Annotated in this window: 95 protein-coding genes, 2 tRNA genes and 1 pseudogene (2 of these 98 cut by a window edge); 69 read left to right on the plus strand and 29 right to left on the minus strand. The window is 67.7% G+C overall.

Annotated features, from left to right (window positions below; all coding sequences use genetic code 11):
* Positions 1-62, minus strand: partial view of a copper resistance protein NlpE N-terminal domain-containing protein gene (locus ACSQ1W_RS04500; RefSeq protein WP_436041825.1) — the start only. Its footprint begins 352 nt before the window's first position; only the first 62 of its 414 coding nucleotides appear in the window; the start codon lies at positions 60-62; its stop codon lies off the left edge, out of view.
* Positions 63-79: 17 nt separating this feature from the next.
* Positions 80-1,582 (minus strand): helicase HerA-like domain-containing protein, encoded by a 1,503-nt coding sequence (locus tag ACSQ1W_RS04505; protein ID WP_436041827.1) that lies wholly within the window; start codon positions 1,580-1,582, stop codon positions 80-82.
* A gap of 135 nt (positions 1,583-1,717) precedes the next feature.
* On the opposite strand from ACSQ1W_RS04505, the gene ACSQ1W_RS04510 reads away from it, so the two are divergent.
* The 3 genes from ACSQ1W_RS04510 to ACSQ1W_RS04520 all read left to right on the plus strand — a co-directional run bounded on the left by ACSQ1W_RS04510 (position 1,718) and on the right by ACSQ1W_RS04520 (position 4,691).
* Positions 1,718-3,298: a transglycosylase SLT domain-containing protein gene (locus ACSQ1W_RS04510; RefSeq protein WP_436041829.1), complete on the plus strand. Its 1,581-nt coding sequence runs from the start codon at positions 1,718-1,720 to the stop codon at positions 3,296-3,298.
* An 8-nt stretch (positions 3,299-3,306) separates the two neighbouring features.
* Positions 3,307-3,978, plus strand: coding sequence for a lysoplasmalogenase (locus ACSQ1W_RS04515; protein WP_436041831.1), 672 nt, complete (start codon positions 3,307-3,309; stop codon positions 3,976-3,978).
* 206 nt (positions 3,979-4,184) lie between these two features.
* The gene (locus ACSQ1W_RS04520; RefSeq protein ID WP_436041833.1) at positions 4,185-4,691 is read left to right on the plus strand and encodes a hypothetical protein; all 507 of its coding nucleotides are present in this window, start codon (positions 4,185-4,187) and stop codon (positions 4,689-4,691) included.
* A 46-nt stretch (positions 4,692-4,737) separates the two neighbouring features.
* On the opposite strand, the gene asd is transcribed toward ACSQ1W_RS04520, so the two are convergent.
* Together asd and ACSQ1W_RS04530 are read right to left on the minus strand one after the other, a co-directional pair.
* The gene (asd, locus tag ACSQ1W_RS04525) at positions 4,738-5,580 is read right to left on the minus strand and encodes an archaetidylserine decarboxylase (protein ID WP_436041834.1); all 843 of its coding nucleotides are present in this window, start codon (positions 5,578-5,580) and stop codon (positions 4,738-4,740) included.
* Complete coding sequence (locus tag ACSQ1W_RS04530) at positions 5,577-6,230, minus strand: SCO family protein (RefSeq protein WP_436041836.1); 654 nt, start codon at positions 6,228-6,230, stop codon at positions 5,577-5,579. The genes asd and ACSQ1W_RS04530 overlap by 4 nt, the downstream gene beginning before the upstream one ends.
* A 138-nt stretch (positions 6,231-6,368) precedes the next feature.
* Here ACSQ1W_RS04530 and prmB point away from each other — a divergent pair, with 138 nt between their 5' ends.
* The 7 genes from prmB to ACSQ1W_RS04565 all read left to right on the plus strand — a co-directional run bounded on the left by prmB (position 6,369) and on the right by ACSQ1W_RS04565 (position 13,948).
* Entirely contained in the window at positions 6,369-7,298 is a 930-nt protein-coding gene (prmB, locus tag ACSQ1W_RS04535) for a 50S ribosomal protein L3 N(5)-glutamine methyltransferase (RefSeq protein ID WP_436041838.1), read from the plus strand.
* A gap of 139 nt (positions 7,299-7,437) precedes the next feature.
* A complete protein-coding gene (gene aroC / locus ACSQ1W_RS04540) occupies positions 7,438-8,541 on the plus strand; it encodes a chorismate synthase (RefSeq protein WP_436041840.1) in 1,104 nt (367 codons plus the stop codon).
* Entirely contained in the window at positions 8,534-9,571 is a 1,038-nt protein-coding gene (locus ACSQ1W_RS04545) for a 2-hydroxyacid dehydrogenase (RefSeq protein ID WP_436041842.1), read from the plus strand. Before aroC ends, ACSQ1W_RS04545 begins: the two co-directional genes overlap by 8 nt.
* Before the next feature lie 75 nt (positions 9,572-9,646).
* The gene (locus ACSQ1W_RS04550; protein WP_436041843.1) at positions 9,647-10,672 is read left to right on the plus strand and encodes an aspartate-semialdehyde dehydrogenase; all 1,026 of its coding nucleotides are present in this window, start codon (positions 9,647-9,649) and stop codon (positions 10,670-10,672) included.
* 38 nt (positions 10,673-10,710) lie between these two features.
* On the plus strand, positions 10,711-12,471 hold the full coding sequence (locus ACSQ1W_RS04555; protein ID WP_436041845.1) for a FimV/HubP family polar landmark protein: 1,761 nt from the start codon (positions 10,711-10,713) through the stop codon (positions 12,469-12,471).
* Between the two features lie 18 nt (positions 12,472-12,489).
* On the plus strand, positions 12,490-13,293 hold the full coding sequence (truA, locus tag ACSQ1W_RS04560; RefSeq protein WP_436041847.1) for a tRNA pseudouridine(38-40) synthase TruA: 804 nt from the start codon (positions 12,490-12,492) through the stop codon (positions 13,291-13,293).
* Between the two features lie 22 nt (positions 13,294-13,315).
* A complete protein-coding gene (locus tag ACSQ1W_RS04565; protein WP_436041849.1) occupies positions 13,316-13,948 on the plus strand; it encodes a phosphoribosylanthranilate isomerase in 633 nt (210 codons plus the stop codon).
* 1 nt (position 13,949) lies between these two features.
* Here the strand turns inward: ACSQ1W_RS04565 and ACSQ1W_RS04570 are convergent, their stop codons facing one another.
* Positions 13,950-14,834: a LysR family transcriptional regulator gene (locus ACSQ1W_RS04570; RefSeq protein WP_436041851.1), complete on the minus strand. Its 885-nt coding sequence runs from the start codon at positions 14,832-14,834 to the stop codon at positions 13,950-13,952.
* Positions 14,835-14,931: 97 nt separating this feature from the next.
* Here ACSQ1W_RS04570 and trpB point away from each other — a divergent pair, with 97 nt between their 5' ends.
* The 5 genes from trpB to ACSQ1W_RS04595 all read left to right on the plus strand — a co-directional run bounded on the left by trpB (position 14,932) and on the right by ACSQ1W_RS04595 (position 20,276).
* Complete coding sequence (gene trpB, locus ACSQ1W_RS04575) at positions 14,932-16,143, plus strand: tryptophan synthase subunit beta (protein ID WP_436041852.1); 1,212 nt, start codon at positions 14,932-14,934, stop codon at positions 16,141-16,143.
* A complete protein-coding gene (trpA, locus tag ACSQ1W_RS04580; RefSeq protein ID WP_436041854.1) occupies positions 16,140-16,937 on the plus strand; it encodes a tryptophan synthase subunit alpha in 798 nt (265 codons plus the stop codon). Before trpB ends, trpA begins: the two co-directional genes overlap by 4 nt.
* Before the next feature lie 87 nt (positions 16,938-17,024).
* Entirely contained in the window at positions 17,025-17,918 is an 894-nt protein-coding gene (accD, locus tag ACSQ1W_RS04585; protein WP_192269040.1) for an acetyl-CoA carboxylase, carboxyltransferase subunit beta, read from the plus strand.
* Positions 17,915-19,264 (plus strand): phosphoglucosamine mutase, encoded by a 1,350-nt coding sequence (gene glmM, locus ACSQ1W_RS04590; protein WP_436041856.1) that lies wholly within the window; start codon positions 17,915-17,917, stop codon positions 19,262-19,264. The genes accD and glmM overlap by 4 nt, the downstream gene beginning before the upstream one ends.
* A 73-nt stretch (positions 19,265-19,337) precedes the next feature.
* A complete protein-coding gene (locus ACSQ1W_RS04595; RefSeq protein WP_436041858.1) occupies positions 19,338-20,276 on the plus strand; it encodes an isopenicillin N synthase family dioxygenase in 939 nt (312 codons plus the stop codon).
* A 72-nt stretch (positions 20,277-20,348) separates the two neighbouring features.
* On the opposite strand, the gene ACSQ1W_RS04600 is transcribed toward ACSQ1W_RS04595, so the two are convergent.
* Positions 20,349-21,161 carry an SDR family NAD(P)-dependent oxidoreductase gene (locus ACSQ1W_RS04600; RefSeq protein ID WP_436041859.1) on the minus strand — a complete coding sequence of 271 codons (813 nt, stop codon included), beginning with the start codon at positions 21,159-21,161 and terminating at the stop codon, positions 20,349-20,351.
* A 109-nt stretch (positions 21,162-21,270) separates the two neighbouring features.
* On the opposite strand from ACSQ1W_RS04600, the gene tpiA reads away from it, so the two are divergent.
* The 32 genes from tpiA (at position 21,271) to ACSQ1W_RS04760 (ending at position 65,771) form a co-directional block, all read left to right on the plus strand.
* Complete coding sequence (tpiA, locus tag ACSQ1W_RS04605) at positions 21,271-22,029, plus strand: triose-phosphate isomerase (protein WP_192269033.1); 759 nt, start codon at positions 21,271-21,273, stop codon at positions 22,027-22,029.
* A gap of 57 nt (positions 22,030-22,086) precedes the next feature.
* Positions 22,087-22,536: a preprotein translocase subunit SecG gene (gene secG / locus ACSQ1W_RS04610; RefSeq protein WP_436041862.1), complete on the plus strand. Its 450-nt coding sequence runs from the start codon at positions 22,087-22,089 to the stop codon at positions 22,534-22,536.
* 47 nt (positions 22,537-22,583) lie between these two features.
* A tRNA-Leu gene (locus ACSQ1W_RS04615) sits at positions 22,584-22,668 on the plus strand.
* A gap of 303 nt (positions 22,669-22,971) precedes the next feature.
* A complete protein-coding gene (locus tag ACSQ1W_RS04620; RefSeq protein WP_162108536.1) occupies positions 22,972-23,328 on the plus strand; it encodes an NADH-quinone oxidoreductase subunit A in 357 nt (118 codons plus the stop codon).
* Positions 23,319-23,873 (plus strand): NuoB/complex I 20 kDa subunit family protein, encoded by a 555-nt coding sequence (locus ACSQ1W_RS04625; RefSeq protein WP_055943825.1) that lies wholly within the window; start codon positions 23,319-23,321, stop codon positions 23,871-23,873. Before ACSQ1W_RS04620 ends, ACSQ1W_RS04625 begins: the two co-directional genes overlap by 10 nt.
* A gap of 44 nt (positions 23,874-23,917) precedes the next feature.
* Positions 23,918-24,643, plus strand: coding sequence for an NADH-quinone oxidoreductase subunit C (locus tag ACSQ1W_RS04630; protein ID WP_436041864.1), 726 nt, complete (start codon positions 23,918-23,920; stop codon positions 24,641-24,643).
* Entirely contained in the window at positions 24,640-25,944 is a 1,305-nt protein-coding gene (locus ACSQ1W_RS04635) for an NADH-quinone oxidoreductase subunit D (RefSeq protein WP_436041866.1), read from the plus strand. Before ACSQ1W_RS04630 ends, ACSQ1W_RS04635 begins: the two co-directional genes overlap by 4 nt.
* A complete protein-coding gene (gene nuoE / locus ACSQ1W_RS04640; protein ID WP_436041868.1) occupies positions 25,941-26,468 on the plus strand; it encodes an NADH-quinone oxidoreductase subunit NuoE in 528 nt (175 codons plus the stop codon). The genes ACSQ1W_RS04635 and nuoE overlap by 4 nt, the downstream gene beginning before the upstream one ends.
* A gap of 4 nt (positions 26,469-26,472) precedes the next feature.
* Entirely contained in the window at positions 26,473-27,843 is a 1,371-nt protein-coding gene (gene nuoF, locus ACSQ1W_RS04645) for an NADH-quinone oxidoreductase subunit NuoF (protein WP_436041870.1), read from the plus strand.
* Positions 27,840-30,074: an NADH-quinone oxidoreductase subunit NuoG gene (gene nuoG, locus ACSQ1W_RS04650; protein ID WP_436041872.1), complete on the plus strand. Its 2,235-nt coding sequence runs from the start codon at positions 27,840-27,842 to the stop codon at positions 30,072-30,074. The genes nuoF and nuoG overlap by 4 nt, the downstream gene beginning before the upstream one ends.
* The gene (nuoH, locus tag ACSQ1W_RS04655; RefSeq protein WP_192269020.1) at positions 30,071-31,162 is read left to right on the plus strand and encodes an NADH-quinone oxidoreductase subunit NuoH; all 1,092 of its coding nucleotides are present in this window, start codon (positions 30,071-30,073) and stop codon (positions 31,160-31,162) included. The genes nuoG and nuoH overlap by 4 nt, the downstream gene beginning before the upstream one ends.
* A 3-nt stretch (positions 31,163-31,165) precedes the next feature.
* Positions 31,166-31,654, plus strand: a complete 489-nt coding sequence (gene nuoI / locus ACSQ1W_RS04660; RefSeq protein WP_162108528.1) for an NADH-quinone oxidoreductase subunit NuoI — start codon at positions 31,166-31,168, stop codon at positions 31,652-31,654.
* 10 nt (positions 31,655-31,664) lie between these two features.
* Positions 31,665-32,318 (plus strand): NADH-quinone oxidoreductase subunit J, encoded by a 654-nt coding sequence (locus ACSQ1W_RS04665; protein WP_436041875.1) that lies wholly within the window; start codon positions 31,665-31,667, stop codon positions 32,316-32,318.
* A complete protein-coding gene (gene nuoK, locus ACSQ1W_RS04670; protein WP_192269016.1) occupies positions 32,315-32,620 on the plus strand; it encodes an NADH-quinone oxidoreductase subunit NuoK in 306 nt (101 codons plus the stop codon). The genes ACSQ1W_RS04665 and nuoK overlap by 4 nt, the downstream gene beginning before the upstream one ends.
* A gap of 16 nt (positions 32,621-32,636) precedes the next feature.
* Positions 32,637-34,862 (plus strand): NADH-quinone oxidoreductase subunit L, encoded by a 2,226-nt coding sequence (nuoL, locus tag ACSQ1W_RS04675; protein ID WP_436041877.1) that lies wholly within the window; start codon positions 32,637-32,639, stop codon positions 34,860-34,862.
* A gap of 58 nt (positions 34,863-34,920) precedes the next feature.
* Positions 34,921-36,432, plus strand: a complete 1,512-nt coding sequence (locus tag ACSQ1W_RS04680) for an NADH-quinone oxidoreductase subunit M (protein ID WP_436041879.1) — start codon at positions 34,921-34,923, stop codon at positions 36,430-36,432.
* A gap of 9 nt (positions 36,433-36,441) precedes the next feature.
* Positions 36,442-37,905 (plus strand): NADH-quinone oxidoreductase subunit NuoN, encoded by a 1,464-nt coding sequence (gene nuoN, locus ACSQ1W_RS04685; RefSeq protein ID WP_436041880.1) that lies wholly within the window; start codon positions 36,442-36,444, stop codon positions 37,903-37,905.
* Between the two features lie 131 nt (positions 37,906-38,036).
* Positions 38,037-38,113, plus strand: a tRNA-Met gene (locus ACSQ1W_RS04690).
* A 156-nt stretch (positions 38,114-38,269) separates the two neighbouring features.
* Positions 38,270-38,884, plus strand: coding sequence for a ribosome maturation factor RimP (gene rimP, locus ACSQ1W_RS04695; protein ID WP_436041882.1), 615 nt, complete (start codon positions 38,270-38,272; stop codon positions 38,882-38,884).
* A gap of 3 nt (positions 38,885-38,887) precedes the next feature.
* Positions 38,888-40,399: a transcription termination factor NusA gene (nusA, locus tag ACSQ1W_RS04700; protein WP_436041884.1), complete on the plus strand. Its 1,512-nt coding sequence runs from the start codon at positions 38,888-38,890 to the stop codon at positions 40,397-40,399.
* A 107-nt stretch (positions 40,400-40,506) separates the two neighbouring features.
* Positions 40,507-43,158, plus strand: coding sequence for a translation initiation factor IF-2 (infB, locus tag ACSQ1W_RS04705; protein WP_436041886.1), 2,652 nt, complete (start codon positions 40,507-40,509; stop codon positions 43,156-43,158).
* Positions 43,159-43,164: 6 nt separating this feature from the next.
* Positions 43,165-43,536 carry a 30S ribosome-binding factor RbfA gene (gene rbfA, locus ACSQ1W_RS04710; protein WP_436041888.1) on the plus strand — a complete coding sequence of 124 codons (372 nt, stop codon included), beginning with the start codon at positions 43,165-43,167 and terminating at the stop codon, positions 43,534-43,536.
* Between the two features lie 134 nt (positions 43,537-43,670).
* A complete protein-coding gene (gene truB, locus ACSQ1W_RS04715; RefSeq protein WP_436041890.1) occupies positions 43,671-44,621 on the plus strand; it encodes a tRNA pseudouridine(55) synthase TruB in 951 nt (316 codons plus the stop codon).
* Between the two features lie 152 nt (positions 44,622-44,773).
* Positions 44,774-45,034, plus strand: coding sequence for a 30S ribosomal protein S15 (gene rpsO, locus ACSQ1W_RS04720; RefSeq protein ID WP_162336597.1), 261 nt, complete (start codon positions 44,774-44,776; stop codon positions 45,032-45,034).
* Positions 45,035-45,218: 184 nt separating this feature from the next.
* Positions 45,219-47,327: a polyribonucleotide nucleotidyltransferase gene (gene pnp / locus ACSQ1W_RS04725; protein WP_436041892.1), complete on the plus strand. Its 2,109-nt coding sequence runs from the start codon at positions 45,219-45,221 to the stop codon at positions 47,325-47,327.
* 659 nt (positions 47,328-47,986) lie between these two features.
* Positions 47,987-48,577, plus strand: a complete 591-nt coding sequence (locus ACSQ1W_RS04730; RefSeq protein WP_436041894.1) for a DUF3617 domain-containing protein — start codon at positions 47,987-47,989, stop codon at positions 48,575-48,577.
* A gap of 152 nt (positions 48,578-48,729) precedes the next feature.
* Positions 48,730-58,212 (plus strand): DUF7507 domain-containing protein, encoded by a 9,483-nt coding sequence (locus tag ACSQ1W_RS04735; RefSeq protein ID WP_436041896.1) that lies wholly within the window; start codon positions 48,730-48,732, stop codon positions 58,210-58,212.
* 11 nt (positions 58,213-58,223) lie between these two features.
* The gene (locus tag ACSQ1W_RS04740; RefSeq protein WP_436041898.1) at positions 58,224-61,931 is read left to right on the plus strand and encodes a hypothetical protein; all 3,708 of its coding nucleotides are present in this window, start codon (positions 58,224-58,226) and stop codon (positions 61,929-61,931) included.
* 198 nt (positions 61,932-62,129) lie between these two features.
* A complete protein-coding gene (locus tag ACSQ1W_RS04745) occupies positions 62,130-63,140 on the plus strand; it encodes a hypothetical protein (RefSeq protein WP_436041900.1) in 1,011 nt (336 codons plus the stop codon).
* Entirely contained in the window at positions 63,137-63,688 is a 552-nt protein-coding gene (locus tag ACSQ1W_RS04750) for a hypothetical protein (protein WP_436041901.1), read from the plus strand. The genes ACSQ1W_RS04745 and ACSQ1W_RS04750 overlap by 4 nt, the downstream gene beginning before the upstream one ends.
* Before the next feature lie 149 nt (positions 63,689-63,837).
* A complete protein-coding gene (locus ACSQ1W_RS04755) occupies positions 63,838-65,100 on the plus strand; it encodes an MFS transporter (RefSeq protein ID WP_436041903.1) in 1,263 nt (420 codons plus the stop codon).
* 113 nt (positions 65,101-65,213) lie between these two features.
* Positions 65,214-65,771 carry a hypothetical protein gene (locus tag ACSQ1W_RS04760; protein WP_436041905.1) on the plus strand — a complete coding sequence of 186 codons (558 nt, stop codon included), beginning with the start codon at positions 65,214-65,216 and terminating at the stop codon, positions 65,769-65,771.
* A 131-nt stretch (positions 65,772-65,902) separates the two neighbouring features.
* Here ACSQ1W_RS04760 and ACSQ1W_RS04765 read toward each other — a convergent pair whose 3' ends face one another.
* Positions 65,903-66,796, minus strand: coding sequence for an SGNH/GDSL hydrolase family protein (locus ACSQ1W_RS04765; protein WP_436041906.1), 894 nt, complete (start codon positions 66,794-66,796; stop codon positions 65,903-65,905).
* A 35-nt stretch (positions 66,797-66,831) separates the two neighbouring features.
* The gene (locus tag ACSQ1W_RS04770; RefSeq protein ID WP_436041907.1) at positions 66,832-67,179 is read right to left on the minus strand and encodes a hypothetical protein; all 348 of its coding nucleotides are present in this window, start codon (positions 67,177-67,179) and stop codon (positions 66,832-66,834) included.
* Between the two features lie 267 nt (positions 67,180-67,446).
* Between ACSQ1W_RS04770 and ACSQ1W_RS04775 the strand changes: the two genes are divergently transcribed.
* Positions 67,447-68,589 (plus strand): NAD-dependent epimerase/dehydratase family protein, encoded by a 1,143-nt coding sequence (locus ACSQ1W_RS04775; protein WP_436041909.1) that lies wholly within the window; start codon positions 67,447-67,449, stop codon positions 68,587-68,589.
* Positions 68,590-68,608: 19 nt separating this feature from the next.
* Here ACSQ1W_RS04775 and ACSQ1W_RS04780 read toward each other — a convergent pair whose 3' ends face one another.
* The 4 genes from ACSQ1W_RS04780 to ACSQ1W_RS04795 all read right to left on the minus strand — a co-directional run bounded on the left by ACSQ1W_RS04780 (position 68,609) and on the right by ACSQ1W_RS04795 (position 74,584).
* On the minus strand, positions 68,609-69,400 hold the full coding sequence (locus ACSQ1W_RS04780) for a hypothetical protein (protein WP_436041911.1): 792 nt from the start codon (positions 69,398-69,400) through the stop codon (positions 68,609-68,611).
* A 312-nt stretch (positions 69,401-69,712) separates the two neighbouring features.
* A complete protein-coding gene (locus ACSQ1W_RS04785) occupies positions 69,713-71,197 on the minus strand; it encodes a DUF1501 domain-containing protein (RefSeq protein WP_436041913.1) in 1,485 nt (494 codons plus the stop codon).
* Positions 71,198-71,204: 7 nt separating this feature from the next.
* Positions 71,205-73,082 carry a DUF1800 domain-containing protein gene (locus tag ACSQ1W_RS04790; protein WP_436041915.1) on the minus strand — a complete coding sequence of 626 codons (1,878 nt, stop codon included), beginning with the start codon at positions 73,080-73,082 and terminating at the stop codon, positions 71,205-71,207.
* Between the two features lie 98 nt (positions 73,083-73,180).
* Positions 73,181-74,584 carry a GntP family permease gene (locus tag ACSQ1W_RS04795; RefSeq protein ID WP_436041917.1) on the minus strand — a complete coding sequence of 468 codons (1,404 nt, stop codon included), beginning with the start codon at positions 74,582-74,584 and terminating at the stop codon, positions 73,181-73,183.
* 172 nt (positions 74,585-74,756) lie between these two features.
* On the opposite strand from ACSQ1W_RS04795, the gene ACSQ1W_RS04800 reads away from it, so the two are divergent.
* Complete coding sequence (locus tag ACSQ1W_RS04800; protein WP_436041918.1) at positions 74,757-76,976, plus strand: TonB-dependent receptor; 2,220 nt, start codon at positions 74,757-74,759, stop codon at positions 76,974-76,976.
* A 63-nt stretch (positions 76,977-77,039) separates the two neighbouring features.
* On the opposite strand, the gene ACSQ1W_RS04805 is transcribed toward ACSQ1W_RS04800, so the two are convergent.
* The gene (locus ACSQ1W_RS04805) at positions 77,040-77,381 is read right to left on the minus strand and encodes a hypothetical protein (protein ID WP_436041920.1); all 342 of its coding nucleotides are present in this window, start codon (positions 77,379-77,381) and stop codon (positions 77,040-77,042) included.
* A gap of 208 nt (positions 77,382-77,589) precedes the next feature.
* On the opposite strand from ACSQ1W_RS04805, the gene ACSQ1W_RS04810 reads away from it, so the two are divergent.
* Together ACSQ1W_RS04810 and ACSQ1W_RS04815 are read left to right on the plus strand one after the other, a co-directional pair.
* Complete coding sequence (locus tag ACSQ1W_RS04810) at positions 77,590-80,931, plus strand: hybrid sensor histidine kinase/response regulator (protein WP_436041922.1); 3,342 nt, start codon at positions 77,590-77,592, stop codon at positions 80,929-80,931.
* A 95-nt stretch (positions 80,932-81,026) separates the two neighbouring features.
* Positions 81,027-81,515, plus strand: a complete 489-nt coding sequence (locus ACSQ1W_RS04815; RefSeq protein WP_436041924.1) for an NUDIX hydrolase — start codon at positions 81,027-81,029, stop codon at positions 81,513-81,515.
* Between the two features lie 500 nt (positions 81,516-82,015).
* Here ACSQ1W_RS04815 and ACSQ1W_RS04820 read toward each other — a convergent pair whose 3' ends face one another.
* On the minus strand, positions 82,016-82,681 hold the full coding sequence (locus tag ACSQ1W_RS04820; RefSeq protein ID WP_436041926.1) for a response regulator: 666 nt from the start codon (positions 82,679-82,681) through the stop codon (positions 82,016-82,018).
* A 10-nt stretch (positions 82,682-82,691) separates the two neighbouring features.
* Entirely contained in the window at positions 82,692-83,459 is a 768-nt protein-coding gene (locus ACSQ1W_RS04825; protein ID WP_436041928.1) for a 3-hydroxybutyrate dehydrogenase, read from the minus strand.
* 133 nt (positions 83,460-83,592) lie between these two features.
* Here ACSQ1W_RS04825 and ACSQ1W_RS04830 point away from each other — a divergent pair, with 133 nt between their 5' ends.
* From ACSQ1W_RS04830 to ACSQ1W_RS04860, 7 genes are all read left to right on the plus strand, one after another.
* The gene (locus ACSQ1W_RS04830) at positions 83,593-85,428 is read left to right on the plus strand and encodes a 3-hydroxybutyrate oligomer hydrolase family protein (RefSeq protein ID WP_436041930.1); all 1,836 of its coding nucleotides are present in this window, start codon (positions 83,593-83,595) and stop codon (positions 85,426-85,428) included.
* Between the two features lie 196 nt (positions 85,429-85,624).
* The gene (gene pssA / locus ACSQ1W_RS04835) at positions 85,625-86,239 is read left to right on the plus strand and encodes a CDP-diacylglycerol--serine O-phosphatidyltransferase (RefSeq protein ID WP_436041932.1); all 615 of its coding nucleotides are present in this window, start codon (positions 85,625-85,627) and stop codon (positions 86,237-86,239) included.
* Positions 86,240-86,309: 70 nt separating this feature from the next.
* Entirely contained in the window at positions 86,310-87,701 is a 1,392-nt protein-coding gene (gene phaE / locus ACSQ1W_RS04840; protein ID WP_436041933.1) for a class III poly(R)-hydroxyalkanoic acid synthase subunit PhaE, read from the plus strand.
* On the plus strand, positions 87,698-88,768 hold the full coding sequence (locus tag ACSQ1W_RS04845) for a class III poly(R)-hydroxyalkanoic acid synthase subunit PhaC (RefSeq protein ID WP_436041935.1): 1,071 nt from the start codon (positions 87,698-87,700) through the stop codon (positions 88,766-88,768). Before phaE ends, ACSQ1W_RS04845 begins: the two co-directional genes overlap by 4 nt.
* On the plus strand, positions 88,768-89,145 hold the full coding sequence (locus tag ACSQ1W_RS04850; protein WP_436041937.1) for a DUF5329 domain-containing protein: 378 nt from the start codon (positions 88,768-88,770) through the stop codon (positions 89,143-89,145). Before ACSQ1W_RS04845 ends, ACSQ1W_RS04850 begins: the two co-directional genes overlap by 1 nt.
* A 42-nt stretch (positions 89,146-89,187) precedes the next feature.
* Positions 89,188-89,394, plus strand: coding sequence for a PspC domain-containing protein (locus ACSQ1W_RS04855; RefSeq protein WP_436041939.1), 207 nt, complete (start codon positions 89,188-89,190; stop codon positions 89,392-89,394).
* A 4-nt stretch (positions 89,395-89,398) separates the two neighbouring features.
* On the plus strand, positions 89,399-89,839 hold the full coding sequence (locus tag ACSQ1W_RS04860) for a hypothetical protein (protein ID WP_436041941.1): 441 nt from the start codon (positions 89,399-89,401) through the stop codon (positions 89,837-89,839).
* A 172-nt stretch (positions 89,840-90,011) separates the two neighbouring features.
* On the opposite strand, the pseudogene ACSQ1W_RS04865 reads toward ACSQ1W_RS04860, so the two are convergent.
* The 4 genes and pseudogenes from ACSQ1W_RS04865 to ACSQ1W_RS04880 form a co-directional block, all read right to left on the minus strand.
* A pseudogene (locus tag ACSQ1W_RS04865) lies at positions 90,012-90,329 on the minus strand (HupB); the annotation flags it as partial.
* A 70-nt stretch (positions 90,330-90,399) separates the two neighbouring features.
* Positions 90,400-91,614, minus strand: coding sequence for an NAD(P)/FAD-dependent oxidoreductase (locus ACSQ1W_RS04870; protein WP_436041943.1), 1,215 nt, complete (start codon positions 91,612-91,614; stop codon positions 90,400-90,402).
* 69 nt (positions 91,615-91,683) lie between these two features.
* A complete protein-coding gene (locus tag ACSQ1W_RS04875; RefSeq protein ID WP_436041945.1) occupies positions 91,684-92,376 on the minus strand; it encodes a TetR/AcrR family transcriptional regulator in 693 nt (230 codons plus the stop codon).
* Positions 92,377-92,475: 99 nt separating this feature from the next.
* Complete coding sequence (locus ACSQ1W_RS04880; RefSeq protein WP_436041947.1) at positions 92,476-93,144, minus strand: GFA family protein; 669 nt, start codon at positions 93,142-93,144, stop codon at positions 92,476-92,478.
* A 104-nt stretch (positions 93,145-93,248) separates the two neighbouring features.
* Between ACSQ1W_RS04880 and ACSQ1W_RS04885 the strand changes: the two genes are divergently transcribed.
* The 3 genes from ACSQ1W_RS04885 (at position 93,249) to ACSQ1W_RS04895 (ending at position 95,547) form a co-directional block, all read left to right on the plus strand.
* Positions 93,249-94,490 carry an HD-GYP domain-containing protein gene (locus ACSQ1W_RS04885; RefSeq protein ID WP_436041948.1) on the plus strand — a complete coding sequence of 414 codons (1,242 nt, stop codon included), beginning with the start codon at positions 93,249-93,251 and terminating at the stop codon, positions 94,488-94,490.
* 71 nt (positions 94,491-94,561) lie between these two features.
* Positions 94,562-94,987 carry a GFA family protein gene (locus tag ACSQ1W_RS04890; protein ID WP_436041950.1) on the plus strand — a complete coding sequence of 142 codons (426 nt, stop codon included), beginning with the start codon at positions 94,562-94,564 and terminating at the stop codon, positions 94,985-94,987.
* A gap of 128 nt (positions 94,988-95,115) precedes the next feature.
* Positions 95,116-95,547: a nuclear transport factor 2 family protein gene (locus ACSQ1W_RS04895; protein WP_436041952.1), complete on the plus strand. Its 432-nt coding sequence runs from the start codon at positions 95,116-95,118 to the stop codon at positions 95,545-95,547.
* Here the strand turns inward: ACSQ1W_RS04895 and ACSQ1W_RS04900 are convergent, their stop codons facing one another.
* The 4 genes from ACSQ1W_RS04900 to ACSQ1W_RS04915 form a co-directional block, all read right to left on the minus strand.
* Positions 95,548-96,114, minus strand: coding sequence for a hypothetical protein (locus tag ACSQ1W_RS04900; RefSeq protein WP_436041954.1), 567 nt, complete (start codon positions 96,112-96,114; stop codon positions 95,548-95,550).
* 102 nt (positions 96,115-96,216) lie between these two features.
* Positions 96,217-96,732: a nuclear transport factor 2 family protein gene (locus tag ACSQ1W_RS04905; RefSeq protein ID WP_436041956.1), complete on the minus strand. Its 516-nt coding sequence runs from the start codon at positions 96,730-96,732 to the stop codon at positions 96,217-96,219.
* Positions 96,729-96,953: a hypothetical protein gene (locus ACSQ1W_RS04910; protein WP_436041958.1), complete on the minus strand. Its 225-nt coding sequence runs from the start codon at positions 96,951-96,953 to the stop codon at positions 96,729-96,731. The genes ACSQ1W_RS04905 and ACSQ1W_RS04910 overlap by 4 nt, the downstream gene beginning before the upstream one ends.
* A 131-nt stretch (positions 96,954-97,084) precedes the next feature.
* Complete coding sequence (locus tag ACSQ1W_RS04915; RefSeq protein WP_436041960.1) at positions 97,085-98,119, minus strand: NAD(P)H-dependent flavin oxidoreductase; 1,035 nt, start codon at positions 98,117-98,119, stop codon at positions 97,085-97,087.
* Positions 98,120-98,295: 176 nt separating this feature from the next.
* Here ACSQ1W_RS04915 and ACSQ1W_RS04920 point away from each other — a divergent pair, with 176 nt between their 5' ends.
* The 3 genes from ACSQ1W_RS04920 to ACSQ1W_RS04930 all read left to right on the plus strand — a co-directional run bounded on the left by ACSQ1W_RS04920 (position 98,296) and on the right by ACSQ1W_RS04930 (position 103,254).
* Entirely contained in the window at positions 98,296-98,526 is a 231-nt protein-coding gene (locus ACSQ1W_RS04920) for a hypothetical protein (RefSeq protein WP_436041962.1), read from the plus strand.
* Positions 98,527-98,912: 386 nt separating this feature from the next.
* A complete protein-coding gene (locus tag ACSQ1W_RS04925; RefSeq protein ID WP_436041964.1) occupies positions 98,913-101,780 on the plus strand; it encodes a TonB-dependent receptor in 2,868 nt (955 codons plus the stop codon).
* 280 nt (positions 101,781-102,060) lie between these two features.
* The gene (locus ACSQ1W_RS04930) at positions 102,061-103,254 is read left to right on the plus strand and encodes an OsmC family protein (RefSeq protein WP_436041966.1); all 1,194 of its coding nucleotides are present in this window, start codon (positions 102,061-102,063) and stop codon (positions 103,252-103,254) included.
* A 56-nt stretch (positions 103,255-103,310) separates the two neighbouring features.
* Here the strand turns inward: ACSQ1W_RS04930 and ACSQ1W_RS04935 are convergent, their stop codons facing one another.
* The 3 genes from ACSQ1W_RS04935 to ACSQ1W_RS04945 form a co-directional block, all read right to left on the minus strand.
* Positions 103,311-105,542, minus strand: a complete 2,232-nt coding sequence (locus tag ACSQ1W_RS04935; RefSeq protein WP_436041967.1) for a TonB-dependent receptor domain-containing protein — start codon at positions 105,540-105,542, stop codon at positions 103,311-103,313.
* A 144-nt stretch (positions 105,543-105,686) separates the two neighbouring features.
* A complete protein-coding gene (locus ACSQ1W_RS04940) occupies positions 105,687-106,793 on the minus strand; it encodes a PepSY-associated TM helix domain-containing protein (protein ID WP_436041969.1) in 1,107 nt (368 codons plus the stop codon).
* A gap of 17 nt (positions 106,794-106,810) precedes the next feature.
* Positions 106,811-108,880 (minus strand): TonB-dependent receptor, encoded by a 2,070-nt coding sequence (locus ACSQ1W_RS04945; RefSeq protein WP_436041971.1) that lies wholly within the window; start codon positions 108,878-108,880, stop codon positions 106,811-106,813.
* Positions 108,881-109,606: 726 nt separating this feature from the next.
* Between ACSQ1W_RS04945 and ACSQ1W_RS04950 the strand changes: the two genes are divergently transcribed.
* Positions 109,607-109,978: a YciI family protein gene (locus ACSQ1W_RS04950; RefSeq protein ID WP_436041973.1), complete on the plus strand. Its 372-nt coding sequence runs from the start codon at positions 109,607-109,609 to the stop codon at positions 109,976-109,978.
* A gap of 70 nt (positions 109,979-110,048) precedes the next feature.
* Here ACSQ1W_RS04950 and ACSQ1W_RS04955 read toward each other — a convergent pair whose 3' ends face one another.
* Both ACSQ1W_RS04955 and ACSQ1W_RS04960 read right to left on the minus strand, forming a co-directional pair.
* Entirely contained in the window at positions 110,049-111,044 is a 996-nt protein-coding gene (locus tag ACSQ1W_RS04955; RefSeq protein WP_436041974.1) for a DNA topoisomerase IB, read from the minus strand.
* Positions 111,045-111,050: 6 nt separating this feature from the next.
* Complete coding sequence (locus ACSQ1W_RS04960) at positions 111,051-111,341, minus strand: hypothetical protein (RefSeq protein WP_436041976.1); 291 nt, start codon at positions 111,339-111,341, stop codon at positions 111,051-111,053.
* A 115-nt stretch (positions 111,342-111,456) separates the two neighbouring features.
* Between ACSQ1W_RS04960 and ACSQ1W_RS04965 the strand changes: the two genes are divergently transcribed.
* From ACSQ1W_RS04965 to ACSQ1W_RS04980, 4 genes are all read left to right on the plus strand, one after another.
* On the plus strand, positions 111,457-112,335 hold the full coding sequence (locus ACSQ1W_RS04965) for an alpha/beta hydrolase (RefSeq protein ID WP_436041978.1): 879 nt from the start codon (positions 111,457-111,459) through the stop codon (positions 112,333-112,335).
* 174 nt (positions 112,336-112,509) lie between these two features.
* Positions 112,510-112,764 carry a hypothetical protein gene (locus tag ACSQ1W_RS04970; protein WP_436041980.1) on the plus strand — a complete coding sequence of 85 codons (255 nt, stop codon included), beginning with the start codon at positions 112,510-112,512 and terminating at the stop codon, positions 112,762-112,764.
* A 96-nt stretch (positions 112,765-112,860) separates the two neighbouring features.
* Positions 112,861-113,394 carry a GNAT family N-acetyltransferase gene (locus ACSQ1W_RS04975; protein ID WP_192268904.1) on the plus strand — a complete coding sequence of 178 codons (534 nt, stop codon included), beginning with the start codon at positions 112,861-112,863 and terminating at the stop codon, positions 113,392-113,394.
* A gap of 79 nt (positions 113,395-113,473) precedes the next feature.
* On the plus strand, positions 113,474-115,165 hold the full coding sequence (locus ACSQ1W_RS04980) for a hypothetical protein (protein WP_436041982.1): 1,692 nt from the start codon (positions 113,474-113,476) through the stop codon (positions 115,163-115,165).
* 15 nt (positions 115,166-115,180) lie between these two features.
* Here ACSQ1W_RS04980 and ACSQ1W_RS04985 read toward each other — a convergent pair whose 3' ends face one another.
* A protein-coding gene (locus tag ACSQ1W_RS04985; RefSeq protein WP_436041983.1) for a 3-hydroxyacyl-CoA dehydrogenase NAD-binding domain-containing protein crosses the window boundary here: on the minus strand, positions 115,181-115,343 show its final stretch. It continues 1,901 nt past the right edge of the window; 163 of the gene's 2,064 nt are visible here — the last part of the coding sequence; the start codon falls outside the window, past its right edge; it ends in the stop codon at positions 115,181-115,183.

The following is a 115,343-nucleotide window of genomic DNA, read 5'->3' on the forward strand; positions in this document are numbered from 1 at the left end:
TTTCCTGCGACGACGGTGCCGGGTGCCATCAGTGCTGCCGTGAGCAGCAGCACAGGTCGCATGAGGTGGATGCGCAAACTCAACGCTTGCCGCCGAAGATGCTGCCCAGGATGCCGCGTACGATCTGGTTGCCCAGCTTGGTGCCCACGGTGCGCGTGGTCTGCTTGGCCATCGTCTCGATCATGCCCTGGCGACGCTTGGTGCCGAACACCGCGTCCTTGACGGCCTGCCCGAAGCCGCCGGCATCGGGATCGTCCTTCTCTGTTTTCACCGCCGGCGCGTTGGCGGCCTGCACGGCGGTTTCCGCACGCTTGGCCAGCATCTCGGCCGCCGATTCGCGGTTCACCGCGGTGTCGTACTTGCCGCCGACCGGACTGCCGTTGCGCGCCTGCTGGCGCTCGGCCTCGGTGATCGCGCCCATGCGGCAGCGTGGCGGCGACACCAGCGTCTGCTGCACCGGCGACGGGATGCCCTTGTCCTGCAGCGTGGACACCAGCGCTTCGCCGGTGCCCAGGGTGGAAATAGCCTGCGCCACGTCCAGCTTCGGATTCGGCACGAACGTCTGTGCCGCGGTCTTGACCGCCTTCTGGTCGCGCGGGGTGAAGGCACGCAGCGCGTGTTGCACGCGGTTGCCCAGCTGGCCCAGGATGTTGTCGGGCACGTCGTCGGGGAATTGCGAGCAGAAGTACACGCCCACGCCCTTGGAGCGGATCAGTCGCACGACCTGCTCGATGCGCTGCTGCAGGGCAGGCGGCGCGTCATCGAACAGCAGGTGCGCCTCGTCGAACACGAACACCAGTTTCGGCTTGTCCAGGTCGCCCACTTCCGGCAGCGTTTCGAACAGCTCCGACAGCAGCCACAGCAGGAAGCTGGAATAGAGGCGCGGCTTCAGGATCAACTGGTCGGCCGCGAGGATGCCGATCACGCCGCGTCCGTCGGTGTTCGTGCGCATCAGGTCGGCCAGCTCCAGCGCAGGCTCGCCGAAGAACATCTCGCCGCCTTCCTGTTCCAGGCGCAACAGCGCGCGCTGGATGGCGCCCACCGACTGCGTGCTGACCAGGCCATAGCTGGTGGAGATGTCCTTGCGCTCGGCGGCGACCAGGCCCAGCAGGGCCCGCAGGTCTTCCAGGTCGAGCAGCAGCAGGCCGCGGTCGTCGGCGAGCTTGAACACGATGTCCAGCACGCCGCTCTGGGTATCGTTCAATTCGAGGATGCGCGAGAGCAGGGTGGGGCCCATCTCGCTGACGGTGGTGCGGACCGGGTGGCCCAGCTTGCCGTACAGGTCCCAGAACACCACCGGGCTGGCGATGGGGGCGTAGTCGGCGATGCCGATGTCCTTCGCCCGCTGCATGACGCGCTCGCTGCCGTCGCCGGCCGCGGCCAGGCCGGCCACGTCGCCCTTCACGTCGGCCATGAACACGGGCACGCCCATGCGCGAGAAGCCTTCGGCCAGCGTCATCAGCGTGACCGTCTTGCCGGTGCCGGTGGCGCCGGCTACCAGGCCGTGGCGGTTGCCGAACTTCGGCTGCAGCGTGACCGGAATATCGTCCCTGATGCCCTTGCCCAGCAGGATCGGATCCATGTGCAACCTCGCGTGGTGATGGCGCGATTCTAGCGGCTGGAAACCGCCTCCGGGATAAAGGACCGCGACGTGCGACCTTGCCCCGGTCGCGCGGGCGGGGCTACCCTCCCGGCTCACACTCTGGATGCCCACCTGATGTCGTTTGCGGTTCCTGCCTGTCTGCGTCTGTGGCCTGTTGCGGCCGCCCTGTCCCTCCTGCTGGTCTCGCCGGTGTCGCTGGCCCAGCGTGTCTCCGCGAAAGACCGCGCCGCTTCGGATGCGCTGGAACAGCGGATGGCTGCTGCCGAGAAGCGTTACAGAGACGGCTTGGTGCTGGTCGCCAACAGCGACCCGCGCGGAGCGACCGAGAGCGATGCGGCGCTGGAGGACATGGAGGACGTGCTGGCGGCCTGTACCCAGCAGCGCGGCTGCCAGGTCGCCACGTTGCTGGCCACCTACAAGCGCTTGCTGAAGGGCAATGCCGATGCGCAGGGTGAGGACGATGAGGGCGAGGGCGACGCCATCGACGCACTGGACGATGGTACCGACCATTCGGTGCCCAGTGGCGCTGCGATCCCCGAGACGGCCCGCACCGCGGCGTTGCTGAACGACCAGCGGCACGCGTTCGATCGCATGGTCGAGTACAACCCGGCGATCCAGGCGGGCATCCGCCGCTGGCTCACCGACATGCGCCCGGCACTGATCAACAGTTACGAGAACTACCAGAACATGCGCGCCGAGCTGTATCCGGCGTGGGAGCGCAGCGGGCTGCCGGAAGCGCTGCTGTTCGGCATCATGGCGAAGGAGTCCAACGGCCGCGTGCATTCCACGTCACGCGCGGGCGCGGCGGGGCCGATGCAGTTCATGTTCCACACCGGTGCCCGCTTCGGGCTGGGGCGCGACGCGAGCGGGTTCGACACGCGTTATGACCCGTATGCCTCCGGGCAGGCCAGCGCGGAATACATGAACGAGCGCATGCGTGGCCTCAACAACAACATCGAACTGGCGCTGGCGGCGTACAACGGCGGCGAAGGCCGGGCGGCCCGCGTGTACCGCGAGAACAGCGGCCTGGGCTTCTGGGACGATGTGGTCTACAGCCAGTTCCCCGGCGAGACGCGCGACTACGTACCGATGGTCATCGCGGCGGCGTGGCTGTTCCTGCACCCGCGCCAGTATGGGCTGGAGTTCCCGAAGGTCACGGCGCAGCCGGCGTCGCTGAAGCTTGCGCGCGATGCGTCGATCTACGAGCTGACCATCTGCCTGGGCAATGGCGGCACGCGCGAGGGGTACATGCGTACGCTGCGCAACCTCAACCCGCGCTACCAGCCCGAGGCGTGGATCCCCGCCGGCACCACGCTCAAGGCGAATGCGCGCATCGCGGGTCTGTACACGCGCTACTGCGTCAACGGGCCGCGCGCGGAGCTGGCGCGCACCTTGGTGAGCGCCGATCCCGCCGCCGCGATCCGGCGCGCGTCGCGGGCAGGCAATGTCGCCGTCGGTGACGTGACCCCGATCGCCGGCGTGCCGACCACCGTCGCCTCCGGCGAGCCGAAGCCCGTCGAGCCGAAAGCGAAGCAGGCGCGCGACTACCGTGTGGCGAAGGGCGACACGCTTGGCCGCATTTCGCAGCGCTTCCAGTGCGACCTGAAGAAGCTGGCGCAGGCCAACCGGCTGAAGGCACCGGCGTACGCGGTGCGTCCGGGCCAGGAGCTGAAGCTGGAAAGCTGCAGGAAGTAGGGCGAGTCATGGCCACGGACGGCAGCCGACCTCTCTGGACTATCGCGATCGTCCCCAGTGCGGCGCTGGCGATCGTCGGCGCGGAAGCCGCCGGCCTGCACGGTATGCACTACGTCTTCAAGCCGCTGACGACGCTGTTGATCCTGGCGATGGCGCTCCGGCTGTCGTCGGCCGGGCCGGCAGGCTACCGGCGCCTGATCGTGATCGGCCTGCTGCTGTCCACGCTGGGCGATGTGTTCCTGATGCTGCCGTTCGACGGCTTCGTGTTCGGCCTGGGCAGCTTCCTGCTGGCGCACATCGCTTACCTGGTGGCATTGCGGAATCGAGGTGGGTGGTGGCGCGTGCGCTGGCCGCTGCCTGCGTACGCGATCGTCGCGTCGCTGGTGTTCGCAACGTTGTGGCCCGGACTGCCGGACGAACTGAAGGTGCCGGTGATCGTCTACGTCATCGCCCTGGCCGGCATGGCGGCGCAGGCGGCCAGCGTGTGGCGGGAACATCGCTCCGCGGCCACCTGCGTCGCCGCGGTCGGTGGGGCGTTCTTCGTGGCGTCCGATGCGCTGCTGGCGCTGGATCGCTTCAGTGCCCCGATCCCGATGGCGAACGTGTGGGTGCTGACGACCTACTGGATCGCGCAGTGGTGCATTGCATGCTCCGTGCGGAGCGGCGCACGGCGACCTTGAGGGAGGCATCGTCCGAAGCGCTGCCGGCGCAGGAGCTCAAGCTGCAGAACTGCAGAACTGCAGGATGCAGTCAGCGAAGGCATGCGAATCGCACAAGCCGGTCTTCGCACGTGTTTGTTACACAACTAACATTAAGCGTGTCAGCGATCCTCTGGGTCATGGCGTGACCTAGACTGCGCGGCCTTTCCTAGAACGAAGGTCATGCCATGCAGGCGATCCGCTCCATTGCCCTCTTCTCCATCGCGTGCCTGTTGGCTGCGTGCTCCGGCGACAATGCGGAGAAAGCAGCGTCTGGCGCCGTGTCCAAAGCGGTGGAACTCGCCAAGGGCGCTGCCACCGGCGCCAGCAAAGGTGTCGAGGAAGGTCGCAAGGCCAGCACCAGCATCGACGGCGCGGTGATCGTCAGCAGTGGCGACGAACTGAAGGCCGCGCTCACCGGCGCGGTGCTGGCGGCGGACAAGGACGAGCCTGCGCGGGTGACGCTGGGCTTCGCCAACGACGGCGATGCGCCGGTGCGCGTCACCGAGCTGTCGCAGGGTAACCATGTCACCGGCCTGGATAGCGAGGGCTATGCCTGCAGCACCGTGCACGTTGTCGACGAATTCACGGTGCCGGCCAAGGCCAAGCTCAAGGTAGAGTTGGGTTTCCAGTGCACTGGGAAGGCGCTCGCCACGGTGCGCCTGTACGACGTCGAGTACGCCGTCGCCCGCTGACGCCGCCCGGCTGTCCGTCGGTGGCGCTGCAACTCGCCAGGGCAGATCAGCCCAGTGTTGCCAGTTTTTGCCCCAGCCGCACCGGCGATTCGGACTTCAGCTCCGGCGACAGCGTCGCCACGCCCGGCGGCAGCAGCACGATCACGGTCGATCCGTAATTGAAGCGCGCCATTTCCGCGAACCGCTCCAGCGTGATGCCCTTGCCGCGGTAGTCCTTGCGGGTGATGGCGGTGCCGTAGGCGGGGATTTCCTCGCCGCTCCACACCGTCTCCACGCCGGAGACCAGCAGCGCGCCGACCATCACCGAGACCATCGGACCGAAGTCGGTGTCGAAGTGGCAGACCAGGCGCTCGTTGCGCGCGAACAGGCGCGGCACGTTGGCCACCGCGGCGGTGCCCACGCTGAAGAGCCGGCCGGGCACGTGCACGGTCTCGCGCAGCGTGCCGGTCCACGGCATGTGCACGCGGTGGTAGTCGCGCGGCGACAGGTAGACCGTCGCGAACAGGCCGTTGCGGAACGGCTCCGCGTCCGCGGCATCGCCCAGCAGCTCGGCGGCGGTGAACGACTGCCCCTTGGCCTGGAAGATGCGGCCGTCCTCGATCGCGCCGCACTGGCTGATATGGCCATCGGCCGGCATGAGCAGCGCGCGCGGATCGGTATCGGCAACGCGCGCGCCGGGCTTCAGCGCACGGGTGAAGAACGCGTTGAAGCTGGGATACGCCTGCGGATCGGATTCGGCGGCTTCGCCCAGGTCGACGTCGAACTTCTTCGTCACCGTGTCGATCAGCCACTGCTTGGTGCCGGGCGAGGTGGAATACGCCAGCCGGCGCGCCAGCGACGACAGGAAGCGGTGCGGCAGGACGTAGGTCAGCGAGGTCAGCAGGCTCATTTCGACGACGCCTCGGTCAACGCGCGCATGTCGGCGGCGATCGCCTTCGGCTGGAACGGCGGGCGGATCAGGCCGGCCAGCCGGCCCTGCGGATCGAGCACGCCGATCGCCGAGGAGTGGTCCATGCTGTAGTCGTTCGGGTTCTGCTCGAAGCTGTCGCCTTCCACCTTCATGAAGACGAAGCCCAGCGACTTGGCGAAGTTTTCCAGCGTCGGGACATCGGCCGTGGCGGCCATCGTGTCGGGATGGAAGGCGTGCGCGTACTCGCCGATGCGGGTGGGCGTGTCGCGCTCCGGATCCACCGACACGAACAGCACGCGCGGGCGGGTGGAGTCCGGCAGGTCCTTCCACTGGTTCTGCGCCTGCGCCAGTTCGGCCAGCGTGGTCGGGCAGACGTCGGGGCAGAAGGTGAAGCCCAGGAAGACCAGCGTCCAGTGGCCTTTCAGTTCGCCGTCGGCCAGCTGGGTGCCATCGGATTGGCGCAGCGAGAACGGCGGCAGCGGGCGCGCCTGCGGGAACAGGGTGACGGTCTGGGTGGCCGGCCACTGCGTGGCGGGCGTGACCGGGCCGAAGAACTTCTGCGCGGCCAGCAGGCCCAGGCCGGCGGCCAGCGCCAGGACGAGGATGAGGCCGATCTTCTTGTTGAACATGCGGTGGGATTCCCACGAAAAGGAGGGCACGGCGAGCGGGCCGGAGCCGCATGGGCGCGGCGGGAAGGCCGCCATGATACCGGGGCAGCCCCTATAATCGGCGGCCCTCGCCGTTCCGGCGTCTTCACAAGCCTTGCCATGACCGCCGACGTCGCCGCCGAGCTGCACACCATCATCGACCTGATCCGCTACGGCGCCAGCCGCTTCAACGGGGCCGGGCTGACCTTCGGCCACAGCTACGACAACGCGCTGGACGAGGCTTCGCACCTGGTACTGCACACGCTGCACCTGCCGCCGGACCTCGGCCCGGCCTATGGCCAGGCGCGCGTGACGACCGCCGAGAAGGCGCAGGTACTGGCGCTGTTCGAGCGCCGCGTCAACGAGCGCATCCCGGTCGCCTACCTGACCGGCGAGGCCTGGTTCGCCGGCCTGAGCTTCAAGAGCGACGCCCGTGCGCTGGTGCCACGCTCGCCGATCGCCGAGCTGATCGAAGCCGGGTTCGAGCCGTGGCTGGGGGGGCGCGAGGTCAATCGCGCGCTGGATCTGTGCACCGGCTCGGGCTGCATCGCCATCGCGATGGGCCACTACAACCCGGACTGGCAGGTCGACGGCGTCGACATCAGCGACGACGCGCTGGCGCTGTCGGCCGAGAACAAGGCGCGGCTGCTGGCCGACAACGTGCAGTTCCTCAAGTCGGACCTGTTCGCCGGCCTGACCGGCCGCCACTACGACCTGATCGTCACCAATCCGCCCTACGTCACCAACGACGAGACCGATGCGCTGCCGAAGGAGTATTCCTTCGAGCCCGAACTCGGCCTGCGCGCGGGCGACGACGGCCTGGACCTGGTGCTGAAGATCCTGCGCGACGCGCCGCTGCACCTGAGCCAGGACGGCCTGCTGATCTGCGAGGTCGGCGAATCCGAGCGCGCGCTGGTGAAGCTGCTGCCGGACGTCGAGTTCGCCTGGATCGAGTTCAAGGTCGGGCAGATGGGCATCTTCGCGGTCGAATGCGCCGAACTGATCCGCCACAACGCGCACATCACCGCACTCGCCGCCGCGCGAAAATAAGGCCGCACGCGTCGTGCGCGACGTCGACGGAGGTTGCGACTGCAACCGTCGCGGCCGGCGTTGGCGCACTGCACAATAGGGCGGCCGGTATGCGATGCTTCAAGACCCGGCACCGGTAGTTCCACCCGCGGAGCGGCGCTTGAGCAGCAACAGTTTCGGAAAACTCCTTACGGTCACCACGTTCGGCGAATCGCACGGGCCGGCCATCGGCTGCGTGGTCGACGGCTGCCCGCCCGGGCTGGAGATCGCGCCCGAGGAGTTCCGTCACGACCTGGAGCGCCGCGCCACCGGCAAGTCGCGGCATACGTCCGCGCGCCGCGAGGCCGACGAGGTCGAGATCCTCAGCGGCGTGTACGAAGGCCGCACCACCGGCACGCCGATCGCGCTGCTGATCCGCAACACCGACCAGCGCAGCAAGGATTACGCCGACATCGCGCGGCAGTTCCGCCCCGGTCACGCCGACTACACCTACTGGCAGAAGTACGGCATCCGCGATCCGCGCGGCGGCGGACGTTCTTCCGCACGCGAGACCACGATGCGCGTGGCTGCCGGCGTGATCGCCAAGAAGTGGCTGCAGCAGCGCCATGGCGTGAGCGTGCGCGGCTACCTGTCGCAGCTGGGTCCGATCACGCCGGAAGGATTCGACTGGAGCGCGGTGGAAGACAACCCGTTCTTCTGGCCGCACGCCGCGCAGGTGCCGGCGCTGGAAACCTACATGGACGCGCTGCGCAAGTCGGGCGATTCCATCGGCGCGCGCGTCAATGTCGTCGCCGACGGCGTGCCCGCCGGCTGGGGCGAACCGATCTACGGCAAGCTCGACGGCGACCTCGCCGCCGCGCTGATGAGCATCAATGCGGTGAAGGGCGTGGAGATCGGCGACGGTTTCGCGGCGGTCACCCAGAAGGGCACCGAGCATCGCGACCTGATGGCGCCGGACGGCTTCCTGTCCAACCATGCCGGCGGCATCCTCGGCGGCATTTCCACCGGCCAGCAGGTCACCGCATCGATCGTGCTGAAGCCGACCTCCAGCCTGCGCCTGCCCGGCGCGACGGTGGACGTGGACGGCAACACCGTCGATGTCATCACCACCGGCCGCCACGATCCCTGCGTCGGCATCCGTGCGACCCCGATCGCCGAGGCGATGATGGCGCTGGTGCTGATGGACCAGGCGCTGCGCCACCGCGCGCAGTGCGGCGATGTCGGCGACGTGCCGCCGCATGTTCCCGGCCGTATCGATGGCTGAGCCGCAACCGCGCGTCTGGGTGTCGCAGCCGCTGTTCGACGACATCGTCGGACGGCTGGCGGCGCATTTCGACGTACGCTCGACGGACGAGGTCACCGAGCATTCGCCGCAAGCCATCGCTGCTGCACTGCGCGACAGCGCAGGTGCGCTGATCACGCTGAACGAGCGCATCGGCGCGCAGGAGATCGCCGAAGCCGCATCGCTGCGCGCCATCGCCAACGTCGGCGTGGGCTACAACAACCTCGATGTCGCCGCGCTGACGCAGGCCGGCATCGTCGCCACCAACACACCGGACGTGCTGACCGAGACGACCGCCGATTTCGGTTTCGCGCTGCTGATGGCCACGGCCCGTCGTGTGACCGAAGCCGAGCGCTGGCTGCGCGAGGGCCAGTGGCAGCAGTGGTCGTTCAGTACGCTGCTGGGCGCGGACCTGCACGGCAGCACGCTGGGCATCGTCGGCATGGGCCGGATCGGGCAGGGCATCGCGCGCCGCGCGCGCGGGTTCGACATGCGCGTGCTGTACCACAACCGCAGCCGGTTGCCGGACGCGGTGGAGCAGGAGTGCGGCGCGCGCTATGCCGGCTTCGACGAGGTGTTCGCGCAGGCCGATCACGTGGTGCTGGTGCTGCCGTACTCGCCGCAGGTGCATCACCTGGTCGATGCCGCCGCGCTGGCGAAGATGAAGCCGACCGCCACGCTGGTGAATATCGCCCGCGGCGGCATCGTCGATGAGATCGCGCTGGCCGATGCGCTGGCGAACGGTCGCCTCGCCGCGGCCGGCCTGGACGTCTACGAAGGCGAACCCGCCGTGCGCCCGGAACTGCTGGCGCTGCGCAACGTGGTGCTGACGCCGCATATCGCCAGCGCCAGCCTGGCCACGCGCCGGGCGATGGTGTCGCTGGCGGTGGACAACCTGATCGCCGCGCTGGGCGAAGGGCCGGATGCGGGCAACCCGCCGACGCCGGTGAACCCGGACGTGCTGGCCGCCGCCACCATCAAAACCATCACCGCCAAACGACAGGGAGCCTGAGGCACGCCCGCAGGTTCCCCGAACACAGCCTTCTCCTGTCCGCTGTCTTCAACCCTCTATCCGCGAAACCCCTCCATGAGCAACCAGAACCGTAGCTTCAACGTCGCTGTCGTGGGCGCCACCGGCGCCGTCGGCGAAACCATGCTGTCCATCCTCGCCGAGCGCGAATTCCCCGTCGGCAAGCTCGTCGCGCTGGCCTCCGAGCGTTCCGCCGGCAACAGTGTCGAATTCAAGGGCGAGAAGATCACCGTGCAGGATCTCGCCACCTTCGACCCGGCCGGCATCGACATCGCGCTGTTCTCCGCCGGCGGCAGCATCTCGAAGGAATTCGCACCGAAGTTCGCCGCGGCCGGTGCCGTCGTCATCGACAACTCCTCGGCCTTCCGCTACGACGCCGATATCCCGCTGGTCGTCAGCGAGGTGAATCCCGAGCAGGTGCAGAACCGTCCACGCGGCATCATCGCCAACCCGAACTGCTCGACCATGCAGATGCTGGTGGCGCTGGCGCCGCTGCACCGCAAGTACGGCATCGAACGCATCAACGTGGCGACCTACCAGTCGGTGTCCGGCGCAGGCCGGTCGGCGCTGGAGGAACTCGGTCGCCAGACCGGCGCGCTGCTGAACTTCCAGGATCCGGATCCGCAGCGCTTCCCGGTGCAGATCGCCTTCAACCTGATCCCGCAGATCGATGATTTCCTCGACAACGGCTTCACCAAGGAAGAAATGAAGCTGGTGTGGGAAACCCGCAAGATCCTCGGCGACGAGAGCATCCAGGTGAACCCCACCGCGGTGCGCGTGCCGGTGTTCTACGGCCATTCCGAAGCCGTCGCCATCGAGACGCGCGATAAGGTCACCGCCGCCGACGCGCGTGCGCTGCTGGAAGCGGCGCCGGGCGTGGAAGTCGTCGACGACCGCGCGCCGGGTGGCTATCCGACCCCGGTGACGCACGCCTCCGGTACCGATCCGGTCTATGTCGGCCGCATCCGCGAGGACATCTCGCATCCGCGCGGCCTGAACCTGTGGATCGTGTCCGACAACATCCGCAAGGGCGCCGCCCTGAACGCGGTGCAGGTGGCGGAGCTGGTGGCGAAAAACGGCTGAGCGGCTATAGTCGTGGCCGGGAAACTTGGGGAAGGGCCGTGAAACCGAAGCACAGACCTCGGACGGCAAGACTCCGCCTGGCCGGCATGTTCGGGCTGGGGCTGGCGTTGCTGAGCAACGTCGCCCTGGCGCTCGGCCTGGGGGAGATCAGGGTCAAATCGCAACCCGGCCAGCCGCTGCTGGCCGAGATTCCGATCATTTCCAGCGAGCCGGGCGAGCTCGAGCAACTGCGCGCGCGGCTGGCGTCGCCGGTGACGTTCGAGCGTGTCGGCCTGCCGCGCCCGCAGGGCCTGGTGAACGAGCTGGATTTCGCGGTCGCGCTGGACGATGCCGGCCGGCCGGTCGTGCGCGTCACCAGCCGCACGGCGGTCGACGTGCCGGCAGTGAACTTCCTGATCGAAGTGGACTGGGGCCAGGGCCGGCTGGTCCGCGAATACTCGGCGCTGGTCAGTGCGCCGGGCACGCTGGCGGCCGCCGGGCAGCCGGTGATCGATGCGCCGACGGCCGCGCCGAGCGACACCATCAGCCGCCCGGTCGAGCCGGCCGTCGCCGCGTCGCCTGAACCGGCGCCCGCGCCACAGGCGCCGCAGGAAGCGCCCCCGGCGCGTCCTGCGCCGGCCCCGACGCCCGCCGTGGCGGCGACGCAAACGCCTTCCGTCGTGCCGGGCGGTACGCTGGCGCCTGTACGACGCGGACAGGCGCTGTCGCAGATCGCCGCGCCGCTGGCGCGCGCGCAGGGCTACACGCTGGACCAGGCGATGGTGGCGCTGCTGCGCGCCAATCCCGAAGCCTTCATCAACGGCAACCTCAACCTGCTGAAGCAGGGCGCGGTGCTGCGCGTGCCGGAAGCGGCCGAGGCGCAGACGATCCTCGAGAGCGAAGCCGCCGCCCTGGTGCGCAGCCAGATCGCCGAATGGCGGAGCGCGCGCGCGCCGATCCCGCAGCCGGCGGCCGTGGTCGAGCCGGCGGCACGCCCGCTGCCGGCGGCACCGGCGCGCGCACCGGCGGTCGCGGACGCACGGTTGGAAATCGCACCCGCGGCGACGAGCACGTCGGGTTCTGGAACGCAGTCCGGCGTCAGCGCCGGCGGTGAGGGCGAGATGTTGGCGAACGAACAGTTGCAGCAGTCGAAGGAAGACCTGGCCGCGCGCGAAGCCGAAGTGCAGGAACTGCGCTCGCAGGTCGCGGACCTGGAGAAGCTGAAGGCGCAGCAGGAGAAGCTGCTGGCCATGAAGGACAGCGATCTCGCCGCCGCACAGCAGCGGCTGGCGCAGAGCAATGGCAGCGACGGTGGCGTGCCGGTGTGGGCGTGGGCGGGTTTCGGCCTGCTGTTCGTCGGCGCGCTGGCTTGGGGATTCGCGCAGCGGCGCCAGCGCCTGTCGCCGGCCCCGGTGCCGCGCAACCCGGTGTTCGGCAAGGCCCCGGCGGACAGCCGGGCGGCCGAACTCGCGGCGGTGATGCCGCAGGCGGCAACCGTAGAGAAGGATCCCGCGCCCGCCCCGAGCCCCGTGCTGGAGCCGGCGGTCATCGTGCCGCCCGCGGCGGTGGCGCCGAAGCCCACGCCGAAACCGGCACCGGCGCCGGGTCCCACGTGGCATGCCGGAGGCGGCGCAGCCGCCGCGGTGACACCGCAGCCGGCGCCGCAGGCACCCGCGGGACGCGATCGGCTGGAACTGGCCGTGGCCTACCTCGATCTGGGCGATGTGGCGACCGCGCGCGACCTGCTGAACGAGGTTGCGGCCGGCAACGACGCCATCGCGCGCGACGAAGCGCTGCAGCTGCTGCGCGATATCGGATGACGGACGCGGAGTGATGTCGTGACGCGTTACGCGCTGGGCGTCGAGTACGACGGCGGCGGATTCCTCGGCTGGCAGCGACTGAGCAAGTCCGGCACGCCGGACGACACCACCACCGTGCAAGCGGCGTTGGAAGTCGCGCTGTCGTCGGTGGCCAATGCCCAGGTCGACACGATCTGCGCGGGACGCACCGATGCCGGCGTGCATGCGCAATGCCAGGTGGTGCACTTCGACAGCGACGTCGCACGCACGCCGCGCAGCTGGCTGCTGGGTGCGACCGCGCGCCTGCCGCCCGCGGTCTGCGTGCGCTGGTGCCAGCCGGTGGCCGACGACTTCCATGCACGTTTCTCCGCGCGTGCGCGTCGTTACCGCTACACGCTGGTCAACCGGCTGGCGCGTCCCGCGCTGGAGCGGCAGTACCTGAGCTGGGAGAGGATGCCGCTCGATGCGGACGCCATGCATCGTGCCGCGCAGGGGCTGCTGGGCGAGAACGACTTCAGCGCGTTCCGCACGGTGCACTGCCAGTCGCCGCATGCGATGCGCAACCTGCATGCCATCTCGGTCGCGCGGCAGGGCGAGAAGGTCATCGTCGAGGTGCAGGCCAACGCCTTCCTGCACCACATGGTGCGCAACATCGTCGGCTCGCTGCTGGTGGTGGGGCGTGGCGAACAGCCGGAGGCATGGATCGCCGACCTGCTCGCGGGTCGCGACCGTACCGTGGCCGGGCCGACCGCGCCGCCGGACGGTCTGGTGTTCGTCAGCCCGCTGTATCCGGCCGAATGGAACCTGCCGGCGGAAGTGACCCTGCCTGCCGCCATCGGTTGAGCCGGCGGGTTACCCTTCCGCCATGCATACGCGCATCAAGTTCTGCGGGCTGACCCGCGCCGAGGATGTCCGCGTGGCGGTGGAACTGGGCGTCGACTACATCGGCCTCGTCTTCGCGCCGCACAGCCCGCGCCGGCTGCTGCTCGGCCAGGCCCGCATGCTGCGCGACCTGGTGCCTGAGGAGATCGCGGTCGTCGCGCTGGTGATGGACAACACGCGCACCGACATCGAACACCTTGTCGAATCGTTGCAGCCGGACCTGCTGCAGTTCCACGGTGCCGAGGACGATGGCGTCGCCGGTTCGTTCGGTCGCCCGTTCTGGAAGGCGATCGCGATGGGCGGCCAGCAGGACAGCGCCTTCAGCAGTCTCGCGGACTATCCGAGCGCCAGTGGCTTCCTGTTCGATGGCCATGCGGCGGGCGAACAAGGCGGCAGCGGCCAGCGGTTCGACTGGCGGCAGATGCCGCGTGCGACCGATAAACCTTTCCTGCTGGCGGGCGGGCTGACGCCGGAGAACGTGGCGCTGGCCGTGCGCACCGCGCGCCCGACCGGCGTGGATGTGTCCAGTGGCATCGAAACGGCACCCGGCACGAAGGATGGCGAGAAGATGCGGCGCTTCGTCGAAGCGGTGCGCGAGGCAGACGCCCGCGGCTGAGTCAGGCGAGCGCGGCGCGCAGCCAGTCGGCCAGCGCCGGGATGCGGGGATCGGGATTGCCGCGCGCGGCGCACAGGGCCCACTGGCCGCCCGTTTCCACGAAGCCCCACGGCGCGACCAGGCGACCGCTTTCGATATCCGCCTGCACCAGTTCCTGCGGCGCGATGGCGACGCCCAGGCCAGCGACGGCGGCCTCCAATAGATAGGTCAGGTGATCGAAGCCCGCGCCCAGGCGCAGGTGGCTTGTGTCCACGCCCTGCGTCTCGAACCACCGTGGCCAGGCTTGCGGACGGGACACGGTATGCAGCACGGCCTCGTCGACCAGCGCGCTGGCCGGGGCGCGCTCCAACCTCGTGAAGCCGGCATGGCGCGGGCTGACGACCGGGCCGATCCGTTCGGGCGCCAACGCATGCACGTCCCAGCCCGGCGGCCAGGGCGCTTCGCCGACCAGCAAGGCGGCATCGAGTCCGCTCAGGCCGTCGTCGAAACCGCCTTCCTGGGCCGACAGGTGCACCGTCAGCGTGGGCAGGTCGATTGCCAGCCGCTCCAGCCGCGGGATCACCCAGCGTGCGAGCAGGCTGCCGGGGCAGCCGAGGACAAAGGCGGAGGGCCGCCGGTCCCGCTGCAGGCTGGCCCAGCCGGTCTGCAGGCCGGAGAAGGCGTCGCCAGCCAGATCACGCAGGCGCATGCCCTCCGCCGTCAGGGCCAGGCCGCGGCCGTCGCGGACGAACAACGGGCGACCCAGCGCCTCTTCCAGCGTGCGGACATGCCGGCTGACGGCGCCGTGGGTGACGTGCAGTTCGCCGGCGGCCCGACTGACGCTGCCAAGACGGGCCGCGGCCTCGAAGGCGCGCAGGGCATTGAGCGGGGGCAGGGAGCGTGACATGGCGTGAGTTTAAGTCACGAATACGTCAGATTTCATGGATTTTCCGGCCATGACCTGTGCGCTAGAGTGACAGCTCTTCCGCACCGATCGCATTCCGATGACCGCGCCTGCCGACTACCACGCCTATCCCGACGCCCGCGGCCACTTTGGCCGGCATGGCGGCCGCTTCGTCGCCGAGACGCTGATCGGACCGCTGCAGGAGCTGTCGACCGCCTACGACGCGGCACGGGTCGATCCGGCCTTCATCGCCGCCTTCGACAAGGACCTGAAGCACTACGTCGGCCGGCCCAGCCCGATCTACCACGCCGAGCGGCTCAGCCGCGAAGTCGGCGGTGCGCAGATCCTGCTCAAGCGCGAGGACCTGAACCACACCGGCGCGCACAAGATCAACAACACCATCGGGCAGGCGCTGCTGGCCAGCCGGATGGGCAAGAAACGGATCATCGCCGAGACCGGTGCCGGCCAGCATGGCGTGGCCAGCGCTACCGTCGCCACCCGGCTGGGCCTGGAATGCGTGGTCTACATGGGCGCCACCGACATCGAGCGGCAGAAGATCAACGTCTACCGGATGAAGCTGCTCGGTGCGACCGTGGTGCCGGTGACCAGCGGTTCGGCCACGCTGAAGGACGCGCTGAACGAAGCGATGCGCGACTGGGTGACCAACGTGCAAGACACCTTCTACATCATCGGTACGGTCGCCGGTCCCGACCCGTATCCGCGCATGGTGCGCGACTTCAACGCCATCGTCGGCCGCGAGGCGAGGGCGCAGATGTTGGCCGACTACGGCCGCCTGCCGGATGCGATCACCGCCTGCGTCGGCGGCGGCAGCAACGCCATCGGGCTGTTCCATGCGTTCCTCAACGACCCGGGCGTGCGCATCGTCGGTGCCGAAGCCGCGGGCGACGGCATCGAGACCGGGCGCCACGCCTCCTCGCTGTCGGCGGGCCGCATCGGCGTGCTGCACGGCAACCGTACCTACGTGATCTGCGACGACGACGGGCAGATCATCGAAACCCATTCGATCTCGGCCGGCCTGGATTACCCGGGTGTCGGCCCGGAGCACGCCTTCCTGAAGGACAGCGGACGCGCCGAGTATGTCGGCGTCACCGACGAGGAAGCGCTGGCCGCGTTCCACCGCCTGACCCGCACCGAGGGCATCCTGCCTGCGCTGGAGTCGAGCCACGCCGTTGCCCAGGCGATCAAGCTGGCACGCGAACTGCCCAAGGACCAGCTGGTGCTGTGCAACCTGTCCGGCCGCGGCGACAAGGACGTGCATACGATCGCCGCGCGCGAGGGGATCAACCTGTGAGCCGTTTCGAAGCGAAGTTTTCCGAGCTGAAGGCCGCCGGCCGCAAGGCCCTGGTGCCGTTCATCACCGCTGGCGATCCGTCGCTGGAGTCCACGGTGCCGGTGATGCACGCGCTGGTCGCGGCCGGTGCAGACGTCATCGAACTGGGCGTGCCGTTCTCCGACCCGATGGCGGACGGTCCGGTGATCCAGCGCAGCTCCGAACGCGCACTGGCCCGCGGCGCCGGCCTGCGCTATGTGCTGGAGGCGGTCGAGGTCTTCCGCCAGCAGGATGACGGCACGCCGATCGTGCTGATGGGCTACCTGAACCCGGTCGAGATCCACGGCGCCGAGCGTTTTGCCCGTGAAGCGGTTGCCGCCGGCGTGGACGGCGTGCTGCTGGTCGACCTGCCGCCGGAAGAGGCCGAGGAGACGCGCGCGGTGTTCGACCGGGAAGGGCTGGCCCTGATCGCGCTGGCCTCGCCGACCACCTCGCCCGAGCGCCTGCGGATGTTGTGCGACGCCGCGCAGGGCTACCTGTACTACGTCAGTTTCGCCGGGGTGACCGGCGCCTCGGACCGGCTGGATACGGCCGCGGCCAGCGAACGGCTGAAGCAGCTGCGCGCAGGCTCGCGTGCGCCGGTGGTGGCCGGCTTCGGCATCAAGGACGCCGACAGCGCCCGTGCCATGGCGGCCGATGCCGACGGTGTCGTGGTCGGCAGCGCGCTGGTGGCGGCACTGGCCGACGCCGGCTGTGAGGCCCCGTCGCGAGCATCGGCCTTCCTGGCCCCCTTGCGGGCGGCGCTGGACGGCTGAGCCTCCGTACGGTTGTGCATGGACGACTGAGCTAAACTGCCGCGCTAATCCACGAGGCCCCGCCAGGGGCAGGCAGCAAGACCACGCATGAGCTGGCTCAGCAAACTGATGCCGTCGGGCATCCGCACCGAAGGCAACGCAGGCAAGAGCAAACGCAGCGTCCCCGAGGGGCTGTGGGAAAAATGCGACCGCTGCGGCGCGGTGCTGTACCGGCCGGAGCTGGAGGAGAACCTGGAGGTCTGCCCGAAGTGCAGCTTCCACATGCCGATCCGCGCCCGCGCCCGCCTGGCGGCGCTGTTCGACCCGGGCAGCACCCGCGAGATCGGTGCCGCGCTCGGCCCGACCGACGTACTGAAGTTCAAGGACCAGAAGAAGTACGCCGACCGCATCAAGGCCGCGCAGAAGAGCACCGGCGAGCGCGATGCGCTGATCACCCTGCAGGGCCAGCTGAAGGGGCGCGACCTGGTCGCCAGTTCCTTCGATTTCGCCTACATGGGCGGCTCGATGGGTTCGGTGGTCGGTGAACGCTTCTCGCTCGGCGCGGAGAAGGCGCTGGAGATCGGGTCGCCGTTCGTGTGCTTCTCCGCCAGCGGTGGCGCGCGCATGCAGGAAAGCCTGTTCTCGCTGATGCAGATGGCGAAGACGTCGGCCGCGCTCGGCCGCCTGCGCGAGGCGGGCCTGCCGTACATCTCGGTGATGACGCACCCCACCACCGGTGGCGTGTCGGCCAGCTTCGCGATGCTGGGCGACATCAACCTGGCCGAGCCCGAAGCGCTGATCGGCTTCGCAGGTCCGCGCGTGATCGAGCAGACCGTGCGCGAGACGCTGCCGGAGGGCTTCCAGCGTTCGGAGTTCCTTGTCGCGCACGGCGCGATCGACCAGATCTGCGACCGTCGCGAGATGCGTGACCGCCTGGCCGACCTGCTGGCGTTGATGATGCGACAGTCCAAGCCCGAGGACAGTGAACTGGTGACCGCATGAGCCGCAAATATTTCGGTACCGATGGCATCCGTGGTCGTGTCGGAGCCGGTCCGATCTCCGCGGATTTCGTATTGAGGCTGGGCAACGCGCTGGGGCGCGTGCTGTGCGAGAACAGCACGGGTAGCCGCCCGGTCGTGGTGATCGGCAAGGACACGCGCATTTCCGGTTACATGTTCGAAGCGGCGCTGGAAGCCGGCCTGGTGGCCGCCGGTGCCGACGTGCAACTGATGGGGCCGATGCCGACGCCGGCCGTCGCTTTCCTGACCCGTACGCTGGGCGCCGATGCCGGCATCGTGATCAGCGCCTCGCACAATCCGCATTACGACAACGGCATCAAGTTTTTCTCCGCCGAAGGCGAGAAGCTCGATGACGCCACCGAGGCGGCCATCGAAGCCGCGCTGGACGGCGAGTTCGTCACCGTGGAATCCGAAAAGCTCGGCAAGGCGATCCGCACGCGCGACGCGGTCGGCCGCTACATGGAGTTCTGCAAGGCCAGCGTGCCGCGTCGCTTCGACCTGAAGGGGTTGAAGCTGGTGCTGGACTGCGCGCACGGTGCGACCTACCACATCGCGCCGCTGCTGTTCCGCGAACTGGGCGCCGACGTCGTCACCATCGGCGCGGAGCCGAACGGCATCAACATCAACGATGGCGTGGGCTCGATGCACATCGACAACCTGGCCGCGAAAGTGCGCGAGACCGGCGCCCACCTGGGCATTGCCTTCGACGGCGACGGCGACCGCGTGCTGATGGCGGACGGGCAGGGTGCGCCGGTGGACGGCGACCAGCTGATCTACCTGCTGGCGCGCGACTGGCAGACCATCGGACGCTTGCGCGGTCCGGTCGTCGGCACGCTGATGACCAACTATGGCCTAGAGCGCGCGCTGGGCAAACTCGAGATCCCGTTCGTCCGCACCAAGGTCGGCGACCGCTACGTGCACCAGGCGCTCGTCGAGGGCAACGCCGTGCTCGGTGGCGAAGCCTCCGGTCACCTGCTGTGTCTGGACCGCACGACGACCGGCGACGCCATCATCGCCGCGTTGCAGGTGCTGGAGGCGTTGAAGCGCGGCAGGACGACGCTGCGTGGTGCGCTGGAGGGCCTGACGATGCTGCCGCAGAAGACCATCAACGTGAAGCTGGCCAACGGCGCGCGTCCGACCGAGGCGGCCAGTGTGCAGGCCGCGCTGGCGCAGGCGCAGGCCGCGGTGTCCGGGCGCGGGCGTGCGTTCCTGCGTCCGTCCGGCACCGAGCCGGTGGTGCGCGTCACCGTCGAGGCGGACGACGATACGCTGGTGAAGAACACGCTGGAAACCCTGGCAGAGGCCGTGCGCGCAGCCGCTGCCGCCTGAGCCGGATCAATGAATGTCCGGCGCGGTGATGGTCCAATCGCCTCCCGCGCCTTTCCCCTGTTGGAGCAGATGCATGAGCGCCCGTATTCCCACGCTGGACATCACCCGTTTCGATACCGACCGCGAGGCCTTCGTCGCCGAGCTGGGTGCGGCCTATCGCGAGTGGGGTTTCGCCGGCATCCGCAACCACGGTATCCCGCAGGCGCAGATCGATGCCGCCTACGAGGTGTTCAAGCGCTTCTTCGCGCTACCCGACGATGCCAAGAAGCGCTACCACGTGCCCGGTAGCGGCGGTGCGCGCGGCTACACCGCGTTCGGTGTGGAAACGGCGAAAGACTCCAAGCATTTCGACCTGAAGGAGTTCTGGCACATCGGCCGTGAGATTCCCGATGACTCCAAATATCGCGAGGTGATGCCGCCGAACCTGTGGCCGGACGAAGTGCCGGGCTTCCGCGAGCATGGCTATGGCCTGTACCAGGCGCTGGACCAGTTGGGTTCGCGCGTGCTGTCGGCGCTGGCGCTGCACATCGGCCTGCCGGAAACCTATTTCGCCGACAAGACCGATTCCGGCAATTCGATCCTGCGCCCGATCCACTATCCGCCGATCACCGCCGACGACATTCCCAACGTGCGTGCCGGCGCGCACGAGGACATCAACCTGATCACGCTGCTGGTGGGCGCCAGCGCCGCCGGCCTGGAAGTGCGCTCGAAGCAGGGCGAGTGGGTGCCGTTCACCTCGGACGCCGACACCATCGTGGTCAACATCGGCGACATGCTGCAGCGCCTGACCAACCACGTGTATCCCTCGACCACGCATCGCGTGACCAATCCGCCGGGTGAGCAGGCGCGCCAGCCGCGCTATTCGGTGCCGTTCTTCCTGCACCCGAATCCGGACTTCCTGATCGATGTGCTGCCGTCCACGGTCACGCAGGACAACCCGAAGCGTTACCCCGAGCCGATCACGGCACAGGGTTACCTGGAAGAGCGTCTGCGCGAAATCAAACTGAAGTAGGGCGGGCCCAGGCCCGCCACCGCGCCGCCCCACGACGCCGGGATATGCCGGCGTCGTGCGTTTCCGGACGCCTCAATCCAGCGGCCGCACCTTGCGCGAGTTGCGCGCCATCATCCCCAGCGCCAGACGGTGGGGGAGCAGCTTCACGATGGCGTGCAGCAGCCGGTAGCGCCAGCCGGGCACCACGAGCACATCGCCGCGCTCATTGCCGTCGATGCCGGCGCGCGCCACGTCCGCGGCATCCAGCCACATCGTCGGCGACACCCGCATGCGTGAGCGCGTCCCGGTGACGTCGTGGAACTCGGAGTAGGTGAAACCCGGGCACAGGGCAGTGGCGTGCACGCCGCGATCGGCATTCTCGAGCGCCAGTGCTTCGCTGAACTTCAGCAGGAAACTCTTGGCGGGCGCGTACAGCGTCTGCCCGTCGGCGGCGGGCATCAGCGCAGCGAAGGACGCCACGTTGAGGATGCGGCCCTGGCCCGATGCGCGGATGGACGGCAGCAGTCGCCACGTCAGTTCGCCGACGGCGCTCACCATCACCTGGAGAAACGCCGCATGGTCGGCCCAGGCGCTGCTGCGGTAGCGGCCCGGTACGCCGTAGCCGGCGTTGTTGACGAGGATCCGGATCTGCAGGCCCCGACGTTCCAGTTCGGTCACCAGTGCCGCAGGTGCGCCGGGGTCGGCCAGATCCGCCGCCACGATCTCCACCGGCACCTGCGCCTGCAGGTCCGCCGCCAATGCCTGCAGTCGGTCGGCGCGCCGGGCCGTCAGTACCAGCGGGACACCGCGCTTCGCATACTCGCGTGCGATCTGCTCGCCGATACCACTGGAGGCACCCGTGACCAAGGCGTAGCCGGTCGATGGGGCAGGGGTGGCATCGGGCATGGCGGCTCCAGAGCGGGCGACGGGATGTCGGCACGATAGCGCGGCAGATAGGTGTACCGCCCAACATCGGCTAGACTGCGCGCCCCCGAACTGGACAGGAATTGGTCTTATGCGTCGCAAGCTCGTGGCTGGCAACTGGAAGCTTCATGGCACCCGCGGTTTCGCGACGGCGCTGATGGATGAACTGGTCGCGGGCCTGCCGCTGGAGGGTGTGGACCTGCTGATCCTGCCGCCACTGCCTTACCTCGGCGAGCTGATCGAGGACTATGGCGACCGCGGCGTGGCGTTCGGCGCGCAGGACGTCAGCAGCAACGAGAAGGGTGCCTACACGGGTGAAGTGTGCGCCGCCATGCTGGTGGACGTGGGTGCGCGCTACGGCCTGGTCGGCCACTCCGAGCGTCGCCAGTACCACAACGAAAGCAGCGAATTCGTCGCGAAAAAGTTCGTCGCGGCCAAGAATGCCGGCCTCATTCCGGTCCTTTGCGTGGGTGAGACCGAGCAGCAGCGCAAGGACGGGCAGACCGAGTTCCGCATCCAGAAGCAGCTCCAGGCCGTGTTCGATCTGGCCGGCCCGCAGGCCTTCGAGGGGGCCGTCGTCGCCTATGAGCCGGTCTGGGCCATCGGCACCGGCCTGACCGCCACGCCGGCCCAGGCCCAGGCGGTGCATGCGTTCATCCGTGGCGAAGTGGCCGCGCGCGATGCTAGAATCGCCGGCTCGTTGCCTCTCCTGTACGGCGGCAGCGTGAAGCCCGACAACGCCGCGGAACTGTTCTCGCAGCCCGATGTCGATGGAGGGCTCGTGGGCGGCGCGTCACTGGTCGCCCGGGATTTCCTGGCCATCGCGCAGGCGGCGGCCGGTCGGGGGTGACCCCGGCAAGACCGGCCCCAGGGGCTGGACGACTCAACCGGTTGAGACTGATTCCAAATGTGGATGTTGATCCTGAATGTGGTGTACGTGCTGGTGGCCATCGCCATCATCGCGCTGGTGCTGATGCAGCGGGGTTCCGGCGCTCAGGCCGGCTCGGGCTTCGGTGGCGGCGGAGCTTCCGGTACGGTGTTCGGTGCGCGCGGCGCGTCCAACTTCCTGTCCAAGAGCACCAAGTGGCTGGCCATCGCCTTCTTCGGCATCAGCCTGTTCATGGCGTGGTACGCGACGCATAGCGCGCGCCCGACCACCCAGCAGAACCTCGGCGTGATGTCCGAGCTCCCGGCGGCACCGGCCGCGCCGGCAGGCGAACTGCCGAAGCCGTCGACCGTGCCGAGCACGCCGATCCAGCAGGCCCCTGCTGCGCCGGCTGGCAATGCGCCCGCCGCACCGCAGGAAGCCGCGCCGGCGACGGAAACGCCGCCGGTGACGCCGCCGCAGGGCGGCTGATCACGGATACAATGGCGGCGCGCGCGGTGCGCCGCGCAGGTTTCAAAGCCCAGGTGGCGGAATTGGTAGACGCACTACCTTGAGGTGGTAGCGGCGAAAGTCGTAGGGGTTCGAGTCCCCTCTTGGGCACCAATACGGCGGGTCGGCGGCAACGTCGTTCCCGCATCGAAAAAACCCGCCTTCCGGCGGGTTTTTTCTTTTGCCGACTGCGGTGATATGCGCCGGTAATCGTTTACTAGCGAGTTCACAAACCGTTACAATCCCGCCGATTCATCGGGCGCCCGGTACGTGCTGCGGAAGGGCTCCCGCCGAAGATGGGCCCGGTGGTCGCGCCACGGGTCGCGCATGGCGCAGGCCGGGCGCGAGCGATGCAAGCCCCATTCATGCCGTGCCGCGTCGTGCGCGCCGGCGGATAGGACAAGAAGAGACAAGCGAGTGCTGGCCAATTACCTGCCCACCCTGTTGTTCCTGATCGTCGCCACCGGCATCGGCATCGCGCTGATGGTGGCCGGCCGCTTCCTCGGCCCGCGTCGTCCCGACGCCCAGAAGCTGTCTCCGTACGAATGCGGCTTCGAGGCCTTCGAAGACGCGCGCATGAAGTTCGACGTGCGCTACTACCTGATCGCCATCCAGTTCATCGTGTTCGATCTGGAAATCATCTTCATTGTTCCGTGGACGCTGGTGTTCCAGGAGCTGGGTCCGCGTGCGCTGGTCACGATGGGCCTGTTCGTGGGCATGCTGTTCCTCGGTTTCGTTTACGTTTGGAAGAAGGGAGCGCTCGAATGGGAGTGATCCAGACCGTCGACCGTCTGATGAACAACCCGATCCCGGAAGGGCGGGTGGACGACATCCTGCGCCCCGAGGGCGACAATCCGCTGCTCGAGAAGGGCTACGTCACCACCAGCGTCGATGCGCTGATGAACTGGGCGCGTACCGGTTCGATGTGGCCGATGACGTTCGGCCTGGCCTGCTGCGCGGTGGAGATGATGCATGCCGGCACCTCGCGCCTGGACCTGGACCGCTACGGCGTGGTGTTCCGCCCGTCGCCGCGCCAGTCCGACGTGATGATCGTGGCCGGCACGCTGGTCAACAAGATGGCCCCAGCGCTGCGCAAGGTCTACGACCAGATGCCCGAGCCGAAGTGGGTCATCTCGATGGGCAGCTGCGCCAACGGCGGCGGCTACTACCACTACTCTTACTCCGTCGTCCGCGGCTGCGACCGCGTCGTGCCGGTGGATGTGTACGTGCCGGGCTGCCCGCCGACGGCCGAAGCGCTGGTGTACGGCATCCTGCAGTTGCAGAAGAAGATCTGGCGCACGCAGACCATCGCGCGCTGATCCTCGTCTTTCCCCCGAATCCTTTCTAGAGCACGCCACGCCCCATGGCTGAGCAAGCTGCAAACTTCACCGACCAGCTACGCGCCCGCTTCGCGGACGCCACGGTCAGCGTGGCCGAGCCGCGCGGCGAAATCACCCTGGAAGTGCCGTCCGCCTCGTGGCATGCGGTCGCCCTGGCGTTGCGCGACGAATTCGGCTTCGAACAGGCCGTCGACGTCAGCGGCGTGGACTACCTGGGCTATGGCAGCGCCGAGTGGGACACCGCCGACGTCTCGTCCGAGGGCTTCAGCCGTGGCGTCGAGGGTTTCGGCCCGGGCCGCTTCAACTGGGAGCAGCGTCCACGCGATGCCGCCCGCCCGAACCGTTTCGCCGTCGTGCTGCATCTGCTGTCGTACCAGCACAACCGTCGCGTGCGCGTGCGTTGCTTCGCGCCGGACGACGGCCTGCCGGTGGTGGCGTCGGTGAGCGACGTGTGGCCGGGCCTGAACTGGTTCGAGCGCGAAGCGTTCGACCTGTACGGCATCATCTTCGAAGGCCATCCGGACCTGCGCCGCATCCTGACCGACTACGGATTCGTCGGCCATCCGTTCCGCAAGGATTTCCCGCTGATCGGCAACGTCGAAGTGCGCTACGACGAAGAAAAGAAGCGCGTGGTGTACGAGCCGGTCACGTCGGTCGAGCCGCGTGTCGGCGTGCCGCGCGTGATCCGCGACGACGCCCGCTACCAGACCGCCGCCGGCGAGCAGGCCGTGCGCGAGGGCAAGGCATGAGCAATCCGCAATCCGGCGCCGCGTTCGCCAGCAATCCTGCCGAGGCCAAGCAGGAAATCCGCAACTACACGCTGAACTTCGGTCCCCAGCATCCGGCCGCGCACGGCGTGCTGCGCCTGATCCTGGAAATGGACGGCGAGACCATCGTCCGTGCCGATCCGCACGTCGGTCTGCTGCACCGGGGCACCGAGAAGCTGGCCGAGTCGAAGCCGTTCAACCAGTCGATCGGCTACATGGACCGTCTCGACTACGTGTCGATGATGTGCAACGAGCACGCCTACGTACGCGCGATCGAGACCCTGATGGGCATCGAAGCGCCGGAGCGTGCGCAGTACATCCGCACGATGTTCGACGAGATCACCCGCATCCTGAATCACCTGATGTGGATCGGCTCCAACGCGCTCGACCTGGGCGCGATGGCGGTCATGCTGTACGCGTTCCGCGAGCGCGAAGAGCTGATGGACTGCTACGAGGCGGTCAGCGGCGCGCGCATGCACGCGACGTACTACCGTCCGGGCGGCGTCTATCGCGACCTGCCGGACCACATGCCGAAGTACAAGGAATCGCCCTGGCGCAAGGGCAAGGCGCTGAAGCACTTCAACCAGGCCCGCGAAGGTTCGCTGCTCGATTTCCTGGAAGACTTCACCAACGAATTCCCGAAGCGCGTCGACGAGTACGAGACGCTGCTGACCGACAACCGCATCTGGAAGCAGCGCACCGTCGGCATCGGTGTGGTGTCGCCCGAACAGGCGCGCGCGCTGGGCATGACCGGCGCCATGCTGCGTGGTTCGGGCATCGCCTGGGACCTGCGCAAGAAGCAGCCGTACGCGAAGTACGACGTGGTCGATTTCGACATCCCGGTCGGCGTCAACGGCGACTGCTACGACCGTTACCTGGTCCGCGTCGCCGAGATGCGCCAGTCCAACCGCATCATCCAGCAGTGCGTGAAGTGGCTGAAGGCCAACCCCGGCCCGGTCATGGTGCAGAACTTCAAGGTCGCGCCGCCCTCCCGCGAGGAGATGAAGGACGACATGGAAGCGCTGATCCACCACTTCAAGCTGTTCAGCGAAGGCTATTGCGTGCCCGCCGGCGAAACCTACGCCGCGGTCGAGGCGCCGAAGGGCGAGTTCGGCTGCTACCTGGTGTCCGACGGCGCCAACAAGCCCTTCCGCGTGAAGTTGCGCGCGCCGGGCTTCGCGCACCTGTCCTCGATGGACGAGATCGTGCGCGGCCACATGCTCCCCGACGTCGTCGCGATGATCGGTACTTATGACTTGGTATTTGGTGAGGTGGACCGATGAGGGCCACGGGTAATTTCGAAGCGGCGCAGAACGTCGATCCGCTGGTGGCGTTGAGCGACAAGACGCGCGCGCACATTGATCATTGGCTGACCAAGTTCCCGCCGGACCGCAAGCGTTCCGCGGTACTGCAGGGCCTGCATGCCGCGCAGGAGCAGAACGAGGGCTGGCTGACCGACGAGCTGATCGCCGCGGTCGCCAAGTACCTGGACCTGCCGCCGGTGTGGGCGTACGAAGTCGCCAGCTTCTACTCGATGTTTGAGACCGAGAAGGTCGGCCGCAACAATGTCGCGTTCTGCACCAACATCAGCTGCTGGCTCAACGGCGCCCAGGATCTTGTCGCGCACGCGGAGAAGAAGTTGGGCTGCAGGCTGGGCGAATCCACCGCCGACGGCCGCGTATACCTGAAGCGCGAAGAAGAGTGCGTGGCCGCGTGCTGCGGCGCGCCGGTGGTCGTGATCAACGGCCACTACCACGAGAACCTGACGCCGGCGAAGGTCGACGAGCTGCTGGACGGGCTGGAGTAAGCGCATGGCAGGCCATTCACACTATTCGGAAGGCTACGGCCCGGTCGGTCCCGCTCCCAAGGAGCACCAGGCCGTCTACACCACGCTGCACTTCGACAAGCCCTGGTCGTACGAGAACTACCTGAAGACCGGCGGTTACGCCGCGCTGCGCCGGATCATCGAAGAGAAGATCCCGCCGGCCGACGTCGTCGAGATGGTCAAGCAGTCCGGCCTGCGCGGTCGCGGCGGCGCGGGCTTCCCTACCGGCCTGAAGTGGAGCTTCATGCCGAAGGGCGCCATGCAGAAATACATCCTCTGCAACTCGGACGAATCCGAGCCGGGCACCGCCAAGGACCGCGACATCCTGCGCTACAACCCGCATGCGGTGATCGAGGGCATGGCGATCGCCTGCTACGCAACCGGTTCCACCGTGGGCTACAACTACCTGCGCGGCGAGTTCCACCACGAGCCGTTCGAGCACCTGGAAGAAGCCACCGCCGAGGCCTACAAGCACGGCTGGCTGGGCAAGAACATCCTCGGCTCCGGCGTGGACATCGACCTGTACAACGCGCTGGGCGCGGGCGCCTACATCTGCGGTGAGGAAACCGCATTGATGGAGTCGCTGGAAGGCAAGAAGGGCCAGCCGCGCTTCAAGCCGCCGTTCCCCGCCAACTTCGGCCTGTACGGCAAGCCCACCACGATCAACAACACCGAGACCTACGCCTCGGTGCCGGCGATCGTGCGCAACGGCGCCGAGTGGTTCATGAACCTCGGCAAGCCCAACAACGGCGGCTGCAAGATCTTCTCGGTTTCCGGCCACGTCGCGAATCCGGGCAATCACGAGATCCGCCTGGGCACGTCGTTTGCCGACCTGCTCGAGCTGTGCGGCGGTATGCGCGAGGGCCGCAAGCTCAAGGCCGTCATCCCGGGCGGCTCCTCGATGCCGGTGCTGCCGGGCGAGGTGATGATGGGCCTGACGATGGACTACGACAGCATCCAGAAGGCCGGCTCCGGCCTGGGCTCCGGTGCCGTGGTCGTGATGGACGACACCACCTGCATGGTGCGTGCGTGCCAGCGCATCGCGCGCTTCTACTACAAGGAAAGCTGTGGCCAGTGCACGCCGTGCCGCGAGGGCACCGGCTGGATGTACCGCATGCTGACCCGCGTGGCCGAGCACAAGGCCACGATCGAAGACCTGCAGACGTTGCGCGCGGCCGCCGGCCAGATCGAAGGCCACACCATCTGTGCGTTCGGCGAAGCCGCCGCGTGGCCGGTGCAGGGCATGCTGCGCCACTTCTGGCACGAATTCGAATACGCGATCGTCAACAAGCGGTTCCTCGTCGACGACGAGCGCGACGGCACGGTGGTCCGTTCCAACCTGGAGGTGGCCGCGTGAGTGCGCAGCCCGTGAATCCCAACCTGCCGCCGGACCACGTCACCGTCTTCATCGACGGGCAGGAGCTGGCCGCGCCCAAGGGTTCGATGATCATCCAGGCCGCCGACAAGGCCGGCATCCCGATCCCGCGCTTCTGCTACCACGAGAAGCTGCCGATCGCGGCCAACTGCCGCATGTGCCTGGTCGAAGTCGAGAAGATGCCGAAGCCGGCGCCGGCCTGCGCCACGCCGGTGATGGACGGCATGAAGATCGCCACGCGCAGCGACAAGGCGTTGAAGTCGCAGCGCAACGTGATGGAGTTCCTGCTGATCAACCATCCGCTGGACTGCCCGATCTGCGACCAGGGCGGCGAGTGCGAACTGCAGGACCTGTCGCTGGGCTACGGCCGTTCGGTCAGCCGTTTCCAGGAACGCAAGCGCGTGGTGCCGGACGAGGACATCGGTCCGCTGGTCGCCACCGAGATGACCCGCTGCATCCAGTGCACGCGCTGCGTGCGCTTCACCGCGGACGTCGCAGGCACCTACGAGCTGGGCGGCATGTACCGCGGCGAGAACCTGCAGATCGGCACCTACGACGGCAAGCCGCTGACCACCGAGATTTCCGGCAACGTCATCGACGTGTGCCCGGTGGGCGCGCTGACCAACAAGGTGTTCCAGTTCCGCGCCCGTCCGTGGGAACTGATCGCACGCGAGTCCGTCGGTTTCCATGATGCGATGGGTTCGAACGTGTTCTACCACTCGCGCCGCGGCCAGGTGCTGCGCACCGTGCCGCGCGAGAACGAGGCGGTCAACGAGTGCTGGCTGTCCGACCGCGACCGCTATTCGCACCAGGGCCTGTATGCCGACGACCGCGCGGTGAAGCCGCTGCAGAAGGTCAATGGCGAGTGGCGCGAAGTGTCCTGGGCCGAAGGCCTGGCCGCGGCTGCCGAAATCCTGCGTGCGAACCGCGGCGACAGCCTTGGCGTGCTGGTGCATCCGGCGGTGTCGAACGAGGAGGGCGGCCTGCTGGCCAAGCTCGCCGACGGCCTCGGTACCGGCAACCTGGACCACCGCATCAACAATCGCGACTTCTCCGATGGCGCCGTGGCCGAACCGTTCGCGCTGCCGCTGGCCGAGATCGAGCAGGCGGATGTCATCGTGCTGTTCGGCACCAACCTCCGCCATGAGCTGCCGCTGCTGCACCAACGCATCCGCAAGGCCGTCCGCACGGGCGCCAAGGTGCACGTGGTCAACCCGGTCGACTTCGACTTTGCCTTCGGCATCGCCGGCAAGCACATCGTCGCGCCGTCGAAGCTCGGTGACGCGCTGAACGATGCCGCGCTGCGTGACATTGCGAAGGCGGCGAACCGCGCCGTCGTGATCGTCGGTGGCATCGTGGAGAACCATCCGCAGGCCGCCGCGCTGCGCGCCGCTGCCGCGGCGTTCGCAGGCGCGACCGATGCGTCGCTGTGCCGCATTCCGCAGGGCGCGAACGCCGTCGGCCTGGCGCGCCAGGGCGTGCTGCCGAGCGGCCGCGACGTGGCCGGCATGTTCGCCGAGCCGCGCAGTGCATACGTGATCTACGGCATCGAGCCGGGGCTGGACTTCGCCGATACGCCGGCCGCGTCGCGCGCGCTGGCGTCGTCCAGGGTCGTGGCGTTAAGCCACTTCGCCTGCAAGTCGACGCGCGATGTGGCGGACGTGATCCTGCCGATCGGTCTGTTGCCCGAAATCGATGCGACGCTGACCAATCTGGATGGCAAGGACCAGCGCACGCAGGCGGCCGGCAAGCTGCCGGGCGAGGCGCGTGACGGCTGGAAGGTGCTGCGCGCCTTGGGTGGCGAGCTGCAGCTGGCCGGTTTCGAATTCACCGATATCGCCGGCGTGCGCGAGGCCATCGCCGACGCCAGGACGGTCGCGGTGGTGAAGTCCGCCGCGCCGGCCATCAACGGACAGGGCCTGGAACTGGCCGTCACCGCGGCGATCTACCGCACCGACGGTACCGTCCGCCGCGCCGAAGCGCTGCAGGCGCACCCGCTGAACGTCGGTGACCGCATCGTGCTGAATCCTGCCGATGCGCAGGCTGCCGGCGTCGCCGAGGGCCAGGTGGCCAAGGTCGGTAACGGTATCGGCACCGCCGCGCTGCCGGTGGTGGTGGATGCCCGCGTTGCCGCGGGTACCGCGTGGATCGAAAGTGGCTACGGCGCCACGGCGCCGCTGGGTGCCGGACGCGTGACGGTGGTGAGCGCATGAACGAGATGTTGATCAACGCGGTCGGCCCCCTGCGCGAGTGGTTTTTCGGGCTGGGCGACATCGGCATGATCCTGTGGATCGTGCTGAAGATCCTGGTGATCGCCATGCCGGTGATCATCTCGGTCGCGTTCTACGTGGTGTGGGAGCGCAAGCTGATCGGCTGGATGCACGTGCGCCACGGGCCGATGTACGTGGGCATGGGCATCTTCCAGGCCTTCGCCGACGTCTTCAAGCTGCTGTTCAAGGAAATCATCCAGCCCAGCAGCGCGCAGAAGACGATGTACATCCTGGCGCCGCTGATCACGCTGGCGCCGGCGTTCGCCGCGTGGGCGGTGGTGCCGTTCGATTACCAACTGGTGTTGTCGAACGCCAACGCCGGCCTGCTGTACCTGCTGGCGATGACCTCGCTGGGCGTGTACGGCATCATCATCGCCGGCTGGGCGTCGAACTCGAAGTACGCGTTCCTGGGCGCCATGCGCTCGGCCGCGCAGGTGGTCAGCTACGAAATCGCGATGGGCTTCGCGCTGGTCGGCGTGCTGATCGCCGCCGGCAGCCTCAACCTGACCGACATCGTGATGGCGCAGGCGGGCGACTCGGGCTTCCTCGAGTGGTTCTGGCTGCCGCTGTTCCCGCTGTTCATCGTGTACTGGGTGTCCGGCGTCGCCGAGACCAACCGCTCGCCGTTCGACGTGGTGGAAGGCGAATCGGAAATCGTCGCCGGCCACATGGTCGAGTATTCGGGTGCGGCGTTCGCGCTGTTCTTCCTGGCCGAATACGCCAACATGATCTTGGTCAGCTTCCTGGTGTCGCTGTTCTTCCTCGGCGGCTGGCTGAGCCCGCTGCAGGGCTGGATCACCGCCGACGTGTCGCCGTGGATCAACTGGATCTGGGTGGGCGGCTGGCCGTGGCTGCTGCTGAAGGTGCTGTTCTTCGCCAGCGCCTACATCTGGTTCCGCGCCAGCTTCCCTCGCTACCGCTACGACCAGATCATGCGGCTGGGCTGGAAGGTGTTCATCCCGCTCACGATCTTCTGGATCGCGGTGACGGCAGTGATGGTGTTCTTCGGCGTGTTCGAGAAGGGTGTGTAAGACATGAGCAAGGTTGTGCACTACTTCAAGAGCCTGATGCTGCTGGAACTGCTCCAGGGCCTGTGGCTGACGCTGAAGTACACCTTCAAGCCGAAGTACACGCTGATGTACCCGATGGAGAAGTTCCCGCAGTCGCCGCGCTTCCGCGGCCTGCACGCACTGCGCCGGTATCCGAACGGCGAGGAGCGCTGCATCGCTTGCAAGCTGTGCGAGGCCGTGTGCCCCGCGCTGGCGATCACCATCGACTCGGCCCCGCGCGAGGACGGCACCCGCCGCACCACGCGCTACGACATCGACCTGTTCAAGTGCATCTACTGCGGCTTCTGCGAGGAAAGCTGCCCGGTGGACTCGATCGTGGAAACGCACGTGCTGGAGTACCACTTCGACAAGCGCGGGCAGAACATCGTCACCAAGCCGCAGCTGCTGGCGATCGGAGACCGGCTGGAAGCCGAGATCGCCGAGCGCCGCGCCGCCGACGCCGCTTTCCGCTGAGGTCCGAAGAATGGATTGGGTCCTGATCAGTTTCTACGCTTTCGCCACCGTCGCGGTCGTCGCCGCCGGCGCGGTGATCAGCGTGCGCAACCCGGTGCATGCCGTGCTGTGCCTCATCCTGACGTTCTTCTCGGTGGCCTGCATCTGGCTGCTGGTGGGCGCGGAGTTCCTGGGCGTGGCCCTGATCCTCGTCTACGTGGGCGCGGTGATGGTGCTGTTCCTGTTCGTGGTGATGATGCTCGACATCGACGTCACCGCCATGCGCGAAGGCTGGGTCAAGTTCCTGCCGGTCGGCCTGCTGGTCGCGGTCGTCATGCTGGCGCAGATGCTGGTGCTGATCGGCATCAAGGCGAAGATGGCGGTGCCGTTCCCGGACAACGCCGCGTCCGCCGCCGCCGATGTGTCCAATACGGCGTGGCTGGCGCGCACGCTGTTCACCGAGTTCTTGCTGCCGTTCGAGTTCGCCGCCGTCATCCTGACCGTGGCCGTGGTGGCCGCCGTGATGCTGACGCTGCGCAAGCGCACCGGCATCAAGACGCAGGATCCTGGCGAGCAGTCGCGGGTCAAGGCGCGCGACCGCATCCGCATGGTGTCGATGCCGGCCGAGAAGCCGGTGCGCGAAACGCCGGCCAGCGCGCCGGCGGAAGGGGAGGGCAAGGCATGATTTCCCTGGGTCATCTGCTGGCGCTGGGCGCCGTGCTGTTCTGCATCAGCCTGGCCGGCATCTTCCTCAACCGGAAGAACGTCATCGTGCTGCTGATGTCGATCGAACTGATGCTGCTGTCGGTGAACATCAACTTCGTCGCGTTCTCGCGCGAGCTGGGTGATGCGGCCGGCCAGATCTTCGTGTTCTTCATCCTGACCGTGGCCGCGGCCGAGGCCGCCATCGGCCTGGCGATCCTGGTCACCCTGTTCCGCACCCGGCGCACGATCAACGTGGCCGAAGTCGATACGCTCAAAGGCTGATGCACCGATGACCGGTATGGAAGTCCTCCTCTCCAAGAACGTGCTGCTGGCCATCGTGCTGGCGCCGCTGCTGGGCAGCATCATCGCCGGCCTGTTCGGTCGCTTCGTCGGCCGCGCCGGCGCCCACACGGCGACGATCCTGGGCGTGGCGACCAGCTGCGCGCTGTCGTGCTGGGTGCTGTACCAGCTGGTGGCGCAGGGCGCGTCGCCGTTCAACGAGAACCTGTACACCTTCTTCGAAGTAGGCAACATCAGCGGCCACGTCGGTTTCATGATCGACAAGCTGACGGCCATGATGATGGTCGTGGTGACCTTCGTGTCGCTGCTGGTCCACCTCTACACGATCGGCTACATGGCCGAGGATCCGGGGTACCAGCGCTTCTTCAGCTACATCTCGCTGTTCACCTTCAGCATGCTGATGCTGGTGATGAGCAACAACTTCCTGCAGCTGTTCTTCGGCTGGGAAGCGGTGGGCCTGGTGTCTTACCTGCTGATCGGTTTCTGGTTCAAGCGCCCGACGGCGATCTTCGCCAACATGAAGGCGTTCCTGGTCAACCGCGTCGGCGATTTCGGCTTCCTGCTCGGCATCGGCTGCGTGCTGCTGATGTTCGGCACGCTGGACTACGCCACCGTGTTCGCCAATGCGTCGCTGCTCGTCGGCAAGGCGATTCCGGTCTGGTCGGGCGCCGTCACCCTGTTCGGCAGCACCTTCCAGGTGTTCGATGAGCCGGTGATCTGGTCGATGGCCACGCTGACCTGTATCTGCCTGTTCATCGGTGCGATGGGCAAGTCGGCGCAGGTGCCGCTGCACGTATGGCTGCCCGATTCGATGGAAGGCCCCACCCCGATCTCGGCGCTGATCCATGCCGCGACGATGGTGACCGCGGGCATCTTCATGGTGGCGCGCATGTCGCCGCTGTTCGAGCTGTCGCAGACGGCGCTGGACTTCGTGCTATTCATCGGTGCGACCACGGCGCTGTTCACGGGCCTCATCGGCATCGTGCAGAACGACATCAAGCGCGTCGTTGCGTACTCCACGTTGTCGCAGCTGGGCTACATGACGGTGGCGCTGGGCGTCTCGGCGTACTCGGCGGCCGTGTTCCACCTGATGACCCACGCCTTCTTCAAGGCGCTGCTGTTCCTGGCGGCCGGCTCCGTGATCATCGGTATGCACCACGAGCAGGACATGCGGAAGATGGGTGGCCTGCGCAAGTACATGCCCATCACCTGGATCACCAGCCTGATCGGCACGCTGGCGCTGGTCGGCACGCCGTTCTTCTCGGGCTTCTACTCGAAGGACATCATCATCGAGGCGGCGCACAAGCATCAGGAAGTCGCACATGAAGCAGCGCATAGCGTGAGCGAGATGGGCCTGATGGCAGCGCAGCAGGGCATCTCCCAGGATCCGAGCGCATGGGTGGCGACGTATGGCTACTGGGCGGTACTGCTGGGCGTGTTCATCACGAGCTTCTACAGCTTCCGCCTGCTGTACCTGACCTTCCACGGCAAGGAGCGCTTCCGTGATGCGCACGACGACCATGGCCACGGCCATGACGCGCACCACGATGCCGCGCACGACGACCACGGTCACCACGGCGCCCACGAACCGCACGAGTCGCCGTGGGTCGTGACGGTGCCGCTGGTACTGCTGGCGATTCCGTCGATCTTCGTCGGCATGTTCACCGCGGGTCCGATGCTGTTCGGCACCAGCTGGAATGATGCGGAGATCCTGGTGACGCCGTTCTTCCAGGGCGCCATCGACTTCGTCCGCACCGATCCGACGCAGGCGATGTCCTCGCGAGACACGGTGATGGCATTGATCGAACACTGGCACGGCGCGATCAAGTTCGCGTTGCACAGCTGGGAAACCAAGGCGTTGTGGCTGGCCTTCTCCGGCTTCGCACTGGCCACCTTCCTGTACCTGATCAAGCCGGAGCTGCCGGGCAAGATGCGCCACAGCAAGATCGGTGCCTTCCTGACCAACATCCTGGACAAGAAGTACTGGGCCGATCACCTGTGGATCAACGGGTTTGCCGGCGGTGGCGTGAGGCTGGGCAAGGCCTCGCGCGCCTTCGATACGCATGTGATCGACGGCGCCGCGGTGAACGGCACGGCGAAGCTGGTCGACCTGGGCGCGCAACTGCTGCGCAAGACCCAGTCCGGCTACCTGTACCACTACGCGTTCGCGATGATCGTCGGCCTGATCCTGCTGCTGGGCGTGGTCATCAAGTTTTGGCAGTAACGACCTGGCGCCGCCCCGAGCGGAGCGTCCTGGCGAAGAACTCAACGGATAACACAACGTGTCGAACTGGCCCCTGCTTAGTGTTCTGATCTGGCTGCCCATCCTGGGTGGTGCGCTGGTGCTCGCGGTGGGCAATGCCCGCGCCGACGCGGCGCGCTGGCTGGGCCTGGCGGTCGCGGTGCTCACCTTCGTCTTCAGCATCGGCCTGTTGACCGGCTTCGACTATGCGAACCCGGGCCTCCAGTTCATCGAGACCCGCGCCTGGATCCCGAGCTTCGACATCCACTACAACCTGGGTGCCGACGGCATCGCGGTGGCGCTGCTGTTGCTGAACACGCTGATCACCGTGCTGACGCTGGCCGGTGCATGGGGTTCGGTGAACAAGCGCGTGGCCCAGTACGTGGCCGCGTTCCTGATCCTGGAAGGCCTGACCAACGGCATCTTCGCCGCCAGCGACGCGATTCTGTTCTACGTGTTCTTCGAGGCGATGCTGATCCCGATGTTCCTGATCATCGGTGTCTGGGGCGGGCCGCGCCGCATCTATGCCTCGCTGAAGTTCTTCCTGTACACCTTCCTCGGTTCGGTGCTGATGCTGGTCGGCCTGGTGTACCTGTACATCAAGGGCGGCAGCTTCCAGCTGGCCGACCTGTACACGCTGCCGTTGAACGCGAAGGAGCAGACGTGGCTGTTCTTCGCGTTCCTGATCGCGTTCGCGGTCAAGATCCCGATGTTCCCGGTGCACACCTGGCTGCCGGATGCGCACGTCGAGGCGCCGACCGCCGGCTCGGTGATCCTGGCGGCGATCGCGCTGAAGATCGGCGGCTACGGCCTGCTGCGTTTCAGCCTGCCGATCGTGCCGGACGCCGGCCATGAGTGGGCGATGTTCGTCATCGTGCTGTCGCTGATCGCCGTGGTCTACGTGGGCCTGGTGGCGCTGGTGCAGGACGACATGAAGAAGCTGATCGCCTATTCGTCGGTCTCGCACATGGGCTTCGTCACGCTCGGCATCTTCATCGCCTTCAGCCTGGTGCGCGATTACGGCAACCTGGACGGCGCGCGCCTCGGCCTGCAGGGCGCGATGGTGCAGATGATCAGCCACGGCTTCATTTCCGGCGCGATGTTCACCTGCGTCGGCGTGCTGTACGACCGCATGCACACCCGCATGATCAAGGACTACGGCGGCGTCATCAACACGATGCCGTGGTTCGGCGCCTTCTTCATCCTGTTCGGCATGGCCAACTCCGGTCTGCCGGGCACCAGCGGCTTCGTCGGCGAGTTCATGGTCATCCTGGCCAGCTTCCAGCAGCATCCGCTGATCGCCTTCTTCGCCGCCACCACGCTGGTGATCGGTGCGGCTTACACGTTGTGGCTGGTCAAGCGCGTGATCCTCGGCGACGTGGCCAATGCACATGTCGCCGAACTGAAGGATGTTTCCCTGCGCGAGGCCGTGGTGCTGGGCGGGTTCGCGGTCTGCGTGCTGGCATTGGGTGTGTATCCCAAGCCGCTCACGGACCTGATGGAGCCGTCGATCGCGCAACTGGCGATGCAGCTCGCCAACAGCAAGCTGTAAGGAAGAACCATGACGACGCCGATGCCCATCTCCGCCGCCGACCTGCAGCCGCTGCTGCCCGAACTGACCCTGATCGGCGGTGCGTTCGCGCTGCTGATGCTGGACCTGTTCCTCGACAACTCCCGCCGCATCATCACCCATGCCCTCGCGCTGATCGTCATGGCGGCCGTGGTGTGGATGCTCGCGACGGGTGTGGGCGGGCAGGGCGCCGTGTTCAGCGGCATGTTCGTGCGCGACACGCTGGCCGATGTCAGCAAGGTCGTGATCGTCGCGGTCAGCGCCCTGTCGCTGGTCTATGGCTGGCCCTACCTGCGCGAGCGCAATCTGTATCCGGGCGAAGCGCCGGTGCTGGTCATGTTCGCCACCGCTGGCATGATGATGATGGTGTCCGCCGGCAGCCTGGTGATGGTCTACCTGGGACTGGAGCTGCTGGCACTGTGTTCGTACGCGCTGGTCGCGTTGAACCGCGATGATGGCCTTTCGACAGAAGCGGCGATGAAGTACATCGTGCTGGGCTCGCTGGCGTCGGGCCTTCTGCTCTACGGCATGTCGCTGGTGTACGGCGCGACCGGTTCGCTGCACCTGCCGGCGATCTTCGATGCCGCCGGCGCCGCGCTGGGCGGCAGCAGCGAAGCCCGCATGCTGCTGCTGACGGGGGTGGTGTTCGTGGTGGCGGGCCTAGCGTTCAAGCTGGGTGCGGCGCCGTTCCACATGTGGCTGCCCGACGTCTACCACGGCGCCCCGACGCCGGTGACGCTGTTCATCAGCGCGGCGCCGAAGCTGGCGGCGTTCGGCATGGCCTTCCGCCTGCTGCAGGACGGCCTGGGCCCGGCGGCGGCACAGTGGCAGTGGCTGCTGGCCGGCCTGGCGGCCGCATCGCTGGTGATCGGCAACGTCATCGCCATCGCCCAGACCAACCTCAAGCGCATGCTGGCTTATTCCACGGTGTCGCATGTCGGCTTCCTGCTGGTCGGCTTCGCCGGCGGTGGCGAAGTGGGTTACTCGGCCGCGCTGTTCTATGCGATCAGCTACGCCATCATGTCGGCGGCGGCGTTCGGCGCCATCATCGTGCTGTCGCGGCAGGGCTTCGAGGCTGACAGGATCGACGACTTCAAGGGCCTGAACGCGCGCAACCCGTGGCAGGCCGGGCTGGTGCTGTGCGTGATGGCCTCGCTGGCCGGCGTGCCGCCGTTCCTGGGCTTCTGGGCCAAGCTCGTCGTGCTGGGTGCGGCCGTCAACGGTGGTTTACTGTGGCTGGCCCTCGTCGGCGTGCTGTGTGCGGTCATCGGCGCCTTCTATTACCTGCGCGTGATCAAGGTGATGTACTTCGACGAGCCGGTGGGTGAAATTCCGCCCCCGCGCAGCGACCGCGTGGTGCCGATGGTGTTCGGCGTCAACGCACTGGCCCTGCTGGCGCTGGGCATCGCCTGGAACCCGATCATGGCCTGGTGCAAGCTGGCGTTCGCCGGCTGAGGCTGCGCTCGCGCACAAGATGTATCCCGCCGGCAGGGCACTGCCGGCACGCGCGATGAACGCGATGTTTCAAGTTGGTGCACGACAAGGCTTGCAATGCACCGGCGTATTCATCATAATTTCGCTTCTGCTGCGGGGTGGAGCAGTCTGGCAGCTCGTCGGGCTCATAACCCGAAGGTCGCAGGTTCAAATCCTGCCCCCGCTACCATGTTTATCCGAGGTCGCCCGATACCGGCGACCGACGAAAAGCCTGGGCACGCAACGACGCATGTTCCCGTCGTTGCACCGACATCCAGCGTATCGGACAAGGGGCCCATCGGGCCCCTTGTTTGTTTCAGCGACACGAACCATCGGCAGCGAATCCGTGAGCGACAAGGCCAACGACATCGCCAACCTGCTGGCACCCACCGTCCAGGCGCTGGGCGTTGAACTGCTGGGCATCGAATACCTGCCGGCACCCGGCGGCGCCACCGTGCGCCTGTACATCGACGTGCAGGAAGCCGAGCGCGCCACGCGCCACGTCAACATCGAGGATTGCGAAGCGGTCAGCCGCGAAGTGTCCGCGCAGCTCGACGTCGAGGACCCGATCACCGGCAACTACACGCTGGAAGTCTCCTCGCCGGGCGTGGACCGTCCGCTGTTCCGGCTGGAGCACTACGCGCGCTTCGTCGGCGAGTCGGCGAAGGTCGTGCTGAAGCTGCCGCAGGACCGTCGCCGCCGCCTGCAGGGCACGATCAGCCGCATCGAAGGCGGCAGCATCGTGTTCACCGTGGACGACGCCGAGATGACGGTGGCGTTCGACAACATCGACAAGGCACGCTTGGTCCCCGACTGGGCGGCGCTGGGCCTGGCGCCCGAGAAACCCGGTGGCGGCCGCAAGGCCGGCGCCAAGAAGGCGGGCGACGCCAAGCGCCCACCCGCCAAACAAGCCAAGAAAAAACCCAACCAACCGGCGGCCCGCAAGCCGCGCGCGGAGTGATCAATGAGTAAGGAACTGTTGCTGGTCGTGGATGCGGTGGCCAACGAGAAGGGCGTGCCGCGCGAAGTCATCTTCGATGCCATCGAGGCCGCCTTGGCGTCCGCCGCCAAGAAGCGTTACCTCGACCAGGACGTGCAGGTGCGCGTCACCATCGACCACAAGGACGGCAGCTACGAAACGTTCCGCCGCTGGGAAGTGGTGGCCGACGACGTGGTGATGGAGTCGCCCGACCGCCAGATCCGCCTGATGGACGCCGAGGACGAAGCCGAAGGCGCCGAAGTGGGCGACTGGATCGAAGAGAAGATCGAGAATCCCGATTTCGGCCGCATCGCCGCGCAGGCCGCCAAGCAGGTCATCGTGCAGCGCGTCCGCGAAGCGGAACGCGCGCAGGTGGTCGACGCCTGGAAGGACCGCGTGGGCGAGCTGGTGACCGGCGTCGTCAAGCGCGCCGAGCGCGGCAACATCTACGTGGACCTGGGCGGCAACGCCGAGGCCTTCATCCCGAAGGACAAGGGCATCCCGCGCGACGTGCTGCGCGCCGGCGACCGCGTCCGCGGCTACCTGTTCGACGTGCGCTACGAACCGCGCGGCCCGCAGCTGTTCATCAGCCGCGCCGCTCCGGAGTTCATGATCGAGCTGTTCAAGCTGGAAGTGCCGGAAGTGGGCCAGGGCTTGGTCGAGATCAAGGCCTGCGCACGCGATCCGGGCGACCGCGCCAAGATCGCCGTGCTGGCGCACGACACCCGCACCGATCCCATCGGCGCCTGCATCGGCATGCGCGGTTCGCGCGTGCAGGCCGTGAGCAACGAGCTCAACGGCGAGCGCGTGGACATCGTGCTGTGGAACGACAACCCGGCCACCTTCGTCATCAACGCGATGGCGCCGGCGGAAGTGCAGTCGATCATTGTCGATGAAGAGAAGCACTCGATGGACCTGGCCGTGGCGGAAGACCGCCTGGCGCAGGCGATCGGCAAGGGCGGCCAGAACGTGCGCCTGGCCAGCCGCCTGACCGGCTGGCAGCTCAACGTCATGACCGCCGACCAGGTGCAGGCCAAGAGCGAGGCCGAGCAGGCCGTCGCCCGCCAGCTGTTCATGGACAAGCTGGAAGTGGACGAGGAAATCGCCGCCATCCTGGTCGCCGAAGGCTTCAGCACGGTCGAGGAAATCGCCTACGTGCCGGTCGGCGAACTGCTGGCCGTCGAGGGCTTCGACGAGGACATCGTCGAGGAACTGCGTTCGCGCGCCCGCGACGCCCTGCTGAACGAGGCGCTGGCCGAGGAAGAAGGCCTGGAAGAGGACCACCCGGCCGAGGACCTGCTGGCGCTGGAAGGCATGGACGAGGAGACCGCGTTCGCGCTGGCCTCGCACGGCGTCCGCACCAGTGAGGACCTGTCCGACCTGGCCGCCGACGAAGTGGTCGAGTTCGGCATCGAGGGCCTGGACGAGGCCCGCGCCGCGGCGCTGATCTTGGCCGCCCGCGCCGAGGAGATCGCTCGTCTGGAACGCGGCGCATGAGCCAGCCATGAACACCGCCCTGGTGTCCGCAGGGCTTAGAATTCCCCCTTTCCAACAGGGTTGCCCCTCCACCGTCGGGGGGGCGAAACACCCCACCTAGGATCCGAATGTCGCAGCAAACCACCATCCGCAAGCTCGCTGAACTGGTCAATACGCCGGTCGAAAAACTCCTGGAGCAACTGGCCGAGGCCGGCATGAGTTTCAGTGGTCCCGACCAGGTCGTGACCAGCATGGAAAAAGTGAAGCTGCTCGGCTTCCTCAAGCGCTCGCACGGCAAGAGCGATGCCGCCGCGGATGAGGCTGCGCCCAAGAAGATCACGCTGAACCGTCGCAAGGTGCAGGAAGTCACCGTCGCGGCCGGTCGCAGCAAGACCACGGTGAACGTGGAAGTGCGCCAGAAGCGCACCTACACGAAGCCGACCGACGCCGAGTCCGTCAGCACCAACTGGCAGAACGAAGCCGATCCGGAGCGTGCCGAGATCCTGCGCAAGCTGGAGGAATCCCGCCAGCGCAATCTCGACGAGCAGCAGCGCCTGGCGCAGGAAGACGCCAAGCGTGCCGAAGAACTCGAGCGCCGCCGCCAGGAAGAAGCCGCTGCCCGCGCCGAGGCCGAAGCCGCACGCGCACAGGCCGATGCCGAAGCTGCCGCGCTTGCCGCCGGTGCCGTCGCTGTCGATGGCGACGAAACCGCGCGTCCGGCCAAGCCGGCCACGCAGGGCCACCATGTGCCGAAGATGGTCGTGCGCAAGGATCCGCCGCGTACCGATGACCGCAACAACGCCGCGGCCGCCGCCAAGCACAAGACCCGCGGTTCGCACGCGATGGTCGCCGGCGTCGAGGACGACGACAACACCAGCCGTTTCGCCGGCCAGCTGCATCTGTCTGCCGCCGATCGCGCCCGTCGCGGCGCCTCGCGCGGCAAGCCGAAGCCGCCGCGCCGCCATGAGCAGAGCCGCGGTGGCGGTGGTGCGCACGGCTTCGAGCGTCCGACCGCACCGATCGTGCGCGAAGTGGCGATCGGCGAAACCATCACCGTGGCCGACCTGGCGCAGAAGCTCGCGCTGAAGGGCGGCGACGTGGTGAAGGCGCTGTTCAAGATGGGCGTGATGGCCACCATCACCCAGTCCATCGACCACGACACCGCCGCACTTATCACCGAAGAGCTGGGCCACAAGGCCGTTCGCGCCGACGCCAACGACGTCGAGAACGAACTGCTGGCGCATTCGGAAGAGCAGCAGGGCGACAAGGTCGCGCGTCCGCCGGTGGTCACCATCATGGGTCACGTCGACCACGGCAAGACCTCGCTGCTGGACTACATCCGCCGCACCAAGATCGCCAGCGGCGAAGCCGGCGGCATCACCCAGCACATCGGCGCGTACCACGTGGAAACGCCGAAGGGCGTCATCAGCTTCCTCGATACCCCGGGCCATGCCGCGTTCACCGCGATGCGCGCCCGTGGCGCCAAGCTGACCGACATCGTGGTGCTGGTCGTGGCCGCGGACGACGGCGTCATGCCGCAGACGCGCGAAGCCATCCAGCACGCCAAGGCGGCCAAGGTGCCGCTGATCGTGGCGGTGAACAAGATCGACAAGTCCGACGCCGACCCGCTGCGCGTGAAGAACGAGCTGCTGGCCGAAGAAGTGGTCGCCGAAGACTTCGGCGGCGACACCCAGATGGTCGAGATCTCGGCCAAGACGGGGCAGGGCGTCGACAACCTGCTGGACGCCATCTCCATCCAGGCCGAACTGCTGGAACTGAAGGCCGTGGAAGACGGCCGCGCCAGCGGCGTGGTCATCGAATCCTCGCTGGACAAGGGCCGTGGCCCGGTCGCGACGGTGCTGGTGCAGCAGGGCACCCTGAAGAAGGGCGATTACCTGGTCTGCGGCATCCAGTACGGTCGTGTGCGTGCGCTGTTCGACGAAACCGGCAGCCAGCCGCCGTCGGCCGGTCCGTCCATCCCGGTGCAGGTCCTGGGCTTGTCCGGCGTGCCGGAAGCGGGCGACGACTTCGTGGTGGTCGCCGACGAGCGCCTGGCCAAGGACGTGGCGCAGCAGCGCGACACCAAGCGCCGCGAGTCGCGCCTGGTGCAGTCCGCCGGCAGCCGCATGGAAGACATCATGGCGCAGCTGGGCAAGGGCGAAGGCCAGCTCAGCCTCAACCTGATCGTCAAGGCCGACGTACAGGGTTCGGTGGAAGCGCTGCGTCATTCGCTGACCGCGCTGTCCAACGAATCGATCCGCATCAACATCATCCACTCCGGCGTGGGCGGCATCACCGAGTCCGATGCCAACTCCGCGGTCACCTCCAAGGCGACCATGATCGGCTTCAACGTGCGTGCCGACGCCTCCGCGCGTCGCATCATCGAAGCCAACGGCGTGGACCTGCGCTACTTCTCGATCATCTACGACGTGATCGACCAGGTGAAGCAGGTGGCGTCCGGCCTGCTGGGCGTGGAGATCCGCGAAGAGATCATCGGTATCGCCGAAGTGCGCGACGTGTTCCGCAGCTCCAAGTTCGGCGCGGTCGCGGGCTGCATGGTGGTCGAGGGCACGGTCAAGCGGAACAAGCCGATCCGCGTGCTGCGTGCCAGCACCGTGGTGTTCGAGGGCGAACTGGAATCGCTGCGCCGCTTCAAGGAGAACGTCGACGAGGTGCGCAACGGCACCGAGTGCGGCATCGGCGTGAAGGCGTACAACGACGTGCAGCCAGGCGACCAGATCGAGTGCTTCGAGCGTATCGAAGTCCAGCGCACGCTCTGACCCGACATGCCTACGAAGTCGTTCCATCGCACCGACCGCGTGTCCGCCCAGCTCCGTCGCGAGCTGGGCACGCTGGTGCACGAGGCCGTGCGCGAGCACGGCCTGCCGTCGGTCAGCGTGTCCGACGTGGAAGTCACCCGCGACATGGCGCATGCCAAGGTATTCGTCACCGCGCTGATGCAGGAGCGTTCCGCCGAGGCCGTGAAGGGCCTGAAGGAACTGGCCTGGGGCCTGCGCATGGAACTGGCGCGTCGCGTGAAGATGCGCCATGTCCCCGAGTTGCACTTCCACTACGACGATTCCGTCGATCGCGGCGAGCGCATCGAAACCCTGCTGCGCGAGAACCCGCCAGTCCCCGGGTCCGACGACGAAACCTGATACGTCAGGCTTTCGCGCGGAGCTTGCTCCGCCGCTTTCCGGCCTGATGGCCGGACTCGGGAGGCGTGAAGACGTCGAACAGCCTCGACGCTACGATGCGGCGACTCCCCGCCAAACCACCTAACCTGGACTGTATGGCAGGACGCACCCAATTCCGCCCGCTGGACGGCCTGCTGCTGCTGGACAAGCCGCCGGGCATGAGCTCCAACGCTGCCCTGCAGGTCGCGCGGCGCCTGTTCCGCGCGGAGAAGGGCGGGCACACCGGCAGCCTCGACCCGCTCGCCACCGGCCTGCTGCCGCTCTGCTTCGGCGAGGCGACCAAGATCGCCGGCCTGCTGTTGGGTTCCCGCAAGGCCTATGACACGGTGGCGATACTCGGCACGACGACGGATACCGACGATGCCGAGGGTGCGCCCCTGCGCGAGCGCCCGGTGCCGCCGTTGGACGTGGCGATCGTCGAAGCCGCCCTGGCGCCGCTGACCGGCCGCATCCGCCAGCGCGCCCCGATCTATTCGGCCCTGAAGCAGGGCGGGGAGCCGCTCTACACCAAGGCCCGACGCGGCGAGGCCATCGAGGCCCCCGAGCGTGATGTCGACGTCCATGGCATCGAGATACTGGCCATCGCGCCTGGTCGCGTGTCGCTGCGGGTCGAGTGCGGGTCCGGCACCTACGTGCGCAGCCTGGTCCGCGACCTCGGCGAGGCGCTGGGCTGCGGCGCCCACGTCGGCGAGCTGCGCCGTCTCTGGGTCGATCCGTTCAGGCAACCGCAGATGTATACGCTGGACGCGCTGCAGGCACTGGCTGAACAGGAGGGCGAAGGCGCCCTGGAGGCCTGCCTGTTACCCGTCGAGGCGGGCCTGGCCGGGTTCCCGCGTGTCGACGTCGATGCCCCGGGCGGACGCCGGCTGGCGCAGGGCCAGCGGCTGCGCGGCTACCCGCCCAGCGAGGGCGCGGTGGCGATCCACGGCCCGGAAAACCGCGTGCTGGGGCTGGGATCGGTCGACGCCGAGGGCACGCTGTCGCCCCAGCGGCTGTTCGCCTGGGCGGTCGCCGGTACCGCCACCAAGGCGGGCGACGCGCAATAAAACCTTGTTTCACAAGGCCCCCCGCGGCTACACTACGCCGCCGGTTTTCACCGGTGATTTCAATTCCCCTAGCTTCATCAACGGCGAGCCAGGCGGTGCGCGCGGAGGACAGCCCGCGTTCCTGCAGGCCACGCATCCAACAGAGAGAAACCATGTCCGTCGATACCCAGAAAGTGATTGCCGACAACGCCCGTGGCGCCAACGACACCGGCTCCCCGGAAGTGCAGGTCGCCCTGCTGACCGCCCGCATCGAGCACCTGAGCGGCCACTTCAAGACCCACAAGAAGGATCACCACAGCCGTCGTGGCCTGCTGCAGCTGGTCAACCGCCGTCGCAGCCTGCTTGATTACCTCAAGAAGAAAGACAACGAGCGCTACAAGACCCTGATCGAAAAGCTCGGTCTGCGTCGCTGATATACCCCCGACCGCGGCGCAGAGATGCGCCGCGGTTTGCATTTCAGGGAACGGAATGCGCTGCATCCGCTGGCCGCACCGGGCCCGCCCCACACAGCACCACCGGCCGGACGCATCCGGCCAGCCACACGCGACAAGGGTCGCGTGAGGTCCAACCCGCACAAGGCATCCCAAGGAAACCCCCGTGGCAAAAATCACCAAAACCTTCCAGTACGGCAAGCACCAGGTCACCCTGGAAACCGGCGAAATCGCCCGTCAGGCCGGCGGCGCCGTCGTCGTCAAGTTCGACGACACCGTGCTGCTGGTCACCGCCGTGGCGGCGAAGTCGGCCCGCGAAGGCCAGGACTTCTTCCCGCTGACGGTCGACTACCAGGAGAAGTTCTACGCCGGCGGCCGTATCCCGGGTGGCTTCTTCAAGCGCGAAGGTCGTGCGACCGAGAAGGAGACGCTGATCTCCCGCCTGATCGATCGCCCGCTGCGTCCGCTGTTCCCGGAAGAATTCCGCAATGAAGTGCAGGTCATCGCCACGGTGATGTCGCTGAACCCGGAAATCGACGGCGACATCCCGGCGCTGATCGGCGCCTCCGCCGCCGTCGCCCTGACCGGCGCGCCGTTCAACGGCCCGATCGGTGCCGCCAAGGTCGGCTACATCAACGGCGAGTACGTGCTGAATCCGACCGTCAGCGAACTGAAGGACTCCAAGCTGGAGCTCGTCGTCGCCGGTACGGCCAATGCCGTGCTGATGGTCGAATCCGAAGCCGCCGAGCTGTCGGAAGAGGTGATGCTGGGCGCCGTGATGTTCGGTCACCGCGAGATGCAGAAGGTCATCGCCGTGATCAACGAGCTGGTCGCCGAAGCCGGCAAGCCGAAGTGGGACTGGCAGCCGCCGGCCAAGAACGAAGGCCTGATCGCCGCGCTGCGCCACGCCGTGGGCGACAGCCTCGCCGGTGCGTTCCAGGTGCGCGACAAGATCGAGCGCCGCGACACCATTTCCAGCCTCAAGAAGGCCATCCTCAACACGCTGGCCCCGCAGGCCGAAACCAACGCGTGGAGCACGGGCGACCTCTCGAAGGAATTCAGCGAGCAGGAATACCAGACCATGCGCGCCTCGGTCCTGAAGACCAAGGTCCGCATCGACGGCCGTGCGCTGGACCAGGTGCGTCCGATCTCCTCCAAGGTCAGCGTGCTGCCGCGCGTGCACGGCTCCTCGCTGTTCACCCGCGGTGAGACGCAGGCGATCGTCGCCGTCACCCTCGGCACCGCGCGCGATGGCCAGGTGATCGACGCCGTCGGCGGCGAGTGGAAGGACCACTTCCTGTTCCACTACAACTTCCCCCCGTTCTCGGTGGGCGAAGCCGGCCGCATGATGGGTCCGAAGCGTCGCGAAATCGGCCACGGCCGCCTCGCCAAGCGCGGCGTGCTCGCCGTGATGCCGACGATGGAATCCTTCCCGTACACCATCCGCGTGGTCTCGGAAATCACCGAGTCGAACGGTTCGTCCTCGATGGCCTCGGTCTGCGGCAGCTCGCTGGCGCTGATGGATGCCGGCGTGCCGATCACCGCACCGGTCGCGGGCATCGCGATGGGCCTGGTGAAGGAAGGCGACGACTTCGTCGTGCTGTCCGACATCCTGGGTGACGAAGACCACCTGGGCGACATGGACTTCAAGGTCGCCGGTACCGCCAACGGCGTGTCCGCGCTGCAGATGGACATCAAGATCGAAGGCATCACCGAAGAGATCATGAAGCAGGCGCTGACGCAGGCGAAGGCCGGCCGACTGCACATCCTGGGCGAGATGGCCCACGCGATGACCGCCCCGCGTCAGGAACTGAGCGAGTTCGCGCCGCGCCTGATCACCATCAAGATCCACCCCGACAAGATCCGCGAAGTGATCGGCAAGGGCGGTTCGGTGATCCAGGCGATCACCAAGGAAACCGGCACGCAGATCGACATCCAGGACGACGGCACCATCACCATCGCCTCGGTGAACGGCGCCGCCGGCCAGGCCGCCAAGGCGCGCATCGAGCAGATCACCTCCGACGTCGAGCCGGGCCGCATCTACGAGGGCAAGGTCGCCAAGATCATGGACTTCGGTGCGTTCGTCACCATCCTGCCGGGCAAGGACGGCCTGGTGCACGTGTCGCAGATCTCCAACGACCGCGTCGAGAAGGTCAGTGACGCGCTGAAGGAAGGCGACGTGGTGAAGGTCAAGGTGCTGGAAGTCGACAAGCAGGGTCGTATCCGCCTGTCGATCAAGGCCGTGGAAGAAGGCGAGGGCGTGTCGGCCGAGTAAGCCGCACGACATCGCGATGCGTCACGGAAAAGCGGGCTTCGGCCCGCTTTTTCTTTGGGTCTCTGGTACGACGGTGGGAGGGAGCGCTTCCTGCGCTGATGTCCGTTCGTCCGCCAATCGATTGGCGTCCGGCAGTCGCCATGCGCCGCGTGGTTGGCGTGCTGTGCCAGATGGGGGGCGTTCCCACGGACTGTGCGCGTCGTGTGCGAACAGTCAGAAGACCCTCGTGCCAGCGCTTCCGGGCGTTCGCGAGACGGAAATCCGTGGATTGGCGCGTTGTTGGCCGTCAGTGCGTGACCTGCGCCGCATTCTGGCATCCGACTTGCATCACGATCCTCGCGTAATGCGATTTCTCGATTCTTACGAAATTTCGGTTTCAGTTTTGTCATCAAGTGACGATAATGTGAATGAGGTGAGCCGATGGGTCACCTTGCAGGGGTTAGCAGGACAACTTGGGAGGCGGGACGACCCGCACACCTGAGTTTGGGGTGATCCGCTTCGGGTTTTGCCGGTCGCTCTCGCGGCGACGGCGGCGGATCCGGTTCACGAGGTCGTCCGGGCATGCCGGGGCGATCGCGGCAAACAACAGGCTTTCGGGAGCCTGGGGGACATCGATGAGTTCACTACTCGGTGCGCATACGCGCGCCAGAGCGGGAAGTTTGCGCTCGAAAATCACCGCGCGCGCCATCGATCGTCGATGGCTGACCACGTTGCTGCTTCTGTTGGCCGTGCTGCCCGCCATCGCGCAGGCGGCCGATACGCATGCCAACCCCTATGCGGACCTGCCCGTGCGCAAAGCCGGTCTGTGGGAGGTGACGCTGCAGGCCCACGCGCCGTCGGGTGCGGGCGGCCGCGTGCAGCCCGCGATGACGGTGCTCCAGTGCACCGATGCCAAGGCGGAGCGCATCGTTCCCCTGTTCCTGCTTCCCGCACGGGAAGGATGCCAGCGCATCACGGTCAAGAAGAACGCCGCGGGTGGCAGCCACGAGATCAGTACCGTTTGCCAGACCCACGGCCAGCGCATCGACATGCAGCTGACCCTCCGCGGCGACATGCAGGCCCGTTACCACGGAACCTACCGTATCCAGCATCCCGCGACGCCTTCGAACAACACCGGACCGGTGCCCTTCGAAGGACGTTGGCTGGGGCGCTGCAAGCCCGGCCAGCGCGCCGGCGACATGGTGCTGCCGAACGGCATCACCGTGAATACGGTGGACGACGCGGGCCACGCAAGCGAGCACGCGCATTGAGCGGCCACCGCGCCGTGGACGGGCCGTGCAACGCACCGCCTCGCCCACCTCGTCATCCGGGCATGGCGCCATGCCCACCACTTATCGCACGAGCAGCACGGCGATCGCCCGTGCCGCTTTCTAGCCTTTTTGCCTTCAGAACGGGACGGATCATGCAGATTGCCGCGGCACTACAGGGACGACAGGTCGGGACGACCGATCGACGGAAAGGCAGGAGCGGCGTCTTTGCTGCGTTCGCATTGATGGCGTTGCTGGCGTTGTTCGTCCCGACGGTACATGCGCAGATCAAGAACGGCGGCTTCGAAGCGCAGAACTTCTCCGAGTGGAAGCTGGAGCGCTATACCCGTTCCTCCAGTGCGCTGCCGACGGTACCTCCTACCAACAGCAGTCAGCTGACGCTGGGTACCGTGCAGGAGACCATCGCCAGCAACAACACGGTGAACACCGCTTTCGGCGGCAACGTCCGCATCCTCACCACGCCAGGCACCGCGGCCAACACCGGCACCAATGGTGTCCGCTATCCCTTCTCCGGCACCGCGTCCTCCCAGCTCGGTGGCAACGGCGCCCGCGCGGGCTACGCGATGGAGCAGGAAGCGACCATGGTGTTGAGCGATGTCGACCCCGTCGACGGCAAGGTCCATCTGCGCTTCGCGATGGCGCCTGTCCTCAACAACCCCAATCATGCCGCAGGCCAGCAGCCGTTCTTCTTCGTCGAGGTCATCAACCTGACGAAGGGCAACACCCAGCTCTTTCACACGTTCAACTACTCCAACCAATCGGGCATTCCTTGGCAGTCGTTCGGTGCCTACCAGTTCACCAACTGGCAGGGCTTCGATATCTCGCCGGGCAATGGTCGGCTGGACGTGGGTGACCAGATACGGCTGAAGGTCTACGTGGCCAACTGTTCTGCTGGCGCCGCCGATCACACCGCCCAGGTTTACATGGACGTGTTCGGCTCCAAGATGCCGGGCCTCAGTGTCGCCGCCATCGGTCCTTCCACGACCAAGCCTGGTGAGCAGATCACCTACAACTACAACTACGTCAACAACTCCGGCGTCTACGCACTTGGGTCTACGGTCCGGCTCGCAGCACCCTTCACCGAGAACGGCCTGCCGCTGACGTTCGTGCCGGGCTCCTGGCCCGCCACGTGCACGGGGCCGCACGCCGGCACGCCGCCGCGTGGCAGCTACATCGATTGCCCGGTGGGCGATCTGGTGGCAGGGGCGGGCGGCAGCTTCCCGGTGACGTTCACCGTACCCGCGGGCGCCGCGACCACGGGACCCAACAACGTCATCAACAATGGTGACTACGACGTTCGCGCGAACACGGTGAGTCCGTTCATCGGGCCGCTGGTCAAGACCACGATCTCGCCGGCGGCGACGACGCTGGTGGATCTCGGCGTCAGCGTCAGCAATGGAGGTGTGCCGTCCTACCTGGTCGGTGGCGCGGTCACCTACACGGTAACGGTGACCAACAATGGTCCGGTCGCCGCTACCGGTGCGACTGTTTCGCAAACGCTAAGCGGCGCGAATGGCACGGCCAGCTGGACCTGTGCCGTGCCGGGCGGAAGCACCGCAAGCTGTGGTGCGACGAGCAGCGGTTCCGGTCCGATTTCGACCGCGACGGCCAACCTGCCCGTGGGCCAATCGCTTGTCTACACCGTCAGCGGCATCACCGCCGGCACGGCCGGCACGCCGGTCGTGACCGTCGTCAGCGTCACGCCGCCTGCCGGCATGTCCGACAGCGTCGCCGCCAACAACACCGATGGCGTGAGTACGCCGGTCACCGCGGCCCAGCATCGCCTCACCGCCAACACCATCGGTGCCGGCAGCGGGCGCATCAGTGCGGTTCCCGCGGCGTTCGCGTGCCCCTCCGGCGGCGCGCGGACCGCGTGCAGCACGGACAACCTGGGCGAAAACCAGGAGGCTTATCTCAACGCGATTGCCGACAACGGCTCCATCTTCAAGGGCTGGACCGGCGGCTGCACGACGATCACCGGCAACGAGTGCTACGTGCGGATGGGGACCCAGGACCTCAACGTGACCGCCGAGTTCGCCCAGGTCTGGATCGTGACGCCCAGCATCACCGGCGGCACGCTCAACAGCACATCGCCGCAGGTGGTCGAGGACGGGCAGGGCACCAGCTTCACGCTCACGCCCACCACGCCAGGGCACATCCCGGTCATCACCACGCCAGGCGGCGCGAACACCTGCCAGGCCACATTGAGTGGTCCTACGGCGGGCGTCTACACCTACAACGTGACGCCGGTGACGCAGGATTGCGCGTTCCACGTGGCGTTCGTCAGCCAGCCGCGGTTGGTCATCGCCAAGACCGCATCGATTGTCGCGCCCGACTCGGCCGTCGTCGGTGTACCGTTCGACTACACGATCACGGTGACCAATACCGGTGCCGCGGCGACGTCGGCAACCGCGACGGTGACGGACGTGGTGCCGACCGGATTGACCATCGGCACCTTGCCCGCGAACTGCGCGACCAATCCGTCGGGCAGCCAGACCGTGGAATGCACCATCGCCGCGGGTCTGTCGAACGTGGCGCCCGGCAATGCGGTGAGCTTCGTGATTCCGGTGACGCCGCAGGGCGGCATCAACAACACGACGGTGTCGAACACGGCCAGCGTGACCGGCGGTGGCGATCCCGCCTGCGCCACCGCGGGCAGCTGCGTCAGCGCGCCGGTGGATACGCCGGTCGTTGCGCCGAGCCTCGATATCGCGAAGAGCGGCCCGGCCACCGCCGTGGTCGGTGTGGCGTACGACTACACCATCACCGTGACGAATACCGGCACGGCGGCGACATCGGCGACCGCGACGGTCACCGATGTGGTGCCGGCAGGCTTGACGATCGGCACCTTGCCGGCGGACTGCGTGTTGAACCCGGCGGGCAGCCAGACCGTGGTGTGCACCATCGCGGTGGGTCTGTCGAACGCGCCGGGCAATAGCGTGAGCTACGTGATCCCGGTGACGCCGACGGCAGCCGCAGGCACCGCCGTCAGCAACACGGCGACCGTCGTGGGCGGTGGCGACCCCGATTGTGCGACCGGCTGCAGCAGCCCGGCCGTGGACACCACGATCAACGCCCCCAAACTCGAAATCACCAAGAGCGGACCGGCGACAGCCATCACCGGTGTTCCGTTCGACTACACCATCGGCGTGAGCAACACCGGCACCGCCGATGCGACCGCTGATGCTGTCGTGACCGATAGCGTGCCCGTGGGCATGACCGTCAACAGTGCGACGCCCAACTGCGCGATCGCCGGGCGGGACGTGACCTGCACGGTGGCGATGGCGGACCTCACGGTGGGCGGCGCTGTGACGATCACGATCAACGTGACGCCCATTGCGGCCGGCGGTGCGGCCAACACGGCCACCGTGACCGGTGGTGGCGATCCGGACTGTGTCGCCGGTTGCGACAGCACCCCGGTGACCACGACGGTCGACGCACAGGCGCCGTCGCTGACGGTGGTGAAGTCGGTGACCTCGACCGGTCCTTACGGCGTGGGCAGCGTGATCGCCTACCAGTTCGCGGTGACCAACAGCGGCAACGTGACCCTGACGGGCGTCGTGGTGAACGATGCGCTGCTGGATACGGCAGCGACCTGTGCGGCGACGACGCTGGCACCGGGTGCCAGCACGACCTGCACCGGCGTGCATACGGTGACTGCGGCCGAAGTCGCGGCGGGCAACGTGCACAACAGTGCGACGGTGACCGGCCAGCCGCCGACCCCGCCGGGTGGCCCGACGCCGCCGACGGTGACCAGTCCGCCGAGCACGGTGGATACGGCGACCGAACAGCTGCCGGCCATCACAGTGGTGAAGTCGGTGACCTCGACCGGTCCGTATGGCGTGGGCAGCGTGATCGCCTACCAGTTCGCAGTGACCAACAGCGGCAACGTGACGCTGAGCAATATCGTGGTGAACGACGCGCTGCTGGATACGGCAGCGACGTGCGCCGCGACGACGCTGGCGCCTGGCGCGAGCACGACCTGCACCGGCGTGCACACCGTGACCGCGGCCGAAGTGGCGGCGGGCAACGTGCACAACAGTGCGACGGTGACCGGCCAGCCGCCGACCCCGCCAGGGGGCCCGACGCCGCCGACGGTGACCAGTCCGCCGAGCACGGTGGATACGGCGACCGAACAGCTGCCGGCCATCACAGTGGTGAAGTCGGTGACTTCGACCGGCCCGTACGGCGTGGGCAGCGTGATCGCCTACCAGTTCGCGGTGACCAATAGCGGCAACGTGACGCTGACCAATGTCGTGGTGAACGACGCGCTGCTGGATACGGCAGCGACGTGCGCCGCGACGACGCTGGCGCCGGGTGCGAGCACGACCTGCACCGGCGTGCACACGGTGACCGCAGCCGAAGTGGCTTCGGGCAACGTGCACAACAGTGCGACGGTGACCGGCCAGCCGCCGACCCCGCCAGGGGGTCCGACGCCGCCGACGGTGACCAGTCCGCCGAGCACGGTGGATACGGCGACTGCGCAGAACCCCGCGCTGAGCCTCATCAAGTCGGTCACCTCGACCGGTCCGTACGGCGTGGGCAGCGTGATCGCCTACCAGTTCGCAGTGACCAACACCGGTGACGTGACCCTGACGGGCGTCGTCGTGAACGATGCGCAGCTGGATGCCGCGGCGATCTGTCCGGTGACGACGCTGGCGCCGGGTGCGAGCACGACCTGCACCGGCGTGCACACCGTGACCGCGGCCGAAGTGGCGGCGGGCAACGTGCACAACAGTGCGACGGTGACCGGCCAGCCGCCGACCCCGCCGGGTGGTCCGACGCCGCCGACGGTGACCAGTCCGCCGAGCACGGTAGACACGGCGACTGCGCAGGCGCCTGCGATGACCGTGGTGAAGTCGGTGACTTCGACTGGTCCGTACGGCGTGGGCAGCGTGATCGCCTACCAGTTCGTGGTGACCAACACCGGTGACGTGACGCTGAGCAATATCGTGGTGAACGACGCCCTGCTGGATACGGCAGCGACGTGCGCCGCGACGACGCTGGCACCGGGTGCCAGCACGACCTGCACCGGCGTGCACACCGTGACTGCGGCTGAAGTGGCCGCGGGCAACGTGCACAACAGTGCGACGGTGACCGGCCAGCCGCCGACCCCGCCGGGTGGCACACCGCCTACTCCCATCACCAGTCCGCCGAGCACGGTGGATACGGCGACCGAACAGCTGCCGGCCATCTCGGTGGTGAAGTCGGTGACCTCGACCGGTCCGTACGGCGTGGGCAGTGTGATCGCCTACCAGTTCGCAGTGACCAACAGTGGCAACGTGACGCTGAGCAATGTCGTGGTGAACGACGCGCTGCTGGATACGGCAGCGACCTGTGCCGCGACGACGCTGGCACCGGGTGCGAACACAACCTGCACCGGCGTGCACACGGTGACTGCGGCCGAAGTGGCGGCGGGCAACGTGCACAACAGTGCGACGGTGACCGGCCAGCCGCCGACCCCGCCGGGTGGCCCGACGCCGCCGACGGTGACCAGTCCGCCGAGCACGGTGGATACGGCGACCGAACAGCTGCCGGCGATGACGGTGGTGAAGTCGGTGACCTCGACCGGTCCGTACGGCGTGGGCAGTGTGATCGCCTACCAGTTCGCGGTGACCAACAGCGGCAACGTGACGCTGAGCAATGTCGTGGTGAACGACGCGCTGCTGGATACGGCAGCGACCTGTGCGGCGACGACGCTGGCACCGGGCGCGAGCACGACCTGCACCGGCGTGCACACCGTGACCGCGGCCGAAGTGGCGGCGGGCAACGTGCACAACAGTGCGACGGTGACCGGCCAGCCGCCGACCCCGCCAGGGGGTCCGACGCCGCCGACGGTGACCAGTCCGCCGAGCACGGTGGATACGGCGACCGCGCAGAACCCCGCGCTGAGCCTCATCAAGTCGGTCACCTCGACCGGTCCGTACGGCGTGGGCAGCGTGATCGCCTACCAGTTCGCAGTGACCAACACCGGTGACGTGACCCTGACGGGCGTCATCGTGAACGACGCGCAGCTGGATGCCGCGGCGATCTGTCTGGCGACGACACTGGCGCCGGGCGCGAGCACGACCTGCACCGGCGTGCACACGGTGACCGCGGCCGAAGTGGCGGCGGGCAACGTGCACAACAGTGCGACGGTGACCGGCCAGCCGCCGACCCCGCCGGGTGGTCCGACGCCGCCGACGGTGACCAGTCCGCCGAGCACGGTGGATACGGCGACCGAACAGCTGCCGGCGATGACGGTGGTGAAGTCGGTGACCTCGACCGGTCCGTACGGCGTGGGCAGCGTGATCGCCTACCAGTTCGCGGTGACCAACAGCGGCAACGTGACGCTGACCAATGTCGTGGTGAACGATGCGCTGCTGGATACGGCAGCGACCTGTGCGGCGACGACGCTGGCACCGGGTGCGAGCACGACCTGCACCGGCGTGCACACGGTGACCGCGGCTGAAGTGGCTTCGGGCAACGTGCACAACAGTGCGACGGTGACCGGCCAGCCGCCGACCCCGCCGGGTGGTCCGACGCCACCGACGGTGACCAGTCCGCCGAGCACGGTGGATACGGCAACCGAACAGCTGCCGGCGATGACGGTGGTGAAGTCGGTGACCTCGACCGGTCCGTACGGCGTGGGCAGCGTGATCGCCTACCAGTTCGCAGTGACCAACAGCGGCAACGTGACGCTGACCAATGTCGTGGTGAACGATGCGCTGCTGGATACGGCAGCGACCTGTGCGGCGACGACGCTGGCACCGGGTGCGAGCACGACCTGCACCGGCGTGCACACCGTGACCGCGGCCGAAGTGGCGGCGGGCAACGTGCACAACAGTGCGACGGTGACCGGCCAGCCGCCGACCCCGCCGGGTGGTCCGACGCCGCCGACGGTGACCAGTCCGCCGAGCACGGTGGATACGGCGACCGAACAGCTGCCGGCCATCACGCTGGTGAAGTCGGTGACCTCGACCGGTCCGTACCGCGCGGGCAGCACGATCGCTTACCAGTTCGAGGTGGAGAACACCGGCAACGTGACCCTGACGGATGTGTCGGTGGTCGACGCGCTGGCCGGCCTGGGTCCGCTGACCTACGCATGGCCGGCCGCGGCCGGGCAGCTGCTGCCCGGTGAACGGGTGGTGGCGAACGCGAACTACAGCGTGACGCCTGCCGATGTGCTGGCCGGCAACGTCCGCAACAGCGCAACGGTGACGGGCCGTCCGCCGACACCGCCGGGTGGCACGTCGCCGCCGGATGTCAGCAGCCCGCCCAGCACGGTGGATACCTCCATCCTGCCGGTGATCGATGCGGTGGACGACCTCCTGGCTTCCGTGAACGGCGCCACCGGCGTGCCATCGGCTGGCAACGCTTACGACAATGACGTGATCAACGGTGTGGCGGTGGATCCTGCGGCGATCACCGGTACGGTGACGACGCCGGCCACCTCCATCAATGGCGGTCCGGTGCCGACGCTGGATCCGGCATCGGGCGTGGTGACCGTGCCGGCGGGAACGCCCGCGGGTACGTACACCATCGGCTACCGCATCTGCGAAACGCTGAATCCGGACAACTGCGACGATGCCGTGGTCTCGCTGACCGTGGTGGCCGCCACGATCAACGCGGAGGACGACGCATTCGTGCCGATCCGAAGTGGCGGTGGTGGTACGTCGCCCAGCGTGCTGGGCAACGACACCCTGGGTGGCGGTCCGGCGCAGATCGGCCAGGTCACGCTGGTGCCGGGCGGTTCGCCGCACGCGGGACTGGTGATGAATCCGGACGGCACGGTGACGATCGCCGCGGGCACGCCGCCCGGGACGTATCGCTATCCGTACACCCTCTGCGAAGTGTTGAACCCGACCAACTGCGATACGGCCGATGCCATCGTGGTGGTCAGTGGCGAGGCCCTGCTGCGCGTGACCAAGACGGCAGGCGTGCGCGATGTGCAGACCGGCGATCTGGTGCGCTACACCGTGACGGTGGAGAACCTGGGTGATGGTCCGCTGGTCGGCGGCAGCATCGTCGATACGCCGGCGGCCGGTCTCAGCTACGTGGAAGGTTCGTTGCTCGTCAGCGATGGCGACAACGCCGCCACGGTGTCCGGCCAGCACCCCGTGCGTTTCGAAGGCCTGGACATCCCGGTCGGCGGCACGGCGAGGCTGGTGTACATGATGCGTGTGGGTGCCGGTGCGCGCGCAGGCACGCTGGTCAACCAGGCGCAGGCGGTGTCCTCGTCCGGTGAACCGCTGTCCAACGTGGCGACCGCGGAAGTGGCGCTGGTGGCCGACGCGATGGTCGAGGACAGCCTGGTGTTCGGCACGGTCTTCAACGACCGCGACGGTGACGGTTGGCAGGATGGCGCGGCGCTGAGCGGCGTCCGCGTGCAGGGTGGCTTCGCGCCGGAGGTCTATGTCGCCGGCTCGACGACGCTGGACCGCGGTACGGGTCCGCAACCGCAGGCCGATGCCAGCGCGCCGCTGCTGCACGGCATCGAGGTCGGCGCAATGGCCGGACGCCAGTCCGAGGCCGATCCGGTGCAGGGCCGTCAGGTGGTGATCCGCCAGACGCTGCGCGAGCTGTCGTTCGCCGACGACTTCGTGCTGACCAGCGACCAGGGCGTGACGCTGCGGATGGACCGCAACGGCGTGACCTCGCTGGAGACTAGCGGCGAAGCGGCCAAGGGCCTCACGGCGGCGATGCCGACGGTGGAGCGCCGGGTCGCGCAGGGCGAGGGCGGTTACGTCGTCGACTACGTCATCGGCAACGCCGGCATCGAGGAGCGTGGTGTTCCGGGCGTGCGCATCGCCACGGTGGAAGGCCTGCTGATCGAGACCGACCAGTTCGGCCGCTACCACCTGGCCGGCGTGTCCGGTGGCGCGTGGGAACGGGGACGCAACGTCGTGTTGAAGGTGGATCCGTCCACGCTGCCGGCCGGTACCCGCATGACCACCGACAACCCGCTGCTGCGCCGTGTCACGCCGGGCGTGCCGGTGCGCTTCGACTGGGGTGTGGTGCTGCCCGAGCAGGTGATCGAAGGTGGCAGCGAGCAGCTGGAACTCGAGTTGGGTGAGGTGCACTTCGCACCGGGCAGCGCCGCGCTGCCCCCGCGGTACCAGCCGCTGATCACCGCCATGGCCGCCAAGGTGCGCGAGCACCAGGGCGGGGAGGTGGTGATCCAGGCCGATGGCGAGGGCGAAGGCCTGGCGCTGGACCGCGCCAATGCGGTCAGGGATGCCCTGCTGTCGCAGCTCGACGCCGCCGCCACGCAGTCCCTGGTGGTCAGCATCCGCGCCCGGTCGGAGGAGCCGGCATCGCTGGTGGCCGGCGTGCGCGATGACGCGACCGTGCTCGGCACGGTGCTGTTCGACACCGACAAGGCGACGCTCCGGGCGGAGTTCGCGCCGCTGCTGGACGCGATGGCGGCCGCACTGGAACGCAAGGGGGGAGGCAACGTCGTCATCGTGGGCCACGCCGACCGGCGCGGCTCGCATGCCTACAACACCGCACTCGGGATGCAGCGCGCGAAGGCCGTGTTCGACGCCCTCGCCGCACGACTCGGTGCATCGGCCCGCGCCACGTTGCGGGTGGAAATCGAAAACGACCCGGTCGCGCCGAACGGCGCACGGAAATGAGGGGGCGGGTCATGGACAAGCGCATGAAGATGAAGCTGTTGGACTACACGTTGATCTCCCTGCTGGCCGGCGCCGCGCCGATCGCGATGGCGCAGGAGGCAACCAGCGCACCCGCGGACGCGGCGACCGCGACCGTGAGCTGCGAGGGGGAGCGCTGCACCAGCGAAGATGGGCTGTTCTTCACGGTACGCACGCGCAGCTACGACAATCCGGCCACCACGGGGACCGATGCACGGTCCTCCTCGGCCACGCTGCAGCCGGACCGGCGCGTGACCGTGCAGGCGGCATCGCCGGGCAAGGCGGTCGCGACCGGAAAGTTCTCGATCGATCTGCCCGGTGGCGGCGTGATCTGGGCGACCGAGGATCCCACCCTCGGCCAGCCGGAACTGTCGGTGTCCGCGCCATCGTTCGCCGCCTTCGACGGCACGAACGTCATCAAGCCGGTGCAGTTCTACGTGCGCGGCAACTACCCGGCCTTCATCGAGCGCCTGGAGATCAGCCTGTATCGGGCCACCGATGCGGACCTGATCGAACCGCTCGCCACCGTGCCGCTGGACGTGGCGGCAGTGAGTCGCGTCGAATGGAGCGGCGAACTGCCGGCCAAGTACCGTTTCCGCAAGGGCGATGAACTGGTCTACGTGCTGCGCGCCACGGGCGCCAACGGCCAGGTCGACGAAACGCTGCCGCGCACGCTGCAGCTGGTATCGCCGGAAGAAGCCGAGCGCGGTGCGACCGCCGTGCGCAATGCGACCGAACGCCAGCTGGGCAGTGCGCTGAGCGTCGAGCAGGCGCAGGCCCAGAGCCTGATCGACAGCGTGTTCGCGGAGAACGGGCTGCGCCAGCAGAACATCCCGCTGTACGGGTCGCGCATCCGCATCCAGGGCCGCAACCTGCCGGGCGAAGCGTCGTTGAGCATCAACGGCCAGGACTACCCGGTCGACCTGGAGCGCAAGTTCGTCGCCGAATACCTGGTCCCGGTGGGCCGGCATCGTTTCGACATCGCACTGGGTGGACGCGGCAACGATGCGCAGGCGCCGTCGCCCGGGCATACGCTGGATGTCGACGTCACCGGCCGCTACTTCTTCGGTGTCGGCTTGGCGGACGTGACCATCGCGCAGAACAGGATCAGCGGCTCGTCGGCATCGTTCCAGAACGATGCGCGCTACCAGGACGACGTGATCAGCGACGGTCGTCTCGCGTTCTACGGCAAGGCCAAGTACGCCGGCAAGTACCTGGTCACGGCACAGGCCGACACCACCGAGCGCGACCTGGAGCGCCTGTTCGACGGCTTCACCAAGGCCGATCCGCAGGACATCTTCCGTCGCCTCGATCCGGACCTGTACTACCCGGTCTACGGCGACGATTCGAATACCTATCGCGACGTCGACACGATGGGCCGCTTCTATCTGCGCGTGGACTGGGACAAGAACCAGGCGCTGTGGGGCAACTACAGCACCGGCATCACCGGCACCGAGTTCGCCCAGTACCAGCGTTCGCTGTACGGTGCGGCGCTCAACTGGCGCTCCAACGCCAGCAACCGCTGGGGCGATGCGGGCAGCGAACTGCGCGTGTTCGGTTCGCAGCCGGAAAGCGCGCCGGGCCACAACGAGTTCATCGGTACCGGCGGCAGCCTGTATTACCTGCGCCACACCGACCTGCTGCCGGGCTCGGACGTGGTGACGCTGGAAACGCGCGACCGGACCACCGGCCGCACCGAGCACCGCGTGGTGCTGCAGCGCGGGGCCGACTACGAGATCGACGAACTGCAGGGCCGCATCCTGTTGACGCGTCCGCTGGCGCAGATCAGCCGCGACAACCATCCGACGCTGACCCGCGACACGCCGCTGGACGGCTTCGAGCAGCGCCTGCTGGTGGATTACGAATGGGTGCCGTCCGGCTTCGACGCGGACGAACTCACCGTGGGCCTGCGCGGCAAGCACTGGTTCGGCGACCATGTCGGCGTGGGTGCGACCTACATCGACGAGAGCCGCGCGGGCGAGGACTACACGCTGAAGGGCGGCGACCTCACCCTGCAGGCGGGCAAGGGCACGTTCGTGAAGGCCGAATACGCGAAGAGCGAATCGTTCGGCCTGCCCGCGTTCTTCTCCGACAACGGCGGCCTGAGCTTCATCCAGCAGAACGGCACCGCACTGAACCGGGAAGGCGAGGCCAAGTCGCTGGAGGCGCGCGCCAACTTCAAGGAACTGGGCTGGACCGAGCAGGACTGGAGCGCCGGTACCTGGTGGCGTCGCACCGATGCCGGTTACTCGGTCTCGCGCTACGACAACGGCCTGCCGGTGACCGAGTACGGCGCCGAGGTGCTGGGACAGTTCAACGAGAGCATCCGCCTGTACAGCCGCTACACCCGTGCCGAACGCGGTGCGGACGTGCTGACACAGGCGCAGGCCACGCTGGAATGGCGCCTCAACGACGACGGTACGCTGGGCCTCGAAGTACGCCGCGTGGATGAGGAAAGCGGCGCGCTGGACGCGGCCGGTACGCTGGCGGCGCTGAAGTACCAGCACCGCATCGGCAGCGCCTGGGAAGTGTATGGCGTCGCCCAGTTGACCGTGGACGACGACGGCGGCCGCTACGCCGACAACGACGCTTTCACCCTGGGTGCCAAGCATCTGTTCGGCGACAACTCGTCGGTGGGCGCGGAAGTGACGGATGGCGATCGCGGCAATGCGGCGACCGTCAATGCCGAGTACCGCATCACGCCGGAGCACACGTTCTACGGCGGCTACATTCACTCGACCGACACGACCGGCTACGACTCGCTGTTCAACCCGCAGGGACAGAACGGCTGGACGCTCGGCCAGCGCTGGCGCCTCTCCAGCCAGGTCAACGTGTTCAACGAAAGCCAGTTCCTGAAGGAGCGCAACGAGTCCGGCCTGGCGCATACCTTCGGCATGGATTTCTATCCGGCGCGCGGCTGGAACACCGGCTTCACCCTGTCCGAGGGCGAACTGGAGAACGCGCAGACCGGTGGTGTGGTGGATCGTCGCGCGGTCAGCGTGTCCGGTGGTCGTACCTCGCCTGAAACCGACTGGCAGAGCAAGTTGGAATGGCGCGAGGACACCGGTGCCGAGCAGCGCGAGCAGTGGGTCAGCACCACGCGCCTGACCCATCGCATCAACGACAGTTGGCGCATCGCGGCGCGGTTGAACTACGCCGACACCGACGACAGGCTCAACCCGCAGGAAGGCGCCCGTTTCATCGAAGGCAACCTGGGCTTCGCCTACCGTCCGTGGAACAGCCAGCGCTGGGGCGTGTTCGGCCGCTATACCTACCTGTACGACCTGGCGAGCATGGGCCAGCTGGGGGGCGCCGAGTACGACCAGCGTTCGCAGATCGTCTCGCTGGAAGGCGTGTACAAGCACGACCAGCACTGGGAGTTCGCGGGCAAGCTGTCGCGTCGCGAAGGCGAGGTGCGCATGGGGCGGGGCACCGGCGTGTGGCTGGATTCGGCCACCACCTTCGCCGCGGTGCAGGCGCGCTACGAACTGCGTACCAAGTGGCATGCGCTGGGCGAGTACCGCTGGCTCGACGTCAAGGACGGCGGTGCACGGCACGGCTTCCTGGCCGGCGTCGATCGCGACCTCAACAAGCACTTCCGCCTCGGTGCGGGCTACAACTTCACCCGCTTCAGCGACGACCTGACGGACTTCGACTTCGACCACAAGGGCTGGTTCGTCAACATGACCGGTACCTACTGACGGGTCGAACCGCGGACGTCATCGGGCGGCACAGGGGAAAGCGGGCTTCGGCCCGCTTTTTCTTTTTCGGGCGGACGCCGCAGGCCCATCGCCAAGCCCGTGCCGACGGCGGCACACTCCGCCACGGCCGCCACGCCATGGTCCTGGGGAGGACAGGCGGGGCTCGAACGGCATCCGACAAGGACTCCAGGGGGAGCAATGAAGACATCGATGTGGATGGTGGCATGCATGGCCGCCGTCGGTTTTCCCGTGCATGCCGCAGATGCGGGCCTTCCGCCGGGACCGCTGGCGCCGGCGCTGCAGATCGAGATCGTGCTGGCGCAGCAGGAACTGGACTACGAGATTCCCGCCACCGGCCAGGCCGTCTCGGCGGGCGTGGGAGGGCTGCTGGGCATGTGGATCGGCAACTCGATCGACAAGTCGAACGTGGAGAAGGGCGAGAGCCGCATCGGCGCCATCCGCGACCTGCTGGTCGACTATCCCGCCAACGCACGTCTGGAAGCGGAACTGCGGGCCAAGCTTCCCGTGGCCGGGCTGTCGCCCGCTCCCCGGATCACCGTGTGCACGACGCCGGGCGGCGTCATTCCGATGCTGCCGGTCGGCTGCAGCGCCGAGCCCGCCGACGGCGTGCTGGTGATCACGCCGACCCTCAGCATGGACAGCAAGTTCGAGAATCTGACGGTGAGGCTGGACGCGCAGCGCATCAACCGCACGCTGCGCTCCAATGGCAAACCCAAGGTCAAGCTGGTGGATGCCTTCCTCTACAAGTACCGCTTCCCGATCGAACACGCCCCGGACAACGAACCGGAGCAGAACGCGCAGCTGTGGACGCAGCTGGGCGATGGCGCGCTGCCGGCCATGCTGGATTTCGGCATCGTCCAGGTGACGGACATGGTGGTCTACGATTTCTCCAGCGAGGGACGCGCGGAGCGACTGATCCCGAAGCGCGGGTCCACCGCGTTCGGCGGCAAGAGTTTCGACGGCCAGCAAGTGCGCGTCGGCGACCATTGGGTGTGGACGCGCATGGGGAAGAGCTATGGGCACGCGCTGCACGGGTATTACCCCGTTTCCGCGACCGCGCGACCGATGCCTGCATCGACGCCCGTGCAGGCGGATGCCGCCACGGCGGCCCCCGCGGAGAGCGGTGGCGAACAGGCGCCGGAGCCTGCGTCCGCTCCCGCCGCGGATACCGCGGGTGGCACGCCTTGATCCTGGCCCGTAGCGCCATGGCGGCAGCCGTGGCGTTGCTGGCGGGCTGCGCCTCGATCACGCCGATGGAGGCGACGGCGATCCGGGCAGACCGCCTCGCGCTGACGGAAACCACCGCCGCACTGGCGTGTCCTGCACGCCTGGTGGAGGTTGTCGACGACAGGCCGCAGGGCGAATCGGCCGGCATGTACGGGAAGTTCGACCTCCGCTTCGAGGACGCCGCGCGGCTGCTGCGCGAGCAATTGGTGCAATCCGGCCTGGCGGCGGCGCCGACGGCGGAGGGACTCGCTGTCACCGTGCGGCTGAAGCGGCTCTACATGAGCCAGACCAATCAGGTGAACACACCGGTCGTGGTGCTCGATGTATCGGTCGATGGCCATCCCGCGTTCGTCATCCGTCCCAAGGCCACCACCCTCAATTGGGCGGGCAGCGAGAAGGAACTGCATGCGGAACTGCAGCGCGGCCTGGCGTTCGCGAACCGCGACCTCGTGCAGGCGTTGAACCGTCGGTGTCCTTCGACGCAACCACCGGCCGCGACGGCCCACTGAAACGCGCGACATCGCCGCGATGACAGGGCGCGCGCGGCGCCCCACGGTTCCTGCGCGTCCCGCCCGGAAGTGAACGGCCGGAGCGTGCAGGACACACCGTCCCCGGCGGTGCGACGTCCTGTCGCACGCCATCGCCGATAATGACGGCCATGGATCCAACGAAGACACTCCCCACCGCGCCGGACTCGCTCTGGTCCGGTCGTGGCCTGGTGCTGCTGGGCATCGTGCTGTCGGCCTTCAACCTGCGCACCGCGGTGACCTCGCTGACGCCGCTGCTCGGCACGCTGGGCGATACGTTCGGTTTCGGTGCCGCCATGACCGGGGTGTTCGGCATGCTGCCGACCGCCGCGTTCGCGCTGTTCGGTGCGGCCACGCCGGCGCTGGCGCACCGCATCGGCCTGGAGCGGACGGCGTTGCTGGCGATGCTGCTGGCGCTGCTCGGCCTGTTGCTCCGCAGTGCGGCCGGCGACACGACGGCGCTGATGGCGGCCTCGCTGACCGCGCTGGCCGGCATGGGCATCGGCAACATCGTGCTGCCACCGCTGGTGAAGCGCTATTTCGCCGACCGCGTGGGCACGGTCAGCACGCTGTACATCACCGTGCTGCAGGCGGGCACCATTTTGCCGGCGCTGGTCGCGGTGCCGGTGATGGACGCCGCCGGGTGGCGAGTTTCGCTGGGCCTGTGGGCGGTGTTCGCCGCCGCTGCGGCCGTGCCGTGGTGCCTGCTGCTGTGGCAGGAGCGGGCACACAAAAGCCCGCTGGCGCGCGTGCACGACGCGGCGGTCACCGTCGATGACGAAGCGCCCGAACTGGCGGCACCGCGTCCGACCGGCCGCGCCTGGCGCTCGCCGGTGGCCTGGGGCATGGCGCTGATGTTCGGCATGACCTCGCTGGTGACGTACTCGATGTTCACCTGGCTGCCGAAGCTGCTGGTCGAAGCCGGTGGTACGCCTGCGCTGGGCGGCACGATGGTCGCGCTGTTCTCGGCGCTGGGACTGGTGGCGTCGCTGACCATGCCGCAGATCGCCGTGCGCATGCGCAATCCCTTCATCGTGGTGGTGGTTTGCGCAGGCTTCTATGCGGCGGCATTCGCCGGCCTTCTGCTGGCGCCGATGGCGGCACCGTGGTTGTGGGTGGCCCTGTTGGGCCTGGGGCCCAGCACGTTCCCGCTGTCGCTGACGATGATCAACCTGCGCACGCGCACGCCGGAAGGCTCGGCCTCGCTGTCCGGCTTCATGCAGGGCGTGGGCTATTCGCTGTCCTGCGCAGGTCCGCTGACCTTCGGCCTGCTGCACGACTACACGCATGGCTGGGCGCTGCCGATGGCGTTCCTGTCCGCCTGCATCGTGGTGCTGGTGATCGGTGGTTATCTCGCCTGCAAGCCGCGGTATCTGGAAGACACCTGGCATTAGCCGTCATCGTTCACGCCGTCCTTCGTTGACATGGTTTCCATGTCGGCGAAATACTCGACTCGGTCTCGTTCGGCAGGGAGTCGCCAGTGCAGAGCATCGGTATGTGGGCTTGCATGGCGACCTCGACGCTCTGGAGCGCTCTCGCCGTGGCGTCTCCATCGGCGCCTATAGCGCTTGAGGGCGAGACGGTCGCACAGCTTCTCACCCTCCAGGCGCTCATCGGCAACGATACGGATCCGGTTTCGGATGGGTGGCTCGAGTCCGACGCCTGCGCCGTCAGGCTGCTGTCGGGTGTATTGCTGTATCGTCGCGAGCCGAACAAGTACCGCAATGCATTGTTCGCCGAACTCGTCGTTGATGACTACGCCGAAAGGTCAGCAGGCAAATACAACGACATCTATGTCGAAGAGGCCGTATCCGTCATGGACGCCGCCTCATCCGTGCCGCGGGAAATTACCGACCAGCGCATCCGGATGGTGGCCGGCTTCTGCGCCCTCAAGGACAAGAATCTCTGGACGACGGCAGGGAACGGAAGCCGCCTCTCGTTGGCCCGCTTCTTTCGTGGTGCAGCGCTGTCTTCGCTCCTCAAGGGTACTGACGAGGACACGGTAGCGATCACGAGCGCGATCGACGCCCACACCGCCAGCCGCCATGACTCCGTAGCACCGTAGGCCTGTAGGATGGGTGGAGCCGCAGGCGATACCTATCGCGTGGACTGTCCGCTGAGGCGATGATGGGTAGACCGGCTTCGCCGTTAAGAGCCGCCTGCGGCTCCACCCATCCTACGAAGCCGCGTGGTGCCTCACCCCAGCTTGATCTCCAGTTTCGCCCGCATCTGCTGGCGGAACTTCGTCGCCAGCGCGGCGAAGCCGGCGCCGGTCGGATGCATCTCGTCGAACCACTGGTTGCTGTTCGTCAGCACGCCACGCAGGTCGACGAAGTCGAACACCTTGCCGGTGCTGCGGTCGTCGCGCAGCGGCACCAGCACGTGGTCGACGAAGCCGTCGATCAGCAGGCGGGCGAATTCGCGTTGCTGTTCGATGCGCGGCAGCACGTGCGCCACCTTGTTGCCGATCCACGGGCCGACGCCCTTCTTCAACAGCGCGGCCGCGCCCAGGTTGCCCAGCGTCAGCTGCGCGGGACGGCCCAGCTCGCGTGGGTAGTCGTAGGTGTGCGCCAGGATCGGGGTGTTCGGCCGGATGGCCTGGAACGCGGTGACGAAGGCACGGTAGCGCTCCCGCACTTCCTCGTAGCGGCCGGTCGCCACGACACGCTGGAAGGCGGCCGCCGGGCTCATCTGGCCGGCGCCGCGGAACGTTGTCTGCAGGAAGACGTCGACGAAATCATTGCCCCCGGCGCTGATCAGCACCAGGTCGAATTCGAAGCCGCGGTACCAGGTGGACAGGTCACGGATGCCGCGCGCGGTGAACATGTCCACCGCCAGGTCGCCGCTGTCCTCGGTGCGGAAGAACAGGCCACCCGCACCGAACAGCGGCACGCCTTTCTTCTCGTCCTCCGGCGCCGGGTACACCAGCCAGTCCAGCAGGTTCATCGACAGCGGCGTGGAGAACCACGAATCGCCTTCGCAGAACACGATGGGCGTGGAAGCGAAGGCGGCGGGCTTGCGGGCGAGGGCGCGGTACAGCGTGCGGAACTCGCCGCGGCGGGTGGTCATCAACGACTGGGAAGCGGGCATCGCGTCACTCCATGGGTCAGGGGTCCCCGAAGGGTTCAACGCACGGGAAGGGGGAGGGCGGCCGTGGCCACCGCCGCGGGGCCGATGAGGCGGCGCTGTCGTGCGCCAACCCCGGCCCGGTCCTGCGCCCTTCCTCTCACAAAAAGGTTCGGCGTTGGATGTTTCTGATCGGCCGTTCCATCAAAAAGATCCGGTGTTGGATGTTTTTGATCGGTCGTTCCACCAAAAAGATCCGGCGTTGGATGTTTCTGATCGGCTGTTCCATCAAAACGATCCGGCGTTGCATGTTTTTCATCGGTCGTTGCACCGGAAAGATCCAGCGTTCGATGTTTTCGATCGGCCTTTCCATCGAAAAGATCGGGCATTGGATGTTTCGGATCCATCATTCCGTCCCGGAGATCCAACGCGGGAGGTTGTCGGCCCTCTTTCGTGCCCCAGCGGTCGGCGTCGGATCCCCGGGGCCGTCATGGTCGCGCCGGGGCCTGCTCGCGGCGAAGGCCTCGTGCAACGCCCTCCGGAACCCGTGCCACGGCCGTCCGCGAGGGTGCCCGTGGTAGGCGCACAGGAAGTCACAACGACTTCCGGCAGGGGTGGGACGCCGATGGCAGTGCTATCTAGTCGCTTTCCTGACATAGCTGGGGAGCACCCGCATGACCACCCGTCGTGACCTGTTCAAGCTGGGCGCACTGGCCGCCGCCGCGGCCGCGTTGCCGTCGTTCGCGTCCGCCGCCAACGAGGCCAAGCCCGTCGGCAAGGCGGCCAAGCCGCTGAACATCCTGATCCTCGGCGGTACCGGTTTCACCGGGCCGTTCCAGGTGGACTACGCGCTGAAGCGCGGCCACAAGGTCACCCTGTTCAACCGCGGCAAGCGGCCTTCGCCCGAGTGGCCGTCCGAGGTCGAACAACTGCACGGTGACCGCAACACCGGCGACCTGGCCGCGCTGAAGGGACGGAAGTGGGATGTCTGCATCGACAACCCCACCAGCCTGCCGTTCTGGGTGCGCGACGCCGGCAAGGTGCTGAAGGGCAATGTGGGCCACTACCTCTTCATCTCGACCATCTCGGTCTATGCCGATGGCAGCAGGCCCGGCATCAACGAGACGTCGGCGCTGGCGCAGTACAAGGGCAAGGATGCGATGGCGGAAACGCAGGAATCGCTGCGCGCCGACATCGGCAACCTGTACGGCCCGCTGAAGGCACTGAGCGAAGCCGAGGCGCACAAGCAGTTCGGCAAGAACGTCACCATCGTGCGCCCGGGCTACATCGTCGGCCCGCGCGACGAGACCGACCGCTTCACCTACTGGCCGCACCGGGTGGCGCAGGGTGGCGAGATCCTGGTGCCGGGCGAGGGCAGCGACCCGATCCAGATCATCGATGGCCGCGACCTGGGCGAGTGGATGATCCGCCTGGCCGAAGCGAAGACCACCGGCGTCTTCAATGCCTGCGGCCCCGACTACACGCTGTCGATGGACGCCATGCTGCACGGCTGCCAGGCCGTCACTGGTGGCGGCATGACGCTGACGCACGTGACGCCCAAGTTCCTGGAAGAACAGGAGGTCGGTCTGCCGATCTGGGTGCCGTCCAAGGACAGCGAGTACGCCGGCTACGGCTCGGTCAGCAACCAGCGGGCGATCGCCGCCGGCCTGACGTTCCGTCCGCTGGCCACCACCGTGCAGGACCTGCTGGCGTGGTTCCGCAGCCTGCCGGCCGAACGCCAGGCCAAGCTCAATGCCGGCATCACCCGCGAGAAGGAAGCGGAGTTGCTGAAGGCGTGGCGCGCGCGAACGGGGTGAGCCCGCGCGCTGCGAGCGGCTATGGCGATGCGCACTCCTGGCGCTCCACGTCGCGGGTATATCCGAATACCGCACCCTGTACGCTCGCGGCGAGTGTCGGCTGCACACGCATGTGGTCCGCCGCCTGCGCCCGCGCGCGGGCCAGAGCAGGGGGGTCCAGATCCTGCTCCAGATTGCGCACGGTCTGATCGATGAACGTCCGTGGCGTGGCGAAACGCTCGTCATCGCGCATCAGCGACTGCGCATACAGATAGAGCGCGAGAGCCTGCGACCGGTCGGGCGTCACCGCCTGCGCCAGCAGGTGGCGTTGGCCGGGTTGGGCGGGGTTGTGGGCCGCGGCAAGTGCGAGGACCGTAGACAGGTCGCCTTCGGCGACCGCGCGCTTGGCGAAGGTCTCCGCTTCGCGCTGGTAGACGCGCAGATTGTCCAGGTTCTCCAGCGTTTCGTTCATCCGGAATGCGTTGCCGACCGCATAGTGGCGCATCGCCACCACGTTGCCGCCGATGGCCGCGGTGCGCCAGTACTGCAGGCGTTGGTTGGCACTGACCGCAGGGACGCCCTCGCAATGCGCGCTTTCCTGCAACATGCGTTCTGCGCCGGCCGCCATCGCCTGTTGCGTCTGGCGAACCGTCGCCTGCAGTTCGGGTGTCATCCTGGTGCCTTGCGGGAGGCGGACGTTCGTCGATTTCATGGCCTCCGAGATACTGGACAGTTGCGTCGCAATGCGGTCGCAGTACTCCATTTCGGCCGCGAGCCTGCAGGCGGCATCCGGCTCACCCGCATTCGCGCGGGCGCGCAGGTCGGGCAGCACGTCGCGCAGCGGCAGTTGCAGGTCCGGTAACGGACGGTTGGGCGGTCGCGGCTTGCCCGCGGCGCGTTCCGGTAGCGCGGGGTTCTCTAGGGCCGTCGGCGCGGCCGATGCCGTTGCACCGGCGGTATCCGATGCGTGGGGCGCCGGGGAATGGGTGCGCCCTATCCACCATCCGAGGCCACCTACGACTACCAGCAACAAGACCACGTACAGGTGGTACGAACGCGATACAGGCATCCTTGCGATCTCCCCGCATCCATGGCGAGCGCCTAGCTCACCACGGCGATGCAGCCAGGGCAAGTCGCCTTCGAATCAGCGCTCGCGCCGTACCAGCATGCGGTCCACCGGGCCACGGCGCTGCCAGTCGGGCACCGCGCGCTCGGTGGGCCGTTCTATTGGCGCCGTCGGTGACGACGCGTCCGGTACGACCAGCGATGGAATCGAGGTGGCGGTGACCGCCGTGTCGTCTGCCTTCGGCGCCAGGTCGGTGCCCTGCATGATGCCCAGCGGGGCGTAGCCGGCGTAGCCGGGGAAGACCTGGCTGAGGTTGGCGTTGCCCATGCGGCGGATCAGGATCTCCGACATCACGCGGCGATAGTCGGTGGTCACCGGTACGTCGCCGAACGTGGGCGACAGGATTTCCGGATTCAGGCCCGGCCAGCTGCCGTAGAAGCGGCGCCCGTTCACCGGGCCGCCCAGCACCAGCATCGGGTTGCCGTAGCCGTGGTCGGTGCCGCCGTTGGCGTTCGCCCGCACACGGCGGCCGAACTCCGACTGCACCACCACCGTCACCCGCGCCATCTCGCCGGTACCGTTGAGCTCGGCATAGAACGCGGACAGTGCCTGCGAGAGTTCGGCGATCTTGTTCTGGTAGTAGTGGTAACCGCTGCCGGCCGTGCCCTGGCCCTCGTGCGTATCCCAGCCACCGAGATCCACCGTGGCGTAGCGCAGGCCCAGGTTGAAGCGGATGGTCTGCGCGATGGTCCACAGCTGCTGCGCGAAGCCGTTGTTGGGCCAGGTCGCCGGCAGGCTGGCGTACCCCTGCTGGCCGATCAGGCGCAGCGCGCCGTCGGCACGGCGACCGCTGGTTTCCAGGCCGGTCTGGCCATTCCACAGCGAGGCCACGGTTTCGTTGACGCCACGCAGGCCGGCAGGCGAATCGGTGCGCGTGCGCTGCCAGCTCCAGGCCGTGGTGTTGAGCGAGAAGTCGGACGGACTGCTCATCGTCATCGCGTCGATCGCGCCCATCAGGCCCGCCGGCTGCGTGCCGCCCACGCCCAGCGCGGGCAGGGTGCCGGTGCCGTTCGGACGCGTTTCCCACGCGCGGGTCATCCAGCCGGTCGGCGAGCCGTATTTGCCCGGCGTCCCCAGGTCGATGTACAGCTGCGCGTCGAAGTGGCTGCGCGTCACCGTCGTCGCCATGCCGCAGGCGTGCACGATGGCCATCTTGCCGTCGTTCCACAGGTCGCGCAGGCCATTGGCCGAAGGGTGCAGGCCGAAGCCGGTACCGGTGCCGGCGGACAGCGTCAGCGGCAACGCACCGTACGCACCGCTGGTGTCGATCTTCAGGCTGGGGCGCGCTTCCTCGTAGAAGCCGCGGTCCACGCCGTCGATCGGCACCACCAGGTTCAGGCCATCGATGCCGCCGCGCAGGAACAGGTGCACCACGGTGTCGTAGCTGTTGACGGCGGCGTCGACGGGATCGGCGAACATCAGGCTGCTGCCGGCGGTGCCGACGATGGCGGCCGCGCCGCAGCCTTTGACGAATTCGCGTCGGGTGAGTCGGAAGTCGGTCATCGGGGCCTCAGCGGCTCATGAATTCGGGAGTCATCAGGATCAGCGCCACCACGCTGCGCAGGCGCTCGTGGTTGTAGTGCCGCTTCAGGTCGCTGCCCTGCCACGTATTGGTGTCGGTGATGACATAGGTGTTCGGGTCGCCGTTCTGCGCCAGGAACGCGACCAGCGCCTGCTTGCGTGCGGCCTCGGGCTGGTAGCCCAGCAGGCGCGTGCACCACCACGTCACCAGCGTGTTCGCGGTCCAGGTGGCCACGGGTACGTTGGCGCGCGTGGTGTCGACGATCGGATGCAGGGGGACGTCGCCGTCCTTGCTCTCGGTCAGCCAGCCCAGCAGGCGCCAGCTCATCGCGAACGAATTGGAACCGGACCACGCCAGCCCGCTGTCGGGATAGCCGTTCGGCGCCGGCCAGTTGTACGGCGTGTGGCCGGTGAAGCCGTACAGCCACATGAAGTCGCCGCTGCGGCCGTGATCCAGGCGGATCGTCCAGTCGCCACCGAGCGTGCGCATCGCGGCGACGGCGGTATCGAACGGACGGCGGTTCTTCTGGCCGAAGCTGTTGACGAAGTCGTCGGAATTCAGGATGTGCCGCAGCACCAGTTCGATCTGGTTCGGCGCGCGCCAGTTGGCGCGGAAGATCGCCGCCGCGCTGTCGATCAGCGCCTGCTTGGGCGTATCGCTGATGAAGCGGCGGATCAGTTTCTTGCAGATGAACTTGGCCACGCGCGGATGGCTGGCCAGCCGGTCCAGCACGTCGCGGCCGTCCTTCAGCGCCGGCTGTTCCGGATAGATCAGCATGCCGAGCAGGAACTTGGGGCCGGCGTCGTGCCACGACTGCCGGTAGACGAAGGTGCCGTCGTTCTCGGTGGGGAACTGCCAGTGCCCGTTCTTCGCCGACCAGCCGGTGAACGCGGCCGAAGTCTCGTACACGTCGATGTCGGTGTAGCCGATCGGGTAGGCCGGGTCCTCGGGGCAGGGCGGGACCTGGAACGGGTCCATGAAGCCCAGGTAGTTCTCGGCGCCGAAGGTGTGCAGCTCCAGCAGCTCGCGGGCGAAGTTCTCGTTCGGGCCCGAGCGGGAATTGTTGAGGTTGTCCAGGTAGTACAGCATCGCCGTGCTCTGGGCCACGGCTTCCAGCATCACGCGGAAGTTGCCCTTGGCATTGGCGCGGATCACGTCGCGGTCGTAGTGGCCGAACACCGGGCCGGCATTGAAGTCGTTGCCCAGCACGTTGAAGTGGTCGTGCCAGAAGTTGACCAGCACTTCGCGCAGTTGGCGGCGCGAGTACACCGCGCGCACGAACGCAGCGCGCTGGATCTCGTTGGCGGGCCGGATGCGGATGCTGTACTCCGGGTTCGTCACCACGTGGTCCGCCCAGAGCTGCGTCAGCGACTTGTTCAGCGTGGTGTAGCCACCCGCGGTCAGGCGGTTGGTCACCGCGCTGTCGTCGATCGCGTCCCAGTTGAGCTGCCAGTCCACGTAGTTCGCCAGTCGCTGGCGGTCGCTGCTGCCCAGTGCATTGAACTCGGCGACGGTGGCGGCGGTGGCGCCGTAGCTGAGGTTGTTCAGCGCCTGCACCGCGAACGGCGGACGCGCCATCGTCAGCAGGCTGGGATTCGACTGCCCCATCATCACGCGGCCGCCGCTCGGTGCGGAGGCGGCGACGGCTTCCGGCGCGGGGGTGGTGTCCTTGGGGCTGGCGCGTTCACCGCCCTTCCAGCCGTAGAGGCGGTTCAGTCGCTGGCGGACCTGGGTATCGAGGCTGGGCGGGGCCGGCTGCGGTTTTGCCTGGACACGGGCGTCCAGGCGGGCACGCGTGCCGACGGTCTTGCGCCGCCATGGGCCGCGCGCGAAGAGCCGACGCCACGGGACGGTGTAGTACGCCATGCGGATTTCCCTGACTTCCCCGGAATGCGGGAAGTATTGTGCAAGCGCGGTGCCCTGTTTGGGACCGCGCGCACAGGCCGGTCACGCCATGCGGCGCGTCAGACCCAACCTGTGGCGTAGAACACGCCAATCACGACGAAGACGGCGGCCGTCTTGATCAGCGTGATGGCGAAAATGTCCTTGTAGGACTGCCGGTGGCTGAGGCCGGTCACCGCCAGCAGCGTGATGACCGCCCCGTTATGGGGCAGAGTATCCATGCCGCCGGACGCCATCGAGGCGACGCGGTGCAGGACATCCATCGGAATGCCGGCGGCGTTGGCATTGGCGATGAAGCTGTCGGCCATCGCCGCCAGCGCGATGCTCATGCCGCCGGAGGCCGAGCCGGTGATGCCGGCCAGGGCGGTGACCGAGATGGCTTCGTTCACCAGTGGATTCGGAATGGCCTGCAGCGCGTTGGCGACGACGAGGAAGCCGGGCAGGGCGGCGATGACCGCGCCGAAGCCGTATTCCGAGGCGGTGTTCATCGACGCCAGCAGCGCGCCGCCGATGGCGCTCTTCGTGCCCTCGGCGAAGCTGGCGAACACCGGCTTCCACGCGAACACGATGACCGAGGCGATGCCGACCAGCAGCGCGCCCTGCACGGCCCAGATGGCGGCGACCTTCGAGACGTCCTGTACGACGGGCGCGGGATTACCGATGACCGCCGGCACGAACGACTGGCTCTCGCCGTAGAAGCCGGGAATCCAGCGGGTGAACAGGAAATTGGCCACGCCGACCAGCAGCAGCGGCAGGATCGCCACCAGCGGGTGCGCGAGCCTGTCGCCCTTGAAGGGCTCCGGTTCGTTGCGCAGTTCGTCGCTGCCGGCATAGCCCTCGCCGTTGCGCGCGGCGACGCGGCGGCGCCATTCCAGGTAGCTCATGCCGACGATCAGGATGAACACCCCGCCCAGCGTGCCCAGCACCGGCGCGGCCCAGCCGTTGGTGCCGAAGAACGAACTCGGAATGATGTTCTGGATCTGCGGCGTGCCCGGCAGCGCGTCCATGGTGAAGGTGAACGCGCCCAGCGCGATCGTGCCGGGCACCAGCCGCTTGGGGATGTTGCTCTGGCGGAACAGTTCGGCCGCGAACGGATACACCGCGAACACCACCACGAACAGCGACACGCCGCCATAGGTCAGCAGCGCGCACACCAGCACGATGGACAGCATCGCGCGCTGCGCGCCGACCACCTTGATGGTGCCGGCGACGATGGCCTTCGAGAAGCCGGAGATCTCGATCAGCTTGCCGAACACCGCGCCCAGCAGGAATACCGGGAAGTACAGCTTCAGGAAGCCGACCATCTTGTCCATGAACAGGCCGGTGAACATCGGCGCGACCAGCGAGGGGTCGGTCAGCAGCACCGCGCCGAGCGCCGCGATGGGCGCGAACAGGATGACGCTGTAGCCGCGATAGGCCACGAACATCAGAAAGCACAGCGCGGCCAGCACGATCAGGAACGACATCCACCACTCCTCGGCCACCGCCGGTTGCAAGTGCGGCGAGTATCCGCAGCGCCACGCCGGCCGGCCCACTGTACGAAGGTACGATGCCGTCAGCGCCGCGCGCCCCCTAGTGTTCGCTTCAATCGGCGGCATCCGTCCGCCGCCATGTCATACCCGGGAGGAGGGGAGACCCATGAAGCGCAAGCACCTGAGCCTGGCCATCGGCTGTGTCCTGTTGTCGTCCATGCCGCTGGCGTGGGCGCAGGACGCCGCGCCGGCCACCGCGTCGCCAGCCACCAATGCCACCACGCTCGATTCGGTCAAGGTGACCGCGCGCAAGCGCGAGGAAACCCTGCAGGACGTGCCCGTGGCGGTCACCGCCTTCACCGCGGAAACGCTGGACAAGCTGGCCATCGAGGATATCGGCGACCTCGATGCGCAGGTGCCCAATCTGACCATCTACGCCGCGCGCGGCTCCACCAGCACCGTGACCGCCTACATCCGCGGCGTCGGCCAGGCCGATCCGCTGTGGGGCGTGGACCCGGGCGTGGGCATCTACCTGGACGACGTCTACATCGCCCGTCCGCAGGGCGCGCTGCTGGACGTGTTCGACGTGGAGCGCATCGAAGTGCTGCGCGGCCCGCAGGGCACGCTGTACGGCAAGAACACCATCGGCGGCGCGATCAAGTACATCTCGCGCGGCCTGCCGCAGGAAACCACGGGTTTCGCCTCGGTCACCGTGGGCAACTACAACCAGCTGGACGTGAAGGCCGCGCTGGGCGGCGAGATCGGCGGCAAGGACAGCGGCCTGCGCGGCCGCGTGTCGGTGGCCAGCATGAACCGCGACGGCTTCGGCACCAACACCTACACGGGCCAGGAAGTCAGCGACAAGGAAATCAACGCGGTGCGCATGCAGCTGGGCGCGTACTCGCAGGACGATTTCGATGTGCAGGTCGCGTTCGACTACATGGACGACCAGTCCGGCGTGCGCGGCGCGAAGATGCTCGCCCCGAACCCGCTGGCGCCGGCGTATCCGCCCACCGACGACCGCTACGACATCCGCAGCGGCATGAAGAACATCAACGATACCGAGATGAAGGGTGCCTCGATCACCGCCAACTGGCGGCCGAGCGAGAACTGGGCGCTCAAGTACGTGGCCGCCAAGCGCGAGTCGGACACCGAGACCAACATCGACTTCGACACGATTCCTTCCCCGCTGGTCGACGTGCGCGCGTTCTACAGCGACAGCCAGGTCAGCCAGGAATTCCAGGTCAACTACGACGGCGGCGGTCGCGCCCGCGGCGTGATGGGCCTGTACTGGTTCAACGGCGACGCCGGCGGCCAGGTGCTGAACTACTTCTGGAACCCGGCGCTGGCCACCAGCCTGACCAATCCGCTGTTCGGCGATACGCAGGGCGTGGTCAACACCAAGAGCATCGCGCTGTACGCGGACTGGACATTCGACCTGACCGACCGCCTGACGCTCGATGTCGGCGCGCGCTATACGGACGAAGACAAGCACGCGGTGGCGCTGAACCGCTTCTACACCAGCAACCAGTACGAAACGTCCTGGGGTGCGGCGGCGAACTTCGACAAGACCGTCAACTTCAAGAACGTCTCGCCGAAGGTCTCGCTGGACTACCAGATCACCCCCGACATCATGGTGTACGGCCTGGCGTCGCGTGGCTTCAAGTCCGGCGGTTACAACATCCGCGCCAATACGACGGCGGTGCCGCGCTCGGGCGAGCCCTTCGACGACGAGCAGGTTGACAGCTTCGAGATCGGCAGCAAGATGTCGTTCCTCGACCAGCGGATGTTCCTGAACCTGTCCGCGTTCCACAACAAGTACGAGGACATCCAGCTGTCAGTGTTCACTTCGTACACGCTGCCGAACGGTTCGCAGAGCTTCTTCGGCGACTTCACCAACGCCGGCAAGGGCACGGTCAACGGCGTGGAGGTGGAATACCAGTTCCTGCCGACCGCCAACTGGCTGATCAGCGGCAACCTGGCCTGGCTGGATGCGAAGTACGACGAGTTCTTCAGCAGCGGCGTCAACATCGCCGACACGCAGTACTTCACCAATGCGCCGGAGTTCTCGGGTGCGCTGAACGTGGAATACCGCACCGACCTGGCCAACGGCGGCAACCTGTCGGCGCGTGTGGGCTATGCCTACCAGTCCGAAGTGTGGCCGACCACCGACCTGAGCCCGGTGATCAAGCAGGAGGGCTACGGTCTGGTCAACGCGGGCGTGATCTGGAAGGTCAACGATGCGTGGAGCCTGTCGCTGCAGGGCACCAACCTGGCCGACGAGGAATACCGCACCACCGGCTACAACATCGCCGCCTACGGCGTGCTGACCGGCTTCTACGGTCCGCCGCGCCAGTACAGCCTGACCGCGCGCTACGACTTCTGAGTCGGGCGTCGCAACGGACGACGCGGCGGTGCATGCGCATCGCCGCGTCGGCGTTTCCGGGCGTCAGGGTTTGCGCGGATGCTCGGGTTTGCGCGGCGCCTTCACGTACTCCTCGGTGAGCAGGCCGGCCACGCCGGTGGTCGGCGGCGGCGTGTCCTTGCCGGTCCGGGCAACGGAGCACTCCTGCTTGTCCTGGGTCAGATTGGGGCAGCTGACGCACTGTTTGCCGTCGGTGTTGTTGACGCAGATCTCGTAGTCGTTGCCCTTGTTGGCGATGCTGCAGTCCGCGCCGCGCGAGACGCAGATCGCAAGGGCGGTACTGGTGCGCGTGGCCCAGGCGGGCGAGGACGCGGTGAGCATTGCGAAGGCAAGCGCGGTGGCGCGCAGGAACGTTCGGGTACGCATGGCAATCTCCTTGTTCGACCGTGTGTGGGCACCCCCTGTGGCCCGGCGATGACGGAGCGCCGCCACCCCCGGGACGGGGTGGCGCGGCGTCCGTCATGAGGGTCAACGGCCCGCCCGCAGCGCAACGGCCAGGCCATGCGCGCGGCGTGGGGATCGGTCGGCGTCGCGGTAGTATCGGGAGGGGGCGTAACGGAGCGTTCGAGGCGGCATGCTGAGCATCGGTGTAGTAGTACTGGCGGCCCTGCTCTGGCTGGGCGTGCTGTTCGGATCCGCGCTCTACGCCGAGCGCCGCCCGCGCGTGCTGGCGGTGCAATGGCCGTACATCTACGCGCTGTCGCTGGCGGTGTACTGCACCTCGTGGACCTTCTTCGGCACGGTGACCCAGGCCGCACGCTACGGCTGGCCGCTGCCGCCGACCTTCGTCGGCACCATCCTGCTGTACGTGTTCGGCGCGTTCCTGCTGGTCCGGCTGGTGCGGATGGCACGCGAGTCGAACGCCACCTCATTGGCCGATCTGATCGCCACGCGGCTGGGCAAGGACGGCTGGCTGGCCGCAGCGGTGACGCTGGTCGCCGCACTCGGTCTGATTCCCTACATCGCGCTGCAGCTGAAGGCGGTGGCGATGAGCTTCGCGCTGCTGACGCGATCGCCCGGCAACGAAGCGCTGCCGGCCTGGCAGGACAGCGCGCTGTACGTGGCGCTGGCGATGGCGGTGTTCGCCATGCTGTTCGGCACGCGGCGCGCCAGTGCGGTGGAACACAACCGCGGGCTGATCCTGGCGATGGCGTTCGAGTCGCTGTTCAAGCTGGCGGCGATGCTGGCGTTGGGCCTGTTCGTCTGGTTCGGACTGCCGGACCTGCCGTCGGTGCCCGTCGTATCTGCGCCGGCGTCCACGACGTACGGCTTCCTGCCGCTGGTCGCGCTGGGCGTGCTGGCGATGTTCACGCTGCCGCATCAGGTGCACGTGGGGGTCGTCGAATGCCGCGACGAACGCCACGTACGCACCGCGCGCTGGCTGTTCCCGCTGTACATGGTGCTGATGGCCGCGCCGCTGCTGCCGCTGGCGCGTGCCGGTGGCGCGATGTTCGGCGATGCCGTGCCGTCCGATCTCTACGTGCTGGCGCTGCCGCTGTCGCAAGGCCACCAGGGGCTGGCGTTGCTGGCCTTCCTCGGTGGCCTGAGCGCGGCCACCGGCATGGTGGTGGTCAGCACGCTGACGCTGAGCCTGATGATCGGCAACCACTGGTTGGCGCCTGGGCTGCTGCGCGGCGGCTGGCTGCGTGGGCGCGGCGGCGACCTGCGTGGTGCCGTGCTGATGCAACGCCGCGTCGGCATCGTCGCGGTGATGTTGCTGGCGTGGGCGTACAGCCGGCTGGTCGCCGGCAACGACGCGCTGGCCGACGTGGGGGCGGTGTCGTTCTCGGCGTTGGCCACGCTGGCACCCGCACTGGGTTTCGCCATCTGGCGCCCGCAGACGCCGCCACGGGCGGTGATCGCCGGCATCGTCGCCGGCTTCGCGGTGTGGGTCTGGCTGCTGTTGCTGCCGGTGACGATGGATGCGCGCGGCGTGGCGCCGGCGTGGCTGGCGCACGGTCCGTTCGGTATTGCCGGACTGGCGCCCGATGGCTTCTTCGGATTGACCGGCTGGAGCCGGCTCGGCCGTGCGGTCGGCGTCAGCCTGTTCCTCGGCACCGCGGTGACGTTCGTGGTCATGGGTTGGCGCGGCACGGCGCCGCGACGCGCCGACAGCCGCGGCTTCGACGCCAGGACGCTGCGGGATGCGGGGCGACGCTTCCTGCCGCGCGAGCGGGTGGAGGAGCTGTTGGTCGATGCGCCCCGCAGCGGGCCGGTACCGGCATTGATCGAGGCACGGCTCGAGCGCGAACTGGCCGCCGTGCTGGGCTCGGCGTCCGCACGGCTGCTGCTCGACGCGGCGCGCCGGGAGAGCGGCGACCTGGAAACGGTGGCCGCGATCGTCGGCGAGGCGTCGCAGGACCTGCGCTTCAACCAGCAGGTGCTGGAGGCTGCGTTGCAGAACATGAGCCAGGGCATCAGCGTGATCGACCGCGAACAACGGCTGGTGGCATGGAACCGACGCTATGCGCAGATGTTCGGATTCCCGCCGGACGTGCTGCAGGTCGGCCGGCCGATCGCCGACCTGACCCGCTGGGCCCTGCAGCGCATGCCGCAGCGCGGCGAGGACGAGCGCGCGCTGGAGCGGCGCCTGGCGTTCATGCGCGCGGGCACGCCGCACCTGACCGAACGCGTTTTCCCGGATGGCAGCATCGTCGAGATCCGCGGCAACCCGATGCCGGGCGGCGGCTTCGTCGCCACGTATACCGACGTCACCGCGTCGCGCCAGGCCGAGCGCGAACTCAAGCAGGCCAACGAAACGCTGGAGCAGCGCGTGGTCGAGCGCACCACGCTGCTGGAAACCGCCAAGCGCGAGGCCGAGCACGCGAACGACGCGAAGAGCCGCTTCCTGACCGCGATCGGCCACGACCTGCTGCAACCGTTGCATGCGGCGCAGCTGTTCACCGACGCGCTGTCGCAGCAGTTGCCGGAAACGCACCAGCGCGAGACCGCGCTGCAGGTGCGCGGTGCGCTGGATTCCACCACCGACCTGCTGACCGGCCTGCTCGACATGTCGCGGCTGGAAGCCGGGGGACTGGTGCCGGAGCCGCGCGACCTGCCGCTGATGGAAGTGCTGGAGCCGCTGGCATCGGAGTTCCGCGTTCTCGCGCGCGAGCGCGGGTTGTCGTTCGGCGTGGTGCCGACGCGCGCCTGGGTGCACACCGATCCGCAGCTGCTGCGCCGCATCCTGCAGAACTTCCTGGCCAATGCGGTGCGCTACACGGCGCGCGGTGGCGTGCTGCTGGGCGTGCGCCGGGTCGATGCGAGAGTGCGCGTGGAGGTGTGGGATACCGGTCCGGGCATCGCCGAGGCGGACCAGCGGCGGATCTTCGAAGAGTTCCGGCGCGGCGACGACGTGCCGGGGCAGGGGCTTGGACTGGGACTCTCGATCGCCGACCGCATCGCTGCGTTGCTGGCCGCTCCCTTGTCGCTGCGCAGCCGGGTCGAGCGTGGCGCGGTGTTCGCGGTCGACCTGCCACGGGTGGCGACGCCTGCTCCGGTACCGGCGATGGTCGGCAAGCCCGGACTCGCGGGTCGGCATGTGCTGGCTGTCGACAATGATCCGGTCGCGTTGTCCGCGTTGCGGCAGGTGCTGGAAGGGTGGGGCTGCCGCGTCGCGACGGCCGGCGACGGTGTGGCGGCAGATACGGCGTTGCGTGGCCAGGCGGCGGACCTGTGGTTGTTCGATTACCACCTGGACGACGGCGATACCGGTGTCGCGCTGGCCGAACGGCTGCGCGCTTCGCACGGTTCGCGTCCCTGCCTGATCCTCACCGCCGACCAGACCGATGCGGTGCGTCGTGCGGTCCGCGACGTCGATCTGCCGCTGCTCGCCAAACCGGTGCGGCCGCTGGCGCTGAAGTCGGTGCTCGACCGGCTGCTCTCGGCGAGGATGTCGGGTGTGGGAGCGACGTAAGTCGCGATGCCGGGGTTGTCGGCGGCCTATCGCGATTTGCGTCGCGCCCACGACAGCCAAGGCTAGAATGCGCGCCTGCATTCCGGAACCTTCGCATGCCCTACACCCCCATCGTCGCCACCCTCGGTTACGTGCTGTCGCCCGACCGTTCGCAGGTCCTGCTGATCCATCGCAACGCGCGTCCTGACGACCAGCACCTGGGCAAGTACAACGGCCTGGGCGGGAAGATCGAGCGCGACGAGGACGTCGTGGCCGGCATGCGTCGGGAGATCCTGGAGGAGGCCGGCATCGACTGCGACGCGCTGACGCTGCGCGGCACGATCAGCTGGCCCGGCTTCGGCAAGAACGGCGAGGACTGGCTGGGTTTCGTCTTCATCATCACCGCGTACAGCGGCACGCCGTTCGAGACCAACCCCGAGGGCACGCTCGAGTGGGTGCCGGTCGAGAAGATCATGGACCTGCCACTGTGGGACGGCGACCGCCATTTCCTGCCGTTGGTGTTCGACGACGATCCGCGCGGTTTCCACGGCGTCATGCCGTACCGCGACGGCCGCATGGTGTCGTGGGACTACTCGCGGATCTGAAGTTGTCCGTTTGCATGCTTCCTCTGTAGGAGCGACGTGAGTCGCGACCGGAATGGGCGACGGGCAATGCACCGTGGATGAGTCAGGGGCGAGACGACGATAGTCTTGTGGCTCTCCGCTATCGACAGATCAAGGCGGTTCCGGTCTGCGGTCGCGACTCACGTCGCTCCTACAGAGGCAGGTGCGTGTTCCACGGTACGACTTTTCCACATCCGCTGTGGAATGACGCTGGGGAAACCGTGTGGATAACCGCGTCGGCGCCTTGCGCCACAGGCCTGTCAAGATGTGTGGCGAAAATTTGACCAGTGCATGACGGACCAGTGTCGAGGTTGTCCACACCGGGTGTGGATGATCTGTCGACGAACATGTGGATAAGCGTCGACACGCCTTGTGGCGCAATGCTGTCAAGACGGGTGGCGAAAAAATGACCGCGGCGTGACATCACTGATCCACGCACGAGTTCCACGATGTCCCGGCATCCTGCGTGGATGCGTGGAACCTCAGCCTTCGATCTGCCTCGCGGGATCGGCAAGTTCCAGTTCGCGCAGCACCACGCCGGCCTGGGTGCGGTTGCGCACGCCCAGGCGGTCGAAGATCGCGGAGAGGTGGGCCTTGACCGTGCGTTCCTGTACGTCCAGGCGGTCGGCGATCTGCTTGTTCAACAGGCCCTGCGCCACCAGCGTCAGCACGCGGAACTGCTGCGGCGACAGGCTGGCCAGGCGGCCGGCCAGTTCGGTGTCGTGTTCGGAGGACTGCGAGCGCGCGACCGCGCCACGCAGCGACGCCGGCAGCCATTGCTCGCAGGCGAGCACGCTGCGGATGGCGTCGCGCAGTTCGTCCAGTCCGGAACTCTTGGGCAGGTAGCCGGCCGCGCCATGGTCCAGCGCGCGCCGTACCACGCGCGGATCGTCATTCGCCGAAACCACCACCACCGCGACCGCCGGGAACTGCGCACGGATCGCCGCCAGGCCGGCGAGCCCATGGTTGCCGGGCATGTGCAGGTCGAGCAGCACCAGGTCGATGTCGTCGTGCGCCTCCAGCGTGGCGACGACGCCGTCCAGCGACTCGGCTTCGCGCACCGACAGTTGCGCGACGGCATCGGCCGCCGCACCGCGCAGGGCGGCACGGAACAGCGGGTGGTCGTCGGCGATCAGCAGGTTGGGCATGCGGTATCGCTTACTGCACCGTCCAGCCGCCGTCCACCACGATCGTCTGGCCGGTGATGTTGCGCGCGGCGGGCGAGGTGAGGAACGCGGTGATGCCGGCCAGTTCGTCCAGGCCGATGAACACGCCCTTCGGCATCGGCTTCAGCATCACCTGGCTGACCACGTCGGCTTCGGAGATGCCGCGCGTGCGCGCCTGGTCGGCGATCTGCTTGTCGACCAGCGGGGTCTTCACGTAGCTGGGGCACACGGTGTTGATGGTGATGTCGGTGTCGGCCGTTTCCAGCGCCAGCACCTTGGAGAAGCCGACCAGGCCGTGCTTGGCGGCCACGTAGGCGCTCTTGTACGGGCTGGCGACCAGCGCGTGGATGCTGCCGATGTTGACGATGCGGCCGAAGCCGCGTTCGCGCATGCCGGGCAGCACCGCGCGGGTCAGGCGGGCCACGCCGACCAGCATCACCTGCACCAGGAAATCCCACTTCTCGATGGGGAAGTCTTCCAGCGGCGAGACATGCTGCAGGCCGGCGTTGTTGACCAGCACGTCGATGGGGCGCGAGATCGTCGCCAGCGCCGCGTCGATGCTCTCCTGCGAGGTGACGTCCAGCGCGACCGCTTCGGCCGAGCCGCCTTCCGTACGGATCTGCGTCGCCACGGCTTCGGCGGCATCGAGGTTGAGGTCGCTGACGATGACGTGGCGGCCGGCTTCGGCCAGCTGCGCGGCGATACCGGCGCCGATGCCGCTGGCGGCGCCGGTGATGAGAAGGGTGTGGGTGGGCTGCATGGGGGCACTCCTGCGTGTCGTGGCTAGCGTAGCAGGCAGGCGCGCACGGTTCGTGGTACCAAAGTACGATGACGGCGCTTTCCCCGGAGGATAGTTTCGTGGCACTGACCGGAACCTTGGACGCTTTCCACGCATGAACGCGACGACGCGCATTTCCTGCGGCCTCCTGCTCGGCGCGGCACTCGCCGCCTGCAGCAGCACGCCGCCCAAGCCTGAAGCGGTGGCCCACATGATCCAGCCCCAGCGCGTCACCGAACACCGTGGCAGCGACGACCTGCTCACCGCCGGCCTGGGCCTCGACGGGCTGCGCGCGATGGCCGCCCCCGCGTTCGCCGATCCCGCCCGTCCGACGACGGCCGAACTGCGTCGCCGCGCGATCTGGGCGAACTGGCGCGGCATCGCCGACCTCTCGCTGACCGGCGGCTACGGGCAGGCGTACGGCAACGTGGGAAGCGTGCCCGGCCGTGAGTATTCGGCCCTAGCGACGGTCGCCGGCGCGAAACAGCCGCACCGCGTGCTGGTGCAGGTGCCTGACAACTTCGATGCGGCCAAGCGCTGCGTCGTGGTCACCGCCTCCTCGGGCTCGCGCGGTGTCTATGGCGCCATCGCGGTCGCCGCGCCGTGGGCATTGCCGAAGGGCTGCGCCGTCGCCTACACCGACAAGGGCGCCGGTACGGACTACTTCGACCTGACCGAGCAGCGTGGTGCGCGCGAGGACGGCACGATCGGCGAACTCGGTGTCGACACGCTGGCCTTCACGCCCGACGCGCCGGTCGGCGCCAGCGGCGTGGCGGTGAAGCACGCGCATTCCAAGGACAATCCGGAAGCGGACTGGGGCCGCCACGTGAAGCAGGCGGCGGAATTCGCGCTGGCCGCGCTGGACCAGGCGTTCCCGCAGGCGGCGCCGTTCCGTTTCGACAACACGCGCGTCATCGCCGTCGGCATCTCCAACGGCGGCGGTGCGGTCCTGCGCGCCAGCGAAGAGGAAGGCGGCTGGCTGGATGCCGTGGTCGCCGGTGAGCCCAACATCTACGCCGCCGATGCCCCCGGCGCGCGTTCGCTCTACGACTACACGACCGAAGCGGCCCTGCTGATGCCGTGCGCTCTGCTGGACCTGCCGGCGGAGACCCTGCCACAGCCGCCGTTGCGGGCACAGGTTGAGCCGCTGTGGACGGCGCGCTGCGCCACGCTGAAGGCCGCCGGCCTGGTGACGGGTGCCGACGCGAAGGCGCAGGCGGCATCCGCCCGCGCTCAATTGAAGGCCAACGGGTGGACCGACGAAGCGCTGGTGGCCGGTGCGCTGAGCGTGGGCTTCGACCTGTGGCGCGCGGTCGCGGTGACGTATGCGTCCGCCTACGGCCGCTATGGCGTGGGTGAGCATCCCTGCGGCTTCGCGTTCTCCGCGCAGAACGCCGACTTCTCCGCACGCGCGGCCACGGCTGCCGAACGGGCCGCGTGGTGGTCCGAGGGCAGCGGCATCCCGCCGGGGGCGGGCGTCGGCATCGTCGACACGAAGCTGGCAGCGCCGGACTTCACCTTGCCCGGTTTGCAGTGCCTGCGTGCGCTGCAGGGTGGCAGCAGCAACGATGCGCGTCGTGTGCAGGCCGGCATCGCACAGACCGCCGCCCGCTTCCCGAAAACCCGCCGCCCGGTCGTGGTGATCCATGGCCTGGACGACGGGCTGGTGCCGCCGGCGTTCTCCAGCGCACCGTACGTGGCCGCCGCACGCGCGGCGAACCCGGACGTGCGCTACTGGCAGGTGCGTCATGCGCAGCACTTCGACGGCTTCCTCGCACTGCCGGCCTACGGCGCGCGCTATGTACCGTTGCTGCCGTACGTCTACGCTGCGCTCGACCAGGTTAGCGCCACGCTGGACGGTAGCCGCGAACTGCCGGCGAATGCGCTGATCAGTGCGCAGCCGCGGGGTGCGGGCAGCGTGGAGCTGAGCCAGCTGGCGATTCCGAGGTAGGTGATGGCCGTTGTGGGAGCGACATAAGTCGCGAACGGATCGTCGGTGTTGCGGGAAGCATCTGGAGGCATTCCATCCATCCGGACTTCGTTCGATCGCGACTTACGTCGCTCCCACACCGGAGAAACAGGCTACCCACGACGGTTTCACCCGGTTCGGCTTACCCTGTAGGCCATTCCTGGTCAGGCGCGATGCCATGTCCCGACACTTCTCGATGATCCGCGACTTCCAGCTGGCCGACTGGTTCACGCTGGGCAATGCGTTCTGCGGCACCGGTGCGATCTTCGCGGCGATGCGCTTCCTGCAGGAAGGCATCCTGCGCGACCTGATGATCGGCATGGCGCTGATCCCGCTGGCCTTCATCTTCGATGCGCTCGACGGACGCGTGGCGCGCTGGCGCAATCAGGCGTCGGTGCTGGGGCGAGAGCTCGATTCGCTGGCCGACGTCATTTCCTTCGGCGTGGCGCCTGCCGCGCTGGCCTACGCCTGCGGCATGCAGGGCGGCTGGGACTGGCTGGTGCTGTCGTACTTCGTGGCCTGCGGGGTCAGCCGGCTTGCACGCTACAACGTCACCGCCGAGTCGCTGGCCGACGGCGGCGACAAGGTGAAGTACTTCGAGGGCACGCCGATCCCGACCAGCCTGCTGCTGGTGGTGCTGCTGGCGATTGCGGCCTACCTGGGCCACGTGGGGCCGGACCTGTGGCTTGGATCGCTGAAGCTGGGACCTTGGCTGCTGCATCCGCTGGTGCTGCTGTTCGCGGTGTCCGGCACGCTGATGATCAGCAAGACGTTGCGCATTCCCAAGCCTTGACCGTGAGGTGAAGGCGCGTCATGCACGCGCCGCCGGCCGCGGCTAGAATCGGGCGGGAAAGGGAGGGCACATGGCAAATTCCGTTCCACCGTGGCCGGGCGATTTCGAGTCGGTCGCCCAGCAGTACTGGAGCCTGTGGGGCGACGCCCTGCGGCAGGCCGGCGCGACGCCGACGATGTCCATGCCTGGCGCGGCGCCGGGCTGGCAGCAGACGGTCGACTGGTGGTCGAAGCTGGTGCCCGGCGGTCAGCCCCAGGTCGACGAGGCCGTTGGCCGCTTCCAGCGGCAGGCCAGCCAGTGGTTCGGGCAGATGCAGCAGGTCGCCGCGCAGTTCACTGGCCGCGATCACGATGCCACCGATATCGGACGCGCGTGGCGCTCGTCGCTCGGCATGGCCGAGCCCACGCCGGCCCACAACCCGTTCGCCGACATCTTCCGCAGCATGCAGGGCGGCGCGCACGGACTCGACGGCTGGATCCAGCAGATGCGCCCCTGGTTGGAGAACCTGCAGCGCGATGGCGATCGCTGGATGCACCTGCCCACCTTCGGCCTGTCGCGGGAACACCAGGAACGATGGCAGCACCTCGCCCAGGCCTACCAGGACTACCAGCGCCAGGTTGGCGAATATGACCAGTTGATGCTGCAGGTGGCGCAGGATGCCTTCACCCGCTTCGAGCGCAAGTTGGAAGAGCACACCGAACCTGGCCGCCAGTTGCAGAACGCGCGCGCCCTGTTCGACCTGTGGATCGACGCGGCGGAAGAGGCCTACGCGCAGGTCGCCATGTCGAACGACTTCCGCCACGCCTACGGTGGCCTGGCCAATGCGCAGGCCCGCCTGCGCCTGGGTGTGCAGCGCGAAGTCGAACAGATCTGCACGCAGTTCGGCATGCCGACGCGGACCGAAGTCGATTCCGCCCACCGCAAGATCGTCGAACTGGAGCGTGCGCTGCGCAAGCTGACACGCGCGCAGGCAGCGCCCGCCCGTCGCGCGCCGGCAGCTCGCTCCGCCGCGCCGGTGGAAGCACCGGTTGTCGCTGAAGCGCCGCCGCCAGCACCTGTGCCTGCGAAACCGAAGGCGGCGAAGAAGCGTCCGCCTGCCCGTCGCAAGCCCGCACCGGCGCCGAAAGCTGCGCCGAAGAAGCGCGTAGCGGTCAAGAAGACGGCAGCCAAGAAGCGTGTGCGACGCGCGGTAGCCGCGGCAGCGCCGGCCGCCACCAGGCAGGAACGCGTGCCTGCAGCGACCAAACGGGTCGCGCGCAAGCCGGCCAAGGGCAAGAAGCCCACCGCCAAGACGGTGGCCAAAGCGGCGGCCCCGAAAGCGCCGAAGAAAGCTGCCGCGCCCATCGCCAAACCGACCTCGGTCGTCTCGATGAAGGACTGGGTGGCGCGCAACGCCACGCGTGGCGCCGTCGCCGAAGCGCCGGGCTCGGGCAAGAAGACCAAGCGGGGTAAGGGCAAATGAACGGGCCGCTCAACTTCAGCGCCGAGACGCTGGCGCAGGAAGCCACCACGCTGACGCAGAAACTCTCCGCCGGCCTGCACACGCTGCCGGAGGTCGAGGACGTCCACTACGGTGCCACCCAGAAGCAGGAAGTCTGGCGCGACGGCAAGGTCGTGCTGTACCGCTTCATCGGCGAGAAGGCGCCGACGGCGAAAGTCCCGCTGCTGATCGTCTATGCGCTGGTCAACCGGCCGTACATGGTCGACCTGCAGCACGACCGTTCACTGGTGAAGGGCCTGCTGGCGCAGGGCGAGGACGTCTACGTCATCGACTGGGGGTATCCGGACCGCTCCGACCGCTTCCTCGAGCTCGACGACTACATCAACCGTTTCATCGATGGTGCCGTCGACCACCTGCGCGACAGCAGCGGCCGCGATGCGGTCAACGTGCTGGGCATCTGCCAGGGTGGCGCGTTCTCGCTGTGCTATGCGTCGCTGCACCCGGAGAAGGTCAAGAACCTGATCACCATGGTCACGCCGGTGGATTTCCACACGCCCGACAACATGCTGTCGCACTGGACGCGGGAGCTGGACGTGGACCTGTTCGTCGATGCGCTGGGCAACGTGCCCGCCGACATGATGAATGCCTGCTACCTGATGCTGAAGCCGTTCCGGTTGAACCTGCAGAAGTACGTGGGCCTGGTGGACATCCTCGACGACAAGCGGGCGATCGAGGATTTCCTGCGCATGGAGAAGTGGATCTTCGACTCGCCGGACCTGGCGGGCGAAGCGTTCAAGCAGTTCATCACCCAGTTCTACCAGCGCAACGGTTTCATCAAGGGCGGCATCGAGATCGGCGGCGAAGCGGTGGATCTCGGTTTCGTGGACATGCCCGTGTTGAACATCTACGCCGAACAGGATCACCTGGTGCCGCCGGACGCCTCGCGTGCACTGAAGGATGTCGTGGGAACGGCCGACTACACCGAGTTGAGTTTCAAGGGCGGCCATATCGGCATCTACGTGTCCAGCCGTGCGCAGCGCGAGGTGCCGACGGCGATCCATCACTGGCTGGGCCAGCGCGCGCGGTGATGGTGATGCGTCGCCTTGTCGTGCTGTTGTTGGTCACGCTGCCTTGGGCGGCGTACGCCGCGCCGTCCGCACAGGCCAAGCGCGAGATCCAGGGCCTGATGGATGCGCTGTCCACGTCGTCGTGCGAGTTCCAGCGCAATGGGACATGGCATGGGCGTGAGGAGGCGCGCAAGCACCTGCAGCGCAAGTACGACTACCTGCTGAAGAAGAATCTCGTGGATACCGCGGAACAGTTCATCGAGCGCGCGGCGAGCAAGAGCAGCATGAGCGGACGTGCCTACCAGGTGCGCTGTCCGGGCCAGCCCGCGCAGCCGGCGGCCACGTGGTTCGCGGCAAAGCTCGACGCGCTGCGCGGTTCAGGCGCGCCCGTCCGCTGACGCGCTAGACTCGGCCCAGACCACCGCGCGGAGCAGCCGGCGATGAACAACAGTACGTCCAAACCGTTCGCCCGCTCGCTGAACGATCGCATGATCGCCGGTGTGATGGGCGGCATTGCCCATCGCTACGGCTGGAGCGCCACGTTGCTGCGGGTGGTCTTCGTCATCGTGTCGATCGCGTCGGCTGCGTTCCCCGGCATCCTGGTCTACCTGATCCTCTGGCTGCTGATGCCGAACGAACAGGATTGACACCATGGCGCCTGCGGGGCTGTGGGTCATGCGCGTGCTCGGTGTCGTCTGGGCGGTGCCCAACACGCTGATCGGATTGCTGGCCGGCGCCGCCGGTATGGCGTTCGGCGCGCGCGCTGAGTGGAACCGTCGCGATTTCGCCATCGTCTTCCATCGCTGGCCATGGGGTCCCGGCGGCGCCATCACGTTCGGCAACAGCATCCTGCATACCGGCGACACGCTGGAGTCCGAATGCATCACCTACGAGCATCGCGCAGGCCGGACGCAGCATCCGCGCATCCGCCTGGGCGATCACGAGCGGGCGCACGTCTACCAGTACATGGTGCTGGGCCCGCTGTTCCTGCCGGTCTACCTGCTGTGCGGCGGGGTCAGCGTGCGCAATCCGTTCGAACGCGCGGCGGATCGTTATGCGCTGACCGGCAAGGGCTGGTGGCCGGGCGGCTGACCGACGGACGGTCGCCGTGTTTTCACCCGTTGACGACGCCGTCGCGCGTAACCTGATCGCGTCCGGAAAGCGCACCGAATACGCTTCGATGCGACCCGGCAAGGAGGGCCCAGCCACCCGGGAGACATCCCGACGTGACTGGGCCTTCTCATTGGGCGGGACATCAGTCGCGTGAGGTCTTCTTCGCCGCTTTCTTTGTGGTCTTGCGGGTGGCTGTCGTCTTCGCCGCCTTCTTGGCAGGGGCCTTCTTCGTGGCTGCCTTTACCGCCTTCTTGGCGGTGGCTTTCCCGGTTGCCTTCTTCGTGGCCTTCTTCGCCGTCTTGCGGCCGGCGCCGGACTTCTTGCCGCCACCATCCTGCTTGTTGACGGTGGCCCAGGCGATGCGCTCGGCAGCCGCGCGTGAACGACCCTGATCCAGCTCGCTTTCTTCGATGTGCTCGGCCTGCCGCTTCTGCTTGTCGGTATAGGCCGACTTGTCTCCGCGTGGCATGACGCTGTCTCCCTGGGGATAGGGAAGCGCAGCGTCGCGCGCACTGCATGACGATGCCGTCAATGCAGGGTCAGCGCTCCATGCGCTCGAACGAGAACAGCGGCCACAGCGGATGCCGTTTCCGTTCGATCAAGGCGCGCAGCAGCCCGGCGCCGAGCATGCTGTAGGTGATGCCGTTGCCGCCGTAGGCCATCGCGAAGTGCACGCGCGGCCCCCATTGCGGATGCGGGCCGAAGAAGGGTAGGCCGTCCTCCGTTTCGGCGAACGTGCCGGCCCAGGAGAACGCCGGCGTGATCGCCATGCCGGGAAACAGCTCCTCCAGCCGCTTCAGCAAGGTGCGCGCCTTCTTCTGCACACGCGCATCGCGTTTGGCGGGGATATCCATGGCATCGTCCTCGCCACCGAGCAGCAGGCGTCCGTCGGAGGTGCTGCGTGCGTACAGGTAAGGCCGGGCGGTCTCCCACAGCAGCGTATCGGCGAGGAAGCCGAGGTCCGCCTCGGGCAGCGGGTCGCTGATGACGGCATAACTGCTGCGGTTGCGTGCGACGCGCTGCTTCAGCCAGTGCTGGCTTGCGTAGCCGGCGGCGAGCACCAGGTGCGACGCGCGCACGGCGAGGCCGGTATCGGTACGCAGGGTCACGCCGCGCGACGTGGTTGCGATGTCGACGACGCAGGTGCGATCGAAGATCGACGCTCCCTGCTTCCGCAGTCGTTGCAACAGGCGGTGGGTCAGGCGGTACGGGTCAACGCGTGCCGCCTGCGTGCTGAGCAGGGCGGCGGGCGCGTCGAAGCCGTAGTCGTCGCGCACGCGCGTCGACGACAGCAGTTCCACCTGCAGCCCGTGCCGGCGTCGCGCCGCATGCTCGTCCTGCAGCGTGCGCACGTCGCGGCGTCGGCTGGCGTAGTACAGGCTGCGGTTGCGCGCGAAGCCGACGTCGCGCCATGCCGACGCGGTCTCCTGTAACTGGTCGATGGCCTCGGCGCAGGCGCGGTAGGCGAGAGCGGCATCGGCTTCGCCATGGCGCTTGGCCAGGTCGACCAGGTGCGTGTCGATTTCGTACTGCAGCAGCGCCGTGCTGGCGGCGGTACTGCCCCAGCCGATGTCGCGCTGTTCCAGCACCGCCACGTCGAGGCCATGGCGGGACAGTTCATCGGCGATCAGCGCGCCGGTGATGCCACCGCCAAGCACGGCGACGTCGCACCGGTGATCGGAGGTCAGGCGCGGGAACGCCTGCATCAGGCCGTTGCTGACCGCCCAGAAGGGGTAACCACTTTTCAGGTCCATGCGCACCCGGTCCCGTCACGAGGCGGACATGCTCGCAAGCCGCCCGACAGGGAGGGGTGAAGGCCGGCGTCAGCGCGGCAGGGCGCCCTTGAGGAACACGTCGACGGCCGCGAGGGCCTGCGCCTCCAGCGTGTCGACATCGGGCAGATGCGGTCCGCCCGCAGCCAGGCGGAGCACCTGGTCGCCGAACAGGCTCATGTAGAACTGCGCGGCCGCGGCCTTGGGCGACGGCAGCTGCAGGCGACCGGCCGCCACCTGCTGTTCGAGGTAGTCCTCGAGGGTGCGGCGGATGGACGCCACCACATGGTCGAAGAACCAGTCGCGCAGGGCCGGGAAAGACTGCCCTTCGCCGATCACGATGCGGTAGACCACCTGCGAGTCGGTGCCCGCCATCAGTTGCGCCATGCGGATCGCCACGCGGCGCAGCGCCTGCTCGGGCGACAGCTCGGTGAGGTTGAGGTCGCTGAGCACATGGATGTGCAGGTCCATGCGGCGTTCGAGGATGGCGCAGGCCAGGCCTTCCTTGTCGCCGAAGATGCGGTAGAGGGTCGCCAGCGATCCGCCTGCCCGCGCCACGATCTCGCTCAGTCGCGCGTGCTGGTAACCCTTTTCCGCGAACACCTCGGTGGCGGCGTCCAGGAACTTCTCTGCCCGGATCTCGCCGCGACGGCACAGTTCCACCTGTGGACGGGGTCGCAGGGGCAGGCCACTCGGGGAAGCATCGCTGAAAACGGTTTCCAGATAGTCGGACGGGATGCTCACGGAAAGTCCCTGCGCGCGGCTGGGTAGTGATGTTGTCGCCAGCCTAGCAAAAAGGCCGTCGTGCCGTGGCAACCGCGTAAGCGGTCTGTCCGGCGTCCGCTACAGGTAACGCGTGAACCTGGGTGCCTCCTGCCAGCGATCGTGCGCTCCATCGACATGAACGACCGGGGCGGCGTCGAGTTCTTCGGGCGGGACGTCCTCCAGGCAGCCCAGGTTCACGCCGTAGATGCGCTCTTCACCCGGCATGTTGTTGCCGACGCCGAAAGGGCGCACCCCGCAGGTGCGGCAGAAGTGGTGCGAGTTGCGCAGGGTGTTGAAGCGGTACTCGGTCAGCTCGCCGTCCCCGGACAGCAGGCGGAACCGGTCGGCCGTGACGATGGCCGGCCAGAACCGGTTGCGCCGGCAGATCGAGCAGTTGCAGCGGTAGGTGGGCTGGGTGAGGTCGATCTCCGCCTCGAAACGGACGGCGCCGCAATGGCAGCTGCCTCTGGGCCTGTTAACGCTGATGACCCCAGTCGCACCGATCCTGCGGACGTGCGCAGCAAGGAAGAGCGAGGGCGCGTATGTCGATACGCAACGGAGCGATGACGCCGCGGCGTGCGCCCGCAGGACCGGCCCTTCGGGTGGCGCACCGATGGCCGCCAGGCGGCGCCGCGCGGCTTGACCTGACGGCCAGTCGGGCGCTGCGCCACGCAACACCGCCTGACGGCCATCGGTGCGCCATGCGGCAGGGGTCATCAGCGTTAACAGGCCCCAGGTCTTCAGCATGGAGCCTCCGGTGCCGATATCGATCCGGGGGCTGACGGGGTCGCCCCGCCGCACCCGGTACTGGGGCGTGAGCATATCGGACCCTCCACCTGCCGGAGCCGTGCATGCTGCAGACCGTCGATGTCGCCGACCTCCGGCCCGGCATGTATGTGCACAAGCTGCTCGGCCCGTGGATGCAGCACCCGTTCTGGCGCACGTCGTTCCTGCTGGATGCCGAGCGCGTCGCGGAACTGCAGGACAGCGGGGTGGAGCAGGTGCTGGTGGACCTGTCCCGGAGCGAGCTGGGCGGCGATGGCGACGTCGATGTCCCGACCCCGGACGCGGCAGGACCGGTGCACGCGGAGCCGGCCGCGATGCCCTCGTCGGACGCGGATGCGGAGCGTCGCCGGGTGATCGTGACCGACGGCACCGTCAGCCTGGCGTCCGAGATCTCGCGCGCCCGCCGCATTTGCGATGAAGGCCGCGACGCCGTGGAGGCGATGTTCCGGGAAGTCCGGCTGGGCCGGGGTGTGGACGCCGGCCACGTACTGCCGTTGCTCGATGAGATCACCGGCTCGGTCGACCGTCACCCGACCGCGCTGGTGAGCGTGGCGCGACTGAAGGACGCCGACAGCTATACCTACCTGCATTCGGTCGCCGTGGGCGCGCTGATGGCCATGCTCGCCCGGCAGCTGCAGTTGCCGGAAGACCAGGTGCGGGAGGCCGCCTTGGGCGGCCTGCTGCACGACATGGGCAAGGCGATGCTGCCGCTGGAGGTGCTCAACAAGCCCGGCAAGCTGACCGATGACGAGTTCGCCATCGTCCGCCAGCATCCCGTGCATGGCGAACGCCTGCTGCGCGACGGCGGCATCACCCAGGAGGCGGTCCTGCACATCGCCCGCCACCATCACGAGAAGGTCAACGGCGCCGGTTATCCGCAGCGCCTGTCCGGCGCCGAACTGCCGCTGCTGACCCGCATGAGCGCCATCTGCGACGTCTACGACGCCATCACCTCCAACCGGCCCTACAAGACGGGCTGGGATCCGGCCGAATCGCTGCGACGCATGGCCAGCTGGCAGGGCCATTTCGACGAGACACTGATGAAGTCGTTCGTGCGCAGTGTCGGCATCTACCCGATCGGCGCGCTCGTGCGGCTCTCCAGCGAGCGGCTTGCGGTGGTGGTGGAACAGAATCCCGCCACGCTGCTGGCACCGCGGGTGCGCGTGTTCTACTCGGTCAGGTTGCGCAAGCATGTGTTGATGACCGACCTCGACCTGGCGACCGCGGGCGAGCATGAACGCATCGTCGGCGTGGAGTCGCCGGAGAAGTGGGGCTTCCGCGACCTGGAGAAGGTCTGGCTGCCCTGACGGAGCATGTCGATTCGCATCGTTCCGGTTCGTCGCCTGGACAGGCCCTGGCTGGATGAAAGGAGCGTGCCATGCAGACCCATACCGGCAGCTGCCATTGCGGCGCCGTGCGCTACGAGTGCGACCTGGACCTGGCCGCCGGCACGCGACGCTGCAACTGCAGCTTCTGCCTGAAGACCCGCATGTGGAAGGCCTTCGTGCTGGGGGAGGGCAGTTTCCGCCTGCTGCAGGGCGCCGAGGCGCTGTCGGATTACCGCGCCCGTGATTCCGGATGGCCCGAAGGCCAGGTGCACCACTACTTCTGCCGCCATTGCGGCGTGCGCGGTTTCAGCAAGGGTTACCTGGCGATGGCACCGTTCAACGGCTGGTTCCATGCCGTCAACGTCGCCACCCTGGACGGCCTGGACGATGCGCAGTTGGCTGCGGTTCCCGTGCAGTACGAAGACGGCCGCCACGACGACTGGGACCACGCGCCGGCGCATCTGCGGCATCTGTGAGGCGGCAGCCGGACTTCCGGCACGTGTCCGCGCGTCGGCCTGCGGAGAGCATGGCCCGTCGATGCACCCGTTCCCGTGTCAGGCAACGGGCGATGTGCCCCAGGCCATTCCACGCGAAGGAGATCCCGATGTCCCTGCTGTCCCTGGTCATGGCGGCCACCGCCGCCACGGCACCCGTGCCCATGGCCGAGGCCGCCACCCTGGCCGCGATCGAGGCGACCTGCTTCGACTACGTCGACGGCCAGCTGGAAGGCGACCCCGCCCGCGTGGCGCGCGCGCTGCACCCGGACCTGGCCAAGCGCTCGGTCATCGGCGATACGCCGGACGAACGCCTCGGCCTGCGCCGCATGTCGAAGGACGAACTGGTCTCGCTGACCCGGCAGGGCGCGCTGAAGACGCCGAAGGACCAGTGGAACCGCAGCTGCCGCATCCTCGACGTCACCGCCGAGACCGCCGTCGTGCGCCTCGAGACGCCGTGGTTCGTCGACCACTTCCACATGGGCCGTTACGGCGACCGCTGGATCATCGTCAATGCGTTGTGGCACATGAAGCCGCGGTGATCACTCCGCGATGGACGATTTCGCCGCCTTGCGGAACAGCAGGGCGGACGTGAGCCACGCCACGACGTACAGGCCGGTGAAGGCGAGCACGAAGGCAGGCGATTCCTGCGTGTCCATCCGCATGGCGATGCCGCCCGCCACCATCTGGACGACCGCCATCGCCGCCAGCACGCCTGCCATGCCGCGCGCCTGCAGGCGGACCAGTCCGCTGCCGATGGCGCCGATCGCCAGTACGCCGAGGAAGAGCAGGTTGGCGGCATGCTCGGGCTCGTCGACGATGCCGACGGCCAGGTTCGCCCACAGCAGCAGGAAGGCCGCGCCGATCGCGATCAGGCTGGCCAGCAAGTAGCTGGGCACGCGCGCCACGCGCGTCGCCATCTCGAAGGCCACGCAGGCGGTCAGCAGCATCACGCCGAACACGGCGAAATCGCTGCCGGTCCAGGCCACCTCGTGGGTGAACTGCATCGCCACCCAGGGCGCGAGCAGCAACAGCATGGCGCCACCCCATGCGAACGGGCGCAGTACGCGGATCCACACGATGGCGTTGGAGTAGGTGTCGCTGGTCATCGCCATGATTCCATGTCTGCGGGAGGCGCAGGGCACAGGATCGGCGACTGTCGTGCAGCGATGGCGGAGCGTGTGTGAAGCGGGTGCGAAGTCCTGCCGGGCTCAGGGCACCCGGGTGGCCGGCCGATGCGCGTAGCTCAGCACGCGGGTCACCTGCCACTGGCCGTCGCGTTCGCGCCAGACCATCACGAAATCGGCTTCACCCGCGCAGTCCTTTTCCGGCAGCGCGCAGAAGCGGTGCGTTCCTTGCGAGATCGCGCCGAAATCCTTGATTGGAAAGACCTCCAGCGTGCCGGGAACCAGCTCGCGTCGATAGCGGCCGCAGACGTACTCGCGCGTGCGGGCGATCATGTCGTCGCGGGTCCAGGTGACGCCGCCGTTGTCGTGGTAGAACTCCACCGACACGTCGAAGTAGGCGGCGTGCTTTGCCAGCTGCGCCGGATCTGCGCAGGTGTTGAACGTGTCGAACACGGCCGTGTCCAGCACAGCGATGGCCTCGGTCAGCTGTTCCGGCGTGCGCTCGACAACCGCCGTCGCCTCGGCCGCACAGCACAGCAGTGCGGTACCCAGCAGGCCGCAGAAGGCGGTTCTCGCCCTGCGCCAACGCGCGGTGGTCATGCCGACACCAGCGGTGCCCGCGGGCGACCGCCCAGCAGGCGTGCCGGCAGCATCAGCACGGCGTGCAGGAAGGCGAACAGCGCCGAGAAGGTGATGCCGACCAGGCGGAACGGCAGCGACAGCAGCCAGACGAACGGCCAGGCGACCAGTGCCAGCAGGGCGAGCGGCCAGCACAGGACGAGCAGCACGCACCAGGCGAGCAGGGCGACGAGGGTCTTCACGTTCCGGTTCCTTGGGTGGGGCGGCCATCGGCCAGCGGTCGTGGCGATCCTGGTCGCGTGTCCCGCCGCGGACAACCGGCGTGCGACGAAACGGGGCCGCCGGCGACCGAACGGCCGCTGGCGCGCGTGAATCAGTCCATGCCCAGCAGGTGACGCGTGACCTGCGCCGCGTCCCGTCCCGCAAGCGTGCCCGGTCGCGCGCCGGACCACAGCGGCGAGAAATCGTCGCGATCACGTGCCTCGGCCGCGGCGCGCAAGGGCGCGAGCGCCTGCGACGCCCACGGGAACGCCGGAGCCACGTCCGACAGCGGGCCGAGCTCGCGCATCAGCCGGTTGACCAGGCCACGCGCGGGCCGGCCGCTGAAGAGGTTGGTGAGCGCGCCTTCGCGCGCGGGCTGCTGCAGGGCGGTGCGATGCACGGCCGATGTGGTGGCTTCCGGGCACAACAGATAGGCGGTGCCGGCCTGTACCGCACTGGCGCCAGCCGCCAGCAAGGCGCGCACGTCGGCGCGGTCGCCGACGCCGCCGGCCGCGATCACCGGCACGGTCAGCGTTTTCGACAGCGCGGCCACCAGTTCGTGCGTGCCGGGCTGGATGGTCAGGTCGTCGGAGAGGAAATGTCCACGGTGGCCGCCGGCCTCGATGCCCTGCGCGATCACCGCGTCCGCACCCTGGCGTTGCAGCCACCGTCCTTCCTCCAAGGTGGTCGCCGACGACAGCACGGTGGCCCCCCAGCCCTTGATGCGCGCCAACAGGGACGCGTCCGGCAACCCGAAGTGGAAGCTCACGATCCGCGGTCGGAACGCCTCCAGCAGGTCGACAGTCGCCGCATCGAGAGGACGACGTGCGCCGGCCGTCGAGGGCGCGGGCGGTGCGACCCCGTACTCGGCGTAGTACGGCATCAATGCATCGCGCCAGCGTCGCCCATCGGCGGCATCCGGCTCGGCCATCGCGTGGCAGAAGAAGTTGAGGTTGATCGGCTGCGGCAATGTCGCGAAGGCGCGCAGTGCGGACTCGAGTTGCGCCGGGTCCAGCATCGCGCAAGGGAGGGAGCCGACGCCGCCGGCATGGGCGACCGCGATGGCGAGCGCTTCGTCCTGCACGCCGGCCATCGGCGCCTGGATGAGGGGAAGGGACGTGCCGAGCAGGGACGCGAGGGATTCCATGCCGCCAGCTTACGCCTGACCGCACGTCCACCGGCATCCAGGATCCGATGCGCATACGCGTGATGACGACGCGGCATGTCGCGATAACCACAGGCATGCAGTGGACGCGGATGTTTTAACCCGTGGGTAACGATGCGTTTGGCACGTTGCGATGGCCTCGAACGGAGCCCGCCGCCATGCCGAACGCCGCCTTCAGATCGCGCCAGGAACTCGATGCGATGGTCGACCAGATCGACCGGCAACTGGACGTGCTGTACCAGGCCTCGGCAGCGGCCTCGCGCGCGGAAGTCTGGTCCAATCTTGCGGGCGCGGCGCTCAAGCTGGCGGCACCCGAAGACCACGAGTACGTCTATGAGCGCCTGCATGCGGTGTTCAGGGCGCACCAGTCGGCGCCCGCATCTCCGTGACGCGCGCTTCGTAAGAACCGCCCGCTCCAGCGGCGGCATCCCGGCGTCGTCCACGAAGCATCGAAAGGGTAAGAGGCTTCGTCGTGGACGACGCATCGACCGGGTTCCGTTCCCGATCAAGGATGCATTGCGCCGGCTGGAGCGGGCATGCCAGATGTAGCGCCGTGGCCTGATCGCATGAAGTGGCGAAGCGTCATGACCACATGCGCCGCCAGCATGAGTCCGTGTCGCAGCTGCCCGGACCATCGTTCCTTGCCTAATGGCATATGCAGCGGTTATCTCGATATGCGGGTAACAGGTTATCTCCACATGCGTGGAGATGATTGTTCACGCCGGGTTTACGCTTTCTACGATGTGCGTCCCACGTCACACAGTGAGCGCACTTGATGTCGATCGTCCGCATACCGCGCGCCGCCCGTGCCCAGGCCGGTCCGGTGCATCGTACTCCCACGTACTTCCGCAAGACCTTGCTCGCACGCGTCGTCACCGCCGCGCTCGCAGGGCCTGCACTGCTCGCTGCACCGCATGCCGGGGCGCAATCGCAGGAAGCGTTGCAGGCCGAGAACCTCCGGCTGAAGGAAGAAGTCGCCCGCCTGAAGCAGGCGCTCGGCGTTGCCGATGCACCGGCAACGGCCACCACGACAGCAGCGCCCGCGCCGGCCGCATCGCCGACCACGGCACCGTCACGGTCCGTCGGCGCGCAGGTAGGCGACGCGCAGCTGCTCGACGCGGTGATCGTGAAGAGCGAGCGCATCAAGGATGTGCCGGATTCGATCTCCGCGGTCACCGGCGAGGAGCTGGAGAAGTTCCACGTCAACAACTTCCGCGACATCGTCAACCGCGTCGGCAACGTGCGCACGTCGTGGCAGAACCCGAACACCGCCTCGATCTTCATCCGCGGCGTCGGCTGGGCCGCCGGCGCCGGCGTGCTCGACCCCAGCGTCGGCGTCACCGTCGATGGCGTCAGCCACGGCATCAGTTCCATTTCCGCGCTCAGCAACTACCTCGATATCGAGGCTGTCGAAGTGACCCGCGGCCCGGCCGGCGTCGACGGCGGCAAGGCGTCGAACGTCGGGCGCGTCACCATCAACACGCGCAAGCCCGGCTTCTCGCCCGAGGCGCGCGCCACGCTGACGCTGGGCCAGCTCAACACCGTCATTGCCACGGCGGCGATCGGCGGCGGCATCATCGACGACACCCTGGCCTATCGCCTGACCGTCAACCGCGAGACCGCCGACGGCCCCTACAAGAACGCCAACGACAGTACCTTCACCTGGCGCAACACCGACCGCACCAGCGTCCGCGCGCAATTCCTGTTCACGCCCAGCGACAGGCTGGAAGCGAACGTGTCGCTGGACCTGACGCCCGAAGGCCGTGAGATCTGCGAGAACTGCTTCTGGTTCAATTCGAAGACTCCGGCCAGCTACGACTGGATCAACCCCGTTACCGGCCTGCCGGGTGCGGTCAACTACGCCGAAGACGTGTTCGGCAAGCTGCAGCGCCGCTGGTTCGCGCAGAAGCCGGACTACACCCTGGACGATTACTACGCACCGCGCGTCAACACCATCGGCGAGTACCCCAACACCTACGAGACCCGCGGCGCCACCGCCAACGTGGTCTACCGCTTCGACGACCGGACGTCACTGACCTCGATCACCGGGTACCGCGACTACCAGTTCTCGCAGGGCGCCGGCTCGCATACCGGCTTCGAGTGGCTGCGCGAACCGCGTGGCACCCAGACCAAGTACGAACAGCTCAGCCAGGAGCTGCGCCTGGATGCGGCGGTGAACGATGCACTCGACCTGCAGGCCGGCCTGTACTACTTCCGTGGCAAGTTCCCGTACTACACGCAGACCGAGCGCTACGGCTCCGATGGCGGCGCGTACTACGCCACCGATGCGCAGTACCGGCGGCTGGATCCCGTCACCGCCGGGCAGCCGGACCTCGTCGATCCTGCCGGCCGGCTGCTGCTGTTGAATTCCGTGCACGGGCTGGTCACCCAGCGCCGGGAGCGCTACTTCAACGAGTCATCCGCACTGTTCTCCAATCTCACCTGGGCGGCCACCGACGCCTGGAGCCTCAATGCCGGCCTGCGTGTCGGGCGCGAGACGCGCGAGACCACGGCGAGCAACGGCATCCTGTCCGATGGCTACGCGGCCGAGCTCAACCCGGCGTCGGTCAACAACGTAACTTTGAACGGCTTCGCCAACAATGCGCAGGGCGCGCTGCTCGCGACGAACAGCGCACAGCAGCTCGCGTTGGCCGACTTCGTCGCACAGAAGTACTTCGGCGTCGCGACCTATGCCGGCCTGAGCGCTGCGCAGCGGCAGCAGGTGGCGGACGCAAAGGCGATCCGCGCCGCCCGCATCGGCGGGCTCTACCAGCAGGCCGACGCGGAGGACTACGGCGAAACCCTTTACAACGGCACGCTGGGCACCAGCTACCGCGTCAACGATGCGCTGACCGTGTACGCGTCCTACAAGTACGGCGAGAAGCCGGGCATCGCGCAAATCGTCGGCGCCACCGCCCTGGGCGGCAAGTCGGTGCCCGCAGATACCGAGACCACGCAGGCGTTCGAGCTGGGCTTCAAGTCGCTGCTGCTGGACAACACCCTGTCCATCGCCGGCACGCTGTTCCGGCAGGATATCGACGACTACCTGCAGAACACCTTCGTCTACGACGAAGTGCAGACCCAGTTGAACAACAACGGCCAGCCGGCCTACCTGGCCGCGCTCGGCAACGTGCCGAAGGTGCGCACGCAGGGCCTGGAACTGGATGTCGGCTACTTCGGCATTCCGTACACCACGCTGCGCTTCTCGGGCGCCTACACCGATGCGGAGTACGTCGAGTTCCCGCGTGCGCCGGTGCCGGCCGAACTGGGCGGCAGCAATCCGGCGGGACCGTACTTCGACGCCAGCGGCAAGCAGTTGCCGGGCGCGCCGCGGGTGAGCGGCAACCTGTTCGCCGATTTCTCGTACCCGCTGCGCAACGACTGGGTCTTCCACACCAACCTCAACTACAACTTCCAGAGCAGCTACTACGCCGACACGCGGCTGTCGCGCTACGCCCGTGCCGACGGCTTCGGCGTGGCCGATTTCTCCATCGGCCTGGGCCGCCAGGATGGCCGCTTCGACGTCAGCCTGGTCGCCAAGAACGTCTTCGACCAGGACACCGGCATCCCGCTGACCTGGAACTCCTACAAGCCCGGTATTCCCCGCTGGATCGGCGTGACCTTCAGCGGTTCCCTGCATTGATCTCGACAAGATGTCCGGCATGTGATCGCTGGGGGTCAGCCTGACGAGTGGATGACGGCACCCTGTGCGTATCCCGGATCCCGGCGAGGTGAACCCTCGCCGGGATCCTTGTATGGGTGGCCAGACGAAAATGCAGCGTCACGTTTGTCGTGTGGTGTAGATGGTTGTACGCATATCGCTGTCGGCGGTGGCGCATGAGTCCATTCCTGTTCGCCATGACGCGATACGCCTGCAGCGGGCAAGAATGGACACCCCTCCCACTTGCCTGGAATCGCACCACATGTCCGCGACGAATCAACTCTATCTTTCACTCAAGCGAGGCATCCTGCTGGCATCGCTCGTCGCCGCCGCGCCGTTCGTTGCGATCGCCCACGCCGATGCCGCAGATGCCTCTGCCTTGCGTTCGCACCTGGCAGCAAAGAAGGCGGCCATCGTCGCGCTGTCGAGCCAGGAGGCGGCACCGACGACGTTGTATGGAAAAGTCACTGCCGAGAGCCGGTCCGGCGTCCGTCGCCTGCGCATCGGCGAAACCGGACAGTTCCAATGGATCAGCGATAGCGATCGCGGCTACGCCGGTTACAACCTGGGCGCAGGCTCGTGGGATTCCCTGGTAGGTACCCTGTCCAGCGCCGTGGCGGACGAGTACCTGGTGCAGGCCGCGCTGAAGGATATTCCGCTGGATTCGCTCGATGTCGTGTTCACCAGCGTTCCCCAGCGCAAGACGGAAGCGTTGGCTTATCCGAACAATCTCGGCTACACCGCCTATATCCAGTCGCCCGCGTCGGACGCCAAGCTGGAGGAGCTCCGGGCCGCGGTGCATGCCAGTTCCTCGGCGATCAATCTGGTCACCAAGGCGCAGGACGTTACCCATGCCACCGTGCACTACACGCACAGTGCGGCCACCCGCGATCCGGCACTGCCGCCCGGCCTGCGTGACTTCATCACCGAGGAAAAAATACCCGCCGTGAAAGCGCGTTCCCAGCTGCGTGCCGCAGGTGCGTCGGCGCCGGCACCACAGACGCTGATCGCGCATACACGCGTAGAACCGCATACCGGCCTGCGCTATACCCGCCTGGGCAAGGATGGCTACCACACGCAACTGCATGACAGCGCCACCGGCCTGCTCGGCTACGGCATCGCGCCGACAGTGGAGGAGCATCTGATCGGTGTCACCGGAACGTGCCTGACGCATATCTTTGAAGTGCAGGCGGCCACCCGCAATGTGCTGCTGGACAAGATCGAGCTACGCGTCACGGCCGAACTCACGCCGCGCTTCGGAAAAGGCGTGACCACACCGTCGCGTTACCAGAAGATCACTTATGACGTGGACGTCGAGTCGCCGGCATCGGAATCCGAGATCGACGGACTTCGCCAGGCGGTGGAGGCGACCTGCCCGTTGTACAACCTGGTGAAGGATGAGCAGACCGTGCAGGGCAAGGTGGTGCGCGGCCCGTATCCGGGCAAGGATGCCTGAGGCAACGCGGGTCCGCAGGCATCACCTGCGGACCCGCTTCGGCAGGCGTACGGACGTCAGAACTGCTTGCTGATGCTGACGTAGATATTCCGCCCCAGCCCGGTGCGCGTGCTGGTTTCCACGCTGGAAGCCGTCAGGCGCTCCTGGTTGAACACGTTGTTGATGCCGACCAGGAACTGCGTGCTGCCGTCCAGGAACGGCACATGCGAGGTCGTCGGCCGCCAGCGCATCTGCACGTTTGTCTGGGTGAACGACTCGCGCACGTACCAGTAGGTGGTTCCGGCCGAGACCAGCGTCTCCGGATCCTGGTCGGGCTTGAGCCAGTGCGTCACGTCGGCCGACACAGTGAAATCGTCGGCGTACGGCCGCCAGCGCAGGCCCAGTCGGGCGCGGTCGGCGAAGGCGGACGGGCTCTTGCGGCTGGTGGCCACGTCGGTCATGTCCAGCGACTCGTAGCTGAAGTAACCGCCCCAACGGTCGCGGTCGTACGACATCTCCAGCTCGAAGCCCTCGCGGTCCACGCCATCGACGTTCTCGTAGCGCACGTACTCGCTGTCGGCGGGCGAGACCGAGCCGTAGTCGACCACCAGCCGGATCATGTCGTCGATGCGGCCATTGAAGTACATCAGTTTGGTATCGAAGCGATCGTTGTCGGCCAGCAGGCCGTGCTGGCTCCACGAGAAGCCCGCTTCGTACTCCGACGACGTCTCCGACTTCAGGTCCGGATTCGGCTGGTACCAGTAATAGATGTTCAACGGGCCTTCGGAGGAGGTTTCGTGCGGCGTCGGCGCGCGGAACGCCTCCGAATAGTTCGCCAGCAGGGTGAAGCCGTCCGTCACCGCATAGCTCACGCCGACGCGCGGCGAGAAGCGGTTGTTGTCGTAGTCCTCGGACACGTTCTGTACTTCGCGGTCGAAGCGGTCATAACGGCCGCCGAGCTGCACTGCCAGGCGATCGCCGAACCAGCGCGACTCGTGCTGCAGGAAGATGCCCAGGTCGCGGTAGCGGTTCGGCATCGAGTTGAAGCTGGTCTGCACGCCGTTGAGGAGGTAGATGCCGTCCTCCTCGCGGTTCTCGAAATCGGCGCCGACCAGCAGGCGATGGCCCACCGCGCCGGTGTCGAACCGCATCAGGTTCTGCAGGCTCAGCCCCCAGCGCTCGTCCAGGTTCTTGTAGTAGAGGTCCACGCCGCGTTCGTAGCCGCGCTCGTAGAAGCCCTCGGTGCGGTAGGCGCGCGCGGTCAGGTCCAGCCATGGATTGCCCGCCGGGTTCAACGTGTAGGCCAACACCGTGTCCTTCTGGATGCGCTCGCCCAGCACGTCGCCGTTGGTCGGGCTGGTGGTGGCGTGGTACAGGCTGTTCCAGCCCGTGCGCGCGTCGATGCGGTAATCGAAGTGGCTCAGCGCCAGCTTGTGGCCCTCGCCGATATTCCAGCCCAGCTTCACGAAGACGGTGTCGATCTCCTCGTGGTTGTCGGCCACGTTGTCGCGCGTGCCGGTGGCATCCGTGATGCGGCCCACCTGCTCCAGATCGCCGCGCTCGGCGTACTTGGCGAACGCGAGCAGTTCGAAGCGCCCGTTCTGCGGCGCGGCGGCGAACGCGGCATGTGCCTGGTACTGGTTGTTGGAGTCGAAGCGGTAGTTCGCCGCTACGCCCCAGTCGCGGCCGGGCAGGATGAAGTCGGTCGCATCCTTGGTGGTGCTGCCGACCACGCCGCCGATCGCGCCGCCGCCATAGGTGATGCCGGACGAGCCACGCACCACGTCGACCTGCTTCAGCAGGTCGCTGTCCATGCTGAAGCCCGCCACCTGGTTGGCGAACAGATTGGCCGACCGGCGCACGCCGTCCTGCATCAGGATCACGCGGCTCTCCGAGCCATGGCCGAAGCCGCGGATCGAGAAGCCCTGGCCGATCGCACGGCCGTTGTCGTTGCCGGTGTCCACGCCGGGCACTTTGGCCAGTGCCTGGATGATGTCGACATGGTCGTCCAGGTCTTCCGGCACCAGCACCGAGGCCGAACCGGGATACTTCTGCACGTCGATGCCGAAGCGCGTGCCGACCACGGTGATGCGCTCGAGTTCGCTGGGCGCGTTCGTGGCGAAGGCGGACGGGGATGGGCAGCCGGCGGGCACGCGTTGCGTGATGCACGCGGCATCGTCGTCGGCGCGACACGCTTCGCGCGCCTTCGCCAGTGCATCGGCACACGCGGTGTCCTCGGCCTGCGCACGGGCAGGGGCGGAAAAACTCAGGACGAGCGCAATCGCTGCAGCGAGTGCAGTGCATTTCATCAAGGGATCTCCAGTGAGCTGAGGGTGAGGCTTCGCTGGCTCACGCTCGCTGGCGGCGCGTATGTTACACGGCTGTCATCTTCGATGCGATGCAGCCGCACATTGCGCGTCCGCATCCGCATCCGCGTCAGTGCATGCGATGCGCTATCGGCGGCGGCGTCGCCACAGTACGAAGCCGGTGGTGCACGAGGCGATCGTCACCACGCCGCCCAGGAAGACCAGCGTCTGCCCCGCGATGCCGAACGCCTTCCCGGAATGCAGTGCGTACTGCCACGCGAAGAAGGTATCGCCGGCGCTGTCGCCGACATCGTGGCGCTGGCCGAGCAGGCGGCCGTCTTCCATCGACACGTACGTCCACAGGCGGCCCTGGTCGTCGACATCGCGGTCGTCGTAGGTGCGTACGGCGAAAGCCTGCTTGTGCGGAAGCAGGCGCACGCTGTGCACAGGGGCGTCGCCGGCGGCGAGCGTGATGGCATGGTCCACGCTGATGGGGGAGCTCGCGGGGGCGCGGTCCGGCAGGTCATCGTCCAGCCGTTCGCTCACCGGACCCAGCCACCGCACCGCATCGCGGCTGGCATCCGGCCACGCCAGCGTCACGCCGGTCAGCGCCAGCACCAGCGTGAGCGGCAGCGCCCACATCGCCGGTGCGCGGTGCCAGTCGAAGCGGCGCCGCCCGCTGCCGGGCACGCCACCGAGCAGGAAGGCCTCTCGCCAGCGCGCCAGCCGCGGCACAGCCAGCACCACCGCTAACACATGGTCGATCAGCCACAGCAGCGACACGAAGCCGAGCAGCGTGGTCATCCACTCGCCCAGCAGCAGGTCCACGTGCAGACCGTAGAACACTTCCATCACGTGGCGACGGTCCAGTGCCAGCTTGCCGCTCTCGCGCCAGCCGAGCACGCGGCCGTCGCGCGGATCGGCGAACAGCTGCATCGAGACGCCATCGGCACGGCCGAGCATCCACAGCGTGCCGCCCGCCTCGGGCAAGTGCACCTGCCGCGGTTCGAAGCCGGGCAGGGCGAGACGGGCTTGTTCCAGTGCGTGCGCCAGCGGGATGTCGCGTGCCGGTATCGCGTGGATCGTTTCGATGCGCCGCAGGTCCGGATTGAGCCAGGTGTCCAGCTCGTCGTAGTACGCGATGACGCAGCCGCTGAGCGACAGCAGCACCAGCCACACCGTCGCGCCCAGCCCGAACCAGCGGTGCCACACGCGCAGCGCCGGACGCCAGCGCTGCGCGCGGGCTTCCGGCAAGCGCGGCGCGGTGATGCTCAGAAGCGGTACGACGCGCTGAGACGCACGTTGCGGCCCGGCTCGTTGAGACCGGAGACGATCTCGTAGTCCGGAATGCCGCTGTAGTCGGCCACGCTGGCGTGCGAACGGTAGGTGCGGTCTAACAGGTTGTAGACGCCGAACGACAGGTCGAACCGCTGCGAGGCGAATGGCTGCCAGCGCGCGAACACGTCGACCACCGTGTAGCCCGGCTTGTCGACGCGGCGGGTGCCATCGATCCAGCCCAGTTCGGCCTCGCGGAACAGCACCTCGATGTTGTCCAGGTCTTCAACGCGCGTCACGCTGGCTTGCACGCCGAAACGCGTGCTGGGGTCGTAGCGCAGGGTCAGGTTCCAGTTGTCGCCCATCGAGTTGCCCAGCGCGATGTGCTCGTAGCCCTCGATGCGGTGGCCGTTGAGCTTGGAGTCGTAGCGGTTGTAGTAGCCGTCGATGCCGAACGCGCCGCTGCGGTAGCCGGCGCGCAACTCGACGCCGTCGGAGCGGAAGCGGCCGACGTTCTCGTAGTAGGTCGCGCCCTGCGGCGCCGGGCCGCTGCCCAGCTGGTCGAGGATCACGTCGTCGATGGTCATCCGGTAATACACCGCCGAGGCACTGAACCCGCCGCTGTCGTACTGCAGGCCGATCTCGGCGTTGTCCACCGTCTCCGGCTGCAGGCCGGGCGCGAGCGTCAGGCGGCCGGGGCGCTGTTCCAGCGTGAACGCGTCGCCGATCTCCTTGCCGCGGAACGCTTCGGCGTAGGAAAGGTTGAAGGTCCACGCATCGCTGATGCGGTAGCTGGCGCCGGCGTTGACGCTGACGTGGTCGCTGTCGGTGCCGCCGCCGTAGGTGTCCAGGTCCACGTCGTAGGCGTCGTAGCGCGCACCGGCGCTGAGCAGCAGCGCATCGGTGGCCTGCCACTGGTCCTGCACGTAGACGCCCCACACCTGGCCGGACTCCACGAAGCGGCCGATCGCCGGGTCCCATGCCCACGGCTGCCACTGTGCGGCAGGGGCGAGGTAACGGCTGGCGACCTGGTCGTCGCGATGTTCCACACCGAACACCAGCCGGTGCGCCTCGCCGCGCCACGTACCGCGCAGGTCGAAGCCCCAGGTGTCGATGTCGGCGCCGTACAGGCCCCAGCGATCGTAGCGGTCCTGGGTGAATTCGGTCCTGGTCGAGTACGCAGTCGCCTCCAGGTCCAGCGCGTCGGACACCGCGTGGCCGTAGTTCAGCACGCCGGTGCGGCGCTCACCTTCCACCGGGAACAGGCGGTCGCCGTCCCGCACGGGCCAGTTCGGGCGCTGGCCGAACTCGCCGTCCTCGCGGCGCACTTCATAGCTGGCGGTGAAGCGTTGCGTCTCGTTGATGTCGCCGCCGATCTTCACGAAGCCCAGGCGCTGGCGCGCGCCGGTGCCGCGCAGCGTGCGGCCGTCCCCATCCTGGTAGTCGTCGCTGTCCACGTGCACGAACGAGGCGAGTACGCCGATATCGCCGTGCAGGCGGCCGAAACCGGTGGTGCTGACACGGTAGCCATCGTTGCTGGCCCAGCCGGCCTTGACGATGCCGCCGGCGTTCTCGCCCTCCTGCAGCAGGTCGGTCGCATCGCGCGTGCGGAAACGGATCGCGCCGCCGATGGCGCCGAAGCCGGAGGTCGCTTCACCGGCGCCGGCCTGCACGTCGACGCTCTCCAGCAGTTCGGGTTCGATCGACACGCGGCCGACATGGTGGAACAGCGTGCCGCGCTGCGGCGCGCCGTCCACGGTGACGTTGAGCATGGAGTCTTCCAGGCCGCGCACGTAGATCTTCTGCGCGATGCCCACGCCGCCGCCGACCTGCACCGACGGCACGGCGCGGAACAGGTCGGCCAGCGTCGCCGCCTGGGTGCGTTCGATGGCCTGGCGATCCAGTTCCATGTCCGTCATCGCGCCGACCACGACCACCTTGTCCAGTTCGGTCGCGGCGTTGGCGTCCTGGGTTTGCGCCCACGCCGCCGGTGCGGCGAGCAGCAGCGACACATGGATCGCAAGGGAAGTACGGCGGGCTGGGGCAAGGCGTGGCGCATGGGCCATGGGGGTGGGTCCTCGGGGCAGAATATGCAAATGATAATTGATATCATTTGACTCTGCAGCGGCAGCGCAGTGGCGATGCCGGTTCAAGGGCCGGATGTTGTCTTTGCCGTGTAGCCGACAGGGGGCGGCAACAATGGGGTGACGATGGCGATGCCCGGTGGGCTGCCGAGCGTCCGCGTTGCACGTCACGCCCATCGCCGGCGCGTGGTGCGCGATGTCCACGCCTGCAGGCGGTGATGCCAGCGGATATGGCGCGACATGAGACGTGGTGTGGCGAGCCATACGCGGCAATGTGTGGCGTCATGCTCGTGCATATGCCGCGACATACCGATCGGTATCGTCCGTCATGTGCACTGGTATCGCCGGAAGATGACAGTCGTATCCCGGTTCATAGGCGAGAATATGCACGGCGATGCGAGGCGATCAGGGCGCCGAACAGCCACGTCATGTCGGGCAATACCGGTTGGTATCGCCGTTCAGACCCACCGGTATGGCCGCCCACTACCGCCACGGCGTCGCGCCATGCCGCACAGCGTGAACGCCGCGAAGGCACGGCATGCCTGCGCCCACGCGGCATGGGTATACCGGCCTGGTCAGCGCGTTCTGCCATTGGATGCGACTCGCCGGCGGATCGCGGGCATCATCGGCAGCGGCCCTCGACGGAGCGCCTGTCGATTTCCCGCCGCCCGCCTCGTCGTCCATGCAAGCCCAACCCAAGGAACCCCGATGAAGTATCTCGGTCTCGCCTATTTCACCCCCGCGAAATTCGCTGCGATGAGCCCGGACGACGTGGAGGCGCTGGTCAGTCAATGTCCTGCGCTCGACGAGAAGATGCGCGCCACCGGCAAAGTGCTGGTGGCGGCATCGCTGGGCGACCTGGAAGGCTGGAGAACGCTCCGCCCGAGCAACGGCAGGACGCAGGTCAGCGATGGGCCCTACACCGAGTCGAAGGAAGTGGTGGGTGGCCTGTTCATCATCGAGGCGGACGATCCGGAGGAGGCGGTGCGCATCGCGTCCCTGCATCCTGCAGCCACGCTCGGCGAAGCGGGGGGATGGGCGGTCGAGCTGATTCCGATGGACTTCTATCTGGCGCAATGAAGTGTCGGGTGGGCACCTCGTGAGGGCCGGATGACCGGCAGCCGTTCCGGCGCTCGCCGCGATGGCCGGCTTACCCGCGCTGCGCGCGCCGCAGGAAGCGGATCGCGGCGGTTTCCCACTGGCGCGGACCGCTGGCATGGCGTGCGGCGCGCTGGAGCTGGCCGGCTTCCCATCCCGTGAAGACACGCGGATCCACGTAGTTCTTCTCGCAGATGCGCGGGGTGTTGCCCAGCAGATCCGCGGCGCCACGCAGGACGGCCTGCCGCACCTGCGGTGATGGCGCATCGCCGCCGACCGGCGGAGGAATGGCGGCAAGCGTGCGGAACGCGAAAAGCGTGGCCCCCAGCGTGCGGAAATCCTTGGCGGTGTACGGTCCCCGCAACTGCGCCTGCAGGTAGTCGTTGACGTCGCCGGAGGTGATGCGCTGCACCTTGCCCTGTTCGCGGTACTGGAACAGGGCCTGCCCGGGGAGCTGCCGGCACTGGCGCACGAGCTTGACCAGCCGCGCGTCGCTGACGCGGGATTCCAAGGGCTTGCCCCCCTTGCCGCGGAACGCGAAGCGCACCTCGCCGGTCGCGACGAAGTGCGCATGCACGTTGCGCAACGTGGTGAGCCCGTACGAGCCGTTTTCCTTCTGGTAGCTGGCGTTGCCGACCCGCAGGAGGGTATGCCCGAGAAGGGCGACGACCAGCGCCACCACCTTCTGTCGTGGAAAGCCGGGCAAGGCGAGGTCGGCACGCACCTGGCGGCGCAGCCTCGGCAGCGCTTCGGCGAACGCGATCAGGCGGTCGTATTTGCGTGCCCCCCGTTCCGCCTGCCAGGCCGCGTGGTAGCGGTACTGCTTCCGGCCCCGCGCGTCGCGGCCGGTGGCCTGGAGATGGCCGCGCGCATCGGCGCAGATCCAGACGTCGGTATAGGCCGGTGGGATGGCGAGTTGCCGGATGCGCGCCAGCGTGGCGGCATCCCGCACGCTGCGTCCGCGTACATCCCGGTAGGCGAAGCCGCGCCCGTGGCGCTGGCGGCGCAGGCCGGGCATCGCATCGGAGGTGTAGTGGAGGCCGGCCAAGGCAGCTCAGAAATCGTCGACGTACTCGAGCACCAGCCCGTAGCGTGCGCCGACATCGTCGGCGGTGGCACGCACCGTATCGGCGTAGGGCGAGGCGACCTCGATCTCCAGCGCGTGCACATCGCTGGCGCCGATATCGTCCGGCAATCCGGCCGAGCTGGAATCGTCGTCGTCCATATGGGGCATCAGGTCCGCCAGTTCCTCCACGCGTTCCACGCCGTCGATTCCCTCCAGCGCTGCCATCAAGGCATCGAAGCCGGTGCTCGCGCCGGTGGCCCGCAGTCTGATCGTCGTCATCTTGTTCCTCGCGCCACGCGGTCCGGTGATGCGTTCGACCTTAAGATGCCCTCGATCATGCCCTCGTGAAGCCGCCGCCGAACGGCAGGGCAACGTTCAGTCAAGGAGACTCCGCATGATGCGCCGCATGATTCTTTTGCTCGGCTGGCTGCTGGTAACGGCGACGATGCCGGCAAGGGCGCAGTCACCCGCCGACCATGAGGCGCGAGGTGCCGCTTCCCTGGAACATCTGCCGGCATTGAAGGGCGATTACTTCCCCCTGACCGACCGCAGCTCCGGCCGCGTGCACCATCTCTACGTGCGCTATCCCGAAGGCTACGACGCGAAGGCCGCCACGCGTTATCCGGTGGTGTACGTGCTGGATGGCGACAGCCTGTTCCCGCTGCTCGCGCCGACGCATCTGTTCCTGCACTACGACGAGCACCTGCCGGAAGCGATCATCGTCGGCATCGCCTATGGCGGCTTCGATCCGGCCATCAACAAGCGCCACATCGATTTCACCGCGCCGGGCAGCGACGCCAGCGCCGAGCAGGGCGGGGCACCGGACTTCCTCGCCTTCCTGCGCGGACAGGTGGTGCCGGAGGTCGAACGGCGTTATGCGGCGGATCCGCAGCGGCGCGTGCTGGTCGGGCAATCGCGCGCGGGCTATTTCGTGCTGTGGTCGGCAGTGCAGGATCCCGACCTGTTCTGGGGGCGCATCGCCAGCAATCCGTCGCCGGGTCCGGCACGCGAGCAGTTGTTCGTTCCCCCACGGTCGCACGCACGTACGGACCTGCGCGTGGCGGTCGCCAGCGGTACACGCGACACCGTGGAGCGCCAGCGCATCGCCCGCGACTGGACGACGCACTGGAGCGCGCCGTCGTCGCACGCCCCGTGGCAGGTCACGTTGCTGACGCTGCAGGACGGCACCCACGCGGCCACGATCGGCGAAAGCTACCGGCGCGCGATGTTGTGGCTGTTTCTTGGAACAGGGCAGGCGGCGCTGCCGCAGTGAACGGGATGAACGGGCGTGCGAGGCTGGCGCAGCGCGGCATTCACACGTGTAGGTGGATGGGTTGCCAGGCGTTGCCGGCCTCCATCCGTAACGGGGTTCACAGAAATGGACCGGCCGTCGGAAATCCCCGCGCGATGTCATACATCGGGCATGTGCGCGGCTTAGGCTCGTTCCATGGACTCCTTGGCCGACATCCGGGCCGTCCTGGCCGCCGCGGGACAGCGCATCGAACACGGAGCGCTGCGTGAAGACCCGCACGTGTTCATGGACGCGCTGTGGCGACAGGTGTACGACCCTGCGCCCGATGACCTGCAGCCCTATGTATGGGCGAGGCTCTCCGATTTCTCCGCGCAACTCGGGGTGCGGGGCGACGTAGCCGCTGATCGCAGTCCGGTGCGGGCGCCACCGGAGGTGTTCGTGCGCCGCTGAGCCGTCCGGCTCATCTCACGCTGAGCGGGTGGCTGACCTGCGCACGGCGCGCGTTGCGTTGTGTGTGAAAAGCAGACCAGCCTCCTCGACTTCCGCATGAATTCCGGCACCACGATCCGTCCCGCCCGCCTGTCCGAGGCGGCCGCCCTGTCCGACCTGATGCGCCGCACCTTCGTGGCGGCCAACGGCCACTGCAGCACGCCCGGGAACGTGGCCACCTTTCTCGACCAGGTCTACACGCCGGCGCGGCAGGCGCAGGAGATCCGCGACCCCGACACGCTGACGCTGATCGTCGAACAGGACGGCGCCTGGGCCGGCTTCGCGCAGCTGCGCTGGGGCACCGTGGCGCCGGCGGAGGTGACGTTGCGGCCGGCGGTGGAACTGGGTCGCATCTACCTGGACGCCGCCTTCCACGGCAAAGGGATCGCGGCGCTGCTGGTGACCCACCTGCTGGCGGCGGCGCGTCTGCGCCATTCGCGCTCGGTGTGGCTCAACGTCTGGCAGGAGTCGGAACAGGCGATCCGCTTCTACCGCAAGCACGGTTTCCAGATCGTCGGCCGCTCGGTCTTCCGCGTCGGCGACGATCCCAAGGACGACTGGGTGATGACGCAGGCGCTGCCGGCCGACTGACGCCGGCAGCGCCGACCGGCGGTAGGCCGCTGCGCATGCACCGCCGCGTTGGCGGGGATGTCCTCACCGGGAGATCGTCATGGGCATCCGGCACCTTGCGGCCTTGTCGTTCGGCATCGCGGCGCTCGCCTGCGTCGGATGCAGGCAACCTGCAGCACCCCCCGAAGCGGCGGTCTCTCCGCCGGAGATGGCACTGGTCGGCGCGCATCTGCTCGAGGGTCTTGGCGACTACCGCTTCCCGGTGACATCGAAACATCCCGAGGTGCAGCGCTGGTTCGACCAGGGGTTGATGCTGGCGTACGGCTTCAACCACGACGCGGCGGAGCGCTCGTTCCTGAAGGCGACCGAGCTCGATCCCGACTGCGCGATGTGCTGGTGGGGCGCATCGCTGGTGCTGGGGCCGCACGTGAACGCGGGGATGGATCCGGCCGACAACGCGGACGCCTGGCAACGCCTCCAGCGTGCGCGCGCCCTGGCGTCGAAGGCGCCGCCGCGCGAGCAGGCCTTCATCACGGCCCTGTCGGCACGGTATGCGGAGCAACCTCCGGAGAACCGCCGCGCGCTCGATGAAGCCTACGCGGAAGCGACCCGTGCGCTGGTGCGGCAGTTGCCCGAGGATCCCGACGCCGCAGTCCTGCACGCCGAAGCGATGATGGACCTGCAACCCTGGGATTACTACGACGCCGACCTGCGTCCCAAGGGCCACACGGCGGATATCGTGTCGGTGCTGGAATCGGTGATGGCGCGGCATCCGGACCACGCCGGCGCGCTGCACCTGTATGTCCATGCCGTCGAAGCCTCGGCGGCCCCCGAGCGCGGTGCCGCGGCCGCGGACCGGTTGCGCGAGCTGATTCCCGGATCGGGCCACCTGGTCCACATGCCGGCGCATATCTATGCGCGGGTAGGGCGCTGGCATGACGCGGTGATCGCCAATCAGCGCGCGGTCGAGGCCGACGATGCCTATCTCGCTGTCTGCCGCGGCAATACGCAGGGCGTGTATCCGCTGGGCTATGTGCCGCACAACCATCATTTCCTGTGGTTCGCCGCCAGCATGGAAGGCAGCGGCGCACTGGCGCGCGACGCCGCGCGGAAAACCGCCGAGCGCACCGACCTGCCGGACCTGATGCGCCAGCCCGGTTTCGCGGGCCTGCAGCACTACTGGATGACGCCGTGGTTCGAGCGCGTGCGGTTCGGTCGCTGGGACGAGATCGTCGCGGGCAAGAACCCGGCGGAAGATCTGCCTTACGTCACCGCGATCTGGCATTACGCACAGGGCATGGCGGCGATCCGCCAGTCCCGGCTCGACGACGCCGAACGCCATCTTGCGGCCCTGCGGCCGATCGCCGCCGATCCGAAGATGGACACGTTGATGGTGTGGGACCGGTATCCGCTCACGCACGCGGCGAAGATCGCCGAGCGCACCGTCACGGCGGAACTCGCGTCTGCGCGCGGCGACCACGAGGCGGCGATCGCAGCACTGCGCGAAGCGGTGAAGATCGAAGACGGCATTCCGTACGACGAGCCGCCGGGCTGGCACGCGCCGGTCCGCCACTCGCTGGGCGCCATCCTGCTGGCGGCAGGGCGCGCGGGCGACGCCGAACAGGTCTACCGCGAGGAATTGAAGCGCAACCCCGGCAACGGCTGGTCGCTGTATGGCCTGGCGCGGAGCCTCGAGGCCCAGCAGAAGACGCGCGAGGCGGCGGACGCGGAGCAGCAGTTCACCGCGGCGTGGCGCAACGCCGACATCACCCTGTCGGCGTCACGCCTGTAACCGCCCGGCGACAGGTCACACCGTCGGTTGGCGCAGTGCCGGATTGTCCCAGCCCGGACGCGGGGCGAAGCGGTCGCCATGGCGCGCCTGCAGCGCCTTGAGTTTTTCCAGCAGCGTGTCGGGACCGACGGCCTTGACGTGTTCGATCGGGCCGCCGCGGAACGGGGCGAAGCCGGTG

Origin of the sequence: Pseudoxanthomonas sp. LjRoot143 (assembly GCF_964252945.1) — a bacterium.
GTDB lineage: Bacteria > Pseudomonadota > Gammaproteobacteria > Xanthomonadales > Xanthomonadaceae > Pseudoxanthomonas_A.

What these genes read in the sequence shown, in the direction of transcription:
- ACSQ1W_RS04505 (WP_436041827.1), bottom strand. Translation starts at nt 1,582, where the DNA reads ATGGATCCGATCCTGCTGGGCAAGGGCATCAGGGACGATATTCCGGTC.
- ACSQ1W_RS04510 (WP_436041829.1), top strand. Translation starts at nt 1,718, where the DNA reads ATGTCGTTTGCGGTTCCTGCCTGTCTGCGTCTGTGGCCTGTTGCGGCC.
- ACSQ1W_RS04515 (WP_436041831.1), top strand. Translation starts at nt 3,307, where the DNA reads ATGGCCACGGACGGCAGCCGACCTCTCTGGACTATCGCGATCGTCCCC.
- ACSQ1W_RS04520 (WP_436041833.1), top strand. Translation starts at nt 4,185, where the DNA reads ATGCAGGCGATCCGCTCCATTGCCCTCTTCTCCATCGCGTGCCTGTTG.
- asd (WP_436041834.1), bottom strand. Translation starts at nt 5,580, where the DNA reads ATGAGCCTGCTGACCTCGCTGACCTACGTCCTGCCGCACCGCTTCCTG.
- ACSQ1W_RS04530 (WP_436041836.1), bottom strand. Translation starts at nt 6,230, where the DNA reads ATGTTCAACAAGAAGATCGGCCTCATCCTCGTCCTGGCGCTGGCCGCC.
- prmB (WP_436041838.1), top strand. Translation starts at nt 6,369, where the DNA reads ATGACCGCCGACGTCGCCGCCGAGCTGCACACCATCATCGACCTGATC.
- ACSQ1W_RS04545 (WP_436041842.1), top strand. Translation starts at nt 8,534, where the DNA reads ATGGCTGAGCCGCAACCGCGCGTCTGGGTGTCGCAGCCGCTGTTCGAC.
- ACSQ1W_RS04550 (WP_436041843.1), top strand. Translation starts at nt 9,647, where the DNA reads ATGAGCAACCAGAACCGTAGCTTCAACGTCGCTGTCGTGGGCGCCACC.
- ACSQ1W_RS04565 (WP_436041849.1), top strand. Translation starts at nt 13,316, where the DNA reads ATGCATACGCGCATCAAGTTCTGCGGGCTGACCCGCGCCGAGGATGTC.
- ACSQ1W_RS04570 (WP_436041851.1), bottom strand. Translation starts at nt 14,834, where the DNA reads ATGTCACGCTCCCTGCCCCCGCTCAATGCCCTGCGCGCCTTCGAGGCC.
- trpB (WP_436041852.1), top strand. Translation starts at nt 14,932, where the DNA reads ATGACCGCGCCTGCCGACTACCACGCCTATCCCGACGCCCGCGGCCAC.
- accD (WP_192269040.1), top strand. Translation starts at nt 17,025, where the DNA reads ATGAGCTGGCTCAGCAAACTGATGCCGTCGGGCATCCGCACCGAAGGC.
- glmM (WP_436041856.1), top strand. Translation starts at nt 17,915, where the DNA reads ATGAGCCGCAAATATTTCGGTACCGATGGCATCCGTGGTCGTGTCGGA.
- ACSQ1W_RS04595 (WP_436041858.1), top strand. Translation starts at nt 19,338, where the DNA reads ATGAGCGCCCGTATTCCCACGCTGGACATCACCCGTTTCGATACCGAC.
- ACSQ1W_RS04600 (WP_436041859.1), bottom strand. Translation starts at nt 21,161, where the DNA reads ATGCCCGATGCCACCCCTGCCCCATCGACCGGCTACGCCTTGGTCACG.
- tpiA (WP_192269033.1), top strand. Translation starts at nt 21,271, where the DNA reads ATGCGTCGCAAGCTCGTGGCTGGCAACTGGAAGCTTCATGGCACCCGC.
- secG (WP_436041862.1), top strand. Translation starts at nt 22,087, where the DNA reads ATGTGGATGTTGATCCTGAATGTGGTGTACGTGCTGGTGGCCATCGCC.
- ACSQ1W_RS04625 (WP_055943825.1), top strand. Translation starts at nt 23,319, where the DNA reads ATGGGAGTGATCCAGACCGTCGACCGTCTGATGAACAACCCGATCCCG.
- ACSQ1W_RS04630 (WP_436041864.1), top strand. Translation starts at nt 23,918, where the DNA reads ATGGCTGAGCAAGCTGCAAACTTCACCGACCAGCTACGCGCCCGCTTC.
- ACSQ1W_RS04635 (WP_436041866.1), top strand. Translation starts at nt 24,640, where the DNA reads ATGAGCAATCCGCAATCCGGCGCCGCGTTCGCCAGCAATCCTGCCGAG.
- nuoE (WP_436041868.1), top strand. Translation starts at nt 25,941, where the DNA reads ATGAGGGCCACGGGTAATTTCGAAGCGGCGCAGAACGTCGATCCGCTG.
- nuoF (WP_436041870.1), top strand. Translation starts at nt 26,473, where the DNA reads ATGGCAGGCCATTCACACTATTCGGAAGGCTACGGCCCGGTCGGTCCC.
- nuoH (WP_192269020.1), top strand. Translation starts at nt 30,071, where the DNA reads ATGAACGAGATGTTGATCAACGCGGTCGGCCCCCTGCGCGAGTGGTTT.
- nuoI (WP_162108528.1), top strand. Translation starts at nt 31,166, where the DNA reads ATGAGCAAGGTTGTGCACTACTTCAAGAGCCTGATGCTGCTGGAACTG.
- ACSQ1W_RS04665 (WP_436041875.1), top strand. Translation starts at nt 31,665, where the DNA reads ATGGATTGGGTCCTGATCAGTTTCTACGCTTTCGCCACCGTCGCGGTC.
- nuoK (WP_192269016.1), top strand. Translation starts at nt 32,315, where the DNA reads ATGATTTCCCTGGGTCATCTGCTGGCGCTGGGCGCCGTGCTGTTCTGC.
- nuoL (WP_436041877.1), top strand. Translation starts at nt 32,637, where the DNA reads ATGGAAGTCCTCCTCTCCAAGAACGTGCTGCTGGCCATCGTGCTGGCG.
- nuoN (WP_436041880.1), top strand. Translation starts at nt 36,442, where the DNA reads ATGACGACGCCGATGCCCATCTCCGCCGCCGACCTGCAGCCGCTGCTG.
- nusA (WP_436041884.1), top strand. Translation starts at nt 38,888, where the DNA reads ATGAGTAAGGAACTGTTGCTGGTCGTGGATGCGGTGGCCAACGAGAAG.
- infB (WP_436041886.1), top strand. Translation starts at nt 40,507, where the DNA reads ATGTCGCAGCAAACCACCATCCGCAAGCTCGCTGAACTGGTCAATACG.
- rbfA (WP_436041888.1), top strand. Translation starts at nt 43,165, where the DNA reads ATGCCTACGAAGTCGTTCCATCGCACCGACCGCGTGTCCGCCCAGCTC.
- truB (WP_436041890.1), top strand. Translation starts at nt 43,671, where the DNA reads ATGGCAGGACGCACCCAATTCCGCCCGCTGGACGGCCTGCTGCTGCTG.
- rpsO (WP_162336597.1), top strand. Translation starts at nt 44,774, where the DNA reads ATGTCCGTCGATACCCAGAAAGTGATTGCCGACAACGCCCGTGGCGCC.
- ACSQ1W_RS04735 (WP_436041896.1), top strand. Translation starts at nt 48,730, where the DNA reads ATGCAGATTGCCGCGGCACTACAGGGACGACAGGTCGGGACGACCGAT.
- ACSQ1W_RS04740 (WP_436041898.1), top strand. Translation starts at nt 58,224, where the DNA reads ATGGACAAGCGCATGAAGATGAAGCTGTTGGACTACACGTTGATCTCC.
- ACSQ1W_RS04745 (WP_436041900.1), top strand. Translation starts at nt 62,130, where the DNA reads ATGAAGACATCGATGTGGATGGTGGCATGCATGGCCGCCGTCGGTTTT.
- ACSQ1W_RS04755 (WP_436041903.1), top strand. Translation starts at nt 63,838, where the DNA reads ATGGATCCAACGAAGACACTCCCCACCGCGCCGGACTCGCTCTGGTCC.
- ACSQ1W_RS04760 (WP_436041905.1), top strand. Translation starts at nt 65,214, where the DNA reads ATGGCGACCTCGACGCTCTGGAGCGCTCTCGCCGTGGCGTCTCCATCG.
- ACSQ1W_RS04765 (WP_436041906.1), bottom strand. Translation starts at nt 66,796, where the DNA reads ATGCCCGCTTCCCAGTCGTTGATGACCACCCGCCGCGGCGAGTTCCGC.
- ACSQ1W_RS04770 (WP_436041907.1), bottom strand. Translation starts at nt 67,179, where the DNA reads ATGGATCCGAAACATCCAATGCCCGATCTTTTCGATGGAAAGGCCGAT.
- ACSQ1W_RS04775 (WP_436041909.1), top strand. Translation starts at nt 67,447, where the DNA reads ATGACCACCCGTCGTGACCTGTTCAAGCTGGGCGCACTGGCCGCCGCC.
- ACSQ1W_RS04785 (WP_436041913.1), bottom strand. Translation starts at nt 71,197, where the DNA reads ATGACCGACTTCCGACTCACCCGACGCGAATTCGTCAAAGGCTGCGGC.
- ACSQ1W_RS04790 (WP_436041915.1), bottom strand. Translation starts at nt 73,082, where the DNA reads ATGGCGTACTACACCGTCCCGTGGCGTCGGCTCTTCGCGCGCGGCCCA.
- ACSQ1W_RS04795 (WP_436041917.1), bottom strand. Translation starts at nt 74,584, where the DNA reads ATGTCGTTCCTGATCGTGCTGGCCGCGCTGTGCTTTCTGATGTTCGTG.
- ACSQ1W_RS04800 (WP_436041918.1), top strand. Translation starts at nt 74,757, where the DNA reads ATGAAGCGCAAGCACCTGAGCCTGGCCATCGGCTGTGTCCTGTTGTCG.
- ACSQ1W_RS04805 (WP_436041920.1), bottom strand. Translation starts at nt 77,381, where the DNA reads ATGCGTACCCGAACGTTCCTGCGCGCCACCGCGCTTGCCTTCGCAATG.
- ACSQ1W_RS04810 (WP_436041922.1), top strand. Translation starts at nt 77,590, where the DNA reads ATGCTGAGCATCGGTGTAGTAGTACTGGCGGCCCTGCTCTGGCTGGGC.
- ACSQ1W_RS04815 (WP_436041924.1), top strand. Translation starts at nt 81,027, where the DNA reads ATGCCCTACACCCCCATCGTCGCCACCCTCGGTTACGTGCTGTCGCCC.
- ACSQ1W_RS04820 (WP_436041926.1), bottom strand. Translation starts at nt 82,681, where the DNA reads ATGCCCAACCTGCTGATCGCCGACGACCACCCGCTGTTCCGTGCCGCC.
- ACSQ1W_RS04825 (WP_436041928.1), bottom strand. Translation starts at nt 83,459, where the DNA reads ATGCAGCCCACCCACACCCTTCTCATCACCGGCGCCGCCAGCGGCATC.
- ACSQ1W_RS04830 (WP_436041930.1), top strand. Translation starts at nt 83,593, where the DNA reads ATGAACGCGACGACGCGCATTTCCTGCGGCCTCCTGCTCGGCGCGGCA.
- pssA (WP_436041932.1), top strand. Translation starts at nt 85,625, where the DNA reads ATGTCCCGACACTTCTCGATGATCCGCGACTTCCAGCTGGCCGACTGG.
- phaE (WP_436041933.1), top strand. Translation starts at nt 86,310, where the DNA reads ATGGCAAATTCCGTTCCACCGTGGCCGGGCGATTTCGAGTCGGTCGCC.
- ACSQ1W_RS04845 (WP_436041935.1), top strand. Translation starts at nt 87,698, where the DNA reads ATGAACGGGCCGCTCAACTTCAGCGCCGAGACGCTGGCGCAGGAAGCC.
- ACSQ1W_RS04850 (WP_436041937.1), top strand. Translation starts at nt 88,768, where the DNA reads ATGGTGATGCGTCGCCTTGTCGTGCTGTTGTTGGTCACGCTGCCTTGG.
- ACSQ1W_RS04855 (WP_436041939.1), top strand. Translation starts at nt 89,188, where the DNA reads ATGAACAACAGTACGTCCAAACCGTTCGCCCGCTCGCTGAACGATCGC.
- ACSQ1W_RS04860 (WP_436041941.1), top strand. Translation starts at nt 89,399, where the DNA reads ATGGCGCCTGCGGGGCTGTGGGTCATGCGCGTGCTCGGTGTCGTCTGG.
- ACSQ1W_RS04870 (WP_436041943.1), bottom strand. Translation starts at nt 91,614, where the DNA reads ATGGACCTGAAAAGTGGTTACCCCTTCTGGGCGGTCAGCAACGGCCTG.
- ACSQ1W_RS04880 (WP_436041947.1), bottom strand. Translation starts at nt 93,144, where the DNA reads ATGCTGAAGACCTGGGGCCTGTTAACGCTGATGACCCCTGCCGCATGG.
- ACSQ1W_RS04885 (WP_436041948.1), top strand. Translation starts at nt 93,249, where the DNA reads ATGCTGCAGACCGTCGATGTCGCCGACCTCCGGCCCGGCATGTATGTG.
- ACSQ1W_RS04890 (WP_436041950.1), top strand. Translation starts at nt 94,562, where the DNA reads ATGCAGACCCATACCGGCAGCTGCCATTGCGGCGCCGTGCGCTACGAG.
- ACSQ1W_RS04895 (WP_436041952.1), top strand. Translation starts at nt 95,116, where the DNA reads ATGTCCCTGCTGTCCCTGGTCATGGCGGCCACCGCCGCCACGGCACCC.
- ACSQ1W_RS04900 (WP_436041954.1), bottom strand. Translation starts at nt 96,114, where the DNA reads ATGACCAGCGACACCTACTCCAACGCCATCGTGTGGATCCGCGTACTG.
- ACSQ1W_RS04905 (WP_436041956.1), bottom strand. Translation starts at nt 96,732, where the DNA reads ATGACCACCGCGCGTTGGCGCAGGGCGAGAACCGCCTTCTGCGGCCTG.
- ACSQ1W_RS04915 (WP_436041960.1), bottom strand. Translation starts at nt 98,119, where the DNA reads ATGGAATCCCTCGCGTCCCTGCTCGGCACGTCCCTTCCCCTCATCCAG.
- ACSQ1W_RS04920 (WP_436041962.1), top strand. Translation starts at nt 98,296, where the DNA reads ATGCCGAACGCCGCCTTCAGATCGCGCCAGGAACTCGATGCGATGGTC.
- ACSQ1W_RS04925 (WP_436041964.1), top strand. Translation starts at nt 98,913, where the DNA reads ATGTCGATCGTCCGCATACCGCGCGCCGCCCGTGCCCAGGCCGGTCCG.
- ACSQ1W_RS04930 (WP_436041966.1), top strand. Translation starts at nt 102,061, where the DNA reads ATGTCCGCGACGAATCAACTCTATCTTTCACTCAAGCGAGGCATCCTG.
- ACSQ1W_RS04935 (WP_436041967.1), bottom strand. Translation starts at nt 105,542, where the DNA reads ATGAAATGCACTGCACTCGCTGCAGCGATTGCGCTCGTCCTGAGTTTT.
- ACSQ1W_RS04945 (WP_436041971.1), bottom strand. Translation starts at nt 108,880, where the DNA reads ATGGCCCATGCGCCACGCCTTGCCCCAGCCCGCCGTACTTCCCTTGCG.
- ACSQ1W_RS04950 (WP_436041973.1), top strand. Translation starts at nt 109,607, where the DNA reads ATGAAGTATCTCGGTCTCGCCTATTTCACCCCCGCGAAATTCGCTGCG.
- ACSQ1W_RS04960 (WP_436041976.1), bottom strand. Translation starts at nt 111,341, where the DNA reads ATGACGACGATCAGACTGCGGGCCACCGGCGCGAGCACCGGCTTCGAT.
- ACSQ1W_RS04965 (WP_436041978.1), top strand. Translation starts at nt 111,457, where the DNA reads ATGATGCGCCGCATGATTCTTTTGCTCGGCTGGCTGCTGGTAACGGCG.
- ACSQ1W_RS04970 (WP_436041980.1), top strand. Translation starts at nt 112,510, where the DNA reads ATGGACTCCTTGGCCGACATCCGGGCCGTCCTGGCCGCCGCGGGACAG.
- ACSQ1W_RS04975 (WP_192268904.1), top strand. Translation starts at nt 112,861, where the DNA reads ATGAATTCCGGCACCACGATCCGTCCCGCCCGCCTGTCCGAGGCGGCC.
- ACSQ1W_RS04980 (WP_436041982.1), top strand. Translation starts at nt 113,474, where the DNA reads ATGGGCATCCGGCACCTTGCGGCCTTGTCGTTCGGCATCGCGGCGCTC.